This window comes from Arthrobacter sp. UCD-GKA (assembly GCF_001863355.1).
Classification (GTDB): Bacteria; Actinomycetota; Actinomycetes; order Actinomycetales; family Micrococcaceae; genus Paeniglutamicibacter.
In genome coordinates, this window is sequence record NZ_MOLR01000008.1 from 1 (window position 1) to 115,343 (window position 115,343).

The window sequence follows — 115,343 nt, forward strand, 5'->3', positions numbered from 1 at the left end:
ACCTGCCGCAGGCCGAATGGGGCGGCTTCGGGCAATCCGGGGTGGGCCGCGAGCTGGGTCCCACGGGCCTGGCCGAGTACCAGGAAGCCAAGCACATCTACCAGAACCTCGACCCGCAGGTCACCGGCTGGTTCGAGGACCAGGCACAGGCACAGGACAAGGACAGCTAGGGATGGAGAACCTGAACGTGGGCACCGAGAACGCACCAACCCCCCAGACCGCATTCGACTACCTCGTCGTCGGCGGCGGCTCCGCCGGGGCCGCGGTCGCGGCCCGGCTCTCGGAGGACCCGTCCGTCACGGTCGCGCTGATCGAGGCCGGCCCCGATGACCGGGGCATCGACGAGGTCTTGCAGCTGGACCGCTGGATGGAACTGCTCGAATCCGGCTACGACTGGGACTACCCGATCGAGGAGCAGGAGAACGGGAACTCGTTCATGCGCCACTCCCGGGCCAAGGTCATGGGCGGGTGTTCGAGCCACAACTCCTGCATCGCGTTCTGGGCCCCGGCCCAGGACCTGGACGCCTGGGAGACCGAGCACGGGGCGACCGGCTGGAACGCCGAGATGGCCTTCCGGCTCTACAAGCAGCTGGAAACCAACGAGAACGCCGGCCCGGATGCCCCGCACCACGGGGATGCCGGCCCGGTGAGGCTGATGAACGTGCCGCCGAACGACCCCTGCGGTGTCGCGGTGCTCGATGCCTGCGAACAGGCCGGGATCCCGCGGGCCAGGTTCAACAACAATCAGACGGTGCTCAACGGGGCGAATTTCTTCCAGATCAACAGGTTGGAAGACGGAACCAGGTCCTCCTCCTCGGTTTCCTACATCCACCCGATCGCGCAGCGGGAAAACTTCACGCTGCTCACCGGGCTGCAGGCCAGCAAGCTCTCCTTCGACGAGGACCGCAGGTGCACCGGCGTGTTCGCGGTGGAGGGCGCCTTCGGGCGCACCATCCACTACTCGGCCCGCCGCGAGGTCATCCTCAGCGCCGGGGCGATCGACACCCCCAAGCTGCTGATGCTCTCGGGCATCGGCCCGGCGCAGCATCTGGCCGAGCACGGCATCGAGGTGCTGGCCGACTCCCCGGGCGTGGGCTCGAACCTGCAGGACCACCCCGAGGGCGTGATCCAGTGGGAGGCCAAGCAGCCCATGGTCACCGAATCCACCCAGTGGTGGGAGATCGGGATCTTCACCCACACCGTGGCGGGCCTGGACCGCCCGGATCTGATGATGCACTACGGCTCGGTGCCCTTCGACATGCACACCCTGCGCCAGGGCTACCCAACCTCGGATAACGCCTTCTGCCTGACCCCCAACGTGACCCGGGCCAAGTCCCGCGGCACGGTGCGGCTGCGCAGCCGCGACTTCCGCGACAAGCCCAAGGTCGACCCGCGCTACTTCACCGATGAGCAGGGCCACGACATGAAGGTGATGATCGCCGGAATCCGCAAGGCCCGCAAGATCGTCGCCCAGCCGGCCATGGCCGAATGGGCCGGAACCGAGCTGTACCCGGGGCCGGAGGTGCAGTCCGACGAGCAGATCGCCGACTACATCAAACGCACCCACAACACCGTGTACCACCCGGCAGGGTCGGTGCGCATGGGCGCGGAAACCGACCAGATGTCCCCGCTGGATCCGCAGCTGCGGGTCAAGGGCGTGAGCGGGCTGCGCGTGGCCGACGCCTCGGTGATGCCGGCACTGGTGACGGTGAACCCGAACATCACGGTGATGATGATCGGCGAACGCTGCGCCGAACTGATCAAGGAAAACGCCTAGCAAGGTCCTTTGAGAGGGGGCCCGGTGCCGGCGGTGCGCATTGAAGGCGCGCCGCCGGCACCGGGCCCCTTGGCCTTTGTCAAGAAAGGAGGATCCCCAAAATGTCCAAGGCAACAAATGGAAGCGGACTGCCCAAGGGCAGGTCCCAACGCGTATTGTCGGTCAGGTGCGCACGAGTATGAATCAAGACCTGAAATTGCCCTCCGTCAAGCCATGGGTCAAGCCCCTGGTTGGCGAGCTGGTGGCATTCCGCCGTGAGGTCCATGCCAACCCGGAGCTCTCGTTCGTGGAATACCAGACCACCGAACGCATCCTGAACCGGCTGCGCGACGCCGGCCTGAAGCCGGTCGCCCTGGAAGAGACCGGCGCCTATGTCGACATCGGGCAGGGCCCGATCGCCCTGGGGCTGCGCGCCGACATCGACGCGCTGCCGATCCTGGAAGAGACCGGCCTGGACTACGCCTCGGTCGTGGACGGGGTCGCGCACTCCTGCGGACACGACATCCACACCACCGTGATGCTCGGGGTCGCCAAGGTGCTCAAGGCCATCGACGACGAATCCCCGCTGGGCGCACGCATCCGGGTGATCTTCCAGCCCGCCGAGGAAAAAATGCCCGGGGGAGCCCTGGCCGTGATTGCCGCGGGCGTGCTGGACGAGGTCCCGCGCATCCTGGCCCTGCACTGCGAACCGCGCATCGACGCCGGGAAGATCGGCACCCGCATCGGGGCCATCACCAGCGCGAGCGACACCATCAAGATCGAGCTGGTCGGCCGCGGCGGTCACACCTCCCGCCCGCACCTGACCGAGGACCTGGTCTTCGCGATGAGCCAGATCGCCACCAACGTCCCGGCCGTGCTGGGACGTCGCATCGACGTGCGCTCGGCGGTCTCGGTGGTCTGGGGCCAGATCCACGCCGGCAGCGCACCGAACGCGATCCCGGCCACCGGCTACCTGGCCGGCACCATGCGCTGCCTGGACGGCGAGGCCTGGAAGGGCGCCGGGGACCTGCTCGACGAGGTCGTCCGCCAGGTCGCCAGCCCCTACGGGGTCGAGGTCAAGCTCGAGCACATCCGCGGGGTGCCCCCGGTGATCAACACCGAAGAGGAAACCGACCTCATCGAGGACTCGGCCCGCGCCGAGATCGGCTCGGGCGCGATCGTGCTGACCCCGCAGTCCATGGGCGGGGAGGATTTCGCCTGGATGACCAACAAGGTCCCCGGGGCCATGATGCGCCTGGGCACCCGCACCCCCGGCGGGGAGGACTACGACCTGCACCGCGGGGACTACATCCCCGACGAATCGGCCATCGAGGTCGGCGTGACGGTCATGGCCGCCGCTGCCATCCGGGCCATTGCCCAACTCAGGGCCGGCGAGGACGACTAGCCGACACCCGCAGAGTTATCTGGTTGTAACATTTTCCTTCCCGCGTCAAGCGTTTTACAGGCTAGGCTAGGTCGATGTGAAGCCGTTCCTTCCAACCTCCGGTCCCTTCATTGACGAAGCGGTCCGGGAGCGGCAGGGGGCGACTCACGCTTGGCACCCGGTGGATGCTGGCAACAGTGCACACTGCCACGGTGCCGGAACCGGCATGGGGCGCCTGTTGCACTTCCACGCCAAGACCTGTAGCTCGTAACCTTATGGAGGGAACCCCCATGCGCAACATCAAGCGCAAGACCGGTATGGCCGCGGCCGTGCTCGGCATTTCCGCACTCGTCCTGACCGCCTGCGGCGCTGCCCCGGAAGCGGCCCCGTCGGGTTCCGCCAGCGGCTCTGCCCCGGCCGGCGCATCGGACTTCACCGGTTGCATCGTCTCGGACTCCGGCGGCTTCGACGACCGTTCCTTCAACCAGTCCTCCTACGAAGGCCTGATGGCGGCCAAGACGGATCTCGGCATCAAGGTCAAGCAGGCCGAATCCAAGGCCGCCACCGACTTCGCCCCGAACCTCAACGCCATGGTCAAGGGCGGCTGCAACATCACCATCACGGTCGGCTTCCTGCTCTCGGACGACACCAAGAAGGCAGCTGCCGCCAACCCGGACAAGCACTTCGCGATCGTTGACGACAACGCCATCGACGCCAAGAACGTCAAGCCGATCATCTACGACACGGCCCAGGCCGCATTCCTCGCCGGCTACCTCGCCGCGGGCATGTCCGAGACCGGCAAGGTCGCCACCTACGGCGGCATGAACATCCCGACCGTCTCCATCTTCATGGACGGCTACGCCGACGGCGTTGCGTACTACAACGAGAAGAAGTCCAAGGACGTCAAGGTCCTGGGTTGGGACGTTGCCAAGCAGTCGGGCACCTTCACCGGTGACTTCGACAACCAGGGCAAGGGCAAGAACACCACGGTGACCTTCGCCAACGAGGGCGCCGACGTGATCATGCCGGTGGCCGGCCCGGTCGGCCTGGGCACCATGGACGCCGTGAAGGAGCTCAACGCCGGCGGCAAGGACGTCAAGGTCATCTGGGTCGACGCCGACGGCTTCGAGTCCCTGGCCTCGGGCAACGAGTTCGTGCTCTCCTCCGTGGTCAAGGAGATGGGCCAGTCCGTCGAAGACGTCGTCACCTCGGATGTGGAAGGCAAGTTCGATTCCACCCCGTACGTCGGCACCCTGGAAAACGGCGGCGTCGCCCTCGCCCCGTTCCACGACTTCGACTCCAAGGTTTCGGCCGAGCTCAAGAGCGAGCTCGACGCGCTGAAGGCCGACATCATCTCCGGCGCCGTGAAGGTCAAATCGCCTTCCAGCCCGAAGACCAAGTAGCGGCAGCCGCCAGGCAGCACCCTCCAAACGCGTCGTCCGATAGTTACCCCCCCGGCCCCCGGGCGGGGTCCGGGACGGCGCGTTTGGTCGTGCCAATTTCCGGCATTCCGCCTTCGCCCGTATGTGACTAGGGTGGAGACAGCGGGGGCCACCTCCACTTACAACCCCCTCGACCCGTACCGGGCAGGATGAGAAGGGAAACGGGTAGCCAACGTGAAACTCGAGCTTCGGGGCATCACCAAAAAATTCGGCAACTTCACCGCCAACGACCACATCGACGTCATCGTCGAGTCCGGGCAGGTCCACTCCCTGCTCGGCGAGAACGGCGCGGGCAAATCGACCCTCATGAACGTGCTCTTCGGCCTCTACGAGGCCACCGAGGGCACCATCCTCATTGACGACAAGCCGGTGAAGTTCAACGGGCCGGGCGACGCCATGGCCGCCGGGATCGGCATGGTCCACCAGCACTTCATGCTCGTGCCGGTCTTCACCGTCGCCGAGAACGTGGCCCTGGGCAACGAGGACACCGGCGCCGCCGGGATCCTGGACCTGGACAAGACCCGGGCCCGCATCCGGGAGATCTCCGACCGCTACGGATTCGGTGTGGACCCCGACGCGGTCATCGAGGATTTGCCGGTGGGCGTGCAGCAGCGCGTGGAGATCATCAAGGCCCTGGTGCGCAACGCACGCGTGCTGATCCTCGACGAGCCCACCGCCGTGCTCACCCCGCAGGAAACCGACGAGCTGCTGGCCATCATTGGCCAGCTGCGCGACTCGGGCACCGCGGTGGTCTTCATCTCGCACAAGCTGCGCGAGGTCAAGGCGATCTCGGACGTCATCACGGTGATCCGCCGCGGCAAGGTCGTGGGCAAGGCCGACCCGGCGGCCCCCGCCTCCGAGCTCGCCGCGCTGATGGTGGGCCGCTCGGTGTCCCTGACCATGGAAAAGGACGCCCCGAAGCTCGGGGCCGAGACCTTCACGGTCAAGGACCTCTCGGTGCTCACCGGCTCCGGCCAGGTGCTGCTCGACTCGGTCAGCTTTTCGATCTCGCAGGGCGAGATCCTCGCGGTGGCAGGTGTCCAGGGCAACGGGCAGACCGAACTGACAGAGGCCATCATGGGCCTGGTCGAGCACGCCAGCGGGTCGATCAAGCTTGACGGCAAGGAACTGCTGGGCCGCACGGTCAAGGCAATCATCAACTCCGGGGTCGGCTTCGTCCCCGAGGACCGCAGCACCGACGGGGTCATCGGCACCTTCACGGTGGCCGAGAACCTGGTGCTGAACCAGTATGACAAGGCCCCCTTCGCCCGCGGGCTGAACATGCGACCGGCGGTGATGCTGAAGAACGCGCTGGCGAAGATCGCCGAGTTCGACGTGCGCACCCAGGGCCCCGAGTCCGAGGCCGGCACGCTCTCGGGCGGCAACCAGCAGAAGGTCGTCATGGCCCGCGAGCTGGCCCGCCCGCTGAAGCTGTTCATTGCCTCGCAGCCCACGCGCGGCGTGGACGTGGGGTCGATCGAGTTCCTGCACCGGCGCATCGTCGCTGAACGCGATGCCGGCACCCCGGTGCTGATCGTGTCCACCGAGCTCGACGAGGTCGTCGAGCTGGCCGACCGGATCGCTGTGCTCTACAAGGGCAAGCTGGTTGGAATCGTCCCCGGGGACACCCCCCGCGACGTGCTGGGCCTGATGATGGCCGGGGCAAGCAACGAGGAAGCCGAGAACAACAGCGGCAACGGAGGCAATCAATGAGCATGGACAAGACCCCGGGACTGCCCCCGGCCGAACACGCCGAGGCGCCCGCGGTGCCGCCACCGGCACCGGTGGTGCACCACGAAAAGCCAGAGGGCTCGGTGCTGCACCGCATCATGAGCGGCAACGGCCTGGTCTCGGTGCTGGCCATCGTGCTCTCGCTGCTGGTCGGCGCGATCCTGATCGCGGTCACCGACGAGCGCGTCACCACCACCGCCAGCTACTTCTTCTCGCGGCCCGGGGACATGTTCTCGGCCGTGTGGACCTCGGTCTCCGAGGCCTACATCGCGCTGTTCCAGTCGAGCATCGTGAACACCTCGGCCGCCAGCTTCTCGGATGCGATCTACCCGCTGACCGAGACGCTGACCATTGCCACCCCGCTGGTGCTCGCCGGCCTGGGCGTGGCGCTGGCGTTCCGCGTGGGCCTGTTCAACATCGGTGGCCAGGGACAGATCATCCTCGGTGCGATGCTGGCCGGTTGGGTCGGCTTCACCCTCGACTTGCCGGTGGGCATCCACCTGGTGCTCGCGGTGCTGGCAGGCATCGTCGGCGGCGCGCTCTGGGGCGGCATCGCCGGGTTCCTCAAGGCCCGCCGCGGTGCGCACGAGGTGATCGTGACGATCATGCTCAACTACATCGCGCTGTACCTGCTGATGTACCTGCTCTCCACCCCCGCCTTCCAGCGCCCGGGCTCCAACAACCCGCTCTCCGAGCCGGTCGCGGAATCCGCCGCCTACCCGCTGATGTTCGGTTCGGCCTTCCGCCTGCACTGGGGCTTCGTCGTTGCGCTGGCCGCGGTGGCCTTCACCTGGTGGCTGCTGAACCGCTCCACCACCGGATTCGAGCTGCGCGCCGTGGGCGCCAACCCGGTGGCAGCAAAGACCGCCGGGATCAACGTGGGACGGGCCTACCTGCTGTCCATGCTGATTGCCGGTGCGCTGGCCGGGCTGGCCGGCACCGCCCAGATCCTGGGCACCGAGCGCTCGCTCTCCAGCGGCATCGCCGCCAGCTTCGGCTTCGACGCGATCACCGTGGCGCTGCTGGGCCGCTCCAACCCCATCGGCACGCTCTTCGCCGGGCTGCTCTTCGGCGCGCTGCGCGCCGGCGGCGTGGGCATGCAGGCCAACACCGGCATCCCCATCGACATCGTGCTGGTGGTCCAGTCCTTCATCGTGCTGTTCATCGCGGCACCGCCGCTGGTGCGTTCGATCTTCCGGATCGGCACGTCCAAGCCMARGACCCAGAAGGCCGCCAAGGCAGCCACCGGAGGTGCAGCATGAGCCACGCAACCATCGCCAAGGCACCGCAGGGTGCCGCGGCCACCCGGGCCGTGGTCCGCTCCTGGACCGCACCGATCACCTACACCGTGCTCGGGCTGCTGGCCCTGGCCGGCTTCGCCGTCGGCAGCCCCCACGCAGAGGCCCGCTTCCGCATCACCGACGGCTCGCAGAAGATCTCCGTCCCGGACCTGGTGCTCGGCACCACGTTCGTGGGCTGGGCCGGGGCCCTGGTGCTGCTGGGGATTGCGGCCTACTCGTTCGTGCTGGTGCGCGCCGGGGCCAAGCCGAAGCGCTGGATGCTGCCGGTCTTCGCCGCGGTCTTCACCATTTCCTTCCTGGTCTGGGTGATCGGCAGCGCCAACACCCCCAACGTGTACCTCTCCGGGTTGATTGCCGGGTCCTTCACGCTGGCCACCCCGCTGATCTTCGGCTCGCTCTCCGGGGTGCTGTGCGAACGCGCTGGCGTGGTCAACATCGCCATCGAGGGCCAGCTGCTGGCCGGCGCCTTCTGCGCGGCGATCGTCGGTTCGATGACCGGCTCGCTGGTTGCCGGGGTGCTGGCCGCGGTCGTCGGCTCGGTGCTGGTGTCCATGGTGCTGGCGGTCTTCGCCATCAAGTACCTGGTCAACCAGGTCATCGTCGGTGTCGTGCTCAACGTGCTGGTGGCCGGGCTGACCAGCTTCTTCTTCTCCACCGTGATGGTCGAGAACCCGGAGAAGTTCAATGCGCCCCCGGCGTTCTCGGTGATCCGCATCCCGCTCCTGGCCGACATCCCGATCTTTGGCCCGATCTTCTTCGACCAGACGATCCTGGGCTACGGCATGTACCTGGCGGTCTTCCTGGTCTGGTTCGGCCTGTTCAAGACCCGTTGGGGGCTGCGCGTGCGCGCCGTGGGCGAGCACCCCAAGGCCGCGGACACCGTGGGCATCAAGGTCAACTCGCTGCGTTTCTGGAACGTGGTGCTTGCCGGCGTCGTGGCCGGCATGGGCGGTGCGTTCTTCACGCTGGTGACCTCCTCGTCCTTCAACAAGGAAATGACCGCCGGGCAGGGCTTCATCGCCCTGGCCGCGCTGATCTTCGGCCGCTGGAACCCGGTCGGGGCGTTCTTCGCCTCGCTGCTCTTCGGCTTCTCGCTGAACCTTTCCTTCGTGCTGACCATCCTGGGCACCCCGGTCCCCAGCCAGTTCATGCAGATGCTGCCCTACGCCGTGACGATCTTCGCGGTGGCCGGCCTCGTCGGCAAGTCCCGGGCGCCGGCTGCCGACGGCGTCCCGTACGTGAAGGAGTAGCCTCGCCATGCAGATGCCGGAAGTCACCGAGGAAACCTGGGAAACTCTGCGGCTGGCCGCGGTCGCGGCCATGGAGCGGGCCTACGCGCCGTATTCGAAGTTCAAGGTGGGCGCCGCGGCGCTGACCGAGGGCGGACGGATCGTCTCGGGCTGCAACGTGGAGAACGCCGCCTACGGGGTGACATTGTGCGCCGAATGCAACATGGTCGGCGAGCTCTTTGCCACCGGAGGCGGGAAACTGCACGCCTTCTACTGCGTGGATTCCTCCGGGGCCGCGCTGATGCCCTGCGGGCGCTGCCGGCAGCTGCTCTCCGAGCACCGCGGCTCCGAAATGGTGCTGATGACACCGCGCGGGATCCAGACCATGGAACAGGTGCTGCCCGACGCGTTCGGGCCGCACAACCTCTAAACCACTTGCCCCGCCCACCCCCCCAGGGGGTGGGCGGGGCAAGGTTTTCCGACAAGGGAGCATTCATGAGCACCGAGAACTTTGACGCCGTTGACATCATCCGCATCAAGCGCGACCGCGGCACCCTGTCCGGCGAGCAGATCGACTGGACCATCGACGCCTACACCCGCGGGGTGATCGCCGAGGAACAGATGGCGGCGCTGAACATGGCGATCCTGCTCAACGGCATGGACCGGGCGGAGATCTCCCGCTGGACCACCGCCATGATCAACTCTGGCGATCGCATGGACTTCTCCACGCTGCGCACCCCGGCCGGGCGGGCACTGGCCACCACCGACAAGCATTCCACCGGCGGGGTGGGGGACAAGATCACCCTGCCGCTGGCCCCGCTGGTTGCCGTCTTCGGCGTGGCCGTCCCGCAGCTCTCGGGCCGCGGGCTGGGACACACCGGCGGCACCCTGGACAAGCTCGAGGCGATCCCCGGCTGGCGCGCGGATCTGACCAATGCGCAGATGATGCGCCAGCTCTCCGAGGTCGGCGCGGTCATCTGCGCCGCCGGCGCCTCCCTGGCCCCGGCGGACAAGAAGCTCTATGCACTGCGCGATGTCACCGGCACCGTCGAGGCCATCCCGCTGATCGCCTCATCGATCATGAGCAAGAAGATCGCCGAGGGCACCGGCGCGCTGGTGCTGGACGTGAAGGTCGGCTCCGGCGCGTTCATGAAGTCCCTGGAAGATGCCCGCGAGCTGGCGCGCACCATGGTGAACCTGGGCACCGATGCCGGGGTGCACACCGTGGCGCTGCTGACCAACATGGACACCCCGCTGGGGTTCACCGCCGGCAACGCCATCGAGGTCGCCGAATCGATCGACGTGCTCGCCGGGGGAGGCCCGGCCGACGTGGTGGAACTGACCATCGCGCTGGCCACCGAGATGCTCGCCGGCGCCGGGATCACCGACGTGGACGTCGCGGCCGCGTTGAAGGACGGGCGGGCCATGGACAAGTGGCGGGCCATGATCGCCGCGCAGGGCGGGGACAACGGCGCGCCGCTGCCGGTGGCCAGGGAATCGGACATCGTTTACGCCCAGGTCGACGGAGTCGTCACCTCCCTGGATGCCATGGATGTGGGGGTCGCCGCCTGGCGCCTGGGCGCCGGACGCGCCCGCCGGCAGGACCCGGTGCAGGCAGGTGCCGGCGTGCGCCTGCACGCCAAGCCCGGGGACCTGGTGCGCCGAGGCCAGCCGCTGGCCACCATGCTCACCGACACCCCCGAACGCTTCGAGCGGGCACGGGAAAGCCTCGAAAAGGCCGCTACCATTGCCCCGGCCGGAAGCCGCCCCGACATGGCGCTGATCCACGAGCGGATCACCGCTTCCTGACCCACGGTCTGATCGTGGACACCGCCGTGACACCGCCAGCAACCCTCGTTGCACCTGATCCGAAAGGACCAGGTGCAACGCGGCGCGATTCAGCCTGCGGAATGATGCGCACTGCGTGCAACATGCGGGAGAATGGGAACCACGCGGGGCTTGGAAACAAGATACGCATCACCTTGGGGTAATTGGGGTGGCCCGCACCAAATAATCGAAAGCCGGTTTCTTAGTGGATCTGATCAACGAAGCCATCGTGCACGCGGCAAACGCGTGGTGGATTCTGCCGGTCGTTTGCCTCTTTTGCTTCATCGACGGCTTCCTGCCCATCCTTCCGTCCGAGACGCTGCTGGTGGCACTGGGTGTCGTGGCGGCCGGCACCGGGATCCCCAATGTCTACCTGCTGATCCTGGCCGGTGCGGTCGGGGCGATCACCGGGGACCAGATGGCCTACCTGCTCGGACGGCGCATCGGCACCGAACGCTTCGGCTGGATGCGCAGGCCGCGCACCCAGAAGCTCTTTGCCTTTGCCCGGCGCGAGCTGAACGTGCGCGGGGCCATGCTGATCTTCACCGCCCGCTACGTTCCCATCGGCCGGGTCGTGGTGAACCTGAGCTCCGGCGCCACCGGCTTCTCGCACCGGCGCTTCACCCTGCTGGACGTTGCCGGCTGCCTGACCTGGGCCAGCTATTCGGTGGCCATCGGCGTGGTGGCAGGGGCCTGGTTCCACGACAACCAGCTGCTGGGCATCGGCCTTTCCGTGGCCCTGGCCATCGTCATGGGCTACCTGATCGACAAGCTCTCGCACGCGGTACTGGTCCGCCTGGGCCGCCGCGGCACGCAACACGAAAACCCGGACTCCAACGGGGACCACCGCGGCGTGGAAGCACAGCGCCCCGTGCGAGTGCCCGGGCAGGACCCCGAACCCGAAGCCATGGCCTCGGACGGCAACTGAACACGCGGTGGGCGTTGGGTGAACATTCGGCCCAACACCACCCCGATCCACTGTTGGAAGCCGTCGGGCCCCGCTAGGCTGGGCGGGTGACTGACGAGATGATCCACATTGCCTATGACCCTTCCTTCGACTTCAAGGCCCTTCCCAAGGTCTCGCTGCACGACCACCTCGACGGGGGATTGCGCCCGCAAACCATCATCGAGCTGGCCGCCGCGGGCCACGAGCTTCCTTCCACCAACGCCGAGGAACTCGGCGCCTGGTTCCGGGCCTCGGCCGACTCCGGTTCGCTGGAGCGCTACCTGGAAACCTTTGAACACACCATCGCGGTGATGCAGACCAAGGACGCGCTCAAGCGGGTCGCGGCCGAATTCGTCGAGGACCTGGTCGCCGACGGCGTGGTCTACGCCGAGGTGCGCTGGGCACCCGAGCAGCACCAGCGGGACGGCCTGTCCTTGGACGACGCCGTCGAGGCCGTGCAGGCGGGACTCGAGGAGGCCAGCGAGCGGCTGACCGAGGCCGGCACCCCGATCCAGGTCGGCCAGCTGGTCACCGCCATGCGCCACGCCGACCGCGGCGTCGAGATCGCCGAGCTGGCCCTGCGCCACCGCTCGCGCGGTGTGGTGGGCTTTGACATCGCCGGCGCCGAGGACGGGTTCCCGCCCTCGCGCATGAAGGAGGCCTTCGACCTGCTGGCGGAGAACTTCTTCCCCACCACAGTGCACGCCGGGGAGGCCGCGGGCCTTGACTCCATCCGCGACGCGCTGATCACCGGACGGGCCCAACGCCTGGGCCACGGCGTGCGCATCGCCGAGGACATCGAGATCCAGTTCGGCGGGCTCGACGACGACGGCGAGGAGGTCGGCGACGACACCGGCCTGGTCAATCTGGGCCCGGTCGCCAATTGGGTCCGCGACCGCGGCATCGCCCTGGAGATCTGCCCGTCCTCCAACCTGCAGACCGGAGCCACCGCCGCCTTCGGCGACGGCATCGAATCTCACCCGGTGGACCTCTTGGTGCAGACCGGGTTCAACGTCACCATCTCCCCGGACAACCGGCTGATGAGCGGCACCACGATCTCGGACGAGTTCGAGCTGCTCGTCGAGGCCTTCGACTACGACCTCGAAGACCTGCTGGACCTCACGCTGAACGCCGCCGAGGCGGCCTTCCTCCCGCTGGAGGAACGCGAAGCGCTGGTGGACTTCATCAACGAGGCCTACGAGCAGATGAACGACGAGCAGAACGGCGACGACGACGAGTTCGAGGACTTCGACGACGAGGACGACGACTAACCAGCCCTCGACCCCGAGGGGGAGCGGATCGGCCGCTTCCCCGGCACCGGCCGCCGGTGCATCAGTGCCCGTCTTGGGGCACCGGTGCACCGGCCTCGGCGTTTAAGGCCCCCGCCCGTCCGGGGAACCATCGCACCGAACCGGCCGCCTCGGGGCCGGCTCGTGCCCGAAAGTTCATGATGGGGATTCCTCATCCAGGGGGCTGTAGACCAGGCATCCACCGCGGGATGTGACCGACACCGGATCCGGCCCGCGGGTCCGGCGCGAGCGGTGTCCGATAGTGTTGGACGCGGGCAACGACGCCCACGGGTTGTGCATCCGGCCTGCTGCTTTCGGCAGCGGCACGTGCACGGCCCCTTCGCACCAACGGGGAGAGAACCACCAGTGAGTGAGCAGGTCGACCGCCTCGTCGAGATCATTTCCCAGCTGCGCGAACATTGCGCCTGGACCGCCGCGCTGACCCACGAATCCCTGGTCCGGTACCTGCTCGAGGAATCCTACGAACTCACCGAGGCCATCGAGTCCCACGCCCCGGATGCCGAGCTGGAAGCCGAGCTTGGCGACATCCTGCTGCAGGTGCTCCTGCACGCCTCAATCGGCGCCGAGCGCCGGTCCTTCGACTTCGATTCCATCGCCGCCTTCCTGGCCGCGAAGATGGTGCGCCGCAACACCCACATCTTCCACCCCGACGGCAGCCTCAAGGACAGCTTCCCGGACTCGATCGCCGAGATCATCGAGTCCTGGGACCGCGCCAAGCGCGCCGAAAAACCGCTGAACGAGTCACCGACCGCGGGCATGCCCAAGAACCTGCCGGCGCTGCTCTATGCCCAAACCTTTCTCTCCCGCACCGAGAGGCACGCGGCGATCACCGATGCCGGTGCCGCGCCCGGCGTGGATACGGGGACGAACCAGGATTCCATCGTTCCGCCGGATGCGCCGCACCTTGGCGCTCCGGAAAACGAACAGGAACTGGGCGAGCAGCTGCTCGCCCTGTGCGACGCGGCCCGTTCCCGGGGCCTCGACGCCGAACGAGCCCTGCGCACTGTCGTGCAGCAACGCATTGCATTGGCGCAGGGCGAAACGCAGGAAACAACTTAGTGAACTGCCTCTCGCCCAAGCTAGGCTAGGGGCAGGCAACGGCGCCTGCGTCATGCAGTTCACGTTCGACCAACATCCACACCTTGAAGGAGTACCTTCCCATGGCATTGATTGAAGCCATCCACGCCCGCGAGATCCTCGATTCGCGCGGCAACCCAACCGTTGAGGTTGAGGTCCTGCTCTCCGACGGCTCGATGGGCCGCGCAGCGGTTCCTTCCGGTGCCTCCACCGGTGCCTTCGAGGCAGCAGAGCGCCGCGACGAAGATCCCAAGCGTTACCAGGGCAAGGGTGTCCTTGGCGCCGTCAACGCCGTCATCGATGACATCGGCGAAGTCGTCGAGGGAATGGACGCCACCGACCAGCGTGCACTCGATGCCGCAATGATCGACCTGGACGGCACGTCCAACAAGTCCAAGCTGGGCGCCAACGCGATCCTGGGCGTCTCGCTCGCCGTGGCCAACGCCGCCGCCGAGTCCTCGAACCTGCCACTGTACAAGTACCTGGGCGGCCCGAACGCCCACGTGCTGCCGGTTCCGCTGATGAACATCCTCAACGGCGGCTCGCACGCCGACTCCGATGTGGACATCCAGGAATTCATGATTGCCCCGATCGGCGCATCGACCTTCTCCGAGGGCCTGCGCTGGGGCGTTGAGGTCTACCACAACCTCAAGGCCGTGCTCAAGGAAAAGGGCCTGTCCACCGGCCTAGGCGACGAGGGCGGCTTCGCCCCGAACCTGCCCTCCAACCGTGCGGCCCTCGAGCTGATCACCGAGGCCATCACCCGCTCCGGCTACACCCCGGGCGAAGACATTGCCCTGGCCCTGGATGTTGCCTCCTCGGAGTTCTTCGAGAACGGCACCTACCAGTTCGAAGGCAAGTCGATCACCGCCCAGGAAATGAGCGACTACTACGCACAGCTGGTCGCCGACTTCCCGCTGGTCTCCATCGAGGACCCGCTGGACGAGGACGACTGGGAAGGCTGGAAGACCCTCACCGACGCCATCGGCGACAAGGTCCAGCTGGTGGGCGACGACTTGTTCGTCACCAACCCTGAGCGCCTGGCCCGCGGCATCGAGACCGGCACCGCCAACTCGCTGCTGGTGAAGGTCAACCAGATCGGCACCCTGACCGAGACCCTGGACGCCATCTCGATGGCCCAGCGTGCCGGCTACTCCACGATCACCTCGCACCGCTCGGGCGAGACCGAGGACACCACCATCGCCGACATCTGCGTGGCCACCAACGCCGGCCAGATCAAGACCGGTGCCCCGGCCCGCTCGGAGCGCGTGGCGAAGTACAACCAGCTGCTGCGCATCGAGGAAGAACTCGGCGATGCGGCGGTTTACGCCGGTGCCGGCGCCTTCCCGCGTTTCGGTGCCTAACCAGCCGTAATTACACGTAGGCTCGTGGGGGAACTATTCTTGGTTCCCCCACGAGTTTTTGTGTTAACCCCCGAAAGCTTGAGACGACGAAGAACCCCGGGGCCATGTGAAAAGGGCTCCGGACCGAGAGGGCAAAGGAGCACGATGGCCACGCGACGTCCTCCCATGCCGCGCTCCGGGACCTCGGCCAAGGGCCCGGCACGCGGGGACGACACCGATCCGCAGCGAGCCGCTGCCTCCGAGGCACCGCCCAAGCGCCCGCGGCAACACCGCGAAGAACCCCGCCAGGCACAGTCGGCTCCCAGGCCCGCGGCCGCTCCTGCGCGTCCCAAGGTCGTTCCGCTGGGCCGGGTGACCGCCTCGGGCAAGCCCGCTCCGGCGTCCCCGAAGCCTGCCGCGGCGAAGCCCGCCGCGACCAAGGCGGCCCCGAAGCCGCGGACCGGACCCAAGCCCGCTTCCAAGCCGGCCGCAAAACCCAAGGCCAAGGCCAAGACCAGCGCCTCGCAGCGGCGCATCGAGGACCGGAACCTGCTCTCCGGTGCCGTGCGCAAGGACGCCCAGGCTGCCCCGCCCGAATCCCGCAAGGGACCCGCGGGCCCCAAGAAGCCCATTCCGGCGCGCAGCTTTTCCGGCCGCCTGCTGGCGTTGAGCATCGCGTTGTCGGTCTTTGCGGTGCTGCTGGTGCCCAGCATCGGCACCTATGCGCGCCAGCGCGACGAGATTGCCGCGCTGCGCACCTCGATTGCCGCCAAGCAGGCCGAGCAGGAAGCGCTCAAGGACCAGATCGCCCGCTGGGACGATCCGCTGTACATCAAGCAGCAGGCCCGCGACCGGATAAACTTGGTCATGCCGGGCGAGCGGAACTACATGGTCGTCGGCACCCGCCCCGAGGAAACAGCGCCAGGCGAGCCCAACCAAAGCCCCAAGGAAGTCCGCACCGACCTGCCCTGGGTCGATGCGCTCTTCGACTCGGCGCAGCGCGCCGCCACCGACTGAGCCGCACGGCCGCACACACACCTTTTTCATGACACACCAACGCGAGGAGATGCTCCCAACCGTGGACGCCGCGAACCAAAACCACGAAGCACTCGATGCTGCAGCCCGGGTGCCCAGCGCCGCGGACCTGGAAACCCTGTCCCGCCAACTGAACCGCCCGGTGCGCGACGTGGTGGAGATCGGTGCCCGCTGCGTCTGCGGGAACCCGCTGGTGGCCACCACGGCACCGCGGCTCTCCTCCGGGATCCCGTTCCCGACCACCTACTACCTGACGCACCCGGTGATCACCGCAGCGGTCTCGCGCCTCGAGGCCGCCGGGGTCATGAACGAGATGAACGCCGAGCTGGGCCAGGATGCCGAGCTGGCCGCCGCCTACGCGCGCGCGCACGACGAGTACCTGGCCGTGCGCGATGCCATTGGCGAGCGCTCCGGCACTGGGGCCGTCCCGGAAATCGCGGGGGTTTCCGCCGGTGGCATGCCCACCCGCGTGAAGTGCCTGCACGTGCTGGCGGGCCACTCGCTGGCCGCTGGCCCGGGCGTGAACCCGCTGGGCGACCGCGCCCTGGAGGCCATCGCCGAGTGGTGGACCAAGGACAAGTGCTATTGCGCCGGGGCCTGGGACACCGAGGGCCAGGCCCCCAGCCAGGACCGCTCGCGCCACGTGAAGACCCAGTCCGTGGACCCGGCCATCAAACAGGCCCAGCGGGCAGCTGCCCGCGCCGCCCGCGAGGCCGCGGCCAACGACCCGGCCTCCGGTTCCACCGAAGCGCCTGGCGCGTGAGCCGGGTCGCCGCGATCGACTGCGGCACCAACTCCATCCGCTTGCTCATCGCCGACACCCGCCAGACCCCGACGGGCCCGGCGCTGGAGGACGTGCTGCGCCAGATGCGCGTGGTGCGCCTGGGCCAGGATGTGGATGCCACCGGCGAATTCGCCCCCGAGGCACTGGAACGCACCTTCGCCGCGATTGACGAGTATGCCGAGATGATCCGCGAGCACGGGGCCACCCGCATCCGATTCGTGGCCACCTCGGCCACCCGCGATGCGGCCAACCGCGACGAGTTTGTCGCCGGGGTCCGCGCGCGCCTGGGAGTGGACCCGGAGGTTGTGCCCGGGGACACCGAGGCGGCGCTGTCCTTCGCCGGGGCCGCCTCCGTGGCGCCGGCCGCGCCGGGAACCCGCATCCTGGTGGTCGACCTGGGCGGGGGATCGACCGAGTTCGTGCTGGGGGATGAGAACGGGCCGGTGGCTTCCCGGTCCATGGACATGGGCTGCGTCAGGCTCACCGAGCGCTTCTGGCGCCACGACATGCCAACCCCCGAGACCATTGCTGCCGCCCGTGCGCAGGTCAACGCGGTGCTCGACGAGGTCCAGGAAACCGTCGACTTTTCCACGGTGGACCGGATCGTGGGCGTGGCCGGGACGATCACCACGCTCACCGCCGCCGCGCTGGGACTGGCGAACTATGACTCGAACCTCATCCACGGTGCCGAGCTGGGCATCGACAAGCTTGAAACCGCCATTGCGTTCATGCTCGAATCCGACCGGGAAACCCGTGCCTCACTTGGCTATATGCACCCCGGCCGGGTGGATGTGATTGCCGCCGGCGCGCTGATCTACGGATGCATCCTGGAACGGGTCGCCGGCGCGGGTGCGGGCAGGATCGGCACCGCCACCGCCTCGGAGCACGATATTCTGGACGGAATTGCCCTGGGACTTGGCCCGGGGAACTAAGCACCGCAGCCCGAAACCCCCATGCGTCCCCCACGCCCCACGCTAGGAGAACACTTGAGCCAACGACTGCGCCGCATCGCCGCCACGGCATTGACCCTGGTGCTTGGCCTCACGGCCGCACTGGCCGTGGCCCCTGCTGCACATGCCGACGCGGCCCGCGACGGGGAATGGTGGCTCAAATCCTCCGGCATCACCAAGGCCTGGGAGGTCTCCAAGGGCGCCGGGGTCACCGTGGCGGTCATTGACACGGGCATCGACACCTCCCACCCCGACCTGCTCGGTGCGGTCACCGGGGGCAAGGACATCTCCGGCGCCGGCATCCCGGACGGCTCCAAGCCGTTGGGCACGCTGCCTGAGCACGGGACGCTGGTGGCCACGCTGCTGGCCGGGCGCGGCAACAACAGCGCGGCGATCGCCGAGGCCAAGGCCGATGCCGAGGCGCAGAAGAACGCCTACGAGCGGGCCGTCGCCTCCGCCAAGGAAGCCGACGAGGATCCGCCCCCGGCACCCGAGCCGATCGAGATCCCGAAGCCCGCCGCCGGGCCCGACGGCATGCTGGGCGTGGCCCCGGAGGCCAACCTGCTTTCGCTCTCGCTGTGGATGGGCACGGAGAACCCCGCCGGGATTTCCGTCGAGGAGCAGGTGCCAGCGGCCGTGAAGTGGGCCGTGGATAACGGGGCGAAGGTCATCAACATCTCGCTGGGTTCCACCCAGCCGGACTGGCCTACCAGCTGGGACACGGCGTTCAAGTACGCCGAGGACAAGGACGTGGTCATTGTCGCCGCGGCCGGGAACCGTGCCGGCGGCATGAAGCAGGTCGGGGCCCCGGCCACGATCCCCGGGGTGCTCACCGTGGCCGGCATCGACCGCCAGGGCAAGGCCAGCGTCGATTCCTCCACCGAGGGCATCAGCATCGGCGTGGCGGCCCCGGCCGACCCGCTGGTCGGCGGGCTGCCCGGCGGCGGCTACGCGGATTGGTCGGGTACCTCCGGCGCCGCGCCCCTGGTGGCCGGGGTCGCGGCGATGATCCGCTCCAAGTACCCGGAGATGAAGGCCCCGCAGGTCATCAACCGGATACTGGCCACCGCGCGAGATGCAGGGAAGCCGGGCATCGACAACCTCTACGGCCACGGCATCCTCGATGCCCATGCGGCGCTCACCGCCGACGTGCCGCAGGTGGAGGCGAACCCGATGAACACCATCACCGAATGGATCCGGGTGCACCGCCGCGGCGCACAGGTCAACGCCGGGCCCACCGAGGCCCCGGGCATCTCCACGGAGAAGTCCGACATCAAGCCCATCGCGGCCCCCGCGCCGTTGCCGCCGAGCGACGGCTCCGGATTCCTGCCGCCGCTGCTGGTGCTGGGCTTCGGCGGGTTGCTGCTGTTGACCATGCTGGGCGGGACCCTGCACTACACGCGTGCCAGGCGCCGGGTGGCCATCGCCGAATCGACCAAGAGCGCGCCGGTTTCGGCGCTGAAACTGGGCGATCGCACCGGTCGCAAGGACATCTTCGACGAGCTTCCGGAGTCCGGCGAAAACTCCTGAGGATGCGGGCCGAAAAGTGGTCTGCGCCACCCCTCGGTGTGTTAGTGAAGACTTTCACAAAGGGTGTTTTTGGGGATATGATGGGTACATGCCTATCACTCAACAATTTTCCGACCGCCCGCGCATTCTTGTAGTTGGCGGCGGCTACGTTGGACTTTACGTCGCAATGAAGCTGCAGAAGAAGGTCAAGGACCACGGCGGAATCGTCACCGTCGTGGACCCGCTGCCGTACATGACCTACCAGCCGTTCCTCCCCGAGGTGGCAGGTGGCCAGATCGAGCCGCGCCACGTCGTGGTGTCGCACCGCCAGCACCTCAAGCATGCCGAACTGATCAATGGCCGCGTCTCGGCCATCGACCACAAGAACAACAAGGCCGTCGTCGTGCCGGTTGTCGGCGAGCCGTTCGAGCTCGAGTACCGCGACGTGGTCCTGGCCGCCGGCGCGGTCACCCGCACCTTCCCGATCCCGGGCCTCGCGGATGAGGGCATCGGCCTGAAGTCCATCGAGGAAGCCGTTGCCCTGCGCAACAAGATCCTCGAGCGCATCGAGTCGGCCTCGCTGATGACCGACGCCTCCGAGCGCAAGCGCGCCCTGAGCTTCGTCGTGGTCGGCGGCGGCTTCGCCGGCATCGAGACCATCGCCGAGATCGAGGACATGGCCCGCCACGCCGCAGCCCTGAACGGCCGCATCGGCAAGGACGAGCTGCGCTTCGTGCTGGTCGAGGCCATGGGCCGCATCATGCCAGAAGTCACCGAGGACCAGGCGCTGTGGGTTGTCGACCACCTGCGCAGCCGCGGCATCGAGGTCCTGCTGAACACCTCGCTGGCCGACGCCACCGAGGGCAAGCTGGCCCTGATCAACATGCCGGACAAGTCCGCTGCCGAGACCTTCGAGTCCGACACGCTGATCTGGACCGCCGGCGTCATGGCCAACCCGATGGTTCGCTCCACCGACTTCCCGATCGAGCCCCGCGGCCGCGTCATGACCGGCACCGACCTGCGCATCACCGGCGAAGACGGCGTCGCCATCGAGGGCGCCTGGGCCGCAGGCGACGTGTCGGCAGTGCCCGACGTGACCGGCGGCCTGCCGGACGGCACCTGCGTGCCCAACGCACAGCACGCAGTGCGCCAGGCCAAGTTGCTGGCACACAACCTGTACTCCACCCGCTACGGCGTGGGCCAGGTCAAGAACTACAAGCACAAGAACCTCGGCGCAGTTGCCGGTTTCGGTGCGAACAAGGGCGTCGCCAAGGTCATGGGCGTCAAGCTCAAGGGCTGGCCAGCCTGGATGGCACACCGTGGCTACCACGGCATGGCCATGCCGACCTTCGAGCGCAAGTTCCGCGTTCTGGGCGACTGGATGGTGGCGCTCTTCTTCACCCGCGACTCGCTGCAGCTGAACAACCTCGAAAACCCGCGCTCCACCTTTGTGGAGGCAGCAACCCCGAAGCCGCGCGCCTAGCAGTTACGAGCGGAGGCGGTGGCACCGTGCCACGGATCCCGGGCCCAACGTGATAGGCCCACGGCCCGGGATCCGCGAACGACGGTGGCGCCGCCCCTTCCCATGCCAGGTACATGCTACGTTTCCCCAGAGTGGGAACGTTCTTGTACGCTTGGTCGGGTAGGCCCCTATGGTGGAACTGGTATACACGGCTGACTTAAAATCAGCTGCCGAAAGGATTGTGGGTTCGAGTCCCACTGGGGGTACCGAGTGAATGGCCCCTGCTTCCCTGTTTTTTACAAGGAAGCAGGGGCCTTCGCTTTGCCCAAAACTACTGTTTAGCCCACATTTTGCCCACGGTTGGAAATGAATCGCCACGATTCTCGGTTGCCACGCGGCTCCCCACGTGGTTTCTGCGGACTATGAAGTAGCAACGAGCGGTGCCCTCCAGAACATCCCGACGCGGATACATGCAATGTCACGACCTGAACCATGGCCGGGTGCTGCAATGACGTTCGCGAACAGATTGAATGCCTGTTGCTCGAGGTGGGCAAGGGCGAAATCAGCGCAGAATGCGACAGCGCTGGCAGGAGGTGTTTGCATGGTTCGTTCCACCAGAACCCTTGATCCGCGGAAGCCGTTTTGAAAGGTTTGAGTCACGGTTGAAGCCGGGGGATCTCCATGCCTTCCGGGTCCGCCGTTGATCGATCGATCTTTCGTTGAAAACTGAGACTCGCCGTTATCTGCCTGTAATCAATTACTCCTTATATTCTAGGGTTTTTTGGGTTACGTTCCTAAGTAGCCGAGGTGCCTTGGCCGCCCATCGGGCCACAGCCTAGAGGGCATATTTTTGAGGGGAATCAACATGATCGCTCCACCACGATCGCGTTTTACTCGAGGGGGCCGTTTCCTGGCCGTCGGGGCCGCACTTGCCCTGACCGCCACGGCATGCGCCGGAGGAGGCGGCAACGAACCCAGCGCCTCACCAACGGCAACGGGCTCTGCACCGGCGGCCGAAGGCCCGCTTAAGCTTGGAACGCTGCTTCCGAGCACCGGCAACCTTTCCTTCTTCGGCCCACCCATGACCGCCGGAGTGGACCTAGCAATCAAGGAAATCAACGAAGCAGGTGGCGTGCACGGCGAGGACGTCACGGTCATGCACCGCGACTCGGGCGACACCACGACGAATATCGCCACGCAATCGAGCACCGAAATGCTCGGACAGAATGTCTCAGCCATCATTGGCGCAGCTTCTTCCGGCGTCACCAAGACCGTGATCAACCAGATCACCGGTGCCGGCACACTGATGATGTCCCCGGCCAATACGGCTCCGGAATTCAGCACCTGGGACGACAAGGGCCTGTACTGGCGCACCGCTCCATCCGATGTCATGCAGGGCCGGATCCTCGGCAACGTCATGGTCGGCCAGGGTGCAGCGACGGTGGGCATGATCGTGCTCAACGATGCCTACGGCACCGGACTGGCCAAGAACATCCGGATGGCGGTCGAAGCGGCAAACGGCGAAATCGTCGTCGAATCGATGTTCAACGAAGGGGACTCGCAATTTTCGTCCCAGGTCGACGAGGTCGTCGCGGCAAAGCCCGATGCCATTGCGATCCTGAGCTTCGACCAAGCCCGTTCCATCATCCCGCTGCTGATCCAGAAGGGTGTCGACCCCACCACCATGTACTTCGTGGATGGCAACATCCTTGACTACTCGAAGGACTTCGACAAGGGGACCCTGGAAGGGGCCATGGGCACCCAGCCGGGATCCTTCGCGAAGACCGATTTCAAGACGCGGTTGGAAGCTGTCAACGACTCGCTCAAGGACTGGAACTACGCGGCCGAATCCTACGATGCCACCACGCTGATCGCGCTGGCCTCCACCGTTGCCAAGTCCAACGACGGCGCGGCCATTGCGGCCCAGCTGCAGGCGGTCTCGCGCGACGGCGAGAAGTGCGGGGACTTCGCCTCGTGCAAGAAGTTGCTCGACGAAGGCAAGGACATCGACTACGACGGCGTTGCCGGGCCGGTGACCTTCGACGAGAAGGGCGACATCACCGAGGGCATCATGGGCGTCTACCAGTACGACGGCAACAATGTGCCAAAGCCACTGCGTGAAGAGGCCGGGGCCGTCTAGACGGCCCCGAACACCCCGGCAGGCACGCAAGGAGAGGCCGAACCGACATCAAGTCGGTTCGGCCTCTCCTTGCTCCCCCTGCGCCCGGCGCGGGCAGTGGCATTGCTATTCCGGTGCGGGCGGCGGCGTGCCGCCTTCGGACTCCTCGCGTTCCACGGTCTCGGCCAGGTTGCCCAGGTAGAGCTGGATGACCTTGGGATCGTTGAGCAGCTCGCGTCCGGTGCCGGTGTGCGCATCGCGGCCCTGGTCCAGGACGTAGGCGCGGTCGCAGATCTGCAGGCATCGCCTGGCATTCTGCTCGACCATGATGACGCACACGCCGGCCCGGTTGATCTCGTGGACCCGCAGGAAGGTTTCGTCCTGCCGGACGGGGGAGAGGCCCGCCGAAGGCTCGTCGAGCAGCAGGACCGCAGGTTCCATCATCAGCGCCCTGCCCATGGCCACCATTTGCCGCTCACCGCCGGAGAGGGAACCGGCACGCTGGTTCCGGCGCTTGCCCAATTCCGGAAAGAGCGAGGTGACGAACTCGAATCGCTCAGCAAAGTCCTTGGGGCGCTGGAAAATGCCCATCTCCATGTTTTCCTGGATGCTCAGCGCCGGAAACACGTTGTTGGTCTGCGGCACGAATCCCAGCCCGCGGGAAACCAGCTTGTTGGCCTTGAGCCCGGTCAGGTCGGCCCCGTGGACGACCACGCGACCCGAGTGGACCTTCACCAGCCCGAACATCGCCTTGAGCAGTGTCGACTTGCCGGCTCCGTTGGGGCCGATGATGCCGATCAGTTCACCCTGGCGCGCCTCGAGGTTGCAGCCGTTGAGGATATTGACCCCGGGCAGGTAGCCGGCGACCAGGTCGGTCACGCTGACCACGGCGGCTTCCGCTTCGGTGCTCATGGCTGCCTCCCGTGGGGGTCCTGGGTGTCCGGCTCGTCATGCACGGCCAGGAGTTCTCCCGCGTCTTCGGTGCCGACAACGGATTCGGCATCCTCGCTCAAGACGTCTTCCAAGCGTGCGACGCCCTCCGGGGCACCCAGGTCGACATCGTGGTGGGCACCCAGGTAGGCGTCGATGACCGCCTGGTCCTGCATCACTTCCTTGGGCGGGCCCTCCGCCACCACGCGGCCCTCGGCCATCACAATGACCCAGTCGGCGATGTGGCGGACCACGTGCATGTCGTGTTCCACGAAAAGCACCGTGGTCCCGGTGGACTTGAGGTTCTTGATGTGGTCGAGCAGGGATTGGGTCAGGGCCGGGTTGACCCCGGCCATGGGCTCGTCGAGCATGACGAGCCTTGGTTCGGCCATCAGTGCCCTGGCCATTTCCAGCAGCTTGCGTTGGCCCCCGGAAAGCGATGCGGCATAGTCTTCGCGTTTCTCTGCCAGCTTGAACATGGCCAGCAGGGAATCGGCGGTGCGGGTGAGCTCGGCCTCGCGCTCCCGCCACAGCCAGGGAAACATGGCCCTCCACAGGGCTTCGCCGGGCTGGTCGGCACCGCCGAGGCGCATGTTTTCGATGACGGTGAGCTTGCCCATGACCTTGGTGAGCTGGAAGGTGCGGACCATGCCCAGGCGCGCCACCCGGTGGGGGCGGATCCCGGCAAGGTTGTTTCCGTCGAAGGTCCATGACCCGGAATCGGGGGTGTCGAAGCCGGTGAGCAGGTTGAAGAACGTCGTCTTGCCCGCGCCGTTGGGGCCGATGAGCGCGGTGATCTTGTGCCGCGGGATTTCAACATGGTCCACGTCCACCGCCTTGAGGGCACCGAACGAGCGGCGCACGCCATCGGCGACGATGATGGGGTCGCGTTTCTTGCAACCGGGTGCGGCCGGTCCTACGGCAATGGGACCGGTGTCGTTGAACGGGGAGGCGTCCGGGTCCTGGCCGGTGGCGGGTCCCGGCGGAATTCGTTGCGGGTCACTCATGAGAAAGCGAGCTCCTTCTTGTTGCCCAGGATTCCTTGCGGGCGGAAAATCATCAGTAGCATCAGGGCCACACCCACCAGGATGTAGCGCAGCTGGCCGGCCTGGGCGCTGGAGAGGAAGGTGATGTACCCGGCCTCGATGAGCCCCAGAAGGATGCCCTGGGTCAGGGAGAGCACCACCCAGAAGATCATGGCTCCGAGCACCGACCCGAAGACCGTGGCCATGCCGCCGAGCAGCAGCGCCGTCCACAGGAAGAAGGTCAGCTCCGAGCCGTAGTTGGCCGGTTGCACCGCCCCGGTGGGCAAGGTGAACAAGATCCCGGCCAGCGAGCCGAACAGGCCGCCGATGACCAGCGCTTCCATCTTGTAGACGAAGACGTTCTTGCCCAGCGAGAGCACGGCGTTCTCGTCCTCACGGATTCCCTTCAGCACCCGGCCCCACGGGCTGCGCATCAGCGCCCACACGATCGCGGCGCAGAGCAACACGATGCCCCAGGCGACAATGGTCACCCACAGGCTGCGGTCATTGAAATTCAGCGGACCCACCGGGTAGTCGCCGGGAGGGAAAGGGCTCAAAGCGTAGAAGCTGCGCTCGAAGGTGGCCAGGCCGTTGGCCGACCCGGTGACGTTGGTCAGGGAATTGGTGGTGACGATGTAGCGGACGATCTCGGCCGCGGCGATCGTGACGATGGCCAGGTAGTCCGCGCGCAGGCGCAGCGTGGGAATGCCCAGGATCAACGCGAACAGGACCGAGGCCACGAGTGCCACCAGCAACGCCACGGGCAGCGGCGCGCCAAAGGTGAGCGTTGAGATGGAGAAGCCGTAGGCGCCCACGGCCATGAAGCCGGCCTGTCCGAAGTTCAGCAGGCCCGCGTAGCCGAAGTGCACTGCCAGTCCCAGCGCGGCGAGCGCATAGGACGCGGTGATCGGGCTGACGATTTCCGTCAAGGCATTGGTGAAGATCGCTGCGAAGTCCATGATGGGTTCCTTTCCCCTAGCCCACGCGCTCGCGGCGGCCCAGCAGGCCCTGCGGCTTGAACAGCAGCACGAGGATCATGACCGCCAGTGCACCGACGTATTTCAAATCGGCCTCCAGCCAGATCGTCGAAATCTCCACCATGAGACCGACCAGCACAGAACCGATGAGCGCCCCGAACACCGTGCCGAGTCCGCCCAGGGTCACCCCGGCGAAGATCATCAGCAGGATCTGCTGGCCCATGTTGAAGGCGACACCGGGCCGGTAGTACGCCCAGAGGATTCCGCCGAGTGCGGCAAGCATGCTGCCGACCACCCACACCATGCGGATCACGCGGTCCACATCGATTCCCGAAGCCGCGGCAAGCGCCGGGTTGTCGGCCACGGCGCGTGTCGCCTTGCCGAACCGGGTCTTGAGCAGCAGCAATGCCACCGCGATGATCACCACCAGCGAGACCACCAGGGAAACCAGCGTGTTTCGCGAGATCGAAACCCCCAGCACCACCAGGATCGGGCTTTGCGCCGAGGGCAGTTGTTCGGTGGTTCCGCCGAAGAAGAACAGGATGATGTAGCGCATGGCCAGGGCAAGCCCGATGGAGACGATCATCATGGGCACCAAGGCCGAGCCACGGCGCCGCAGGGGCTTCCACAATCCCCAATCCTGCAGCCAGCCCAAGGCCCCGCCCAGCAGGACGGCAACGACCAGGGCCGCCCAGAGCGGGAATCCCCAGGCCGAGAGCGCGAAGGTGGACACGGCGCCGAAGGTCACCATTTCCCCGTGCGCAAAGTTGGTCAGGCCCGTTGTTCCGAAGACCAGCGACAGCCCGACCGCGGTCAAGGCCAGGAGCAACCCAAAACTCAAGCCGGCCACCGTCCGCTCGGCCAGGATCGATCCGAAGCTCCTGGTGGCAGCGGCCGCGTTCTCGCCGACCTTGAATATGACACCCATGTTGGACGAGGTGCCGAATTCCACGATGCGCGGGTTCGCCTCCCCCTCGCTCAGGGGCTTGTCCGCGGGCAGCGTGGCGACGTCCAACAGGACCTCGTAGGTTCCCTTTGCGGGAACGACGATGACCCACCGGCCATCCTTGTCGGTTGTCGCCTCCGCACTGAAACCGGTGGTTGAGCTCGCCGTGATCCGTACGCCCTCGATCGGAACGGATCCATCGCGGAGGGTTCCACGGATCGTCAGTTCCTGCTTCTGCAGCGGCGCCTGGAGCTGTCCGGCCGCCGATGCCGATGCCGAGGGCATCGCCAATGCCGGCACTGCCGAAGCGAGGGCCAACCCCGCGAACAAGGCGATAAGCCCCACGACCCCCACCCAGCGGATCACTACTGCGTTTGCTTGACGAAACACGGTGCGAGCCCTCTCGTCGTAGCGTGGCCCGGCAACCACAAGCACCGGACAAAGGAGTGACTCATGTCACTCACGTGTGCCCATCGTAGTGCCGCGGAGGTGTGTAGCAATACGGTTCGGCGGCGATTGGTTGGGGGAAACGGTAACGGTCTGGTTAAGGCCGGAATTCCGGAGGCTGCGCGGCCGGGGCGATATCCGGATCCGGAGCCAGGTGCGCGGAGGGGCCCAAGTCGGTCCGTTGCCCCCGAGGGGTGGCACGCACCGGCGCCCGATCCCGAGCAAGGGCGCGTGGTCCCGTCTCGCCATTTTCCACGCGCAACCGGGGAGCGGCTCGAGTCTGTGGATGCCGGTCCGCCGGTTGAGGTGGGGTCACGGGTCTCCGGGCGAAGTCGCTCGGTTGCGGGCTCTGGCCCGATCGCTGCACGGGAAACCGCGAATATCGGCAAGGTTGCGGCACCTGAAAACCATGAACCGCAAACTTAAACCCAAAAAGGTCCTGATTTGGGGATTTATTGGTCTGCACCGAACGTTGAACCAACGTAGGCTATTTACTAACAACCCTACCGAGGAGAAACACCATGGCCCTGGGCGGAAACCCGGTCTTTAAGTCCAAGAACTACCGCGAGCAGACCCGTGCGGCCGGCGCCACGGGTGCCGCGTCCACCACCTATGCTCAGCCGATGAGCGCACAGGCCCTGCAGGACCTGTACTCGCAGCCTTCCGCGTCACCGCAGGAAACCGGCCGCATGACCTACGCCGACGTCATCAACAAGACGATGCTGAGCCTCGGCGTGGTCCTCATTGGCGCGGCCATCGGCTGGCAGCTACCGGCCCTGATGCTCGTCGGCGCACTCGTCGGCCTGGGCCTGGGCCTGGTCAATTCCTTCAAGCGCCAGCCCTCGCCGGCGCTGATCCTGCTCTACGCCGGCTTCGAGGGCCTGTTCCTCGGCGGCCTCTCGGGCGTCTTCGAGAACATGTACCCGGGCATCGCCGTCCAGGCCGTGCTCGCGACATTCTCGGTCTTCGCCGTGACCCTGGTGCTCTACCGCTCGGGCAAGTACCGCGCGACCCCGAAGATGACCCGCATGTTCATGATCGCGATGATCGGCTACGGCGTGTTCTCGCTGCTGAACTTCGGCCTGATGATGTTCGGCGCCGTCGATGGCATGTTCGGCATGCGCAGCGGCATGCTGGGCGTCGGCATCGGCGTGCTCGCCGTGCTGCTGGCCACCTACGCACTCGTGCTGGACTTCACCAACATCTCCGAGGGCGTGCGCCAGGGCGCACCGGCCAAGGCCGCCTGGACCGCCGCATTCGGCCTGACCGTGACGCTGGTCTGGCTGTACGTTGAGATTCTGCGCATTCTGGCTATCCTGCGTGGCGATGATTAGTCATTCTGCTGTGTGACCGCGGGGCAGTACCCATGATTTGGGTACTGCCCCGCGGTTTTTCTGCAATATGTGCGTCATCTATGCCGCACCGGCAACTTTCAAGGGATAACGTATGTTCATGGCATTGACAGGCAGCAAGGGATCGACCGGGAAGACGGCGCGCAGGCTCGCGACCCCCGGGCCCCTTCCCCGAGGAGTCAAGGCATGAAGCTGCCCCGCCCCCTGCGGCGCCTGGCCGCGGCCACCGAAGCGGTGCAGCAAAGCGCCGCGGCCACCAAGCAACGGATGGCCGCCTCGCCCGAGGCCGAGGAGAACCCGGCGATCATCTACGCCGCCCATGCCGAGGCCGAGGACCTGCCCTACGGCGTGCGGATCGCCGCGTCCTGGTCCTGGCGGTTGATCGTCATCGTGCTGGCCGTGGGCATCGCCGTCTGGTTGCTGTCCCACGTGTCCCTGCTGGTGATCCCGCTGATGATCGCGGCCCTGCTGGCCGGGCTGCTCAGCCCCGTGGTGAAGTTCCTGACCCGCACCCTGCGTTTCCCCAAGGGGCTTTCGGTCGGGGTGACCATGGTTGGTTTCCTGGCGGTGATCGTCGGAGGCCTCTCCATCGTTGGGCAGCGGCTGGCCAACGGCTTCGCTTCCCTGTGGGCCCAGGCACTGACCGGCATCGCGCAGATCCAGCACTGGCTCTCCACCGGCCCGCTGGGGTTGAGCAACCAGGACCTCGACACGCTTTTCCAAGACGCCCTGAACACGCTCAAGAACAACTCCTCGTCCATCCTCTCCGGTGCGCTGTCCTGGGGCACCACCCTCGGGCACCTGGTGACGGGCATGCTGCTGGTGCTCTTCTCGCTGATCTTCCTGCTGCTGGATGGACCGCGCATCGGGCGCTTCTTCATCAACCTGCTGCCGCGCCGTGCCCGGGCCGCCGCCCACGGTGCCGGCCACCTCGGCTGGGGCTCGATGGTCAGCTACGTCCGCGTCCAGCTCTTTGTAGCCTTCATCGACGCCGTGGGCATCGGCGTGGGCGCCCTGATCCTCGGGGTGCCGCTGGCCCTTCCGCTGGGCGTGCTCGTTTTCATTGGCTCGTTCATCCCGGTCATCGGTGCACTGGTCACCGGGGCCGTGGCCGTGCTGCTGGCCCTGGTGGCCAACGGCTGGGTCAACGCGCTGATCATGTTGCTGGTGGTGCTCTTCATCCAGCAGGCCGAATCCCACATCCTGCAGCCATTGGTCATGGGCAAGGCCGTGAGCCTGCACCCGCTGGCCGTCGTCATGGCCGTGGCCGGCGGCTCCATCGTCGCCGGCATCGCCGGCGCCCTGTTTGCAGTCCCGGTGCTGGCCGTGGCCAACACCGTGGTGAAGTACATTTCTGACCGGGGCTGGGAGCACGATCCGCTCTTTGGCCCAGAGACCGCGGCCGTGGCGGCCGTGAACGGTTCACGAATTACCAAGCCGGTCCGCTCCGCGGAACCGGCTCCCGCCGACCTTGACGGAGAAGAACCAGACCCCGGTTCCTGATCCGCACCTGCACCGCCCACCCCCGGTCCAAGGTCATGGCCCCGAAAGACTTCCATTCCTGATTGCACCGCGTGTGAACACGCCCAGAAGAAAGCCGCTCCCATGATCCAGAAGACCCAACTCCCGGTGAGCCTGTCCGACATCGAAGAGGCCCGCGACCTGCTTGAGGGTGTGGCCGTCCGCACGCCGATGGAGCACTCGCGCGCGCTGTCCCTGGACATCGGCTCCGAGGTCTACCTGAAATGCGAGAACCTGCAGCGTGCCGGTTCCTTCAAGGTCCGCGGCGCCTACGTGCGCATGGCCAAGCTCACCGCCGAGGAGCGCGCCCGAGGCGTCGTGGCGGCCTCGGCAGGCAACCACGCCCAGGGCGTGGCCCAGGCCGCCCGCCGACTGGGGATCAAAGCCCGGATCTACATGCCGCTGGGCGTGGCACTGCCCAAGCTCACCGCCACCCGCGACCACGGGGCCGAGGTCATCCTGCACGGGCACAACGTGGACGAGGCGCTGGCCGAGGCCGAGCGCTACGCGACCGCGACCGGTGCGGTGTTCGTGCACCCCTTCGACAACCCCGACATCATCGCCGGGCAGGGAACCATCGGCCTGGAAATCCTCGAGCAGCTCCCGGACGTCGACACCGTGCTGATGGGCGTGGGCGGCGGCGGCCTGCTCGCCGGGGTCGCGGTGGCGATCAAGACACGTGCCAAGGAACTGGGCCGGGACATCAAGATCATCGGGGTGCAGGCCGAGAACGCCGCCGCCTACCCTCCCTCGCTGGCCGCCGACGCGCTGGTCCCGCTGGACACCGTGCGGACCATCGCGGACGGCATCGCCGTGGGCCGCCCGGGCCAGCTGCCCTTCCAGATCATCCGCGAACTGGTCGACGAGGTGGTCACGGTCTCCGAAGACGGCCTGGCCCGCGCCCTGGTCTTCCTCATGGAACGCTCGAAGCTGGTGGTCGAGCCGGCCGGCGCCGTGGGCGTGGCCGCGCTGCTCGAGGGCAAGCTGGCGGAACTCGGGATCACCCCCGCCAAGACCGCGGTGGTGCTTTCCGGCGGCAACATCGACCCGCTGCTGATGCTCAAGGTCATCCAGCGCGGCCTCTCCGCGGCCGGGCGCTACCTGACCGTGCGCATGATGCTTGATGACCGTCCCGGCGAGCTGGCAACCATTTCCCGGGTCATCGCCGAGTCCGATGCCAACGTGACGCGCCTGGACCACACCCGCGTGGGCGGATCGCTGTCCATGGGCGACGTGGCGATCACCATCGACATGGAGACCAAGGGGCATGTGCACTCGGAACTGGTGCTCAACAACCTGCGCGCCGAGGGCTTCCAGCCCATGATCATGGGCTGAATCCCGACCGCAAACGACAACGCCCTCCAGGTTCCTGCTTAGGCGCAGGAACCTGGAGGGCGTTTTTTGGCGGGCCGGAGCAGGCGTTAACGACCGATGGCCGCCGATACGTCCACCCCCCGCTCTTCGCCCCGATGGGGCAAGGGCGGAATCCGGGTGAAGGATCAACGGCCACCAAGCCGAGTCCCGCGCCATGGCGCGGGGAAGTGCATTAAACGCTGTAAGGCTTGCAGGAAACGATCTCGACGGTGATTTCCTTGCCGTTCGGTGCGGTGTAGCTGAGCGTGTCACCGGACTTCGCGCCGTGGACCGCGGCGCCAATCGGGGAGCGCTCCGAGTAGACCTCCAGGTCGGTGTCCCCGGCTACCTCGCGGCTGCCAAAGAGGAAGGTGGTCTTGTCGCCGGCGATGATTGCCTCGACCAGCATGCCCGGCTCGACGATTCCGTCATCGGCGGGAGCTTCGCCCACGTGGGCGCGACGCAGCAGGTCCTTGAGGTACGTGATGCGGGCCTCGGCCTTGCCCTGCTCTTCCTTGGCCGCGTGGTAGCCACCGTTTTCCTTGAGATCGCCCTCGGAACGTGCCTGCTCAATGCGGTCAACGATCTCTGCACGGCCCGGGCCCGAGAGGTGCTCGAGCTCGGCGGCAAGGCGGTCATAGGCCTCTTGGGTCAGCCAAACAACTGGTTCGTGATTGGTCGTGGTCACGTGATACTCCTTGTGTAATCAGGGCCGCTATTCCCTGGGGAACAACATGCCGAGACGGTCCCGCCCGATGATGCGACGAACATCTTGCAAGCAAAGACCCCGCACAGCAGGTGAAGAACTTTGTCCGTCACGGTCTGTAGCGGGGCATTAACGTATTAGAAAGATATTAGCCGCAATTCGGCTATTTACCCAAGAGTTTGAGCTTTTGGCGTAGCGGCGCGTCGTGCAGTCGAAACATTCAGCGACGCCCCGGATGCGGTGGTCCCGCGGTGGTCAGGAGGCCTTGAGCAACCGGCATTCCTCGACGCCTGCGGTGGTGGCCAGGGACTCGGTGCGGAGCTTCACATCGAACCTGGTGGTCGTCATGCCCTTGCCCTCGGTGGGGCCCACGACCAGCGTCTTCCAGCCAACAATCGCGTAGGACTCGTTCAGCGCCCGGATCTCGCACTGGACCGTGTCGCCGGCATCCTTGGAGATGTCCACGATCGCGGTGGCGCTGGTGGGGGAGTGGACCATGAAGGAGTTGTCCTTGAATTCCACCTTCGAAGTGGTGGCGGTGGCCAGGTAGAACGCAGCCACGATGCCAACGGCCAGGCCGAGGACGATCAGCGTCTTGCGGGTTCTTTTGGCCAGGCCGCGCTTGGGCGAACCGTACCTATTCGTTAAGCTGGACAATGGCGCCTCTTTCGATTCATGGGCGTCGCGGCCGGGAAATCATCCCTACCAGTCTAAGCCTTGGCAAGGGGAACCCTTCACCGAGCATGAGGAAGTTGGAGTCACCTAGGTGGAAGTACGAAACGTGGAGCATATCGCTGATTCATCGGGCCTGCGATTGTTGGCGGTCCATGCGCACCCCGACGACGAGGCGTCCAAGGGCTCGGCCACCATGGCGGCATATGTTGCCGCCGGGGCAAGGGTGATGGTGGCAACCTGCACCGGCGGGGAACGCGGGGACATCCTCAACGCGGCCGTCGGGGAACTCGCCCACGCGCACCGCGACCTGACCGGAGTGCGGCGCACCGAGATGGCAGAGGCCGCTGCGGTGCTGGGCATCGAACACCGCTGGCTCGGATTCACCGACTCGGGGCTGCCCGAGGGCGATCCGCTGCCGGAACTCGACTTCGGCTCCTTCGCGCTGCAGCCGCTGGACCGCGCATCCGCCCCGCTGATCAAGCTGATCCGCGAGTTCAAGCCGCACGTGATCATTGCGTACGACGAAAACGGGGGATACCCCCACCCCGACCACATCCAGGCGCACAAGGTCGCCGTGCATGCCTTCGCGGAAGCCGCCAAGGCCGACAGCTCCCCGGAACTGGGCGAGCCCTGGGAAACCTCGAAGCTTTACTACGACCGCGCCTTTGCCCCCGAACGTTTCCGGACCCTGCACTACGCGATGGTCGATGCGGGCATCGAATCGCCTTATGCCGAGCGCGTTGCCGCCTGGGAGGAACACCCGGAAGAGCAGTTCTTCGGGTGGGTCTCGCCGCACAAGACCACCACCCAGGTGCACTGCGCCGACTTCTTCAAGCAGCGGGACCGGGCGCTCCTGGCGCACCGGACCCAGATCGATCCGACCGGATTCTTCTTTGCCGTGCCCGAGGCAATCTACGCCCAGGCATGGCCGTGGGAGGATTTCACCTTGATCAAATCCGCGGTTCCCACCACACTCCCAGAGACCGACCTGTTTGCCGGTCTAAGATAGGTAGCGTGCCGGTGAATCCGGCCGCCAACTTTTTCAGAAAGAGCCCCACGCGTGTATTCGTTCCTGCTGTATGCAGCCTCCGTTAGTCCGTCCCCGGTACCCGGCGCGCCCGTGGGGGACGCCGCCCAGAACATCGGCCCGGGCTTCGTTGGCTTTGTTGCCACCGCAGCGGTCGTCATCGTCACCATCTTCCTGATCCGTGACATGACCCGCCGCATCCGCCGCGTCCGCTACCAGGGCGAGGCCGAAGCCCGCCAGCAGGAGCTGGTCGAAAAGGGCAAGGACATCCAGCCCGACGAACCGGGCGACACCCCCGCGCGCTAAGCGCGCTTGGCCATCCAAGGCACGGCCCCGGCGGACATTCCTCCGCCGGGGCCGTTCGCCGCGACCGCTGACCGCCCAACGAGCTCGAGCTCATGTGCGTGCGGTGCCGTAGGTCGAAGACCGGCAATCCGGAGTCCAGGCACCTGGCCCCGGAATCGTCCCAGGCGATATCGGAGGGCAACAGGTCATCCGCATACGCAGGATTTCGCGGGCCACGACGCGAAGGGCGTTCGTGGTGGAGACTTGATGCATGGGACAACGAATCGCCTCCAGCGCCTCCGCCTACCTGCGCCAGCATGCCCACCAGCCGGTGGACTGGTGGCCCTACGGGGACGAGGCGTTTGCCGAGGCCGCGGCGCGCGACATCCCGGTGTTCCTGTCCATCGGCTACGCGGCCTGCCACTGGTGCCACGTGATGGCCGCCGAATCCTTTGACGATCCCCGGGTCGCCGCATACCTGAACGAACATTTCGTGCCGATCAAGGTCGACCGCGAGGAACACCCCGCCGTCGACGAGGCCTACATGGCCGCCACGCAGACCCTCACCGGGGCCGGAGGCTGGCCGATGAGCGTGTTCACGCTCCCGGACGGCCGTGCCATCCACGCCGGAACCTACTTCCCGCCCGTCCCGCGCCCCGGCATGCCCTCCTTCGGGCAGGTGCTCGAGGCGGTCACCGACGCCTGGGTGAACCGGCGCGATGCACTCGAACTGCAGGCGACGACGCTTGCCGACCATCTGGGCTCGGTGGCCGGGGGACAGGCCAAGATGTTTACCCGTGCCCTGCCGCTGCCCACCGGCAGCAACGGCTCCGCGCTGGCCCCGGTCGTTTCAGCGGCCGTGAACAAGCTGGCCACCTTGCAGGACCCCACCGGCGGGTTTGCGCCGGCACCCAAGTTCCCGCCCAGCCCCGTGCTGGATTTCCTCTTGCGCGCGGGGCTGGGCCTGGGATCGGCGGCCGGCCAGGCCACCGCGCTGGCCTCGGACACCCTGGAAACCATGGCCCGCAGCGCCCTGGCCGACCACGTCGGCGGCGGCTTTGCCCGCTACTGCGTGGACCCAGGGTGGAAGATCCCGCACTTCGAGAAGATGCTGTACGACAATGCCCAGCTGCTGGGCCTCTACGCCCGCGCATCCGTGCAGCTGCCCGATCCCGAGGTCGCCAAGCTGTGCCGGGTCGCGGCCGTGGGCATATCCCGGTGGCTGGAGACCCGGATGCTGCTTCCCGGCGGCGGATTCGCTTCCTCGCTCGACGCCGACACCGTGATGCCCGATGGAACCCACCACGAGGGCGCCACCTACGTCTTCACCCGGGCCGAGGTCGCCCGGATCCTGGGCGAACCAAGCGGCAACCCCGCCGGGCCGCGTCCCGATGCGCTTCCGGGCACGGGCAGCGTCTTCTGGCAGCTGTGGGAGGGGGCCAGGCTTCCCGCCGAGGATGCCCGGACGGCAAGCCTCCCTCCGCAGGATGCACCCATGACCATTGCGCTGTCGAGAACCCCCAGCCTGCTCGAATGGCCGGAACTGGACAGGGCCTTCAAGGCCTTGGAAGCCGAGAGAACCAAGCGCGTCCAGCCGGGCCGCGACGACAAGGTCGTTGCCGGGTGGAACGGCCTGACCATCGCCTCGCTGGCCGAAGCGTCGGTGCTGCTGCGCGAATCGCGCTTGCTGGAGCTCGCCACCGGGGCGGCCGCCTACCTCCATGCGGTGCACTGGGTTCCCGCGACCGCGGGCGCCGGGGGAGTGCTCCACCGCATCAGCCACCAGGGCCGGGCAAACACGGCCATCGACGCCGTGCTGGAGGACTACGCGGGGGTAGCCCTGGGATTCCAGTCGCTGGGGGTTGCCACGGGGGAGCCGGAGTGGTTCGCGCGGGCAGACGAGGTGCTGGCATCCGCGCAAGAAATCTTCCTGCAGGATGGACGGCCGCGCGACAGCGCAGCCAACGACCCGCGGGTGCGTGCCGTGCGCGGCGGGGCGAGCAGCGCCGAGGCACTGGACGATGCGGTGCCGGCGGCCACCTCGCTGCTGGCCGCGGCACTGCTGGACAGGGCCGGCCGCCTGCAACTTGGCTCCGGGGAAACGGATGCCGGGTTCGAGCGCAGCGAGGCCGACCTGGGTGTGGTTCGCATGCTGCTGGGGTTCGTCCCGGCCTTGGCCGAACGGGCGCCGCAGGCGGTCGGCAGTGCATTGGGCGTGGTCGCCCGGTTCCTCCACGGCTCGAGCACCGAGCTGGCCGTGGCCGGCGGAACCGAGGACGAGCGGCTCTCCGCCGTGCGCCTGGGGGTGCTGGCGGGGCTGTCCCAGCGCGGCGCGGTCAGCACCGGAGCGGATGCGGCCGGATATCCCGCCGGACCCAAGGGCCAGCTGCGGCTTTATGTGTGCCGCGGAGGCATCTGCCATGCACCGGTCAGCGACATCCCCTCGCTGGCCGCGCTGATCGTGCCCGGTCTTGCCCGCGGCGGGCAGGGCGCTTAGGCGGTGCCCAGCACCGCCATGCTGATCGCGGTGAAATGGCAGGCAAAACCAACGAGCGTGCACGCATGGAAAAGTTCATGGAACCCCAAGACGCCCGGAATCGGGTTCGGGGCCTTGAGCGCGTAAAACACCGCCCCGACGATGTAGAAGACCCCGCCGGTGCATATCAGGATTGCCGCGGCCGGGTTCGCGGCAAAGAAATCCCCGATGAACAGCAGGGAGGCCAGACCCAGCAACACATACACCGGGGTGTAGAGCCAACGCGGGGCATCGGTGTAGAAGACCCGGAAGCCCACCCCGGCCAGTGCGCCGATCCAGATCGAAACCAGCAGGATCGTGGCGGACCTGGGTGGAAGCAATGCCCAGGCAAGCGGCGTGTAGGAGCCGGCGATCAGCAGCATGATGTTGGTGTGGTCGATCCGCTTGAGCAAACGCGTGGTTTGCGGCGACCAGTTCCCACGGTGGTAAAACGCCGAGACCCCGAAGAGCAGCACCCCGGTGAACGCGAAGACGGCACTGGTGATCTTGCCCGCCCCGGCCGGGGCCAGGACCACCAGCACGATGCCCGCTGCCAGGGCCAGCGGGGCGGTGACGGCATGGATCCAACCGCGCAGCAAGGGCTTGTCCGGCTGGGACGGAACCGGTGGCTGGGGGTGGATTCCGGAGGGTTGGATCATGCCCATAGCCTAACTTGCCAAGTGGTAGGTTGACTGACTTCCTGCCGCAAGGCTCCCCGGGTTCCCCGCTCCCCGCCGGACACGGTGTGGGCTATTGCCCGGGACAATGCCCGAGTCATGACACCTCGCCGGCAGTGGAACCCGGTAGCGTTAACCAACGGATGCGGTCCGTGGGGACCGCCCGCATGCACCCCCTATCCAAAGCAGGAGTATCGCCGTGGAACTACCGGGATTCGTCTACCGGCTCTATGAGCGGCAGCTGCGGGGTCTCTTGGCCCCGGAAAAGCTGCCGGCGCATATTGGCGTGCTCGTGGACGGGAACCGCCGCTGGGCCAAGCTTTCGGGCCAGACCACCGCCAGCGGGCACCAGGCGGGTGCGGACAAGATCCTGGAATTCCTGGGCTGGTGCCAGGAGCTGGATATCAACCTGGTCACGCTCTACATGCTCTCCACGGACAACATGAACCGCTCCAGCCAGGAACTCGATGACCTGATGGGCATCATCGCCAACACCCTTGACCGGCTGGGCGAAACCAAGACCGTGCGCGTCAAGCCCGTCGGGAACCTCGAATTGCTCCCGGACTACCTGGCCAGCAAGCTGCGCGAGTTGGAGGCTTCCACCGCGGCAGTCGCCGGCATCCACGTCAACGTTGCCGTCGGCTACGGCGGCCGGCAGGAAATCGTCGATGCGGTCAAGGCACTGCTGCTCCAGGGCCACGCCAACGGGCAGAACGCGGCACAGATCGCCCAGGGCCTGGATCCGGACCAGCTGGCCACCCACCTGTACACCAAGGGACAGCCGGACCCGGACCTGGTCATCCGCACCTCGGGCGAACAGCGCCTCTCCGGATTCCTGACCTGGCAGAGTGCCTATTCCGAGTTCTACTTCTGCGAGGCGCTGTGGCCGGACTTCCGGCGCGTGGACTTCCTGCGCGCGCTGCGCGACTTCGCCGACCGGCAACGCCGCTTCGGTTCCTGAGGTTGCAGCGCCCGTCGCGGCAACCTTCCGGACACCCCGGAGTCCCGGAACCTTAATCTCGTCTTCATCACGACTCGCTCCGCACCCTAGGAATGCCCGTTGATGTGCGCGTATGTTGGGGATTAACGGGTGATGAGGCCGTCATCGCCCGCCGATTCGGGGAGCATCTCCCCGCGAGGAGCGAGACTTGGCAGCGAACCAGGAATACCCAACCAGCTCACCCGCCGGATCCATTGCGGGCGCCACCGAACCGGCCCCGCAGGAGGGTGCCCGCACCTTCGTGCTGGACACCTCGGTGCTGATCGCGGACCCGCACGCCATGCTGCGCTTTGCCGAGCACCACGTGGTCCTGCCATTGACGGTGATCAGCGAGCTCGAGCACAAGCGCAACGACCCGACCCTGGGGTTCTTCGCCCGCGAGGCGCTGCGGACCCTGGAGGACCTGGGGTCCAGGCACGGCGGGCTGGCCAAGGACATGGTGGTGGGGACGCAGGGCGGGACCCTGCGCATCGAGCTGAACAACATTGCCCCCGACGTGTTGCCGGTGGGCTTCCGCAACTCGGCCAACGACACCAGGATCCTGGCCGTGGCCAAGTCGCTGCTGGACGAGGGGCTGGATGTCACCCTGGTCTCCAAGGACATGCCGATGCGCATCAAGGCCTCGGCCATGGGTCTGATCGCAGAGGAATACCGCAACGAGCTCATCGCGGATTCCGGCTGGACCGGCGTCCATGAAATGAACGTGTCCGAGGAAAACATGTCGGCGCTCTACGCCGAGGAATCCCTGGAACTCGAGGAGGCCGCGGAGCAGCCGGTGAACACCGGGCTGATCCTGCACTCCCCGCGCGGCTCGGCACTGGGACGGGTGGACCGCAACCACCTGGTGCGCCTGGTGCGCGGGGACCGCGAGGCCTTTGGGCTGCGCGGGCGCTCCGCCGAGCAGCGCCTGGCCCTGGACCTGCTGATGGACAAGGAAATCGGCATCGTTTCGCTCGGCGGCCGGGCCGGGACCGGCAAGTCGGCGCTCGCGCTGTGCGCCGGGCTCGAAGCGGTCATGGAACGCCGCGAACATCGCAAGATCATGGTCTTCCGACCGCTCTACCCGGTCGGCGGCCAGGAACTGGGGTACCTGCCCGGTGCCGAGGCGGACAAGATGAACCCGTGGGCCCAAGCGGTGTTCGACACCCTGGGCTCGGTGGTGTCCAAGAATGCGATCGACGAGGTCTTGAGCCGGGGCATGCTCGAGGTGCTGCCGCTGACCCACATCCGCGGCCGGTCCCTGCACGACGCCTACGTGATCGTGGACGAAGCCCAGTCGCTGGAGCGCAACGTGCTGCTCACGGTGCTTTCGCGGATCGGCCAGAACTCCAAGGTCATCCTGACCCATGACGTGGCCCAGCGCGACAACCTGCGGGTGGGTCGGCACGACGGCGTCGCGGCGGTGGTCGAACAGCTCAAGGGCCACCACATCTTCGGGCACGTGACCCTGACCCGCTCCGAGCGCTCCGAGATCGCCGCATTGGTCACCGAGCTGCTCGAGGACCGGATCCACTAGGAACGGGAATCCCCGGGTGCGGGCGCGCGGTTCAGGCCGCGGGCCCGCCCCGGTGCCGTGCGTGCTCGGGCGCTTCGGGCCCGGGATAGTCGGCCAACCCGGGGATCGGCCACAGCGGGGCCCGGCGCACGTCGGACAGCGAGGACAGCGGCTGGGTGAACAGCCCGTCGATCATGTATTCGTCCACGGCGGTGATCGCGATCCGGTGCTCGACCCCGGCCTCGGGACCGTCCAGCACCTGGCGCAGCACGCAGATTCCGGTGGCCCGATCCAGCCGGATCCGGGTCATTCCCTCGCCCAGCAGGGGAGCCTCGGGCATGAGCGGTGCGTAGGAGTGGCCGCGGGACAGCACCGCCTCGAGGCACTCGCGTCCCGAATCGTCCACGATGGACCGCAGGGAATGGATGGTGCTGGGATGCGGGAAGGCCATGTCGGCCGGCCCGGGGGCAAAGCCTGCGACCTCCACCGGGTCCAGGAACGCGCTCCACAGCCCCACCGGCATCAACTCGTTGACGTAGTCGGCCTCCGGGCGCCGGGAAACCAGCCCATCGTCCCCGTAGACCGGGGCCAGCAGCTGCGGGGGAAGCAACCAGCTCTTGCGGGTGGCAGCCACGAAGCTGGCGTCGCGGGAGTCGTTGATGTGTTCGGTGCGGAAGAGCACCGCGCCGGACTCATCCTCCACGCGGATGGCATCGGGGCGCCTGATCAGCACCGTGAGTTGCTTGGGCAGGTTCGGGGCGGCAAACGCGATCGCATGTTGCTCGGCGTCGGTGACGGAGATGGTGACCTGGAGCGTGTTCCACAGCCACGGGGAGGAACGGGCCAGACGGCGGAAACGCCCCATGAGTTCCTTGCTGGGTGCCCGGTCCGGATCCGGGAAGACGGCCTCACCATTGAACTGTTCCATGATTTCAGTCTAGCGAGGTCCCCGCCGCACGGCTTTGCCCGTTGGACAGCGTGCCGCCGCTGACACCGGGGCACCCCACCGCGTAAGGTTTGGCCCATGCCGCAACTCATTTTGCACTGGTTTGCCTCCCCGCAGGCGCTGGCCACGGTGGCCGGAATCCTGGCCGCCCTGGCCCTGGCGCTCTACCTGTACAACGCCGTGCGCCTGACCGTCATCGACTTCCGCTCGCACCTGTTGCCCAACCGGATCCTGGGCCCGTGGTTCATCGCCGCCCTGGTGCTGCTGGGTGCGGCCGCGCTGCTGGCCGGGGAGCCGATGACCCTGCTGCGGATGGCGCTGGGCGCGGTGATCCTCTTTGCCGGCTACCTGGTGCTGCACCTGATCGCACCGGCGGGCATGGGCCTGGGGGACGTGAAGCTCGCCGCGGTGCTGGGGCTCTACCTCGGCTTCCTGTCCTACACCCACCTGTTGTGGGCCACGGCGTTCGCCTTCATCGTCGGGGCCCTGTGGTCGATCGCGCTGCTGCTGGCCCGCAAGGTCACGCTGCGTTCCTCGGTGGCCTTTGGCCCGTTCATGCTGGTGGGCGCCGCTGTCGCCCTGGCCGTGGCCGGATAGCCAAGAAGCAAGCCAAACCACGAAAGGTGCCCGAGGCCTTCCATGCCCACACCCGAATTCATTGTGAAGATGCGAGAAAAGATCGGCAACGACCCGCTGTGGCTGCCCGGGGTCAAGGCCGTGGTGATCCACGAGGACCGGGTGCTGCTGGTCCGCCGGGCCGACAACGGGAAATGGACGCTTCCCGCCGGCATCCTGGAGCCCGGCGAGGAGCCGGCCGTCGCGGCGGTGCGCGAGGTGTTCGAGGAAACCGCGGTGCACTGCGCCATCACCCGCCTGGTCGGTGTGGCCACCACCGACGAGGCGCTCTATCCCAACGGGGACCGCGCCCAATACCTGGATATCATCCTGGCCGGCGAGTACCTGGGCGGCCAGGCAATGGTCAACGACGACGAGAACCTCGAGGTCGGGTGGTTCGGTCTCGACGCGATGCCCAAAGTGCCGCCCAAACACCAACGCGCCATTGACTGGACCCTCGAGCCCACCGAATCCGGGCACTTCATCACCGGCAACGCGGACCGGGCCTGACCCGACGCGGACTTGCAGAACGCAAAAGTGCCCCGCAAGACCTGCCCTTCCATTCCCGGTGCGGGAATGGAACACGGTCTTGCGGGGCACCGATGCCTGGTGGGGAAAACCCTTAGCGGTTCGCCCCCGGTTCGTGGGCGTCGGCCTCCGGGGCCCCGGTGGTGCCGACCACGGCCGTGCCACCGAAGCGGGCCGCGTCCTCCAGCGACTTGGCTTCCTCGCCGCCGATGGCCTCGCCGCGGGCGACCATGCCCGCGGTGTCCGAGAGCTTGACCTGCTTGAGGAACAGCGCCAGCACGAAGGCGATGAGGATGAACGGGATCAGGTACCAGAACACCGGGGCCAGCGAGTCCGCATAGGCGTTCACGATGCCCTCGCGCACGGCCTCGGGCAGCTGCGCCATGGTCTGCGGGTCCAGCGTCGCGGTGGCGTTGCCCGCATCGGCGGCACTCGCCCCGGCGCCGGTGAACACGTCGGTGAGCTTCTCGGAGAGCCTGTTGGTGAACATCGCCCCGAAGATGGCCACGCCTAGGGACGCGCCGACCTCGCGGAAGTAGTTGTTCGTGGAGGTTGCGGTGCCGACCATGGCGGGGTCCACGGCGTTCTGCACCACCAGCACGACCACCTGCATGATCAGGCCCAGCCCGGCGCCGAAGACAAACAGGTACACGCAGATCAGCCACAGCGGGGTGGTCGCCGAGAGCGTGGTGAAGGCCAGCATGGCCCCGGCGGTGACCAGGGCGCCGGCGATTGGGTAGCCCTTGTACTTGCCGGTCTTGGTGATCGCGATGCCGGAGTAGATGCTGGTGCCCATCATGCCGACCATCATCGGGACCATCAGCAGCCCGGAAACCGCCGCGGAGGTGCCCGAGGACATCTGCAGGAAGGTGGGCACGAAGGCGATGGCAGCGAACATGCCCAGGCCCAGGGTGAAGCCGATGGCCGTGGCGTTGACGAAGATCGGGTTCCTGAACAGCGACAGCGGGATGATCGGGTCCTCGGCGCGGGCCTCGGTGATCACGAAGAGCACGATGGCCGCGAGCATGCCCACGCCCCAGGCCCAGGTCTCGGGGGCGGCCCAGCCGTGGTTCTTGTTCCCACCGAAGTCGGTGAAGAAGATCAGGCAGGTGGTGGCGATCGAGAGCAGCAGCACGCCGAGCACATCGATCTTCTTGGTGGACTTCTTGTTCGGGATGGTCAACGCGAACCAGGCGATCAAAAACGCGCCGATGCCGATCGGGATGTTGATGTAGAACGCCCACTGCCAGGTCATGTGGTCGACGAAGAAGCCGCCCAGCAGCGGACCGGCGACGGCCGAAAGGCCGAAGATGGCACCCAGCGGGCCCATGTACTTCCCGCGCTCGGAGGCCGGGACGATGTCGGCGATGATGGCCTGCGAGAGGATCATCAGCCCGCCGCCGCCCAACCCCTGCATGGCGCGGAAGAACACGAACATCCAGAAGGTCCCGGCGAACGCCGCACCCACGGAGGCCAGGGTGAACAGCGCGATGGCGATCAGGAAGAGGTTGCGCCGGCCCAGCACGTCGCCGAACTTGCCGTAGATCGGCATGACGATGGTGGTGGCCAGCAGGTAGGCGGTGGTGATCCACGCCTGGTGCTCGACGCCGCCGAGCTGGCCCACGATGGTGGGCATGGCGGTGGAGACGATGGTCTGGTCCAGGGAAGAGAGCATCATGCCGGCGATCAGCGCGGAGAAGATGATCCAGATGCGCCGCTGCGTCAGCAGCAGCGGTGCCGGGTCCGGGGATTTCCGGGACGCGGTGGTGGTGGCCATAAGGGGATTTCCTTGCGTGTGGTGGGAAAAATGCGTGGCGGCGACGGAGCGCCGGGTCAGGACGCGGGAGCCTGGGGCTCGTGCAGCAGGTGCTGGCCGAACAGCTCCCGGGTCTGGTTCATGACCGAGAGGAATTCTTCCTCCAGCGAGGGGCCTTCGGGGGAGGCCAGATAGCGCTCGATGGCCCGGTGGGTCGCGAACTGCAGGACGTGCACCAGCACGCCGATGCCGCCGTGGTCGGCCGCCACGCCCTCGCGCTTGGCCACCAGGGCGGTGAATTCGGCCTGGCGTTCGGGGCCGACCTTCATCATGCGGGCGAGCAGTTCCGGCTCGCGGTGCAGGATCGTGAAGAACCCGTGGACCCCGCGGATCTCGGCGTCGTCGAGGCGCAGCTGCTCGAGCACCAGGGTCACCAGGTCGGCCAGCAGCGTGGGGGAGATCCCCGTGGTCCCGGCGGGCCTCGCGTTCATGAACCGCTCGAGCGCCTCGGCGGAGAGCCCGTCCTCGGCGTGCCCGAAGACGGCGTCGAGCTTGGTGGCGTAGTAGTTGAAGAAGGTGCGCCGGGAGATCCCGACGCGGGCGCAGAGTTCCTCGACGGTGAATCCGGCGAAGCCGTGCTCGGCCGTCAGCTCGCGCGCGTTCCGCGAGATGGACAGGCGGGTCTTGAGCATGCGGGCGCTGAGGGTTGGCGGGGTGGCCGGCTCGGCGGGAAGCTCATTTGCACTATTCTTCACAGAGTGCAGTTTTGCACTATTGGTTGTTGAGTGCAACTTAAGTGGGGTCGCTCACGGCACGTCCCGCGGCACTGGCGCCCGGGCATGCAAACGGCGGCCCGCCGGGGAAGGGAAATGGAACCTTCCTGGACGGGCCGCCGCGGACCGGGGATGCTGCGTGGGCGTCAGTGCTTGCCGGTCATGGTGGTGACATCGAGCAGCTCGTCGAGCTGTGCCTCGGTCACCTCGCCGCGCTCCACGAAGCCCAGGGCCACGGTCGCCTCGCGCACGGTGAGACCGTCGGCGACGGCCTTCTTGGCGATCTTCGCGGCGTTCTCGTAGCCGATGAGCTTGTTCAGCGGGGTGACGATGGAGGGGGAGGCCTCGGCCAGGAAGCGGGCGCGCTCCACGTTCGCGGTGATCCCGTCGACCATCTTCTCGGCCATGACCCGGCTGGTGTTGCCCAGCAGGCGGATGGACTCGAGCAGGTTCGAGGCCATCACCGGGATGCCCACGTTCAGCTCGAACGCCCCGTTGGTCCCGGACCAGGCAATCGCGGTGTCGTTGCCGATCACCTGCGCCGCGACCATGATCGCGGCCTCGGAGATCACCGGGTTGACCTTGCCCGGCATGATCGAGGAGCCCGGCTGCAGGTCGGGGATGGCGATCTCGCCCAGCCCGGTGTTCGGTCCCGAGCCCATCCAACGCAAATCGTTGTTGATCTTCATCAGCGAGATCGCGATGTTGCGCAGCTGGGCGGAGGCCTCGATGAGCCCGTCGCGGTTGGCCTGGGCCTCGAAGTGGTTCCGGGCCTCGGTCAGCGGCAGCCCGGTGTCCTCGGCAAGCAGCTCGATGACGCGCTCCGGGAACCCGTCAGGGGTGTTGATGCCGGTGCCCACCGCGGTGCCGCCCAGCGGCACCTCGGCCACCCGCGGCAGCGAGGCCATGATGCGCTCGACGCCGTAGCGCATCTGCGCGGCGTAGCCGCCGAATTCCTGGCCCAGGGTCACCGGGGTCGCGTCCATCAGGTGGGTGCGCCCGGACTTCACCACGTCCTTGAACTGAACCGCCTTGGCCTCCAGCGAGGCCGCCAGGACCTCGAGGCCCGGGACGACGTCGCCCAGCAGTCCGGCGGTTGCCGCGACGTGCACCGAGGTGGGGAAGACGTCGTTGGAGGACTGGGACGCATTGACGTGGTCGTTGGGATGCACGATGGTCTCGGATCCGGCCGCGGCGAGCGCGCGGGTCGCCAGCTCGGCGAGGACCTCGTTCATGTTCATGTTGCTCGAGGTGCCCGAACCGGTCTGGAACACGTCGATGGGGAAATGCTCGTCGTACTTGTTGTCCGCGACCTCGTCCGCGGCCTCGACGATCGCCAGTGCACGCTCGGCATCAAGCACCCGGAGCTCCAGGTTGGCCAGCGCCGCGGCCTTCTTCACCTGGGCCAGCGCCCGGATGTGCGCGGGCTCCAGCTTCTTGCCGGAAATCGGGAAGTTCTCCACGGCCCTTTGGGTCTGCGCCCGGTAGAGGGCGGCGGCCGGTACCCGGACCTCGCCCATGGTGTCGTGTTCAATGCGGAAGTCAGCGGAAGTGTCCATGTCACCCACGGTACGCCCGAAGCCCCCGCTTCGGCAGTGGCCGGGCGCACAGTTCGTGCGAACGGCGAACACGGGAATAAAAGCCAGCTTGGTGCACCTCGCGCGCATGAAAAAACCGGCCGGCTCCCGGGGGCCGGCCGGTTCCAAGACGGTGGTGCCTAGAGCACGCCGAAACCGGAAACCATTTCCGCCTTGCCCTCGGCCAGGCGGTAGGTCACCCCGATGACCGCGGTGCGGCCCTCGTCGATGGCGGAGGAAATGATCCGGGACTGTTCGACCAGGCGGTGGGTGGTCTGCTGCACGTGCTCCACCACGGTGGTGTTCACGTCACGGATGCCGTTGCGGCGGGCGGTGATCACCGACGGGGTGATGTGCTCAACCAGGTCGCGGATGAAGCCCGGCGGCATGGTTCCGCTTTCCACCGAATCGATGGTGGCCGTCACCGCGCCGCAGGAGTCGTGGCCCAGGACCACGATCAGCGGGACGTTGAGCATGGCCACCGAGTACTCCAGAGAGCCCAGCGCCGCCGAGTCGATCACGTGCCCGGCGGTGCGCACCACGAACACGTCGCCCAGGCCGAGGTCGAAGATGATTTCCGCCGCGAGGCGCGAGTCCGAGCAGCCGAAGATCACGGCGAAGGGGTGCTGCTTGTCAACCAGGAACTGGCGGCGCAACGCATCCTGGTTCGGGTGGTCGGTGTGCCCGGCAACGAAACGGGAATTTCCTTCACGCAATTTCCGCCAGGCCTGGGCGGGGGTCAACTGTACGTGGTCGGCGGATGCCTCGGCTTCGGGTGGGTTCATGTTTTTTAGCATAGACGCAACACCGGTGCCGGGTTGAAATCCATGTGTTTCGTGAAGCCCCGTGGAAACGCTATCCCGCGGCGCGCCGGGGACGCCGGATGTGGGGAAAGTCTCATGCTTGCCGTGGTGTCCGCCGAACGCCGCGTCCGGAATGCAGCGGGCAATGGACCGCTAGTTGGCCGGGATCTCGCGCTGGGCCAGGCCGGCGAGCTTCTCCAGAGGTTCGGTGCCGCTGTCGCTGGAGAGCACGATGGTGGATTGGCCGCGCGTGGCGATCAACACCTGGGTTTTCTCCTTCTTCCGCAGCTCCCACTCGGTCCCGTCCACGGTGTGGGTGCCCGCGGGGGTAGCGCCCTGGGTCACGGCGGCCAGCCACGACGGGTTGGTCTTGGCGGTCTGGCGGACCCACACGAACTTGTCGTCCTTGGTGACGACGCCAAACTCCCAGTACTTGATCCCGTCGACGTTCTTGGTGATCCAGCGTGCAAAGTTCACGTAGTCGCCCTCGGGCAGGTTCGGGGCCCACGGGGTGAAATCGGCGTCGGGGGCGGCCTGCGAGGCGACAGCGGCGATGTCAACGGGCGCGCGGTAGGTGTCGGCCTTGTTTGGCGGGTTGATCAGGATCACGGGAACCGCCACGGCCACGGTGAGCACCACCGAGATGATCATGCCCTTGAGCGTCTGGTTGGCCCGCTTGGCCTGTGAGGGGGTCAGCAGCGGCTTCGGGGCCGGTTCCTGGCCGGTGTCAGGCACCTGGCCGGCGGCGTTCGACGGCACGGCGGTGTCCACCGCGGCCGGGGTCTCGGTCGGCTCTGGGGTGTTTGCGGGCACGGCGGGGCTTTCGGGGTGTTCACTCACCCCTCCATTCTCGCCCATGGCACCCGCAGAATCTAAACAGGCCCGGCGCCGGCCGCCGCCCCGGGATGGCACGAAACGCAAGTCGGTGCCGAAAGGGCGTAATTGACCTCGGGAGATATGATGGACGGTGTTGGCCCCCGGCAAACGAACAGATCTCAACGACGAGGAAGACCGTGACTGAAGCCACGAATTTTGCCCACCTGTCCCCACGACTTTCAGTTGGCGACGCCGAACCGGACCGCAACCTTGCCCTTGAGCTGGTGCGCGCGACCGAGGCCGCTGCCATTGCCTCGAGCCCCTGGGTTGGGTTCGGCGACAAGAATGCCGCCGACGGCGCGGCCGTCGACGCCATGCGCTCGCTGCTGTCCACCGTCTCCTTCAATGGCGTCGTCGTCATCGGCGAGGGCGAGAAGGATGAAGCCCCCATGCTGTTCAACGGCGAACGCGTGGGCGACGGAACCGGCGCCGAGTGCGACGTTGCCGTTGACCCGATCGACGGCACCCGACTGGCCGCCCTGGGCATCAACAACGCCCTCTCGGTGCTGGCCGTGGCCGACCGCGGTTCGATGTTCGACCCCTCCGCGGTCTTCTACATGGAAAAGCTGGTCACCGGCCCCGAGGCCGCCGAGCTGGTCGACCTGCGCCTGCCGGTCAAGCAGAACCTGCACCTGATCGCCAAGGCCAAGGGCAAGAAGGTTTCCCAGATCACCGTGTGCATCCTGGATCGCCCGCGCCACGCGGGGCTGGTCGATGAAATCCGTGCCGCCGGCGCACGCACCAAGTTCATCATGGACGGCGACGTTGCCGGCGCCATTGCCGCGACCCGCGAGGGCACCGGCGTGGACGCGCTGATGGGCATCGGTGGAACCCCCGAGGGCATCGTCACCGCGTGCGCCATCAAGTCGCTGGGCGGGATCATCCAGGGTCGCCTGTGGCCCACGGACGACGACGAGAAGCAGAAAGCCATCGACGCCGGCCACGACCTGGACCGCGTGCTGACCACCAACGACCTGGTGACCAGCGACAACTGCTACTTCGCCGCCACCGGCATCACCGACGGCGACCTGCTGCGCGGGGTGCGCTACAAGAACGGCCGCATCCACACCCAGTCGATCGTGATGCGCTCGAAGTCGGGCACCATCCGCTTCGTCGAGGGCGAGCACCAGTCCGACAAGTGGGAAGCCTACACCCGCTAAAACCCATGGCGGCCCTGCCGCTTGACGCCGCGGGGCCCGACAGGAAGTTCATTCCTGTCGGGCCCCGCGGCGTTTTTTGCCTTGGGCGCCTATGGCACCGGCTGCGGAGTCACGGCAAACGCGCGGCCCGCGGAGTTCGCGCTGCGCCGGGCCATGGCGGGGGCCTCGTTGGCGCCGATGAACAGCGAGTCGCCGCGGCGCAGCAGTTCGTCCCCGCGCGGGGTGTCGATGAGCACCTCGCCGGCGACGCACAGCACGATGACCGGGCCGTTGGCGGCCACCGGCACGTCCCCGCCGCCCATGTCGGTGGCGTCGGCGACGGCGTCAAGCTCGATGTGCTGGAGCTGGAACTCGGCAAACGGCGGGGTGAAGACCTGCTGGCCGTACATGGTCCTCTCGGGCTCGAGCAGCGGGACGCCCAGGGCCTCGAAACGCGTGATGCGCAGCAGCTCGGGCACGTCGATGTGCTTGGGCGTCAGCCCGCCGCGCAGCACGTTGTCGGAGTTGGCCATGACCTCCACGCCGAGCCCGCGCAGGTACGCGTGCACGTTCCCGGCATCCAGGTAGATGGCCTGCCCGGGGGCCAGCACCACCAGGTTCAGCAACAGCGAGACCAGCACCCCGATGTCGTTCGGGTAGTGCTCGTTGATCCGCGGCAGCTCCGCCAGCGAGACATGTTCGGCCAGCGCCGGGTGGGCCTTCACCGCTGCGACGGCGGCCGCCACCAGGTTTCCCGGTTCCGGGGTCCCGCCCAGCAGGTACTCACAGGTCGAGCTCAGTGCTTCGGCCTCGACGGGGTTGGAGAGCAGCTCCACGATCCGGGCGCAGGTTGCCGCGTTTGGCCCATCCAGCACGGCACCCAGGGAACGGAAGAGTTCGGCGGTCTCGGCGGGGGAGCGGAAGCCGCTCAGGGCCGCGAAATCGGAGAGGGCATAGATCATTTCAGGCTTGTGCGAGCCGTCCCGGTAGTTCCGGTGCGGCGCGTCGGCGGGCAGGCCCGCGGCGTTCTCGGCCTCGAAGCCGGCGGCCGCCTGCTGCGCGGAGGGGTGCACCTGGATGGACAGCGGCTTGCCGGCGGCCAGCAGCTTCATCAGGAACGGCAGCTGGCCGTAGGCCTGTGCGACCTCCGGGCCAAGCAGTCCCCGGGGGTCGGCGGCAATCAACCGGTCCAGGCCGGTGGCCTCGCCGCCGTCCGGCGTCAGGGAAGGGGCCGAGGGGTGGGCTCCGAGCCACATCTCGGCCTCGGGCCTGCCGCTGGGAGCGGTTCCCAAAAGACCGGCAATGGCGCCGGTGGATCCCCAGGCATAATCACGGATGGTGTTTGTCAGGCGATACATCATGGTCCTTTGGCATGGGAAGGGGCCCGGGTCAGGGCACGGAACACTCGTTGTTGTTGGCGGCAATCTTTTCCAGCAAGTCCGTGCGGCCGATCTGTTCCAGGGTCACCAGGTACCTCTCGGTCAGCTCCGAGCCGTCGGCCTGTGCGGTGGGCGCGTCGGAGGGCACCACGGAGATCTTCCCGGGCTCGGAGTTGCGCTTGCTGCCCGAATCCGAGCCCGAGGAGGCCGAGGATTCGGCGGAATCGGACTTCTTGGTCGCCTCGGCGCTCTTCTTGGCCGGGGCCTTGGAAGCCGCTGCGCCCGATTGCGCGGCGATCATGTCCTGGATTCGGGTGTGGATCGCGTCGAAGTCCGGGTACGTGGAGAACTTGTCCGCGGCCGACCCGAAGTCCGGTGCGCCCAGGGTCAGGCGCTTGAACGGGGTGGCGCGGGCCTTGTCGGCCAGGTTCAGGAAGGAACCGAGCTGCTGCTGCGGGATGTCGGTTTCCACCAGCTGCTCGCCGGCATCCATGAGCGAGGTGAAACGCGTGAGGATGGTCTTGGGGCTGAACTGGGAAATCATGGCCTGCTGCAGGCACTGCTGGCGGGCGATGCGGTGGTAGTCGGTGGTGAAGTCGCGGGAGCGGGCAAACCACAGGGCCTGCTTGCCGGTGAAGTGGTGCTCGCCGGGGGCGAACCAGTGGGTGTTCACCGAGGAGTTGGGCCAGGCCTTGCCGTTGTAGGGGACCCAGCCGCCCGAATCCACGGTGACCCCGCCCATGGCGTTGATGAAGCCGGCGAACCCGGCCATGTCGATCATCACGTAGGACTGGACCTTCAGGCCCGTGGTGCCCTCGATGGCCTCCATGGTTGCCTGCGCCCCGGGGTTTGCGACGCCGGGGTAGAGGTCGGCGTGGTTGTCGGTGGCGTCGCGGTAGATCGCGTTGAACAGGCACTCGTTGCCGCAGTTGTACCCGGTGGGGTACACCTCGCGCATGGGGGAGTCCTTGGAGAACTGGGCGTTCTGGAAGTTGCGCGGGATCGAGATCAGCAGCGACTTGCCGGTCTTGGCATCGACACTGAGCAGCGACATCGAGTCGGTGCGCACGCCCTCGCGGTTCCCGGCCGAGTCGGCGCCGAACACCGCGATGTTGTAGCGCCCGTCCACGGGCTTGAACGCCGGGCCGGCGGAGAAGACGTTGGAAATGGTTTCGCGGCCCTTGTTCAGCACGAACGCGCCGTAGCCCAGCGACCCGGTGATGGCCAGGGCCAGCACCAACAGCGTGGCGGTGAGCCCGATGCGGGCCCCCGGGGCCAGGTACTTGGGCCGGATGATTGCCAGGGTGTTCAGGAACATCAACAACCAGCCGGCGGCCAGCACCACCAGCAGCACCGAGGCCCCCAGCTGGACCCAGGCCTGGGCGAAGAAGCCCAGCAGCCAGTCGCGCTTGAACAGCGCGACGCCCAGCACCAGCAGCAGCAGCGCCCAGCAGGCCAGGGTGATGCGCATGACGAACCCGCCCAGGGCGCGCTTGCCCGAGACCCATTGGGCGCTGCCGGGGAAGAAGACTGTCAGCAGCAGCAGGAACAGTGCGCGCTTGGAACGCACCGGCGCGGGAGCCGAGACGGCGTCCGGGAGCAGGTCCGGGTTGCGGGAGTGGTGGCGGCTCGATGTCATGGGGTCCTTAGGTGCCGGGGGTTTCGGCGGCGACGGCGGCCCGCAGCGCGGCGCCCTTGTCGGCGGCGACCTGCCGCAGGGTCCCTGCGAAGTCGATGAGCTGTTCCTGGAGCCGGGCGGCGAACTCGTCGGTGCCGGAGGCGAGCATGCGCACGGCCAGCAGTCCGGCATTGCGCGCCCCCCCGATGGACACGGTGGCCACGGGGACGCCCGCGGGCATCTGCACGATGGACAGCAGCGAATCCATGCCGTCCAGGGTCTTCAGCGGCACCGGGACGCCGATGACCGGCAGCGGGGTGACCGAGGCGAGCATGCCCGGCAGGTGGGCGGCGCCGCCGGCTCCGGCGATGATCACGCGGATGCCGCGGGTGTGGGCTGCCTTGCCGTAGGCGATCATGTCCTCGGGCATGCGGTGCGCGGAGACCACGTCGGCCTCGAAGGGGATGGAAAATTCGCGCAGGGCCTCGGCGGCCAGCTTCATCACGGGCCAGTCCGAGTCCGAGCCCATGACCAGGCCTACAAGCGGTGCGGGAGTGCTCAAGAGGTGTGTCCTTCGACGGAGGTGGCGGTGGCGGGTGCCGCGGAGGGCACGCCGTCACGGATCAGGGAGGCCACGGCGTTGGCCCGGTCGCGCAGCGAATCGACCGATTCGCCGGGCTCGGAAACCACATTGACGTGGCCGATCTTGCGCCCCGGGCGCACGGACTTGCCGTAGGCGTGGACCTTTACGCGCGGTTCGGCGGCCAGTGCGGCGTTGAACGCGGTGAACAGGTCCTGGTTGGCCCCGCCGAGGTAGTTCTTCATCACGGTGGTTTCGGCCAGCGCGTCGGTGGCGCCCAGCGGCAGGTCAAGGACCGCGCGCAGGTGCTGCTCGAACTGGCTGGTGATCGAACCGTTCATGGTCCAGTGCCCGGTGTTGTGCGGGCGCATGGCCAGTTCGTTGATCACGAACCCGGCACCGATGCCGGGGGTCTCAAAGAGTTCCGCCGCCATCACGCCGGTGACGCCGAAGGCGTCGGCGATCTTCAGGGCCGCGTCCTTCGCGGCCCGGGCGACGTCCTCGGGCAGGTCCTTGGCCGGGGCGATGACCTCGTCGCAGACGCCGTCGACCTGGATGGTGTGCACCACGTCCCAGCCCTTTTCCTCGCCGCCGGGGGTGCGGGCCACCAGGGCGGACAGCTCGCGGGTGAAGGCGACCTTGTCCTCGGCCAGCAGGGCGCCGTTGCCGAACCAGTCGGCCGCGGCGCGGGCCTCGTCGGCGGAATCGAGCATGCGCACGCCCTTGCCGTCGTAGCCGCCGCGCGGGGTCTTGAGCACGATCGGCCAGCCGATCCGCTCGCCGAATGCCACCAGTTCCTCGACGGTTTCGACCGCGGCCCAGGCCGGGTTGGGCAGGCCGAGCTCCGCGATGGCCGCACGCATGACCAGCTTGTCCTGGGCATGGATCAGCGCGGCGGGTCGCGGCTGCACGTTCACGCCCTCGGAAATCAGCGTCTGCAGGTGCTCGTTGGGCACGTGCTCGTGGTCGAAGGTCAGCACGTCGAGTCCGCGTGCAAACTCCCGAAGCGTTGCCAAATCCTTGTAATCACCCACCGGTGCGTCGGCAACACAGCGCGCGGCTGAGACATCAGGGCCTTCGGCCAGGATGCGTAGTTCGAAGCCGAGGTTCAATGCCTCGGGGGCCATCATTCGTGCGAGTTGGCCTCCGCCAACAACGCCAATCACTGGAAACGTCACCCGCCTAGCCTACCCAACCTACGCGCTCGCGGGTTGCTGGCAAAGGGAGTTTGGACACCTTTGTCGGTGAACTTTCAGCGAATCGCATTAGAATGGCTTGGTTGACCGGGTCAAGAAGTCGCGGATCAGCTCCATCGCCGCGACTTGGATCTTCGTCCTTGAGGGGCGGCGAAACGCATTGAAACGATTACATGGAGGATCATGCTGACGAGGATCTGGGACAAGCTCATGGGCCTGGTGTCCATGATGTGGCGGGAAGTCGCCAAGTTCGGCGTCGTCGGGGGTGTTGCCTTCGTCATCGACTCCGGCATCTACCTGTGGATGCTCCAGGGCCCCATGCACGACTCCGAGGTCAAGGCGAAGATCGTTGCCGGCGTCGTGGCCACGATGTTCTCCTGGGTTGCCAATCGCTTCTGGACCTTCCGCCACCGCCGACAGGCCAACGTCGTGCGCGAACTGGTGATGTTCCTCATCATGAACGCCATCGGGCTGGGAATCGCCGCGGCCTGCGTGTTCGTCACGAAGTACTGGATGGGCCTGACCGACACGACCAGCCTGTTTATTGCCGGGTCCGTGGTCGGCCTGGTGCTGGGCACCATCTTCCGGTTCTTCGCCTACCGCTTCTGGGTCTTTGGCGCGGCCATGGATGACGAAGAGGAATTCGCCCACGATCGCGAGTTGCTCAGCGTCGGTCCCGAAACCGGTTCGCTGGAGCACGGAGTTTCCGGCGGCAACCGGACGCTGCGCGCCCCCGACGGCGCCGCCTGAGGGCTTCGCCCGCCCGCCGGGCCGATGCCCCGGCACGAAACTTCAAGGAATCCACCACCCGCCACCGGGCGGATGGATCCGGGAAGAAATCGTGCCGGGGTTTTTTCATGCCCGGCACCCGGGGGCCGGCAACGTGCCGGCAGGTGCCGGGGCCCGGTCCCTAGTCCTGCGCGTCCAGGCGCGTGACGACCCGTTCGCCGCCGAGCAGGGAATCGGTGATGTTGACCCCGTCTTCGACCATGACCACCGGGTTGCCGCCGATCCACTGGGCCAGGAGCGCCGGCAGGATCCGCTCCAGCGGCCACGCGGTGCTCACCAGCGTGGCCCCGGCGGCCACCGGATCGGTGCCTGCGGCGAAGAGCTGGGTGTAGGGCAGCGTCCCGGTTTCGGAGACCAGTGCGGTGGCGTCGGTGTCGATGGGGGAGGGGAAGAACGAGTCCGCGTAGGAGCGGACCTCGGAGGCGTAGTCGGTGGCGCCGACCGGCAGCGGGCCGTCGAAGGCCATGGCGAGCGAGGGCAGGGGGACGGCGATGACCTCGACCGAGCCGTTGACTGCTAAGGTTTGCGGATCGGCGGTAATAAATACATCGACATTCCCGGGATCCGTTCCGGGGGCCACGCAGCGCACTTCGGCACCCAGGTGCCAGCAGGCCAGGGCCAGCGCCGCGGACTTCCAATGGCCGGGCATGTCGGTGGCGACAACGCTGCCCGGGGCTAAATCAAATTCTTCGTGCAAAAGGTTCGCGCTCTTGGCAACCCAGTTGTCAAAAACCCGTCCGCTGAGCTCGACGCGCTCCCCGGACCGCGAGTACCAGGTGAGGTACGGCTGCGTGGAATGGCGCACCGGTGCCAGCAGTGATTCGACGGGAGATAACGAATTGGTATCAATGGGCATGTATTGCTCCTTGTCAAGCCTGTGAATTCCCCGGGAATCCGCGGGCAGGGGTATTGCTGTGCGATCCCGCCGAAGTCCCGGGCGTGGCGTGGCTCTAAATCTACGACATGTGTGGCTAAAATCGACGGCCGCACTTGACGCGACCGGAGTTACACCAGTGTAATTAGATAGTGCACCGTCTGGGGGAGCGAAATTGTCCCTCGACGGCTTTTTATTGAAGGTCGTCGATGTCGCTCATTTTACGGTCATTTTTTGTGTCTAGTTCGTAACGGCGGAAGGTTGGTAAACCATGGGGAACGTGGATCGAAGCTTCAACGAAGCCGCAACGACGGGAATTGCGCCCAACTTCAACGGCGGCCGGGGTGTGCCGGCGGACTGGTTCGTGGACCCTGCGGCCTCCGGCCCGGAACAGGAATCCAATGGTTCGCGGGTCCTGACCCAGGCCGAGGAGACCGCTGCCTTCCTCGCGGCGCATGACGCCGCCAACGACCTGGTCGCCGAACCGACCCCGTCCTGGGCGCCAAGCCTGGATGCATCGGCCGACGGCAAGAGCCCGGCCCAGGCCATCTGGATCGGGTTGGGGTCCGAGGACGAGGAAGGCGAACTGGGCTGGCAGTCCGAGGCCCTGTGCGCACAGACCGACCCCGAGGCATTCTTCCCCGAAAAGGGCGGATCGACCCGGGACGCCAAGCGCGTGTGCGGTGCCTGCAACGTGCGGTCCGAATGCCTGGAATACGCCTTGACCAACGATGAACGCTTTGGGATTTGGGGCGGGTTGTCGGAGCGCGAACGTCGGCGCTTGCGGAAGCGAGCAGTCTAATTCTCCCCACGATCCACGTCACCGCCATTGTGGCTGCCCACAATGGCGCAGATTTTTTGCCACGGACCCTGGCCGCGCTGCGCGCCCAGACGCGCCTGATCGACCGCTTCGTCGGGGTCGACGCGTCCTCCACCGATGGTTCGGCGGACCTGCTGCGCCAGCACCTGTCCTCCGACGCCACGATCCTGACCGTGCCGGAACACAGCTTCGGGCACTCGGTGATGGCCGCGGTCCAGTCCCTGGGGGCCCCGCGGGCCGGGCGCACCGAATGGCTCTGGCTGATCCACGACGATTCGGTGCCGGAACTGAACGCCCTGGAAAAGCTGGTGAACGTCGTCGAGGCCACCGAATCGGTGACGATAGCCGGCTGCAAGCAACTCGACCTGGATTCACCGCGCCGCCTGCTGGATGTGGGCCTGAGCGTGAACAAGTATGCCGAGCGGCTGACCCTCATCGAGATCGACGAGGTCGACCAGGGCCAGTACGACGCGCGCACCGACTCCTTCGCGGTGACCAGCGCCGGAATGCTGATCCGCCGCGACGTCTTCGAGGCCCTGGGCGGCTTCGACCCCGCGCTTCCGGGGCTGGGCGACGACATGGACTTGTGCTGGCGCAACCGCCTCATGGGCAACCGCGTGGTCATCGTGCCCGCGGCCAAGATCCACCACAAGGCAGCGGTCGTCCGCGCCCTGGCCGGGCCGGCCGAAACCCGCAGGGCCGAGGTCTTCATGCGCCTCAAGCACGCCCCGGGATGGGCCATCCCGTTCCTGGTTGTCGGCGCGGTGCTCGGCGGGATCTACCGCTTCCTGCTTTCGGTGCTCGCCAAGGACCCCGCATACGCCTTTGGCCAGCTCGGTGCCACCTTCCGTGCCGTGGGCACCCCCGTTAAACTTTCCCGCTCCCGGGCCGCTGCGGCGGCCACCCGCAAGGTCCCGCGCAACTCGATTTCCCGGCTGCTCACCGACCAGGCACTGGTGCGCGAACACCGCAAGCACATGATCGACTCCCTGGACGGGGCAACCGTCTACGGCGACGGCACCGGGGCCACGACCTCGCAGGACCCCAGCGGGGATGCCCGCAACGACTTCGCGGCCATGGCCGCACCCAACCGCACCTCCGCCTTCGTCAGCGCAATCATCGCCGCGCTGGCCACCCTCGCGGTGTCCCTCGTCGGGCTGCGCGCCCTGCTGGGCGCCGGCGCCGTGGCCGGAGGCGCACTGCTGCCGCTGTCCACCAAGGCGAGCGAGATCTTTGCCAACGCCACCGGATGGTGGGCCAACCTCGGATCCGGCAGCCCCGCGGGCGGGGACCCGATCGACTACTTCCATTGGCTGCTGGCCCTGGCCGGCGGCGGCAACGCCAATGCCGCGGCCGTGGTGCTGACCCTGGCAGCCATGCCGCTGGCGGCGCTGAGTGCCTGGCTGGGCCTGGGGGCGGTCACCCGTTCGCGTGCCGCCCGCATGGTCGGCGGATTGCTCTGGGGCCTGGCCCCGGTGCTGCAGGTTTCCCTGGGTTCCGGGCGCGCCGGCGCCGTGCTCGTCCACGTGCTCGCACCGCTGCTGCTGCTGGCCCTGCTGCGCTCCGTGGGCGCCGGGGTCGACTTCGGCTCCCGACGCGGCCCCGAGGCACCAGGCGCCTCGCATCCCGGTGTTGGCGGCGTCCCTTCGTGGACCGCCGCCGCGGCGGCCGCGCTGCTGCTGGTTCCCCTCGCCGCCGGTTCCCCGGCCGCGGGCCTGGCCCTGCTGGTGCTCATCGTGCTGACCGCCATCGTGCTGCGCTCACGGGCCAAGACCCTGTGGTGGGTGCCGCTGCCGATGCTGGTCTTCCACCTGCCGCTGGTGGTTGCCGCCCTGGGCAACCCGCGCGTGCTGCTCACCGACCCGGGACTGGCGCTGCCCCACGACGCGGCCCCGTTGTGGGTCCAGGCCCTCGGGTTCCCGAACGCTTTTGACTTCCGCGGCATCCCGGCAGGATTCGACTTCCTGCCCGCCGGACCCTGGGCCCTGGTCCTGGTCCTGCTGGTCGGGGCACCGCTGCTTGTCTTTGCCGTCATCGGCCTCTTCGCCGGAGGGCGGAACGCCTCGCTGCCGCTGGCCCGCGCGCTGTGGCTGGGCGGCGTGCTGATGCTCGCCGCCGGGTACGGCGCTTCCCTGGTGCCCTCCGCCGTGGCGGGGGACACCTTCGTCACCGCATTCAACGGCCCCTTCGTCTCCTTCTTCACCCTGGGGCTGCTCTTCGCCGCGGGGCTGGGGATCTCCGTCTTCCGCGGCGAGCGCACCGGCGTGCCGACCTCCTCCGCGGATCGCGCGCCCCGCATCGCCACCGGCTCCCTGGCGTGGGCCTCGGCCCTGCTGGGCATTTCCGTTTTGGTGGCCGGTGCCCACTGGATCCTGGCGCAGAACCCGGTTCCGGCCACGGCCGAGGGCGGCACCGCCACCGCCACCGTCACCGATTTCGGTGCCGCAAGCCTGCTGCAGCCGGTCGCCCCGCGCACGCTGCCGGCCACCGCTGCCGACCGCGGGCTGGGCGCCTACGAGGACCGCACCCTGGTGCTGGCCCAAAACGGCGACGGCGCCGTCAGTGCCGCGTTGATGAACGGGGCCGGCACCACCGCCGATGCCCTGTCCCAGACGGCGTCCGCAAACCGCCTGGTCGGCGGCCTGATCGACCCGGCGCTGCGTGAATCCGATGACGCCGGACGCCTGGTCGAACAGTCCGTGGCTACCCTGGTGTCCGATTCGGCACTGGATCCGCGGACGGAACTGGCCGCCCTGGGCACCGGGTTCGTGGTGCTGCAGGACCAGCGGCAGACCGCCTCGGCGCTGGTGGCACGGCTGGACGCCGTGCCGGGTTTGGTGGCCGTGGGGCAAACCGAGTCCGGCTGGCTGTGGCGCGTGGAACCGAAGGAAAAGATCCCCGGCGTGGACAACGCCACCGATTCGACCGCCCGGGTGCGCATCATGGCCGACGACAAGACCCTGGCCCTGCTGCCCTCGCACCGCGGGACCGTCTCCGGGGCCAAGCTCCCGGCCGGGGAGGCAAACCGGATGCTGGTCATGGCCGAACGCGCCGATCCCGGATGGAAGGCAACCCTTGACGGGGTGGCCCTGAAGCCCACCACCGTTGGCGCCGCCTCCGGCGAGGATGCCGATGCCACCGGCACGGGTGCCGAAACCGCGCAGTGGGCCCAGGGCTTTGAGCTGGGTGCCGCCGGCGGCACCCTGGAGCTGCGCTACCAGAGCTCCTACCAGGTGCCCGTGGCCATCGCCCAGCTCGCGGTGCTGGTCCTGGCCCTGCTGTTGGTCATCCCGATCCCGCGCAGCCGCCGCTTTGCCGCGCGCCGCCTGGACGAGTACCGCACACGCGGCAACGCCGAAAGCATTGACGAACTCGATCGCGGACACCGTGCCGCGGCGGCCAAGGAGAAGAAGTGAAAAACGATTCCCGCAGGGCTCGGCGCGAGGCCGAACGCGTAGCCCAGGCCGCCCGCGAGGCAGCGGGACTCGCTCCCGGCGCCAAGCTGCCCGCCGACGAAGCCCCGGGCAAGGACCCCGCCGCGGTGCCGTCCCCGGCACCCGTGGCCGCCGCCGGCACGCAGGCAGCCAATGCCCCGGCAACCGGTGCGGAGCCAGCTCCGGCCGACACCGCCGGAGCGGCCAAGGAGACCGGGGTTTCCGCTGCACCGGCCGGTTCCCGGGAATCCACTGCCAAGGCAGGGGCACGCGGGCAACGCTCCAAGGCCCGCGGCCGGACCCTTGGCGTACTGGGCTCGGTGGGCGTGCTGTGCCTGGGCGCCGCCGCCATCGCCGCGGGTTCCGTCTTCCCGCCGGCCACCGCCGCGCCGGGCTCCGAGGTCCCGGTGACCTCGCTGCCCGCGGGCGACGCACTGGCCTCCTGCCCGGCAACCATGAAGCTTTTCACCGGCGCCGGAACCGGTGTCGACCCGGAATTCGCCCCGGCCTCCAAGGACGCCCAGACCTCCATCCGCGCCGCGGTGCTTTCCGACTCTGCCGGACGCATTCCCGGCGCCCAGATGCTCAAGGGCGACCTGGCGGTCGAAAAGACCATCGCCGCGCGCTTGCCGGCGCAAGAGGCCGAAAAATTGACCGGAGCCGGAGCGGACGGCACCAACCAGCGCAAGGGCGCCCTGGGCCCGGTGAGCAAGTACTCCGAGCCGCTCACGGTGCACGCCCAGCCGCTGGGCGGGGTCCAGTCCCTGGTCTCGGCCGTGCGCTCCTACCGCGCCACCGACGGCGACCTGGCAGGGCTCGCAGCCGCGGCCTGCAGCGCACCGGCGGCCGAGACCTGGCTGACCGGCGGGGTCACCACGCCCGGATCCACCGCGGTGCTGAACCTGGTGAACCCCACCGCTTCCGTGGCCCAGGTGCGCGTGGACCTGCGCGGCGCCGACGGCATGATCCAGGCCCCCAACCTCTCGGCGCTGGCCGTGGCCCCGGGCGAATCCAAATCCATCGTCCTGGCCGGCTACGCGCCCAACGAAAAGGCCCTCTCGGCCAAGGTCACCTCAAGCGGCGGACGGGTCAACGCGACCATCCAGCAGTCCACGCTGCGCGGCCTGGTCCCCGGCGGCCTTGACTACCTGGGCTCCGCGGCCACCGCCAACAACACCCAGGTGATCCCCGGGGTGGCGATCCTGGACCCGAAGCTGGCCGGAGAGCTGGGCAAGCCCGCGGCCAACGCCGACGCGGTCGCCGAACTCGTGCTGGCCGCCACCTCGGCCGAGGGCGCCACCGTGCAGATGCGGGCCCTGGGCCCCAACGGCGAGGTTGCCATCCCCGGGGGCGGCGAGGTGGTCATCGCCTCCAACGCCACCGCGCGCATGCCGCTGGGCGGGCTCCCGGCCGGGAACTACACCATCGTCGTCGAGGGCGACTCCGCGGTGAGCGCGAGCGTGAAAATGGTCCGCGGCACCAAGGCCAACGAACCGATCGACCTGGCCTGGGCCGGTGCGGCCAGCCGGCTGGGCAGCGAACACCTGATGGTGCTGCCGGCGGCGGGCAAGGCCACCGTGGTGCTGAGCGCACCGGATGACACCGCCACGGTGTCGGTGCGTTCGCTGGGCGCCGACGGGAAGCTCTCGGCCAGCCGCACCATCGAATTGTCCGGCTCCAAGTCCGTGGCGCTGGGGGAGAAGGACTTCGGGTCCGGCGCGGCGGCACTGGTGCTCTCGGCCACCGGCGCGCCAAGCTATGCCGCGGCCGTCCTCACCGACGGGGCCTACGGGATTGCCGCGCTTCCGGTCAGCGCCGCACCGCTGGGCCGCGAGGGCGTCCAGGTCGTGCTGCGGGACTAGGGATCGGTCAGGCGCCCGGGCCGGGGCCCCAGATCCCGTACTCGGGATCGATCGCCTGCGGGTCCATGGCCCACAGGTCGGCCAGCTGCTCCACGATGGAGAAATGCACCAGCTCGGGCAGCAGCTCGGGTCCGTGGACGCACGCCTCCTCGATGGGGCGGCGGTAAAGCGTGATGCGGTCGGGGCGCCCGGGACGCGCGGAGCGGCTGGTCGCCCAGGGCACCCGGGTGCCTTCGGCCCTGGCACGATCGAGCACCTTGGCATTGGGGACCATCATTATGCGGAAATCGATCGAGGTCACCCGCTCGCCCCAGCGATCGGCCAGGCGCTCGGCGGATTCGATCAGCAGGTCCTCGAAGCGCTCGGCCCGGGTGCGTGCACCGGGCATCGGCGCCAGGAGCAGCGGCCCGCGGCGTCCGCGTCCGTGCCGGTTGCGCTTGCGGTCGGCGAACCGGCGGGTCGAGCCGCTGTTCAACGAGGCAGGATCGCGCCCGTCCAAATCGATCGACAGTTTTCCGGACATGTCTTTAGCTTAAGCCACGCAATGCCCGCTGCGGATCAGTTGGCCCGCACGGCGGTGCGCGGCCGTGGCGGGCACCGCGCTGCGGTAGTCTGTGTAACCGTGGGATCCAATAGACTTTGTTCACGTTCGGCGTGCCGCCAGCCGGCCATCGCCACCTTGACGTATGTGTACGCCGACTCGACGGCGGTGCTCGGTCCCTTGGCGACCTACGCGGAACCGCATTGCTACGACCTGTGCGCCGTCCATGCCGAGCGACTGACCGCGCCGCTGGGCTGGCAGGTCCTGCGCCTGGCACTGCCCGAGCAGGGCAGGCTGCGCAATGACGACCTCTACGCCCTGGCCAACGCGGTGCGGGAAAACGAGGCGCACACCGTCGTGGCCCCGCCCCTCGAGACCCCGTCCCCGCGCAGCGCCCCGCCGGCCATCGAGCCCGGCGATTCCCAATCCCTGACCCGTCGCCACCTGCGGGTGCTGCGCGAAGGGAACCTGGAGCCCTAAACTGGGTTCCATGTCGAACCTCTCAGCGCAACTCACCGCCCAGCTCCGTTGCCCCGTCACCGGCTCCACCCTGGTGCAGCACGGGGACATCCTGGTTTCCACCGGCACCGGTGCCGACGGCGAAACCTACAGCTACGACATCGTCGAGGGCATCCCGGTCATGCTGGCCCCCGAGGCCACGGTGATCCCCGCCAAGGCCCACGGCTAGGCGGGTGGCGAGATGGGACCCGAGCACAAGGTCGCCGACCTCTCCCTGCACGAGGCCGGACGCCACCAGATCCGCCTGGCAGAACACGAGATGCCCGGCCTGATGTCCCTGCGCGCCGAGTACTCGGCGGCGCAGCCGCTGGCCGGAGCCCGCATCGCCGGCTCCCTGCACATGACGGTGCAGACGGCCGTGCTCATCGAAACCCTCGTCGCCCTGGGTGCACAGGTCCGCTGGGCCTCCTGCAACATCTTCTCCACCCAGGACGAGGCAGCCGCCGCGGTGGTCGTGGGCGCCGGCACCCCCGAAAACCCCGCAGGGGTCCCGGTCTTCGCCTGGAAGGGCGAATCCCTGGAGGACTACTGGTGGACCGCCGAACAGATCCTTTCCTGGCCCGGAGCCGGGCAGGACCCGGAACTTGGCCCGAACCTGATCCTGGACGACGGCGGGGACGCCACCATGCTGGTGCACCTGGGGGCGCAGTACGAGGCTGCCGGCGCGGTGCCCGGACCCGAGGCCGCCACAAGCCACGAGCATGCCATCGTGCTTGACACCCTGCGCGACTCCCTGGCCAGGGACCCGGAAAAGTTCACCCGCATCGCCGCGAAGATCAAGGGCGTCAGCGAGGAAACCACCACCGGGGTGATGCGGCTGAACCAGATGGCCGCCGCCGGCACGCTGCTCTTTCCGGCGATCAACGTCAACGACTCGGTGACCAAGTCCAAGTTCGACAACAAGTACGGCATCCGCCACTCGCTGCCCGACGGGATCATGCGCGCCACCGACGTGCTCATCGGCGGGAAAGTCGTGGTCATCTGCGGCTACGGGGACGTGGGCAAGGGCGCCGCCGAGGCCATGCGCGGGCAGGGCGCCAGGGTCATCGTCACCGAGATCGACCCGATCTGCGCGCTGCAGGCGGCCATGGACGGCTACCAGGTCGCGCGCCTGGAATCCGTGCTGGGGCAGGGGGACATCTTCGTGACCACCACCGGCGGCAACGACATCATCACCGCCGCGCACCTGCAGGGGATGAAGGACAAGGCCATCGTGGGCAACGTGGGCCACTTCGACAACGAGATCGACATGGCCGGCCTGGCCCGGGTCCCGGGCGTGCAGAAGGTCGAGATCAAGGCCCAGGTGCACGAATGGACCTTCGCGGCCGGGACCGCGGCGGAGCGCTCGGTCATCGTGCTCTCCGAGGGCCGCCTGCTGAACCTGGGCAATGCCACCGGCCACCCCTCGTTCGTGATGTCCACGTCCTTCGCCAACCAGGTGATCGCGCAGATCGAGCTGTTCACCAAGGCCGGCACCGGGGAATACGCCACGGCCGTCCACGTGCTGCCCAGGATCCTCGACGAGAAGGTGGCCCGCCTGCACCTGGCGGCCCTGGGCGTGGAGCTGACCGAGCTGTCCGAGGCCCAGGCCGCGTACCTGGGCCTCGGGGTCTCCGGGCCGTACAAAGCGGAAACGTACCGCTACTGAGCGATGGCTTCGGGCGGCCGCCAACCGTGGCCGCCGGAGGGTTTCCGGTGCCGCCGTGCGCACCGCGATCCCGGGCGTCAACCGACGTTGGCCAGGCAGGTTACGGGCAGGTCACCTTGCCGACACGCGGGGTCCAAAGCCGCCAGTGGGCCCCGGGGGAACCGTTGGCTCGATAGTCTTGGGACTGTGTGTTTGGCAGTGGTCGGCAAGTGTCCGGTGCTGCCGTGCACCGCACGCGCACCGCATGTCAGAGTTTTGAGGGAGAAGCATGGCTGAGCAGGACGAACCGCAGACCGGCAAGCCGGGTACGCCGGCGACCGCACCGGCAGTGCCCGGTCCCGGTGCCAAGGCCGAGGCGAAGCCGGCTTCCGGCTCGTTGAGCGCCGCGGCCGCGGCCGCCGCCGCGAAGATCGAGGCCTCGCTGGTGGCAACGCGCGCCGCCGCAGCGCAGAAGGCCGCCAAGCCGGCCGCCGCCCCGCAGGCAGCTGCCAAGCCGGCCGCCGCGTCGAAGCCCGCAACGTCTTCCCCTGCCGCTCCCTCCGCCGCACCGGCCAAGCCGGCACAGGCTCCGGCCGCCGCGGCTCCTGCGGCCAAGGCCCCGGTCGCCCAGGCCGGCGCACCGCTGAAGCCCGCCGCGAAGCCGGTGGCCAAGCCGAAGCCGGAGGAACCCGAGGAGGTCGAGGACATCATTGCCCAGATCCCGGTGGAACCACTGCCCGAGACCACCAAGGTCGCCGTGTCCACGGCACCGGCAACCGCGGCCGCCCCGGTGGGCGACGACAAGACCCAGACGCTGCCGCGCCCGGGTGCCGCGGCACCGGGTGCCGGCACGCCTGCGCAAACGGCATCCGCGATCGCCGAGGCCCGCAGCCGGGTCTTTGGCGCCTACACCCCGGTGCCCGAGCCGACCCCGGCCGCTCGCGAACGCCGCGCCGCCCGCGAGGCCGCCCTGGATTCCAAGCCTCCGCTGGCCCGCACCCTGCAGGTGCTGCTGGCGATTGCCTACCCCTTCATCCTGCTGATCCTCGCCATCCGGCTGATCGCCAGCCCGATCTTCCTCTGGATCGCCTACCAGCGCCCCGGCTTCCCGGCCGACGGCTTCGGCTTCACCACCGCGGACCGGATGACCTACGGGTCCTACGGCGTGGACTTCCTGAACAACGTCGCCGACAACCGTTACCTGGGCGAATTGAGGTTCCCCAACGGCAACCCGCTCTTCCTGGGCACCGAGGTCCAGCACATGGCCGACGTCAAGAACGTCATGTCCTTCACCTACCTGGGCGGGATCATCCTGGGCGTCATTGCGGTCATTGCGCTGGCCTACCTGGGCAAGCGCTATGCCGGTGGCATCCGCCGCGGGCTCTTTGCCGGATCCGTGGTGACCCTGGTGCTGCTGGCCGGGCTGACCACCGTGGCGATCCTGGGCTGGGACAGCTTCTTCACCACGTTCCACGAGATCTTCTTCGCCCAGGGCAACTGGACGTTCAACTACTCGGACACGTTGATCCGCCTGTATCCGCCGCAGTTCTGGGTGGACGCCGCGATCGGCATCGCCGGGCTGGTCGTGCTCACCGCGCTCATCACGCTGATCCGCACCTGGCCCACGGCCAAGCGCCGCGAGGCCGCGCGCCTGCGCCAGGAAAAGCGCGTCTTCGGACTGTAGCTGCCGCCGCGGCGGACCACGACGCGATCCCCCCCCGGGGTGCCCCACGGCAGCACCGGGGGGATCTGTGTTTTCCCGGGTGGTTCTCAGCGCTCGTAGAGTGCGTCGATCGCCGCGGAGTAGTCGGCGATGACGCTGGCCCGCTTGAGTTTCAGGGACGGGGTCAGGTGCCCGGATTCCTCGGTGAACTCGGCATCCAGGATCGTGAACTTGCGGATGCCCTCGGCCTTGGACACCGTCTCGTTGGCCGCATCCACGGCCGCCTGGATCTCGGCCAGCACCCGCGGGTGCACCGCTGCCTGCCCCAGCGAAAGCCCGCCGGGCGCATTGGCGCGGCACCACGGGCCGAGTTCGTCCGGATCCAGTGTCACCAGGGCCGCGACGAACGGGCGGTTCTCACCGACCACGACGACCTGGTTGACCAGGCGGCAGGCCCGGATGATTTCCTCCAGCGGGCCCGGCGCCACGTTCTTGCCCCCGGCGGTGACCAGGATGTCCTTCGTGCGGCCGGTGATGCTCAGGAACCCGGAATCGTCCAGGGTCCCGGTGTCCCCGGTCTTGAAGAACCCGTCCTCGTCGAAGGCCTCGGCCGTGGCCCGGGCATTGCGGTGGTATCCGGCAAAGACCCCGATGCCCTTGATGCGGATCTCGTCGTCGTCGGCGATGCGGATCGCGGTGCCCGGCACGGGGATGCCCACGGAGCCCACCCGCACGTCCCGGGCCATGTTCACCGTGGCCGGTGCGGTGGTCTCGGTGAGCCCGTAGCCCTCCAGCAGGCCGATGCCTGCGCCGCGGAAGAAGTGCGCCAGCTCGGGGTTCAGCGCGCTGGCGCCGCAGATCGCGTAGCGGACCCGGCCGCCGAACACCGCCCGCAGCCTGGGGTAGAGCACCTTGTTGAACAGGGCGTGCCTGGCCAGCAGCACGGGGGAGCGGCGGGTGCGAATCCCGCGGGCGCGGTCGTCGGCAACACGGGAGTATTCGATGGCCACCGACTCGGCCTGGGCGAAGAGCGCGCCCTTGCCGGCGGCCTGCGCGGTGTTGGACGCGGTGGTGCGGATCTTCTCGAAGATCCGGGGCACGGCCAGCAGGAAACCGGGCTTCACCGCGGCCAGGTCTTCCACGAGGGTGGAGGCGGTGGAGGTGTGGGCGATGGTGGAGCCGGCGTGCACGCAGACCTGCTGCACGGCGCGGGCCAGCACGTGGGCCAGCGGCAGGAACATCAAGGTGCGCTCACCGGTGCCCAGCACCGGGGCCATGTGCGGGGCCAGGTTCACGGCGATCAGGGAGAAATTCGCGTGGGTCATCATGCAGCCCTTGGGCCGCCCGGTGGTTCCGGAGGTGTAGACCAGGGTCGCCAGGTCCTGCAGGCCGGCCGAGGTCCGTGCGGCCTCGAGCTGCTCGTCGGTCACGGCGCTGCGGGAGCCGGCATCCACCAGCTCCTTCAGCCCCGCCGACGGTATGCCCTGCGGATCGGCATCCGTGCCGTCCTCGAAGGCGAGCACCGTGACCTTTTCGCCGAGGGCGGCGGCGGCCTGGTCGATCACCTGCGCGCGCCGGGGGTCCTCGGCAAAGGCGAGCCGGGCCCCGGAATCCTTGAGGATCCACTCGACCTGGAACGGGGAGCTGGTTTCGTAGATGGGCACCGACACCGCGCCGGCGAACCAGATGGCCTGTTCGGCCAGTGCCCATTCGTAGCGGGTGGAGGACATGATCGCCACGGTGTCGCCCGGGGCGAGGCCGTGGGCGAGCAGCGTCTTGGCCAGGGACCGGACCGAGGCCGTGAAATCGGCGGTTGACACGTCGGTCCACGAGGCGCCGCGCTTGACGCTGAACAGCGGTGCCGAATCCCCGCGGGCCAGGCGCGCCAGCAGCAGGTCCGTGGTGTTCGAATCCTGAGGCAGTCCAGTGATCAGTCCGGTGCTTGCTTCGCGCATGGTGTGGTGTGTTCCCGTGGTGGTCGTCATGTGGTGTGGACCATAGTCTATGTTACTGACGAGTAATCCATGGCCTATCCCCAGCTGGGCATCCAGATGTGGATGCGCCAATTCTCGTACGTGATCATGTCCCCGGTCCACACCGGCAGGAAGAACGCGGACACGGCCACCACCAGCGCCAGGAAGATCCCCACGCCCCACAGCACGCGCCGCCGGTGCCAGGGGACCTGCTTGTCGGTGGGCAGGAACCTGCCCAGCACGTAGGTCAGGGCCAGGACCATGAACGGGGCGAAGGGCAGGGTGTAGAAGAAGAACATGGTGCGATCCGGGTAGGCGAACCACGGCAGGAACCCGGCGGCAACGGCGGCAAGGATCGCCCCGGCACGCCAATCGCGCGCCCCGATCCAGTAGAACAGCACCAGCAGCATGGCCAGGGTCGCGGACCACCACATGACCGGATTGGGCAGATCGGTGATCGCCTGGACGCAATTGGTGCTGGTGCACCCGAATTCGCCGTTGCTGCGCGACTCGTAAAAGAACAGCACCGGGCGACCGGCAAAGAGCCAGCTCCACGGCGATGATTCCCAGCCGTGCGGCGAACCCAGTCCCTGGTGGAACGCATAGGCGGCCCGGTGGTACTCGGCCAGGGAGCGGAACACATCCGGCACCCAACCCCAGGTTTCCGAGGGGTTTTCCACCGCCCATTGGCGGTAGCGGCCGTCGGCGGAGCGCAGCCAACCGATCCAGGTTGCCAGGTACACCGCCGCGGCCGTGGGAATGATCAGCAGGAATGCGGGGATCCCGTCGCGGGTCAGCCCGGCGAGGACCCAGTGCCGGATCCCGGCGCGGCGCCGTGCCGACAGGTCCCAGAGCACCGTCATCAGCCCGAAGACGGCAATGAAGGACAGCGCGGACCACTTCACCCCGGCCGCGGCCCCCAGCATCACCCCGGCGACCAGCCGCCAGGGGCGCCACCACAGCCATGGCCCGTAGGCCAGCAACCTGTCGGAGGGCCGTGAACCATCCGCGGTGGACAGCGCCCGGGCCAGCTTCGCCCGCCCGTGGAAACGGTCAAGGAGCAACGCGTGGAAGCCTGCCAGGATGAAGAACATCAAGAAGATGTCCAACAGCCCGGTGCGGGACATGACGATTTGGTGGCCATCCACCGCGGCCAGCAGGCCGGCAATCCCGCCCAGGAGCACCGAGGAGAACAGCTTCTGGGCCACCAGTGCGCACAGCAGCACCGACAGCGTGCCAAAGAGCGCTCCGGAAAAACGCCAGCCCAGCCCGTTGTCGGTCCCGAAAAGCCACATTCCGGCGGCAATCAGCCACTTGCCCAGCGGGGGATGGACCACGAAGGAGGCCGATTCCTTGGGCTCCGGTTGTCCGGAGATGAATGCCTCGTTGGGGTTTTCGCCCCACTCCAGCTCGTAGCCCGCGTGCATCATGGTGTAGGCGTCCTTGACGTAGTAGGTCTCGTCAAAGATCAGCAGGTGGGGATGGGCGAGGTTGGTGAAACGCAGCACCGCCCCGAGCATCGCCATGGCCAGCGGAACGATCCAGCCCCAGGCCCCGGCCCGGTGCAAGGGGCCGGACAAGCGGTCCCCCAGGGCCTGGATCCCGAAGGCGTCGGCCGGGGTCTGGACCCAGCGGCGCGTTCTGTGCATGGAAGCGGTAGTCACCGTCAACACTCTACCGGCGGCCCCCTGCGGGACTTGGAGGCACGCGCGGGCAGTAGGCTTGGGGCGTGGAAACTCAAGAAACCCCGGGCCAGATCGTCCTTGCCGCGACCCCCATCGGCAACCTTTCCGACGCGTCCCCACGCCTGATCGAGCTCATGAAGAGCGCGGACATCGTGGCGGCCGAGGACACCCGGCGCTTCCTGCACCTGGCCACCGGGCTTGGCGTCCGGGTGCCCGGCCGGCTGATCAGCTACCACGAACACAACGAAACCCACCGGCTCACCGAGCTGCTGGAACTGGTCGCCGGCGGCGCCACGGTCCTGGTGGTCTCCGACGCGGGCATGCCCGCGGTCTCGGACCCCGGGTTCAAGTTGGTCGAGGCCGCAGTGGCCGCCGGCGTCACGGTCACCGCGGTGCCCGGGCCCTCGGCCGTGCTCACCGCACTGGCCCTGTCCGGGCTGCCCACCGACCGTTTCACCTTCGAGGGCTTCTTGCCCCGCAAGGCCGGGGAACGCTCCAAACGCCTCGAAGACCTGGCCGCCGAGCAACGCACCATGGTCTTCTTCGAGGCCCCGCACCGGCTGGACGCGATGATCCGCGCGCTGCGCGACGCCTTCGGACCCGAGCGCAAGGGCGCCATCGCCCGGGAACTGACCAAGATGTACGAGGAAGTGATCCGCGGGAGCCTCGACGAGCTGCTGCTCTGGGCCGAGGGCGAGGTCCGCGGGGAAATCGCCGTGGTCGTCGCCGGTGCGCCTGCCGGGGAACCGGCCCGTGCGGTGGACCACGTGGCCCAGGTGCAGCAGCTGGTCACCGAGGGCCTGCGGCTCAAGGAAGCGGTGGCGGCGGTGGCCGAGACCGAACGGGTGTCCAAGCGCGAACTCTATGCGGCGGTGCTCGAGGCCCGCGCCTGAGCCCTGCGCCCCGGAATCGCCGTCGGTGCGCCCCTTGGGGTACCTGCACAAAACGGGGGCTGCGTCATAGTGCAGTTGGAAATTTACAGTGACTTGCCGCGGCACTAGCGTGGAGACCAACAAGAACCTGCACGTTTCGCAACACCCCACCGTTCAAGGGAGAACGCCCCAATGACCATTACCCCCGAGCGCGAAGCCGAACTACTCGCCTCCGTCCCGACCGGTTTGCTGATCAATGGCGAATGGCGCGAGGCCTCCGACGGCGGAACCTTCGACGTCGTTGACCCGGCCACCGGAGAAAAGCTTGCCACCCTGGCCTCGGCCACCTCCGAGGACGCCATGGCGGCCCTGGACGCCGCCGACGCCGTGCAGAAGACCTGGGCGCTGACCGCACCGCGTGAGCGCGCCGAGATCCTGCGCCGCGCCTTCGACCTGGTCACCGCCCGCGCCGAGGACTTCGCGCTGCTCATGAGCCTGGAAATGGGCAAGCCGCTGGCCGAGGCCCGCGGCGAGGTCACCTACGGCGCCGAGTTCCTGCGCTGGTTCTCCGAGGAGACGGTGCGCGACTACGGCCGCTACCTCACCACCCCCGAGGGCAAGAACAAGATGATCGTGCAGACCAAGCCGGTCGGCCCGTGCCTGCTGATCACCCCGTGGAACTTCCCGCTGGCCATGGCCACCCGCAAGGTCGCCCCGGCGATCGCCGCCGGCTGCACCATGGTGCTCAAGCCCGCCAAGCTCACCCCGCTGACCTCCCAGCTCTTCGCCGCCACCATGATGGAAGCGGGCCTTCCGGCCGGCGTGCTCAACGTGGTCTCCTCCAAGAGCGCCTCGAAGATCTCCGGCCCGCTGATGCAGGACGACCGCCTGCGCAAGGTCTCCTTCACCGGTTCCACCGCCGTGGGCAAGATGCTGATGAAGGACGCCGCCGACAAGGTGCTGCGCACCTCCATGGAACTGGGCGGCAACGCGCCGTTCCTGGTCTTCGAGGATGCCGACCTGGACGCCGCCGTCGAGGGCGCCATGGCGGCGAAGATGCGCAACATGGGCGAGGCCTGCACCGCAGCCAACCGCTTCCTGGTGCACGAGTCGGTGGCCAAGGAGTTCATCTCCAAGTTCTCCGCCGCCATGGGCGCGCTGAAGACCGGCCGCGGCACCGAGGCCACCACCAACGTCGGCCCGATCATCGATGCCGGCGCCCGCGACGACATCCACGCCCTGGTTGCCAAGGCGGTCGAGGCCGGCGCCGTGGCTGAGACCGGCGGCGCCCCGGTCGAGGGCCCGGGCTACTTCTACGCACCCACCGTGTTGTCGAACGTTGCCAACGACGCCGAGATCCTGCGCCAGGAGATCTTCGGGCCCGTCGCCCCGGTGACCACCTTCCGCGACGAGGCGCACGCCATCGAACTGGCCAACGCGTCGGAGTACGGGCTGGCTTCCTACCTCTACTCGCGCGACATCAACCGCCTCCTGCGCGTGGCGGAGCAGATCGAGTTCGGCCTGGTCGGCTTCAACGCCGGGGTCATCTCCAACGCCGCGGCACCCTTCGGCGGCGTGAAGCAGTCGGGCCTGGGCCGCGAGGGCGGCGCCGAGGGCCTGGCCGAGTACACCACCACCCAGTACATCGGCATCGCCGACCCGTACGCGGCCCGCTAAGCGGCCCACCGGCACGCCGACGGCGGCGCTTCCTGCCCTTCTTCGCCCAACCACCCACCGGTCGGGCACAAGGGGACCAGGGGGCGCCGCCGTCTGCTTTGCTGCCGCCGGTCGCCTCCGGCCGGCGATCCCTAGTGGTAGGGGTCCTCGAAGTCGTGGGCCAGCAGCGTGCGCAGGTAGGCGCCGTAGCCGCTCTTGCCCAGTTTCGCCGCACAGGCCTCCAACGCCTCATCGTCGATCAACCCGCGGCGCCAGGCGACCTCCTCGGGAACACCGACCTTCAGCCCCTGCCGGGCCTCGATGGTGCGGATGAAGTTCGAGGCGTCGTTGAGCGAATCAAAGGTCCCGGTGTCCAGCCACGCGGTGCCGCGGGCCAGCACGTGCACGCGCAACGAGCCTTCCTCCAGGTATTGGCGGTTGATGTCGGTGATTTCCAGTTCCCCACGCGCCGAGGGCTCCAGGTCCCGCGCCCGGTCGATCACCGAGTTGTCATAGAAATACAGCCCGGGCACCGCGTAGTTGCTGCGCGGCTTGGCCGGTTTTTCTTCCAGCGACACCGCGGTGCCCGCGGCGTCGAATTCCACCACGCCGTAGGCGCCCGGGTCCTTGACCCAGTAGCCGAAGATCGATGCCCCGGAATCGGCATGGAAATCGGCAAGCTGCGAACCGAAGCCCGGGCCGTAGAAGATGTTGTCGCCCAGCACCAGGGCCACCGGGCCGTCCCCGATGTGTTCGGCACCGATGACGAAGGCCTGGGCCAGCCCGTCGGGCGAGGGCTGGATGGCGTAGTCGATGGTGATCCCGAACTGCGATCCATCTCCCAGCAGCCCGCGGAACTGGTGTGCATCGGCTGGGGTCGTGATCACCAGCACCTCGGTGATTCCCGCGAGCATCAGCGTGCTCAACGGGTAGTAGATCATGGGCTTGTCATAGACAGGCACCAGCTGTTTTGAAATCCCGTGCGTGATCGGATGCAAGCGCGATCCAGTTCCCCCGGCAAGTATGATCCCCTTCATGGCCCCATCCTAGGCACACCTAGTCATGGATGGGGAGGGGAGCTAGCCTTGCAATCATGAAAAGAATCCTGGTTACCGGGGGTGCGGGATTCATTGGGGCCAACTTCGTGCACTATTTGATCGAGCACTCCGATGCGCATCTGACCGTCCTTGACTCGCTGACCTATGCCGGAAACCTGGCCTCGCTGCAGGGAGTCCCCGGGCCGCGGCTCACCGTGGCCATCGGCGACATCACCGATGCGCCGCTGGTCGACGAACTCGTCGCCGTTTCCGACGCCGTGGTGCATTTTGCCGCCGAGTCGCACAACGACAACTCGCTCTTCGACCCCAGGCCGTTTGTGGACACCAACGTGCTGGGCACCTACACCCTGCTCGAGGCGGTGCGCCGCCACGAAAAGCGTTTCCACCACATCTCCACCGACGAGGTCTACGGGGACCTGGAACTCGATGACCCGAACCGGTTCACCGACACCACCCCCTACAACCCCTCCAGCCCATACTCGGCCACCAAGGCCGCCTCGGACCTGCTGGTGCGGGCCTGGGTGCGTTCCTTCGGCGTGCGGGCGACCATCAGCAACTGCTCCAACAACTACGGCCCCTACCAGCACGTGGAGAAATTCATCCCGCGGCAGATCACCAACATCCTGGCCGGGGTCCGGCCCAAGCTCTACGGCACCGGGGCCAACGTCCGGGACTGGATCCACGTGGAGGACCACTCCTCGGCGGTGTGGGAAATCCTGAACCGTGGAACGGTGGGCAAGACCTACCTGGTCGGCTCAGACGGCGAGAAGTCCAACCGCGAGGTCCTCCGGTCCATCCTGGAGCTGATGGGCCAGGACCCCGACGCGTACGACACCGTCGCCGACAGGCCCGGCCACGACCTGCGCTACGGGATCGATGCCTCGGTGCTGCGCACCGAACTCGGCTGGCGCCCGGCACACCGGGACCTGTCCTCCGGGCTGGCCCACACCATTTCCTGGTACCGCGAGAACGCGTGGTGGTGGGAGGGCACCAAGGCCGGGACCGAGCAGCGCTACCTGCTCCAGGAGGCCGCGCACGCGGCGCAAGGCATCGCGGCACCGGAGAGCGGGGCGGGGGAGTGAACAACGCGCCGATCGTGCAAGAAACCGGGATCGCCGGCCTGCTGCTGGTCCACCTGCCGGTCCACGAGGATGCCCGCGGCTGGTTCAAGGAAAGCTGGCAACGCGCAAAAATGGTGGCGGCCGGGCTGCCCGATTTCCGCCCCGTGCAAAACAACGTCTCCTTCAACCGGCTGGCCGGGACCACCCGCGGCATCCATGCCGAGCCCTGGGACAAGTACGTGGCGGTCGTCGGCGGGTCCGTCTTCGGCGCCTGGGTGGACCTGCGCGCCGGGGCGGGCTTCGGGGCGAGCTTCAGCGCCACGCTGGGCCCCGGGCAGGCGGTGTTCGTGCCGCGCGGGGTCGGCAACGGCTTCCAGACCCTGGAACCGGACACCGGATACAGCTACCTGGTCACCGAACACTGGTCCGACAAGGCCCGTTCCGGGTACACCTTCCTGAACCTGGCGGACCCGGCCGCCGGCATCCCCTGGCCGATCCCGCTGGCCAAGGCCACCGTCTCGGACGCCGACCGGACCCACCCGATGCTCGATGCGCTCACCCCGGTGGCCCCGCGCAAGACCCTGGTGCTCGGCGCCAACGGGCAGCTGGGCCGCGCCCTGGCCGCCCTGGCACCCGTCGACGGCAGCTACGAATTCGCCACCCGCGGGCAAGTGGACATCACCGATGCCCGCCAGCTGGCCGCCCTTGACCTCTCCGGGTACCGGGCGGTGATCAATGCCGCCGCCTACACCCAGGTCGACGAGGCCGAAACCCCGGCCGGGCGCCGGGCCGCCTGGGCGGCCAACGTCACCGCCGTGGGGCAGCTGGCCGCCGCCTGCACCCGGCACGGGACCACGCTGGTGCACCTTTCCAGCGACTACGTCTTTGACGGGGGCAAGCCCGGCTACACCGAGGACGACGCCCCCTGCCCGCTCGGGGTCTACGGGCAGACCAAGGCGGCCGGGGACGCCGTGGTGGCCCAGGTGCCCGGGCACTACCTGGTCCGCACCAGCTGGGTGGTCGGCGAGGGGAAGAACTTCGTGTCCACCATGGCGCGCCTGGCCCGCGCAGGGGTGGACCCGAGCGTCATCGACGACCAATACGGACGCCTCTGCTTCGCCAAGGACCTGGCCGCCGGCATCGTGCACCTGCTGGATTCGCAGGCTCCCCACGGGACCTACAACCTGACCAACGAGGGAGAAGCGGTCTCCTGGGCGCGCATCGCCGCCGAGGTCTTTGCGGCCCTGGGCCACGACCCGGGGCGCATCACCGCCACGAGCACCGATGCCTACCGGGCCGGGCACCCCTCCATGGCCCCGCGCCCGATGCACAGCACCCTGGAGCTGGCCAAGCTCAAGGCCACCGGATTCACGCCCCGGGACCAGTTCGAGGCCCTGGCCGACTACCTGTTCACCTACGTGCCCGAGGCGTAGCCGAAGGGCTCCAGCGGGCGCGGGGCAAAGAGCGAACGTGGCCACAGCGCCCGGCCCAGGCGCTCGCCGGGACCCATCCCGGCGGACAGGGCGTGTCCCACCCCGGACAGCGCCTCGGCCAACACCGCGGCGTCCGGCTGCCCGTGCCCCGGCGCGTAGCGCATCCGCTCGTAGGCCCGGGCCAGGACGGACAGGGGCGCTGCGGCCTGCGGCAGGATGCGGGCCAGCCGCCGGGCATAGTCCCCGGCCGATTCGTCGTGGCGCATGGGCATCGAATGGTCCAGACCCAGGGCCACCACTTCGGCCCAGGCCGCGGCGGCACCGGTTTCCCTGCCGTAGTGCTGGTCGATTTCACCGGTCCGGCGCATCCGGGACAGCCTACCGGTGCGCTGGATACGGCGGGCCGCCCACGGACCGGCCCCGGCCAGCAGCACGATCAGCGCCAGCGGCAGCAGGCCGGAGAAGGGGGTCCCGGCATCGGGGCCGGATCCCGGGGCCGCCGCCGGGGCGCTCGAAGAGGACTCGGCCGATGACGGCCCGGAGGAGGAACTGGACGGGTTGAGCAGACGCGGGTCCTCGGCGGAGCTGGCGGTGGACGCCGGAAGGGCCGGCGCGTAGGCCGGCGGGACCCCGCGCCCCGGGGTCGGCTCGAAGGCGACCCAGCCGGCGCCGGGGAAGTAGAGTTCCGGCCAGAGGTGGGCGTTGCGCGAGTTCACGATGTATTCGTTCAGTTCGACGCCGTTCTGCCCGGTGATCTTCACCCCGGTGGGGGTGCCGGGGGAGTAGCCGGTGACCAGGCGGCTGGGGATGCCCAGCTCGCGGGCCATCAGCGCCATGGTGGAGCCGAAGTGGATGCAGTACCCGGCCTTTTCCTGCAGGAACGCGTCGATGACCTTCATCCCGCTGCCGTCGTAGCCGTCCTCCACAGGGGTCTTTTCCGAGTAGGTGAACACCGTGGAGCGCAGGTAGTCCTGCACGGCCACGGCCTGCTCGTACTTGTCGCCCCCCGCCTGGGCCACCGCGTCCCTGGTGGCCTTGGCCAGCGAATCGGGGGTGTCCTGGGGCAGCGCCAGGTACTCCGGGTCGACCTCGGCGAAGAAGCCGCCGGGCATCGAGGTCGACAGCTCCCGCAGCGACTTGGCGGTGATCTCGGGGTTCACGCTCATCACGGTGTAGTCCTCGGCCTCCGGGGTGGATCCCTTCGCGGCGCGCAGCGTCCCGGTGTCGGGGCTCCAGCCCCAGGAACCATCCAGCCCGTTCAGGGTGATGGCGTTGGCCGGCAGGGGCATCCACGCTCCCCGGTACTTGTCGGTGGCCACGCGGGTGAAGGCCGGCTGCGCGGACTCGAAGACCGTCGGGAAGGCACGGGTCACCAGGTTCTCGGTGGCCGGGACCCGGTAGATCTCCGGATCCGGTTCCCACCTCTCGGCCGTGAGGTCCGCGATGACCGAGGTGCGCAGGTAGACGGGGGCGAGCGAATCAGTGAAGTAGTGCAGCACCGTTCCCGAGGACCTGTTGCGCAGGTCGTTGCCCAGGGCGACCATCGGGTCGATGTTGGTGGCCAGCTGGCCCCAGGAGGGCCGGGTGCCCTCGGTGAGCATGCCCTTGGAGAAGCCGGGAATGGCCGAGGGCAGCACCAGCAACGTGGCCAGCGCCCCGGCGATGATCGCGGTGCCCTGCAGCAGTGCCGAACGCGCCCCGGGCCGCGGGGTTCCCCGCGGCCCGGAGCCCGGACCGCCGAGCTCCATGGCCCGGCGCCCCGACCCGGCACCGTCCTGCCAGCGGGACGCAGCCAGGACCAGCAGGTAGCCCACCGCGGTGACCGACACCGTGCCGATGCCCGCCCCGTGTGCCTCGAAGAGCGAGGAGATCGACAGCAGCATCGCCAGCGGCAACCCGGCCAGGGCCGCGGCCCGGATCTCGAAGGCCAGGGCGTCCACCGCCAGGGCCACCGCGGCGGCCCAGACGCACACGGAAAAGACGATCACCCCGGTGCTTTGCACCGGGGGCACCTGGGAGCCCATCTGTTCGTTGGCAAGCGCCCACACCCGCAGCAGCGCGCGGTAGGTCGAGGCCGTGGGCACCACGCCCAGCCAGGCGGTGTTGGCGAAAAACAGGAAGGTCAGCACCAGTACCGCCACCACGGCCCCGGCCGCGGTGCCCAGGTAGCGGCGGGCACCCAGGGCCCGGACCAGGTTGGCGGCCAGCACCACGGCGCCGACCACCGTGGTGACCTGCAGCATCCAGCCCCAGTCGCTGACGACCCCGTGCAGCGAGGCGGCGGCCCCCAGCACGCCCACCAGCACGGCGAAGGCGCAGAAGGCGGCGGCCGGCAGGCTCCGGGCCGGTGCCCGGCGGCGTGGCGCCGGCGGGTCGGGGTTCGGGACCCGTGGCTTGTCCAGTGTCGGTGTGCTCATGAGGTGCGCCCCAATTCGGCCCAGGCTTCGGCGAGCGTGGATTTCGGGTTGACCGCAACGGCAGCCCAGCCGGCCTGCCGGAAGCGGGAGATGACCGGGGCGAGGTGTCCCTCGCGATTGGCCACGCACAGCACCGTGACCTTGCTGCGGGCGCCAACCACCTCGAGCCAGCTGTCGGCCTGCGCCTCGGTGAGTTCGCCCAGGATCAGCACCAGCCGGTCCCCGCGTTCGCGCATGCGTTCCTTCAGGGCCGCGGCCAGCGTGGCCCGGGCCGGTTCGCGGCGTTCCCCGGCGGCGTCCTCGAGTCCCAGCGCGGCCAATGCCTGCTGCATCCGCGCGGTGGCGTGGGGCCCGGCAAAGAGCTCTGCGGAGTCCTCGGTGCCCGAGGCCGAGACCGCGTTGATGGAGGTGCCGCGGTGGTCGATCAGGTCGATGCCGAACCCGGTTTGGGCCAGGTAGGCGCCGATGCCCAGGGCCGCGTGCAGCCCCCATTCGAAGCGGCGGCTCGAGTCCTTGGGGGTGGAGGTGAATTGCGGGATCTTCAGCACCGGTTCGGCACCCACGCCCTGGGCGAGGAACGCGGCGCGGGAGCGGTCCAGCATCAGCACCGCGCGCGGGGTTGCCCGGTAGTCCTCCTGGCGCACCATCAGCGTGCCCTTCCGGGCGGTGGCCGGCCAGTGGATGCGGCGCACGGTGTCCCCGGGGCGGTATTCGCGGGTCATCACCTCGAAGGAGTCCGGGGTCAGCCGGCGGTTCGAGGCTGCCTGCCCGTGGGAGCCGTGCTCGCCGGGAATGCCGGTGGGTTCGAGCATCTCGCACACCGGCAGCGCCAGCAGCGCGCTGGGCGCATCCAGGGCCGCGGGCCGGGAAGCCAGCCCGAAGACGTCGCCGACCTGGGCGCGGACCGGCCCGATGGAATAGATGCCGCGGGTGGCCAGGCGCAGCCGGTATTCGTACCAGCTGCCCGAGTCCCCGGSGCCGGGGACGGCGGTGCGCGAGGGGAAGCGGAATTCCGGGCCCGCCCCGAAATCCTCCGGCAGGGTGTCGCGCAGCGTGAGAGGTCCGGCCCCGCGACCCTGGTGGGTGATGTGCAGCCGCACCCGGACCCCCGAGTCGGTGGTGGCCTGCTGCGGGTTGAAGGTCCGGGTGACGGCCAGCTCGGAATTGCCAAAGCGCAGCAGGAAGGCCGCCAGCAGCGGAGTGAGCAGCAGGAACAGGGCGATGGCCAGCAGCTCGCGCCGGCCCATCAGGAAGGCCAGCAGCAGGGATATCGCCCCGGCGGCAAAGAGCCCCCAGCCGCGCGCGGTGAGGAATCCGAGATGGACCTTTTCGCGCAGCGTTGCGGGTTTTTCTGCGGTGATCCACCGGTTGCCGGATGGGGATTCGCGGAACTCGTTGGGTTCCGCCGACGGGATGCTCATGGAGGTCGCTGCCTTGGCCTGTGATTTACCGGCTAGCCGCGGGCCCCGGCGCGCACCGGTATCGCGTTGAGGATGGACACCAGGATCGATTCGGCGTTCGAGCCGGCGGCCTCGGCCCTCCGGTGCAGGATCAGCCGGTGCCCCAGGACCTTCGCGGCGATGTTTCGCACGTCCTCGGGCAACACGTAGTCCCGGGCGTTGAGTGCGGCCTCGGCCTTGGCGGCGCGCAGCAGCTGCAGCAGGGACCGCGGGGAGGCGCCCAGGCGGATGTCCGCGTGCTCGCGGGTCGCCCGCCCCAGGGCCACCACGTATTCCTTCACCGGGTCGGAAACATAGACCGCGGCCACGGTGTTGATCAGGGTGTGCAGCGAGGCCAGGTCCAGGACGGGGCGCAGGTCGTCCAGCGGCGAGGTGGACTGGTGGGTCTCGAGCATCGCCATCTCGGCAGCGGCGTCCGGATAGCCCATGGAGATCTTGGCCATGAACCGATCGCGCTGTGCCTCGGGCAGCGGGAAGGTCCCTTCCAGCTCGATGGGGTTCTGCGTGGCGATCACCATGAACGGGCTTTCGAGCATGTGGGTGGTCCCGTCGACGGTGACCTGTCCCTCCTCCATGCATTCAAGCAACGCAGACTGGGTCTTGGCGTTGGCCCGGTTGATCTCGTCGCCGATCACGATGTGCGCGAACACCGGGCCGGGCCGGAACTGGAACTCGTGGGTGTTCTGGTTGAAGATCGACACCCCGGTCACGTCCGAGGGCAGCAGGTCGGGGGTGAACTGGATGCGGTGCACGGTGCAGTTCACCGACTTGGCCAGGGTCTTGGCCAGCATGGTCTTACCGACCCCCGGCACATCCTCCAGCAGCAGGTGGCCCTGGGCCAGCAGGACGATCAGCGCGGTGCGCGCCACCTCCGCCTTGCCGTCGATCACCGTGGCGATACCGGCCAGCACTTCTTCGCAGACCCGGCCGAATTCATCGGCCGGAAGAATCTGGGACTCGGTGGAAAGCGACATGCAAGGTCCTCCTGGAACGCATCCGTACGGTGGAAGGTATGTAATTCTCCTTTCCAACGATACCGTCATTGGCGTGCGCTGCGTCACGCCGGGGCGCACCGGTGTGCCGGGCCGCGTACGCTGGATGGGCCAACGGCCATCGGCCCGCAAAGCCGGGTCACTAAGCGAAGGAGGAGAGGGCGCCATGCCAGTCTCAAAACAGCAAGCGGACCTCGGTGCCACCCTGGGCGTGCCGGCCGCCTACCTTCGGCCCGATGCCGGGCACGAACCGGGGGCCCCGAACCGCAGCGGCCAGGACGAGCACGGCAAGAAACGCAACCTCTCCTACCCGCCGGCACCGGCGCCGCTGCCCTTCGGCGTCCCGGACAACCACACCCACCTGGACTTCCGTGACGGCTCGGTGCACGTCACCGTCGCCCAGGCCCTCGACGCGGCCAACGCGGTCGGTGTGCCCGGGGTTGTCCAGGTCGGGTGCGACGTGGAATCCTCCGAGTTCGCGGTGCGTGCGGCCACGGAGGATTCCCGGGTGCTCGCCGCCGTGGCGATCCACCCCAACGATGCCGCGCGCCTGGCCGAGGCCGGGGACCTGGACGCGGCCATTGCGCGCATCGAGGATCTCGCCGCCCACGAGCGGGTGCGGGCCGTGGGGGAGACCGGACTCGATTATTTCCGTACCCGGGAGCCGGGCCGCCCGGCCCAGGAGCACTCCTTCCGCGAGCACATCCGCATTGCCCGCGAGCATTCCAAGGCCCTGCAAATCCATGATCGTGACGCACATCTCGATGTGGTGCGCGTCCTGCGGGACGAACCGCTTCCCGAGCGCGTGGTCTTCCACTGCTTTTCCGGCGACGTGCAGCTGGCCGAGATCTGCAACGAAAACGGCTGGTACCTGTCCTTCTCCGGCACCGTGACATTCAAGAACTCGCACGACCTGCGTGCGGCATTGTTGGTGGCCAGGCCGGAATTGGTGCTGGTGGAAACGGACGCCCCGTTCCTTACCCCGCACCCTTACCGGGGACGGCCGAACGCCAGTTACCTGATCCCGCAAACCGTGCGCTTCATGGCCGAAACCACGGGGGCGGACCTCGAGGAATATTGCCGCGCCCTGGCCGCAAACACCCGGCGCGTCTACGGGGACTTCTAGCCGGTTTCATGCACAAGGCAAGCACGAAGTGCTTGCGGCCTTATTACGATTCGGTTACGGTTGATCTTTAGTAGCCGGGATCGGGGAAGGTTCCCGGGTGCATTTGATTCTGCACGGGGCGTGTTCGCAAGCGCCCCGGCGCAACATCGATGAGATGAAAAAGAATTGGATTGTGCTCGCACCAACCAATGAGCACACGGTGGGCTGCGCCCGGTTTTTCGCCGGGGGCAACCGTTCACCCACCGTGTGGCATTGCTGCCCCCGTGCCCGGGATCGACCGAAGTTTGGAATCCTGTGCAGAATGCCCTTAAGAATCGCTGGGTGAAAGTCGGCGCGCAAGCAGCCGTTTTGACCGCGTTGATCCTCGGCCTGGTCATGTTCGTCGGTGCCGGCAAGACCATTGCCGTGGCCATCGACGGCCAAAGCCAGTCCGTCTCCACGCGCGCCGCCACCGTTGGCGATGTCTTGAAGGACTCGGCAATCCCCGTGGGGGACCGCGACGTGGTCACCCCGTCACTGGATGCACCGGTTGCCGACGGCGCCCTGATCGACATCAAGCGCAACAAGTCCGTGAACGTGAGCATCGACGGCGTCGACCGCGTCGTGCACACCACCGGACTGACCGTCGCCGATGTCGTGGACCAGCTGAACGTTTCGGAAAAGGCACAGATCGGCCAGGGCCCGGCACTCGCCCTGGCCTCCCTGTCCACCGCGATCGACATCTCCACTCCCAAGGACGTCTCGATCAAGGTCGACGGCAAGACCAAGAAGCTGAACACCACCGCCGAGACCGTTGAAGCGGTACTCGAAGAAGCCAAGCTCACCCTGGGCAAGGACGACGAACTCAACGCCAAGGCCACCGACGCCGTCACCGACGAGATGAAGCTCAAGATTGTGCGCGTCGAGACCAAAACCGTCACCAAGACCAAGGTCGTTGCCCACGGCACCGACACCACCAAGGACTCCGACGCCCTGGTCGGCTCCAAGAAGACCCTGGTCAAGGGCAAGGACGGCGAACGCACCCTCACCTACACCGTGACGCTGCGCGACGGCAAGGAAACCGACCGCAAGCTCGAGAGCGACAAGCTCACCACCAAGGCCGTAGACGCCGAGGTGTCGGTGGGCACCAAGCCCAAGCCGAAGCCCAAGTCCACCAGCACGCCCGGCAGCGTTTCGGCCACCTGGGCCGCGCTGGCCAAGTGCGAGTCCGGCGGCAACTGGTCCATCAACACCGGCAACGGCTACTACGGCGGGCTGCAGTTCTCCGCCAGCAGCTGGCGCGGGGCCGGCGGCGGCAAGTACGCAGCCCTGCCGCACCAGGCCACTCCCGCCGAACAGGTAGCCACCGCCGAGGTGCTGCGCCGCAGCGGCGGCTGGGGCCACTGGCCGGCCTGCTCCAGCAAGCTGGGCCTGCGCTAATACCAACACCCAGGGCACTTGCCCCCGGGGCGCCGGCATCGCCGGTGCACACAAGAACACCAGGACCAATGGGTTCCGCCGACACCGGGCGGGGCCCATTGGCCATTTCCGCCAACCGGCCGTCCCGGCCCGCCGGGGCAAACGCCCCGGTCGGCGGTCGGCGGGCCCTGAACTAAGATTGAAACGTGACTTCCGTAGAATCGACCCCGCCACCACTGCTCGGCGCCACCGAGATCCGCCGCCTCGCCGGCGAACTCGACGTGCGCCCCACCAAGACCCTGGGGCAGAACTTCGTCATCGACGGAAACACCATCCGGCGCATCGTGGCCACCGCCAAGCTGGACCCGAACGAAACCGTGCTGGAGGTCGGGCCGGGCCTCGGCTCGCTGACCCTGGGCCTGCTGGATGCCGCCGCCCGCGTCGTCGCGGTGGAAATCGACCCGAAGCTCGCCGCCCGGCTGCCGCAGACCGTCACCGAAATGCGCCCGGAGAAGGCGGATAACCTCACGGTGGTCCTCTCCGACGCCATGAAGGTCACCGAGCTGCCGCACGCGCCCACCGCGCTGGTGGCCAACCTGCCCTACAACGTCGCGGTGCCCGTGGTGCTGCACCTGCTCGAGCACTTCCCCTCCCTGCAACACGGACTGGTCATGGTCCAGGACGAGGTCGCCGACCGCATGGCCGCGGGCCCGGGCAACAAGACCTACGGCGTGCCGTCAGTCAAGGGCGCCTGGTACGGCACCATGCGCAAGGCCGGGGTCATCGGCATGAACGTGTTCTGGCCCGCCCCCAAGATCAACTCCGGGCTGGTCGGCTTCGAACGCGGCAACCCGCCGCAGACCACCGCCACCCGCCAAGAGGTCTTTGCCGTCATCGACGCGGCCTTCGCCCAGCGCCGCAAGACGCTGCGCGCCGCCCTGGCCGGCTGGGCCGGATCCCCGGCGCTGGCCGAGGCCGCGCTTGTGGCCGCCGGCGTGGATCCGCAGGCCCGCGGCGAAAAGCTCGGCATCGCCGAATTCGCCGCGATTGCCGAGGCCAAGGTCGCATCCGTACCCGGTACCCCATGACCCACACCGTCGTTGCCCGCGCCCCGGGAAAGATCAACTGCTACTTCAGGGTCGGCCCGCCCCGCGAAGACGGCTACCACTCGGTGGCCAGCCTGTACCTGGCCGTCTCGCTCTACGAGGACGTCTCGGCCACCGCACGCGCCGACGAGGAAATCCAGGTCTTCCTGCACCCCGATTCCACCGCGGTCGCGGACCCCGAGTCCTTCCCGCTGGGCCCGGACAACCTGGTCGTCAAGGCCGCACTGATGCTGCGCGAACACACCGGGCACTACGCCGGTGTCGATCTGTGCATCACCAAGCGCGTGCCCATCGCCGGGGGCATGGGCGGGGGATCGGCCGACGCCGCCGCCGCCCTGGTGGCCTGCAACGCGCTGTGGGGCACCGGGCTGAACCGCGAGGAACTGGCCCGGCTGGGCGCACGCCTGGGCGCGGACGTGCCCTTCGCGATGCAGGGGGGCGCCGCCGTCGGGCTGGGCGTCGGCGACGAGCTGGCCCCGCTGCTGCTGCGCACCCGCACCGACTGGGTGCTGGTCCCGGCCTCCTACGGGCTGTCCACCCCCAGGGTCTACGGCATGCTCGACCGGCTGCGGGCCAACGAGGAGGTCACCACCCCCGTCGAGGTCGACCCGGCAATGGTCGGGGCGCTGCTCGACGGGGACCTCGATGCCCTGGCGCCGCTGCTGGCCAACGACATGACCCGCGCCGCCCTGGCCCTGGCCCCCGAACTCGGCGTGGTGCGCGACCTGGGCGAGGCCGCCGGCGCGCTGCACGCCCTGGTCTCCGGATCCGGCCCCACCCTGGCGCTGTTGGCCCGCAACCCGGACCATGCGGCCCAAATCATCACCCAGCTTTCGGATGAGGCGGGCGTGGCAACGCTGTCCGTCCATGGCCCGGTCCCCGGCGCCGTCATCCTGCCCGCCGTCATCGAAACCCCTTAACAAAAGGAGCACCACACCGTGGCCCACCTGCTCGGCGCCGAAAACGTCTCGATGTCCTTCGGCACCCGTACCGTCCTTGACTCGCTCTCGCTGGGACTCGAGGACGGGGACCGCATCGGCATGGTCGGGCGCAACGGAGATGGCAAGTCCACGCTGATGCGCCTGCTGGCCGGCCGCATCAGCCCCGACGAGGGCCGGGTGACCAAGCGCGGGGACGTGCGGGTGGCCTACCTGGACCAGACCGACGTGCTCGACGGTGCGCTCAGCGTCGGCGAGGCCATCGTGGGGGAGGCCGCGGACCACGAATGGGCCTCGAACCCGCTGGTGCGCGAGGTCATGGGCGGGCTGGTCGGCGAGGTCGACTGGCACGCCGAGGTCAACTCGCTCTCCGGCGGCCAGAAGCGCCGCGTCGCCCTGGCCAAGCTGCTCATCGGCGACCATGAGGTCATCATGCTCGACGAGCCCACCAACCACCTCGACGTCGAGGGCGTCGCCTGGCTCGCGGCGCACCTGAAGAACCGCTGGCGCGCCAATGCCAACGGCCTGCTCGTGGTCACCCACGACCGCTGGTTCCTCGACGAGATCTGCACGCGCACCTGGGAAGTGCACGACGGCACCGTGGATCCGTTCGACGGCGGCTATGCCGCCTACGTGCTGGCCCGCGCCGAGCGCGACAAGACCGCCGCCGTGGTGGAGAACAAGCGCCAGCAGCTGGTCAAGAAGGAACTGGCCTGGCTGCGCCGCGGTGCCCCGGCCCGCACCGCCAAGCCCAAGTTCCGCATCGAGGCAGCCAACACGCTCATCGCCGACGTGCCGGCGGCCCGCGACACCGTGGAACTGAACAAGATGGCCACCGCCCGCCTGGGCAAGGACGTGCTCGACCTGGAGAACGTGTCCCTGGACTTCGGGACCGGCAAGCCGCTGTTCAACAACATCACCCTGCGCCTGGCCCCGGGCGAGCGCCTGGGCATCGTGGGCGTCAACGGCGCCGGCAAGTCCACGCTGCTGCAATTGCTCAACGGGCAGATCGAACCCACCTCCGGGGTGATCAAGCGCGGCAAGACCGTGAAGACCGCGATCCTCACCCAGGAAGTCAAGGAGCTCGACGAGATCAAGGACATGCGCCTGATCGAGGTCATCAAGGCCGAACGGATGTCCTTCGAGGTCGGCGGCAAGGAAGTCTCCGCCGGGGCGCTGGCCGAGCAGCTGGGATTCGGCACCGACAAGCAGTGGACCCCGGTCAAGGAGCTCTCCGGTGGCGAGCGCCGCCGGCTGCAGCTGCTGCGCCTGCTCATCGGCGAGCCGAACGTGCTGATGCTCGATGAGCCGACCAACGACCTGGACACCGACACCCTGGCAGCCATCGAGGACATGCTCGACGGCTGGCCCGGCACCCTTGTGGTGGTCAGCCACGACCGCTACCTGCTCGAGCGCGTAACCGACCACCAGCTGGCGCTGCTGGGCGACGGCAAGCTGCGCGGTCTGCCCGGCGGCGTCGACCAGTACCTGGAACTGCGCGCCGGGGTGCACGGCACGTCCAACACCGGGGCACCCACGGACAAGACCGGCCCCGCCGCGACCCCGGAGGCCGCCGGACCGACCGAGGCCGAAAAGCGTGAGGCGCGCAAGGAACTGAACCGCGTCGAGCGCCAGATGGGCAAGCTCGAATCGCTGATCAAGAAACTCCACACCGAGATGGCCGTGGCATCCGAGGCCATGAAGTTCGACCAGGTCGCCACGCTCAATGCCACCTTGCAGGGTGCACAGGGTGAGAAGGACGAGCTGGAGCTGGCCTGGCTGGAGGCTGCGGAGATGCTCGGGGAGTAGCCGCCGGGCGCTCAGGGGGCATCGGGCCCGGGGGCGGACACCTGTTCGAAGCCGGGCCGATGCCGCCGATCCGGCTGTTCCCTCGAAACGAGCAGTGCCGTCAAGGTGCTCGCAAAAGACCGGCACCTGTTCACGAGCACTGTTCATGGGTTTCGCCTCAGTGTTGATTAATGGTGTTCATGTCGGTAATCTCGATCAGACTCGGACCACTGGGGGGACGGGGCTCGTCGTGAATTTGGGGAAATTACGTCATGAGTCGTTTGCGTGGAAACACGAATCGAGTAGTGCTGTTAACAATCGCATTCTTGGGGTTGCTGGTATTCCTTGCTAGCACCATGGGCTACAAGCACATGCCCGATGAAGCTCAAATCGTTTCTCTTTTTCCGCGAGACGGCGCAATATCCGTTTCGCGTGAAGCCGCGGTGGTCGCATGGTTGGACCGACCAATCAACGAAGACTCCAGCCGGATGGGTCTGCTGCTACGTGACCAGCGGGGGAACTCTGTCAATGGCCAACTCGAATTCGGGGTTGATCGCAGATCCATTATTTTTGAGCCCGCGAAGAAACTGGTCCCTGGAAAATATATGGCCTCGGTGCAGGGCGATGCCGCATCCAACAACAGCCGAAGCACTTTGAATACTTGGACCTTTTCCGTTCCCGAAAAATCGTCCCTCGAACTTGGCCCGGGCGGATCGATCCTGCTGGTCATTGATGAAGCCAGTGAACTTGCTTCGCAATATGCCGAGATACTTCGTGCGGAAGGATTGAACAACTTCGAAACCATCTCCATCGATCAGCTAACGCCACAAATCCTGAAAGTCCACGATCTGGTGATCCTGAGTGCTGGACCCGTGGGATCGGTCGCAGCTGGAGCGATCTCCGAGTGGGTCAAGAAAAATAACGGCAACCTCATCGCCATGGAACCGGTGGGACCTATTGCTGAGCTCGCTGGCGTGAAAAACCACGGCACGGAGATTTCCGACGGATATCTTCAAGTCGATACGTCGCAAGCTCCGGGCAATGGCATCGTCGCCGATTCCATCCAATTCCACGGAGAATCGTCCCGGCTGGAGCTGGAGAGTGAAACGCGGGCCGTTGCTACGCTGAGTAGCACCGCGTCGGGATCGCCGAGATCGCCGGCAGTCACGTTGAAACCGGGAACTAACGGGCACGGAAACGTGGCAACATACGCATTCAACCTCGCCAAGTCCACGGTTCTTACACGGCAAGGGAATCCCGCGTGGGCAGGCATGGAACGTGACGGCATTGCGCCCATCCGCCCGAACGACCTATTTTTTGGGGCCGGGGAGCGAGACTACCTGGATCTAGCGAAGGCCCATATTCCCCAGGCCGACGAACACCTGCGGCTACTTTCCAACTTGATCGGCTACATGAACCAAGACAATGGACCGATGCCCAAATTCTGGTACTTCCCGAACTTCTCCAAGGCTGTCTTGGTCATGTCCGCGGACGACCATGGAACGGACAAAGGAACAGCCACAATGTTTGGTCGCCTGAATGAACTCAGTCCGGACGGTTGTCACGTCGAGCAGTGGGAGTGCTTTCGGGCAACGTCTTGGCTGTATCCGGMATCGGGGCTCGCTCCCGATGCCGCCAAGGGCTACACCGACCTCGGGTTCGATATCGGTGCCCATGTGTCCACCGGATGTGAAGACTGGGATGCCAAATCCCTGACGTTGGCCTTCTCACAATCCATGGGCGAATTCCGGAGAAAATACCCTAACCTTCCACCCCAGACAGGGAACAGGTTGCATTGCATCGCCTGGAGCGAGTGGTCAACGCAAGCCAGCATTGAACGAAGCTGGGGGATTCGAATGGACATGAATTATTATTACTGGCCCGGTGACTGGATCCGTGAGCGTGCAGGCTTCATGACAGGCTCCGGTCTGCCGATGCGCTTTAGCGACTCGAACGGCGATCTCATCAATGTGTACCAACAAGAAACACATCTGGTGGATGAGGTCTTCGCAGGGAATCCCGAGGCAGTGGAACGCCTCTTGGACAGGGCTACAGGCTCCGAGGGATTCTACGGAGCATTCGGCACCCACTTTGATTTCAGTACAGGTTTTGATGCCGAACTGATAGAGATCGCCATCCGGAATTCCATTCCAATGGTGTCTGCCAAGCAACTCCTGGATTGGGCCGATGCCCGGAATGCCTCGAGCTTTGAGTCAACAAATTGGAATGAGGGTGAATTGTCGTTCTCGCTGGACATCGATCCCGGGACCCACGGAATGCTCAAAGCCATGCTGCCGACAAAATCCCTCGAAGGTGCATTAACCGGGATCCGTACCAAGGGTGAAGCGATCGATTTCGTGGTTGAAACGGTGAAGGGGGTCGAATACGCAATCTTTGATGCGTCCAGCGGAGCGTACGTGGCGTCCTACCAGTAACCGAGCTCCGGTCGACTCACCAAGCTACAGCCCCTCGGAAGGATCGGGAAATTCCCGAGCGAGGTCCCACCACCGATTTCCTGGGATCCGCGCTCTACCAATCCGATCCCTGCCGTGACAGACTAATCCACGGGAGCAAAGGTGATTGGGCAGTGCAGATCAACGGTTTGGGGACCGCGACATCAGCATCACCACCGAATCATGATCGGGCGACAATGCCGGATCATGAATTTGATTGGGATGTTTTCGCGCATTACGAATTGCTGGAAGAGACTATTGGGGCGGTACTCAATGGTCCCGGTGCCTTGCTTGAGGGGCCCGGCGGGGTCGGCAAGCGTACCCTTGCCAAGGCCGTGATGCTGAAACTGCAAGACAGGACGTTGATCGTCGACCTCGAGCATCCCGAACGCCACCGGACCTCCATGGAACTGGCAAGCAAACTGCGGCGAATCGAACGGCTCGGCGAGGTGGCCCGTTTCCACGAACTCGGAGTAGTCAAGAAGCTCTTGGATTCGAGAGCTGGTGGCCGGCATGTGGTGATCTTCATACCCGCCGGTTTGCGGCTTGGAGCGTCAAGCGTTTCCTTCCTGTCCTCACTGACGCTGGCGAGCAGCATTTCGTTGCTGTGCATCGCCGGCGGGCAGGACGGGACGGAACCCGGGGCGGGAAACGACCTGGGTGCCGCCGTCGACCTGCATCCGGTCAGGCTGCATCCGTTGACCCTGGGCATGACGCACGACCTGCTGGCCAAGGCCTTGGGGGCAGAAATCAGCCGGATTGCCACCTACCAATTGTGGTGCGCTTCGGCGGGGCAAGTACACCTGCTCGCTGCGGTTGCCCTGGACTGGCGCGAACAGGGGTATCTTGATTTCGCGGAAAACTCGTGGGTGGTTCATGGCGTTGCCGGTCCTCCTGGGCCCCGCAGCCGCGGTCTGGTCGTTCAAAAGCTCAGGCGATTCTCGAAGCCGGAGCAACGAGTGCTGCGCATCCTGGCATTCTCCGAGGAAATCCCGCTCAGCCTGCTGGTTGCGCTCAACCCCGCGCAGGCCGTGGATTCAATCTATTCCGAGGGCATGCTGGAGATCCGCGGGATGTATGCGCGCAAGGTGCGGCTGCGCGGGGGGCTGAGCAGCCAGTGCATTGCCGAGGACACTCCGCCTGGCGTCGCGCTGGAGCTGCTCGAGCAAATGTGCAACACGCCCGGGGCCGACGGAGCGCTCACACCGCTGGTCCTGCTGAAGTGGGAACAGGCCTCCGGGATCGACTCCGGCGCCCGGCTCCGGTTGCAGGCGGCGGAGCAGGCCTACGCCGAGGGACAAATCGAACTGTGCCTCCAAATACTGGCGGCGCTCGAAAACGCTCCGGTCGAGGCGCGTTTGTTGGCCCTGGACGCGGCGATCCGCGGTGGTCAACTTGAACGGGCAAGGGAAATGCGCTCGCTTTTACGGCTGGAGCTGGGAGAAGGACTCCCGGTTCCCGGCTCCCGGGGCAATCCGCGCGGCCCAATCGACCGGATCCGCCTGGAGCTGGCTTCGACGGTTCTTGAGTCGCTGAGCCCCGATGCACCAACCGATGCCTTCCAGCAGGGAATGAAGCGCACTAGGGTCGATATCGATGCGTGCCTCTCCGGGGAACCGGAAAACCGGGAGGGTTTCCTCGTGCTTCGAGGCAGGCTCGATCTCATGGGAGCCGAAACCAGCTTCTTGCTGGGTGAACGATTTGACACCGGCGGGACACCGTACATCCACCCACTGCTGGGCAGGCACGAGCAGCTAAGGTGGCAGTGCTTCCAGAACCTGCACTCGGTGCGCCGTGGCGAGGTCAGGGAAGGGATCAGACGCGGACGCGAACTGCTTTTCTCGTTGCGGCAGGAGTCGCTCCCGCCGGTCGTTGGACAAAGCATCAAGCTGCATCTCGTTGACCTGTATCTGCTCTCCGGTGAATGGAAAAATGCCTTCGAGCTCATTGCTGCGGCGTGGATCGGTGGGGAGGGATCCCCCCGGCTCACCGATGTCAATGGGTTGTACTCGTCGCTCAAAAGCGTGCTGAGCGGGCGTCCGCGGGAGGCGCTGGAGCTGATGACCGTCGAGATCGAGCAGTTGCGGACGGTAGATACCGCCGGGTACCTGCCGCTGGCGATTGCCGCGGCGGCGGTGGCGGCCTCATTCCTGGACCGGGAAACAGCCGAGCGCTACCTCGCGGAACTTGATGCCATGCCTGCTGTGGCCGATTGGGTGTCCGGGCAGACGATTGCCATGTTGCGAGCCGAGGCGCTCTTCCACCTTGGCCATGCGGGCGAAGCGGTATCCTGCCTGCTTGCCGGTGCTATCGCGAGCGCCGCACACGGCGACCTCAGCCTTGAGCTGGCCCAGCGGATGTCCTTGCTGCGCATGGGCCACCGGGAAAGCGATGCCCAACTGCTTGAATGCGCGCAACAGATCGATGGGCCGGTGGCGGAACTTGTGGCCGCATTGGTGCGAAGCCTTGAGGGAAACAACCGCGAATTGCAGCGGGAAGTGCTCGGCGCCCTCCGCGCCTTGGGCCATCGCTCATTTACCGATTCAATTGAGGTAATGCTTGTCCGATCCGGATCCGACATCGAATTGACACCCTGGAAAGTCGCTTATGAGCGTGCGGGCTCATCTCTGGGTGTGTCCGGCAGAAGCTCGGCAAGCAGTGTCCTTTCCTTGTTGACCCAGCGGCAGCGGATGATCGTGGCGGAAGCTGCCACCGGCGCCAGCAACCGTGAGATCGCAAACAGGTTGCAGCTGAAAATTCGGACAGTTGAGGGCCATCTCTACCAGATTTACCAGCGACTCAATGTGGGTTCCCGCGAGGGGCTGATCCAGATTTTTCTGGATTCGATTCCCGGTTCCGACCTGGAAGTCGCCGCTGAGGGATGGAGTACTTAAGTACCGAAGGCAAGACGAATGAGTGGACTAAGTGTCGTCGCTACTGATGCGTGGTCCGTAGAGACGCCGTAGGATGATCACAGAGCCGCCATGGAAGTACTTGGGGAAGGTCCATGGCTGGTTTAACCGGAATTGGGGAACGGGTGAACAGCATGATGGAACTTTCTTGGCATGCAGAAATTTCGAATAATGCCGAGGTATCTGGACAATCGATCTTTGCCGAACTACTTGGGGACTCACCACGAAGGCAGGGCCTGAGGGAGCTGCAGACGGCACTGGGTGACGCCCAGACCAGTTCGATCGTGTTGCTTGGGGAGCACGGCGATGATCGGGCGCCCTTGGTGCGCGCAATCCAGCGAAACGATTTGGGGCGGGCCGAGCCGATCCATGTCATCGGTACTCCGTATGCGCAGCATCTCACTTACGGGGCCTTGGCTTTCCTGCTCGCGCAGCTGGAGGCAAACGAGGAAATTAGCCCGGCCAATGTCATGCGGGTGATTTCAAAACACGTCACCACCCACGGCCAGCGGCCGGTTGTCGTGGTGCAGTACCCCCGACTGTTGGACGCTCAGTCCCGGGCGGTTCTCGCCCAGATGACCCACAACAGAAGCATTCTCTTGGTCGTCTTGACCGAACAGGCCGAGTTCCTGCCGCCTGAGTTCGCCCCCGTCAGCAGCGGTCGTGGACATCGCGAAATCCGGCTCGGAGCACTTCGCATCGACGAAGTCCAGGCAGCCCTGCAAAAAGAATTTGATGCCGTTCCCACACCCATGGCGACGGCGGCCATGTGGCGCCAAAGCCAAGGCAACCCGGGCTGGTTGCATGCCTTGGGCCAGGACGCGATTGCCAGTGGGAAGCTGCTTGTCCACGAGGGACATTTGGTGCTGGGCCCAAGGCCCTGGCCGCGGGATGGCCAATTGGAGTCGATGGCCCTGTCGCAAATAGCGATTCTCACCGTTTCGCAGAGGAACTTGTTGGAGCGGATTGCAGTCGAGCAACCCATGCACATCCGTGGGCTGGCGAACGACGAGCTCATGGACCTCGACCACCTCATTGGCTGGGGGTTTGCCCAACGGGATCGAGAACACCGGCAGCTGGTGGTGCTCAGCTCCCAGCTCCTGGCGGGAGTACTTCATCCGGAATCACGCGTCGACGTCCATGGGGGGGACGCCGGGTCGTTGTCCGTCGAGGGGAACTTCCATGATTTCATCGCCGGGGAGTCACGCGTGGTGAATGAGCTTTCCAATAGCTCTGAAGACTCTGCCCGGAACCTGGGTGCGCTGTTGGTGCAACTTCGGAAGTGCCTGCTTTGCGGGGAGATGCAGCGGGCAAATGCGTACCTGAAATGCATCGTCAACGAATTTTTGGAGAATATCTCCCCTGCGCTATTCGAACTCCTCGTCATGGTCAATTGCATCTTGAATATCGTTGGTGACAGGCCCGGAAACGACCGAAAGGTACTGGAATCGGTGCTTGCGCAATTCGAGCAGGATGACGCGGGCCATGACCGTTGGCTTGTGAAATCGATGCTGTTCCACCTGCGCACTAAGGACGAGCCGGCTTCCTGCAACGCCCTCGACTTCCAGGAACGTTGGAGCAAGGCCCGCTGGTGGTTCAGCGACCTTCTTGCCTCCGTTGATGCCGATGCCTCAGCGGTTTCCCTCAATGGCTCGCCGCTGCGGGGGTCCACAAAGTGCGAGACAATGGATGCCCTGGTCGCCTTGCATCATGGGGCGACGATCGACGGACCGCCTCCCGCTCACGCACATCCCGCAGCTGAGTCGAACGTGGCAAAAGCCATCGACCTGCTGCTCGCGGGAACCAACGGGAACCGGGAAAAGAGCGTCTTGGATGCGCTGGACCTTCTTGTCGGCGACGATCTGTCAATTTTTGCCTTGCCCAGGTCCAACCGCATCCTTGCCGGCATATCGGTCGCGGGGCGGTTGGCCGTTGCGGGTTGGCTGAAGCAGCGCAGAAAGGGAAATGCGGTGCGTTCGGGCACCGAAGATGTAGAGCTCATGATGCGGGACAATCCCGTGCTGGAGGTCCTGACCAAGCGAGAAAAATTCGTTGCAAGTGCCGCGGCCCAAGGAATGAACAACCAGCAGATCGCACGCGACGCCGGTGTTTCGATTCGCACCGTGGAAGGGCACCTTTACCAGATATATTCCAAGCTGGCCTTGGGAGGACGGCGGGAGTTGAGCACCCTCGTCGCGACACTACGGGTAGATGACCGAGTTGCCCCATGAGAATTCCCGGTCTCGAGCCCGACCAGGCTCCTGCGCGCGATCTTCGGCAGGAGCTGCGCGAGTTGCTGGACCGAACGGGATCCACGGGCGTTGTCGTTTCCGGACCGATCGGAAGCAGAAAGAGGCAGTTGCTCCTGGAAGTGTTGGGAGAGGAACTCGCGAATGCGGTGCACTTGCTTTGTTCCCCCGTACTGGGTGAAAGTGCCTTCGGGGCTCTTTCGCCTTTGCTCATAGAATTCGATGGACATCTGGGCGAACTGGAGCTGCTGCGCTACCTCACACAGCGACTCGAATCGACCACGGGTTCCAAGCAATTGGTGGTAGTTGAAGAAGCCCAATTCCTCGACGCCGCGAGCGCCTTCGTGCTCTCGCAATTGGCCTTGGCCGGAACCATCAAACTCATCTTGCTGGCCGTGGGTGACGGCCACATTGATACGGTGGTGGCGAGCACCCAGCTTGGTGCCAGATTAGGTCACCTTTCATTGAGTGCTCTTACACCCAGTGAAGTGGCCGAGTACGTACAACGATTCTTTGGGAAGCCGCCCACCGGCACCTCGGCCAAGGCGATTGCATCAATATGCGGTGGAAACCCCATGCTGATTGACGCATTCCTACGGGCCGCGATTGAACAAGGCCTCTTCGTGGAGTCACCCGACTGGTTGGTGCTGACTCGACCGCAGGTGAATGATCGCGTTCACCTGAGTTCCGTGGTCTCGGAAATCCAAAAGCGGCTTAATGCTGATGATGCCGAGGCGCTGGAAATCCTTGCCCTGGGAGGACCCGCCGAAGCGAAGACACTTCAGCATTTCTCGGGCACCAACTTGGGACGGCTCGTGGGAACAGGTCTTGTTCGCTATATCGATGATTCAAGAATCGAGGTATCTGCGCCGATATACGCTCACGCATTGCGCGACCTGGTCCCACCCGGGAGAAGCGCAGCCCTGTGGGAACGCTTTTCATCGCAGGTCTCGGAAATGGTTACGTCCCCGAAGGCCCTGCTGTGGGCCTGCGAAAGCGGTGAGATCGTCTCCTACGAGAGATTCGTGGACGCCATTGACCTTGCCAACAAGAACCTGGATTTCATCGAGGCCTGGGAACTTTGCCAACTCACGGGAGTTTGGGAAGAAGATCCCTTCCTTGCGCTTCTTGCCGCGCGCTCCATGCTGGGCATGGGACAACACCAGTTACTCACGGAAACCATCAGGCACGCGCTGACACAGACGACGGACCTTGCATTGATCAGCGAGCTCAAATCGGTGGAGGCAAGTTCACTGTGGCAGGAAGGCGAATCCGCCAACGACATCGGCTCGCTGGTCAGCGATTGGGCGCAACGCACCGAAACCATTGCCTCCGGAGGGTCGAGGCAGGAAGCAGGGGCCCTCGAAAAATCCCTGTTCGGGATCGAGGTCTTGAACCTGTGGCTGGAATTTGGGGCGCGGGAAGATCTTCTATCACTCCTGGATCATGCCCTGGAATGCGAACGACGGAGCATCGCCGGGAGCGTGGAATTCCTGAACTGCCGCGACGTGCGCTGCCGGGTGCTTCTGGACCTGGGCAGGTTCGTTGAAGCGGCCGATGCCGCCCTCGAGGCGGTGGACCTGATTCGCGCAAGTTCGGAAGTTGAATCGATGGACGGCTACCAATTCATGACAACCGCGCTGAGGGCATTGATCGCGGTGGGGGATTACGACGCCGTGGGGACAATTGCCTCGTACCGGGAGTCGGCCCATCCGAGCCTGCAGATGCACTGGAGCGGCACACTGCATCTTTGGGCGGGCTTCGCGGCTGTTCAGCAGGGACGCTGGCAACGCGCCGGACGGCTGCTGTCCGAAGCTCGTGCGGAGCTCGCCATCAACGATCCGGACCAACTGCATGAATTGGCCGAGGCCCTGGGGGTCTACGAAGACGCGCAGCTTCACGGGGCCGCGGCCCGGCAGGTACCCGAATACCGGGAAACCGCGCTACGGCGTGGTTACCACGGACTTGGAAACGAAGACGCAATGCTCCTCGCCGAAGGCTATCTGGCCTTGGCATCGTCCCCGGCCAACACGGACCGACTGAACCAGCTCATTGATCGTGCCAAGCGAGAACGGCACGCGCACACCGAACACCAATTGCTGCTGATGCGTTGGCAGATGGGGCTTTCCACCGCCGCCGGACCCACTGGCTGCGGGCGGCTGCGGCAATTGAGTGTCAAGGGCGTTTCGCAAAGAAGCAATGCACTGGCGGCGGCACTCGAGCTGACTACCTCGGCGGGGACGGAAATGATCGACCAAGTGGCAGAAGAGCTGTTCTCGGTGGGCGAAACGGGATTGGGCGCGGAGCTGTTGGCCTCATCTCTGCACGAGCTCACTGCAGAGGGCAATGAACGCCGCCGCGGGCTCGTTCTTCGTCGTTTGGCCATTTGGATCCAGGAACTGGGCGGGACTGCCTGGGGACCGCTGCGACCGGTGGTGCGTGAGAGAAGCTTGACCCGACGCGAGGAAGAAATCATCTCGTTGGTTCGAGAGGGAAAAAGCAACAAGGAAATTGCTCGAAAACTGACGGTGTCCCAGCGGACCGTGGAAGGTCATTTGTATCGGGTTTTTGCCAAGCTCGGCATCAGCGGCCGGGAAGAACTGGGCGCGACAGAAACGTAGCTTCCTGCGCTCGCTTCATGGCCGGCACCGCCGTGGCCATGCCGCGAATTTCACCGAGTAGCCACGAGCCGGAAACCGCGTAGTGTCCGGCCGAGAATCAGGTAGGACGTACGCGTGAGACCGCGGCGGCCCCTGCCTAGTATTTGAGTTACCCCGAGGGATTCTGTTCCCGGCAGAGACCGTGTCAGGTGCCCCCGCCTGAAACACGGTTCCGGAGCCGGAACACGGCAAGGGGGCAAGTGGTCCCCACGAGTGGGGCATCACTTGAACATCAGGACTGGAGTCGGCGGTTGGCGATCCGCTTTCGGGCGTGATCGACCCCCCAGCAACCGCCGGCTCCTTCCGTAAAAAACCTCCCCGGTGCGTTGTGCCGGAGTTTTTCATTGCCCGGGGATCCACCGCTTGCCCCTTGTGGGTCGGTACGTACGTAAGACCCGAGTGTCTACTTGGCTCCTCGCGGAGTCGAATCGAGTAGTCGTTTACGCGTGTACCCGGAAGGAGCCAGAACTAGGCTCGACACAGATCGACATTGGGGAATTGATAAAACCTGTAGGACAAAACTTGGGGACTTGGGGAACAATGTACAGCGCATTTTATTCGCGTGTGCGGGCAACTTCCATGAGCCCGTTTCATGGCGAAGGACCACTCACATGACCAATATCAACGAGTCATTCGATGCAGCCTCGCGCTGGTGGCCGGTGAGCGCCAATGTGCGGGCCCGCACCGGAGCGGTGACGGTCGAAGCACCCGCCAGGGAGTGGCGACGCAGATTCACGTGGCGACTGACCGCAACGGACGTGGCAACCATCGTGTTCGTATCCGCCCTCGGTTCGACGATCTTTCCCGGAGTCGCGAACACAGGGAGGCTAGAGATATCCGTTGCTGCCTTGTTCTGGATGCTCTTGCTTGCGCTCTATCGAACCCGCTCATTGCAGCGCATCGGCGCAGGCGCCATGGAGTACAAGCGCGTTGTCGATGCCACGGCAGTTGCCGCCGGCTGGACCGCCATGGCCATCATCCTCACCAACTCACTGGAGAACCGCTGGATCCTCATGGCCGTCTATCCCGTCGGGCTGCTGGCGCTGCTGCTGGAGCGGTGGCTCTGGCGCCAATGGTTGACGCGGCAAAGCACCAAGTCCGGGCACTACCTGTCCCACGTCGTGGTCGTCGGTCAGAACCCGGATATCCGATACGTCACCGACCGGCTCGCCCAGCACTCCGGCGCGGCCTACAAGGTCGTGGGAGCGGTCTACGACGAAGAAGCGGTGCCCGGGCACGGTGCGGCCTACCTGCAACGCGCGGGCCTGGCCAACCTGGAAAACGTCGTGGCCAGTACGGGAGCCGATGCCGTCATCGTCGCCGGTTCGCTCCGTGCCGGAAACGAAGCGATCCGCAAGCTGGGATGGCGCTTGGAAGAATCACGCACCCAGATCATCCTGGTCTCGAGTTTGACGAACGTCGCCGGCCCCCGCATCAGGATGCGCCCGGTCGAGGGCTTGCCACTGATGCACGTGGACCTGCCCAACTTCGACGGCGGGCACCACGTGGTCAAACGCGCCATGGATATCGTTTTGTCGGGAACCGCGCTGATCCTGCTCGCTCCGGTGCTGGCCGTCCTGGCACTCATCGTCAGGAAAGACAGCGAAGGACCGGCCTTCTTCTCCCAGTATCGGGTTGGCCGCAGCGGTGAACCGTTCAAGATGTACAAGTTCCGCTCGATGGTGGTTGATGCCGAGGACCAGCTGGAAAGCCTCCAAGAGCAAAATGAGGGCCACGGATACCTCTTCAAGCACAAGGCCGACCCGAGGATCACCGGCGCGGGCAGGTGGATGCGGAAGTATTCCCTCGATGAATTGCCCCAGCTGTTTAACGTCCTCAAGGGCGACATGTCCTTGGTGGGCCCCCGTCCGCCATTGGCGAGCGAAGTGGCCCAGTACGAAGGGGCCACCGAACGGCGCCTGTACATCAAGCCAGGCGTCACGGGATTGTGGCAGACCCGCGGACGTTCGGACCTGCCAATGGATGAAAGCATCCGCCTCGATTTGTACTACGTGGAGAACTGGTCGGTGACCGGGGACCTCATGATCATGTGGCGGACCGTGAAGGTCATGATCAAACCGGAAGGTGCATACTAAATGTCGAACATGGGTCAACCGTTGAACATCGCGGTCATTGGGGCCGGATACTGGGGACCGAATCTGGCCCGCAACCTTTCCGCCTCGCCGTTGTGGAACCTGGTGGCGATCTGCGACCTGGACACCGAGCGTGCCACGGCACTGTCCGCCAAGGTGGGCCACCCCGCGGTGGTTCCGGATGTCACCGAACTGCTCGAGGAACATGCACTCGACGCCGTCGCCATCGCCACGCCCGCCCGCACCCACTCGGCCATTGCCATGGCCGCACTGATGGCCGGAAAGCATGTGCTGGTGGAAAAGCCCTTGGCCGATCGCGGGACCGCCGGCCAGGAAATGGTCGACACCGCACACGACCGCGGGCTGGTGCTGATGGCGGACCACACGTATTGCTACACCCCTGCGGTGATGAAGATGCGTCAGCTCATTGCCGACGGAGACCTGGGGGAGATCCTCTACATCGATTCGGTCCGCATCAACCTGGGGCTGATCCAGCCCGACGTGGACGTGTTTTGGGACCTGGCGCCGCATGACCTGTCAATCCTGGACTTCATCCTTCCCGAGGGGCTTAGTCCCTTGACGGTGACGGCGCAGTCGGCCGACCCGCTCGGGGCCGGGAAGGCCTGCGTGGGATACCTGTCCCTGCCGCTGCCCGGCGGCGGGCTGGCACACATCCACGTTAACTGGCTCAGCCCGACCAAGATCAGGCGCATGGTGGTCGGCGGGTCCAAGCGGACCTTGGTGTGGGACGACCTGAACCCGCAGCAGCGCCTGAGTATCTACGACCGCGGTGTTGACCTGCAGGCCCAGGAACTGACCAACGAGGACAGCGCCCACCGGCGCAACGCCTCGATCTCCTATCGCCTGGGCGACACCTGGTCCCCGGCGCTTGACGAATTCGAGCCATTGGGGGCGATGGTGAAGCAGTTCCACTCCAGCATCAGCCAGGGCCTGGCATCGCCGACCGACGGCCGGGCGGCGATGCGGGTCCTTTCGGTCCTGGAGGCCACCAGCCGCAGCCTTGCCAAGGGCGGCCGCCGAGCTCGGGTGCAAGGAGAAGCGCTGCGCCTCGAAGTAGCCAAATAAGCACACGGAAAGCACAAGAAAAACTGGGGGCATCATGAACAAGGACATCACAGGCGGCCGTGCCGTGAACACGGACGTCCTGGCAGGTGGGAAATACCTGGTCACCGGCGGTGCGGGAACCATCGGCTCGGAAGTCGTCGACCAGCTGCTGGCCGCCGGGGCCGGGCAGGTGGACGTGCTGGACAACCTGGTCCGCGGCCGGCGCAGCAACCTGGCCGGGGCACTGGCAACGGGACGTTGCACCCTCGTGGAGGGGGACCTGGCCGACACGAAGCTGGTGGGCGAGCTGGTGGAGGGCAAGGACGTCGTCTTCCACCAGGCAGCCATCCGCATCACCCAATGCGCCGAAGAGCCGCGCCTGGCCCTGGAAGTGCTGGTCGATGGGACATTCAACGTCCTGGAAGCGGCCGCGCGCGCCAAGGTGCCCAGGCTCGTTGCGGCCTCCAGCGCCTCGGTCTATGGCCAGGCCGAGAACTTCCCCACCACCGAGCGCCACCATCCCTACAACAACGACACCTTCTACGGAGCCGCAAAGACCTTCAACGAAGGGATGCTGCGCGCGTTCCGGGCCATGTACGGCACCAACTACGTCGCCCTGCGCTACTTCAACGTCTACGGGCCGCGCATGGACGTGCACGGCGCCTACACCGAGGTGTTGGTTCGCTGGATGGAACGCATCGCCGACGGGCTGCCGCCGCTGATCTTCGGCACCGGGGACCAAACCATGGACTTCGTGTTCACCCGGGACATTGCCCGCGCCAACCTCCTGGCTGCCGCCAGCGGCATCAACGAGGGCACCTACAACATCGCCAGCGGCACCGAGACCAGCCTGCTGGGGCTCGCCGAGGCGCTGCTGAAGGTCATGGGATCGGACCTGGAGGTGGAGCACGGGCCCGAACGCGCCGTCAACGGGGTTGCCCGCCGTCTGGCCGACACCTCGGCGGCGCAACGCGATCTCGGGTTCAGCGCCAAGGTGGGGCTCGAGGAAGGCCTGCGCAGGCTCGTCACCTGGTGGGAACCGCTGCGCGAGGAAGTCGCTGCCGGACGCCTGGCCGGGTCCAAGACGGGGGCGGGGCTGAAATGAACACCGTCCCGACGGTCGCCGCACCGTCAGCCCTAGAACGCATCAATGTCATGAAGCCTTGGCTGGGCGAGGAGGAAGCCCAAGCCATCGCCGAGGTCGTGGCCTCCGGTTGGGTGGCCCAGGGCCCAAGGACCGCCGCCTTCGAAAAGGCGTTTGCCAAGCACCAAAGGGTGGCACACGCGGTTGCCACCTCAAGTTGCACCACCGCGCTGCACCTGGCATTGCTCGTGGCGGGGGTGAAGGCCGGAGACGACGTTCTGGTTCCCTCCTTCTCCTTCATCGCCACGGCCAACGCGCCGACCTATGTGGGTGCGCACCCCGTCTTCGTCGACGTGGAAGCCGGCACCGGAAACGTCAGTGTTGAAACCCTCGAGCGGGGATTGACCGTGGCGACGACCGCCGTCATCGTCGTGGACCAGGGTGGCATTCCTGTCGATTTGTCGCCCATCCGCCACTGGTGCGACGGACACGGGTTGAAACTCATCGAAGACGCCGCATGCGCCGCGGGATCCACCTACCGCGGTGAACCGGTCGGTCGCGGGGCGGATGTCACTGCCTGGTCCTTCCACCCCCGCAAGCTGCTGACCACCGGCGAAGGCGGGATGCTCACCACGAACAACGAGGCATGGGCCGCCCGAGCCCGGACCCTGCGTGAACATGCCATGGGAGTCTCCGCGGCCGAACGCCACTCTGCGCTCGTCGCCCCGGCGGAAAGCTATGCGGAGATCGGCTACAACTACCGCATGACCGACATGCAGGCGGCCATGGGCCTGGTGCAGCTGGGCAAGCTGGACGCGATGGTGGCCCGCCGCTGCGACCTGGTGCAGCGGTACCGGGACGCGCTGGAGGTGATCGCCGGGTTGGAACTGGTGCGGGACCCGGAACACGGAACTTCCAACTTCCAGTCCTGCTGGCTCGAGGTCCTGCCCGAATACCCGCTGGATCGCGAGGGACTGCTCGAACACCTGGGCCGGCTCGGGATTTCCGCCCGACGCGGCATCATGGCCGCGCACCTGCAACCCGCCTACGCCCACCTGGCCAGCGGCGGACTGCCGGTGACGGACCGGCTGACCCGAAACACGCTGATACTGCCCCTGTACCACCAGCTCTCCGACACCGACCAGCAACGCGTCATCGACGCACTGGCAAACCCCAAGGAATAGGCCATGTCTCGGATATTGCTGCTGGCCGCCGGGGGACTGGCACGGGAGACCGCTTCCTCGATCGCTGACACAGGCGACCACGAGGTCGTTGGCATGCTCGATGACTCCCCGGCACTGCAGGGCGTCCTGGTGGCCGGGGTCCGAGTGCTCGGCGGCATCGACCTGGCCGCCGGACGCAGCGAGCTGCTGCTAGTGTGTGCCGGCAACGGCCAGATTCGCCGCGGCATCGTGCACCGGCTGCGGATGCTGGGAGTCGGACCGGAACGATACGCCGGCCACGTAAGCCGCAGCGCCAGCATCGGCGCCAGATGCTCACTGGGCCCCGGCAGCATCGTCCTGCCCGGGTGCGTATTGACCTGCGATGTCCGCATCGGGGCGCACGTGGTGCTGATGCCCCGGGTGGTACTGACCCACGACAACCACCTGGGAGACTATGCGACCCTGGCCGCCGGCGTCGTCCTGGGTGGGGGAACCCGCATCGGGGCCGCCGCCTACCTGGGGATGAACGCCAGCGTGCGGCAGGACCTGGACGTCGGGGACGGGGCGATCCTTGGCATGGGCGCCGTGCTGCTCCAGGACCAGCCGGCCAATTGCACCTGGGCCGGCAATCCGGCGCACCGGCTGGGACCGGCACCATGCAACACTTCGAACATGCAGCGCCATGCGCTGGCCGAGACAGCGGGGGAGCGATAGCCATGAAGATCCTGGTTTGTCCACACCACATGGGCATGGGAGGATCCCAGCTCAATGCCATCGAACTGGCCGGGAAGGTCAGGGAGCTTGGCCATGAGGTGGTCATCTACGCCCCGGACGGGGTGCTGGTGTCCATGGTCCGGGATCTGGGCATTCCCTATGCCGAGGCGCCCGACAGCGGGAACACCAAGCAATGGCGCCACGAACTGAACAGGCTCATCGACGAACACCGCATCGACGTGGTCCACGCCTACGAATGGGGACCCAGCCTCGCGGCAAGCTTCTCGGCGGGAATCCGCAACAGCACCCCCGTGGTGGCCTCCGTCATGTCCATGCAAGTGCCCGAATTCCTGCCCCGGCATCTGCCCATTATCGTGGGGACACCGGCACTGGCCACCGAACTGGTCTGGCAGCAGCGCACCGCGTTCCTGCTGGAACCACCCGTGGATGTGCAAGCCAACACCACCCGCGACGCAGCCACGGCCCGCAGGCACCTTGGCATAGCCGACGGTGAACTGGTCGTCTCGGTGGTCTCCATGCTGAGCACCGAGCTGGAGAAACTGCAGGGCATCCTCAGCGCCATCGCGTTGGTCGACCGCCTGGCCGAAGAACACCCGGTGCGCCTGCTGATCGCCGGGGACGGGCACGGCATGGCACAGGTGCAGGAACGTGCCTGGGAGGTCAACAAGGCTCACGGGCGCATAGTCGTTGATGCGCTTGGCTATCTCGAGGATCCGCGCCCCGCCTACGCCGCCGCCGACATCGTCGTGGGCATGGGCACCTCGGCCATCAAGGGCATGGCCCACGCCAAGGCGCTGGTCATACAGGGGGAAGCCGGCTACTGGCAGACCCTCACCGAACAAAGCGCCGAGCACTTCCTGTCCAATGGATGGTTCGGGTACGAGGGTCGCGGGGTCGCGGACCTCGAAGCAGCACTTTTGGCCCTGTTCTCCGATCCCGACCTGCGCGAGCGGTTGGGTGCCTTCGGCCGCTCCTTGGTCGAGTCCCGCTACAGCCTGGAACGCAGCGCCAATGAACTGGTCAAGATCTATTTCGACCTGCTGGCCCATCGAGGCAGTACCTCGACCGGAACGCGCGCCCGCTCCCTGCTGCGCTCGGCCTTTGAAGTTTCGCGGTTCCGCTCCGCAATGAAATCCGGGGCACCGACCGACCGCGAAAAGTGGAGCCACAGCGGGGTAACGCTATGAACACCGAACCAGCCATGCGCAGCATTCCCCTGGTGGACCTGCGGGCGCAGCAAGCGGAAGTCAACGACGAAGTCACCGGGGGGCTTGCCGAGGTCTTTGGCAACACCTCGTTCATCGGCGGACACCAGGTGGCTGAATTCGAACGTGCCTATGCGGATTTCCTCGGGGCACGGCACTGCCTCGGGGCCAGCAACGGAACCGACGCACTGGAGCTCGCGTTGCGTGCCGCCGGCATCGAGGCAGGGGACGAGGTCATCCTGCCGGCCAACACGTTCATTGCCACTGCCGAAGCCGTCTGCCGCATCGGTGCCGTTCCGGTGCTCGTCGACGTCGACCCCGAGTACCTGCTCATCGACCCGGCCGCCGTGGAGCGGGCCGTCACCGAGCGGACCCGGGCCATCATGCCGGTGCACCTCTACGGCCAGAGCGCCTTCATCGAGGCGCTCGAGCCCATGGCCGCAGCCCACGACCTGGCCATCATCGAGGACGCCGCCCAGGCCCAGGGCGCGAGACGGCATGGGCGGGCCGCCGGAACCATCGGCCTTGCCGCGGGCACCAGCTTCTACCCGGGCAAGAACCTCGGTGCGGCCGGCGACGCCGGGGCCGTGATAACCAACGACCCGGCGCTCGCCGAACGCGCAAGGATCCTCGGGGCGCACGGAAGCGCAGCCAAGTACGAGCACGACGTGGTGGGCTTCAACGCCCGCATGGACACCGTCCAGGCCGTGGTGCTCAACGCCAAGCTCAAAAAGCTTTCAGGCTGGAATGCGCAGCGCAGGCTCGCCGCCGAGCGGTATGCCGAACTGTTGCATGGGCTTCCGGGAGTCGTGGTTCCGCGCAGCGCCCCCGGCAACGAAGACGTCTGGCACCTGTATGTCATCCGGGTGCCCGAGCGCGACCGGGTGCTGAAGGCGTTGAACGAGGCGGGCATCGGGGCGGGGATCCACTACCCCTATCCGCTGCACCTGACCAAGGCATTCGCGTCGCTGGGACAGCCTGCGGGCAGCTTCCCCGTCTCGGAGCTCGCGGCAACCCGTATCCTGTCGCTGCCGCTGTATCCGCACATCACCGCAGAACAGCAGCAACGAGTCGTTGAAGCACTAAGCCTGGCGTTGTAAGGAGGGTGGCTACGGAATGGGAAAGGACATCATCGGTCTTCCATTGCTGACGGCTGCGCCGGGCACGGGATCCGATTCCGAACGCACCGCCACCTTGGCGCGCAATGTCCGTTCCGGTGCCTTGTGGACAGGGGCAAGCACCATGCTCCTGAGAGTCAGCAACATCGTCCTGATGGCATTTGTCGCCCGCATCGTGTCACCTGAGGAACTTGGCGTCTTTGCCCTGGCTGTCACCGTGCAGGCGGTCCTGGTAAGTGTCGCGGAATTGGGCGTGGCCTCGACCATTGCCCGCTCCGACGTGGATATCGACAGGATCGCTCCGACTGTTGTCACGATTTCGGTGGTTACCAGCCTGTTCCTGGGGTCGATGATGGCCTTGCTTGCCGGGCCAATGGCCGCCTTTCTCGGCTCACCGGATGCCGAAGGCCCCTTGCGGATCCTTGCCATCAGTGTCGCCCTGATCGGACCATTTGCCGTCCCCGGCGCACAACTCCAACGCACATTCCGACAAGACCTGCTCTTCCGCGCCAGCATCATCGGATTCATCCCAGGCAGTGCGGCTTTGGTATTGATTGCCCTAGCAGGCGACGGCGCGGCTGCCTTCGCATGGTCCCGTGTGGCGGGACAGATTGTTGCAGGACTCATCATGATGAAGTGCGTGGGCAAGAATTACCTCCCCGGCTTCAAGAAAGCGTACCTGCGCCCGCTGATGCAATTCGGAATCCCGTTGGCCTTGGCCAACATCCTGAGCCAAGTACTGCTCAACCTGGACTACGTGTACGTCGGCCGGATGATGACCCCGGCGGACGTTGGTGTCTACATGATGGCGTTCAACGTCTGTATGTGGTCGACCGCCGTCATCGGGGCCATGCTCAATGGCATTGTCCTGCCTGCTTTTTCATCGGTGCGCAGGGACGGTGGATCAATCGACAAGGCACTGGTGCAGGCCGTTCGAACTGTTGCGATGGTTTCGCTGCCCATCGCCGTATTCACGGGGGTTTTCTCCACCCCGATTGTCACCACGCTCTACGGTTCCCAATGGACGGCAGCGGGCCCGGTCCTTGCGGTCCTGTCTCTTTACGGTGTCGTCTCGGTGATGGGGCTGCTCTTTGCCAACATCATTATTTCCACAGGGAAGACCAGGGTGTTGTTTACCGTCCAGCTCGCGGCTCTTGTGGCCCTGATCCCGGCGCTCTATGCGGGAATACACTTTGGAGGGCTGATCGGTATCGGTATAGCCCATATCTGTGTCATAAGCGCTGTGACGCTGCCTGTTTATCTCCATGCGCTGCACAAGGCAACCGGCGCCAATATCTCACTGGTGTTCGGAGCTGCACGGCTACCTTTTCTTGCTGCACTGGCTGCAGGAACGTGCGCATGGCTGGTGACTTTCTCCCTCGACAGTGATCTCCTGAAACTTGGTCTCGGGGGGGCCACTGGCGCGTTGGTGTACGTCTTGGCCACTTTTCGACTGTGGATCGCGGCCTTTCACCGCGGACCGAAGCGCGAGGAATCGCCGCACAGCATGAGCGATGGAGCGGAGTGACATGGTCAAGGTATTGGTGCAGATCAACAGCTTGGCATTGGGTGGAACACAGATCAATGCGGTCGATCTTGCTGCAGAGGTCATGCATTATGGCTATGAATCGGTTCTGGTGGGACCGCGGGATACAATCCCGGATGGTCCATCGCTGTTTGAAATAGCCAAGCAACGGGGCATCGATGTCGAAGCATTTGATCGACCGCGAACGACGCTTGAAGGGGCGTTGCTGATGTCCAAGCTTGCTCGTCGCCACAAGGCATCCATGGTTCATATCTACGGTTCGTGGACGGCCCGACCAGCCTGGTGGGGACCGTGTTTGGGCGGTAGGAGACCCCTTGCGCTGACCATTTACGAAATGGCCGTCGCCCCGGAAACACCCAAGAGCCCGGCGCTCATTGTCGGCACGCGGTACCTTCTGGAAGACCTTGCCGGGCGCGTCTCAGGTGTCGAGTTGATCAGCCCACCGGTGGATACCTTCAGAGATGACTGCGAAACCGTGGACACCCGCCATTTCTTGGCGATGCATGAGCTCACCGCCAGACAACTCAAGATCGTCATGGTCACGAGGCTCGATGAAGATATGAAGGCCACCGGCGTTGAACATGCCATTGAGGCCATGGAACGGCTAACTGCCACGGACGCCGTCTTGGTGGTTGTGGGGACCGGTGATGCTGCAGCACGTCTGGCTCGCCAAGCCGAAATCGCCAATCGACGCCAAGGACGCAAGAGCGTGGTCATGGTTGGCCCAATGTCTGACCCACGCGCTGCCTATGCCGCCGCTGACATCGTCATTGGCATGGGTGGTTCAGCGGCTCGTGCGCTGTCTTTCGGAAAGCCACTGATCGTCGCGGGTGAATTCGGGTGGTACAAGCCATTCAATCCGCAGACTTCCAAGGAGTTGTTCAGAAACAGCTTCTGGAGTGATCGATCCATGGAGAAACCCGTGGACAGGCTCGTGTCGGCTCTGGAAGAAATTCTCGTTGACCCAACAGGACGAGGGGAACTAGGCAAGTTTGGCCGGAGGTTTGCAGTGGAGAATTTCAGCCTCGCCGCCATGGGGGCCGAACTGGCCTCGATCTATGCCCGATCGTTGCGAGAATACGGTTTTCGTGTTTGGTCCAGGGATCTTTCAGGCGAAATCTCTAGCATTCGCCGCTGGGTCGGGGCGACGATGGAACCAGTCGTTCGTGGAACAAGGAAGCTTGGGGCAACTGCCCACGCAAGGACAATGCAAAATGGGGGAAGAGAATGAAACTCGGTTTTTTGTATCCGGCACGTGATCCTTTGGAGCCCACAAACTGGTCGGGAACACCTGCCGGACTGGCTGGGGGATTCAGAGAAAACGGGGCGGTTGTGGTGCCGATCTGCGCTGTGATTCCGCCGGGGTTGCACCAAGCGGTGGCAATCTTGTCACGAATTACGGGCCGCCGCGGTGCCGTAGCCGACAGATTGGGCGTGCGGCAGTGGGCACGCACCAGGGCCCTGTCGAAGAGTCTTGCGGGGGCCGGGGAATTGGACGCGGTCGTGGCCATGGGAACAGAAATGTACGATTTGGCAAGTGTTTTGCGTGGTAGATTCCCGGCAGTCACATACGATGATGGGACCTTTCGTCAGATGGTTGACCACCCTGACTCCGACATCAGCCAGGCAGGCTTTCCCCGGAAACACGTTGAAAGGTGGATCCGGCGACAGAATGATTCCTGCAGGGAGGCAATTCTTTGCTGCACCAGCACCATGTGGGCAGCTGACTCCATCGCGTCGGACTACGGGATTCCGGCGGCCCGCATCGCGGTGGTTGGCATGGGGCATCGGCCGCGCACTGGAATCAGCGAGCACAGGGACTGGGCAAGGCCCCGGTTCCTGTTCGTTGGTGTCGATTGGAAGCGTAAGAACGGTGATGCAGTGGTGCACGCGTTCACCCGGCTTCACCGGACATTTCCCCAAGCCACGTTGGACCTTGTAGGCGAACACCCCCGAATCGATGTTCCTGGGGTTATCGGACACGGGATGATTCCTCGAAATGACCTCGCAGGGCAGAAAAAACTCGACGACCTCTATGCCGCATCAACAGCGTTTGTGTTGCCCAGCCGATTCGATCCCTCCCCAATTTCATATCTTGAAGCCGCGTCCGCAGGCTTGCCGGTCGTTGCCACTGCTGTCGGTGGAGCTGGAGAACTCCTCGGGAATGGTGCCATCACAGTCGATCCACTCAAACGCGACGAAATATACGCAGCGATGTTTCGACTGTGCGATCCGGAAGTAGCACAACTTATGGGTGCCCAAGCGAAACTGGCATCCGAGTCTTCCAGATGGACAGACGTTGCGGGACGGATCCTTGCTGGGCTTGCGGCAAGGGGCATCGGGCTGCCATCTGACGACCCGAAGAAACCGATGTTCCCAGAGACCGGAGCCCAGAGGCGATGAAACTATTCAAGGGGGTCAACCAAGCGCTTCTCAGATACCAGAACATTTCGGATCGGAAATGGCGTATTCCACCCGCGATCAAGATTCTCCCGGCGCGGGATGGAACGACCATCTATTACCTTTCACCTGCCGAGAACGCGCCTAGCGGCGGCGTCAAGGTAATCTACCGCCATGTGGAGTTGCTCAACGACATGGGTATCGCCGCTGCGGTTTTCCATGAAGAAGATGGCTTCTCCTGCGACTGGTTCGAACACAGTGCGCCAGTTGTATCTGCAAAATCGCTGAGGTTCCATGCGAACGACATTCTCGTGGTTCCGGAGTGCTATGGATACGGATTGCATACACTGCCGGCACAGATTCGAAAGGTCATTTTTAACCAAGGGCCACACCACACCTTCGACCAAATTGATTTCGATGCAACGGCTCCAGGAACCCCATACCGAGACGTCTTGAACCTGGAAGGAATCCTCACCGTCTCAGAAGACGGAGCAGAACTACTCCAATATGCCTTCCCTGAGATTGCTGTCTCGATCGCCCGAAATGTCATCGACCCGATCAATTTCAAATTGCGTGATGAAGCTGCACCGCATCACATCAGCTACATTCCTTCCCGGCGACAAGCCGAACTCGGACAGATCCGCCACATTCTTCGTTCTAGTGGAATCTTGGACGAAGGTGGATGGAAAATTGAGCCAATTATCGGGCGCACCGAATCGGAAATGGGGGACATCCTTCGGAGAAGTTCAATTTTCATGAGTTTGAGCGATCGCGACGGATTCGGTCTACCGCCTGCCGAGGCAATGGCAACCGGTTGTTTCGTAGTGGGTTATGCCGGGGGTGGAGGAAATGAATTTTTTGATGCCGCCTATTCACGGCAGGTTTCGGACACCACCGGAATGGTCAGGGAAATGTTAGCCGCCATGAACTTGAGCGATCGTGAGCGCGAAGAATACGGCAGCAAGGCAGCCGCCAGGATCCGAAATCACTACACCCAAGACGGACTGCGCGACGACTTGGACAGATTCTATGGGCGGATCCTGTGATGCGAATCCAACGGAACCACATTCTGGCGTTGACCGTGTGCACGGCCTTCTTAACGGTCTCTTGCACTGCGGAGACGGCACTTCCGACGGTTTCGTCGAAACCTGCGTCTCCCCATCAGAGCCCGACAATGGGGAGTCCACTCAACCTGCCCCTGAAGGATTGGGAGGGCGGGAACGATTTTTGGTCGAAATTTCCACGAACCCGTGACGCTGGGTGGGACAACCCCGACTTCTTTCCGATCGTGCTTTGGTACAACGGCTTGAGCACCGACGAAGAGGCCAAATACGACAAATCGCTGGGGTTTAATTCCTATATCGGGATGTCGGAAACGACTCCCTACAGATTGTTTGAGGATAACGACGTCTACTGGGTAGGACCACCCTTGAACGATTCGTTCACCAAGGAGAGTAAGAACTGGGTAGGCAACTTTCTGGGTGACGAAGTTGATGGAAGATTTACTCCCGAGGAAGGACAGCGGGTGCTGAAGAAGGCAAAAGAGGAGCTAGTCAGCAGCGACCGCTTTGATTATGCAAACTTCACCCAAATTGTCATGGGAAAGGACATGAAGAAGGAAGACTCTGAAAAGTTCATCAATGCCTACACCGACGTCGCGTCCATTGACATGTATTGGTACACCGTTCCGTTCTGCGATTGGCAGCCATCTCCGATCGAGTACTTGACACCGGTGCACCACGCCAACTGCCGGACAGCATCCAGTTATGGAAAGACCATGGATTCCTTGCGAGCCCGCGACGCCACAGACGGGAAATTGCAGCGCATGTGGCAGTTTGTGGAGTTATTGAATGGAGGCCCGGGCGACGATCAAGCTTTCGTTGCAAACATAACCCCGGGCCAGCTCCAAGGAGCGGTGATGAACTCCTTGATCCACGAGGCACGAGGCATCGTGTACTTCAACCAAAGCTTGAATGGAGCTTGCACGGGAGGATCGCTCGTGAGACAAACAATGGTTGACCCTGAATTCTGCGCAAAGGATCAGGTTGCCGCGGCCGGAGAGATCAACAATCGCATCCACGATTTGGCGCCGGTTCTCAACTCACAGACCTATGTACACGACTTCGGTCCTGGACTCGACACCATGCTTAAAGTCCATGACGGGTATGCCTATATATTTTCGATGATTGATGACGACCCCAAGCCCGGCGCCAGAATCTTTTCAGTTCCACCCGAGCTGGCGGGAAAACCCATCGAAGTCCTTTTTGAGAATCGAACGATTTCGCAAGGATCAGATGCGTCGTTTACCGACACTTTCGACGCGGAATATTCCTATCACATCTACAAGGTGGAGTTATGAGTACGGATGTTGATCATGTTCTCCTGACCAGATTCAATCTTCCTTCCAAGGGGCCCGAAAGCTACCTCAGGACGCGTGACGGTTGGCTAGTTGATCGGGTTGAATTGTTTGAACGCTATTGCCTTCCGTCAGTTGAGAATCAAACCTGCAGTAATTTTCACTGGATCATCTACTTTGATCCGGAGTCCCCGCCATGGCTCAAGGAGAAAATCCATGAGTGGTCTGCGGATGGAGTGTTCGTCGCCATCTATCGGGAAGAAGTTCCCCAACGAGACCTTGTCGCTGATATTCGCGCGGTGACAGGGGCTCGGCACACCCAACTCATCAGCACAAACCTTGACAACGATGACGGACTCGCCGTTGATTTCGTAGAGCGGTTACAGCGGGCACGGTCCGAAAGCCCACGTACCGCAATTTATCTCACACAAGGTTTGATCAAGAATGCAGGCAGGCTATATCGGCGCAAGGACCAGGACAACGCGTTTTGCTCCGTCCGAGAAGACTGGTCCTCGGTTGTCACGTGCTGGACCGACTGGCACAATCGACTGGCACTTCAAATGCCAGTCCTCGAAATCGCGGGGGACGCAGCTTGGCTGCAAGTGATTCACGAGCTGAATGTCAGCAACCGGGTACGGGGTCGACGGACGGGGCCCGCCCAATACCTTCCAATCTTCGGGAAAATGCTTGATGATGTTATAGTCCCGGGGGTGTTGGAAGCCGCTGTGGAAAACATCTGGCACATCCCGAAGCGAACCGTTCGGGATGCAGGACGCTCAGCCGTCAAGAACTTGGCCATGAAGGTGGCGGGGAAGGACGGGCTGGAAAAACTGAAAAATCGAATGCAGCAAGCTCAAAAATGATTTCAATGAGTTGACTGAACTGGGGAGTCAGAAAATGATCAATGAAAAACTTCAAGGCACGAGAAAAACCAAGCCAAATCAGGTTTTTCTATTCATAGAACAACGCCATGTTTCTGCATGATCTCGCTAGCGGCCTTCTCCGCCGGTGGTACCTTGTCCTATTCGGCCTCTTGGTAACGGCCCTGGGGGGCTACTACCTGTTGCAAGTCGTCCCGGTGACATACGAAGCCACATCCAGTGTGGTGTTGGTGCCGCCTGCGACAGCAGTGATTGAGGGCGAAAACCCTTACCTCTACATGGGCGGATTGGATCAGGCATTGAGCGTCCTGACCGTTCGGATGAGTTCACCGACCGTCGCTGACCCAATCCTCCACAAACGTACTGATCTCACTTACACCATAGGAAAAGACGTGTCCACAGCAGGCCCGATCGTGCTTGTTGACGCCGAAGCCGGCACGGAAGCCGAGACCCTTAAGATTCTGGATCAAGTGGTAGCAGTCATTCCTGAGAACTTGAAGCTGCTGCAAGACCAACTCAACATCCCTAAGAACGCCAGGATCACGGCAATGACCATCGTCACAGACACCACGGCCAAGGAAGTAAACAAGAAACAAATGAGGGTAGTCTTGGCCGCGGTGGCAGCCGGCTCTGCCGTGACAATTCTAGGTACTGGCCTCCTAGATAGGCTTCTCGTGCGCCGCAAGGCGAAGAAGGCCCTTAGAAGGCCGAAGGCCACAAAGCAAACGGATCCGGCAGCGAATACAAGATCACGTGCGCGCAACGGGGAACAAGCCAACGCAGAGAAGAACGCCTCGGCGTCAGGAGAGCGAAAGTCGTCTGAGAGCGCCACCGATGGCCCTTCACAGACAAATGATGGATCCACACAAGACGAACTCATTACGTCTTCGACCAAGCCGTGAAGTATGGAAAACCAGATGGTAAGCGAAAGGGCCGCGCCCGGAGCCTCACTGCGTCGCATCGTTCCTCCGACGGATGCCGTTACCGTGTTGACGCTGTTCTTCGTGGTTCTTTTCGTCATACCTTCTGACCGACGAATTGGCCCGCTTGGCGGTGCTGGATCCCTGGCAACCCTCTTTGGACTAGGCGGATTGCTGTGGTGGTGCTGGCACCAAGTCCGACACAGCGACGAGATGGAAAACCGTGGGGTCCAATGGGTCCGCATTGCTGCATTCTGTTTTGTAGGTGCTGTGCTTGCCAGCTACGCAAAGTCGGCGTTGACGTCCTTGCCACAGACCGATGCGAGTGTCGCTGATATGGGCATTCTACGGGTGGCCGCGCTGCTCGGAGTGTTGCTGGTTGCCAACGACGGGATTCCTAGCCAAGAACGATTCATGACATTGATAAGACGCTTGTCGATGGTGGCTGGCCTGTACGCATCGCTGGGGCTTCTGCAGTTCTTCACAGGTCTGAGCATTGTGGATTCCTTCCAACTTCCCGGACTGACAGCCACGGGAGCATCAGGAATCGATGGCCGAGCTGGATTCGTCAGATCCGAAGCGACTGCGATGCACCCGCTTGAATATGCAACCGTGTTGGCGATGACGCTGCCGTTCTGCCTTACCCTGGCAATTTATGACAGGAAGCGTTCGGCCTTCATTCGATGGTATCCAGTAGCGGTCATTACCTTTTCCTCGGTTCTCTCGGTGACCAGATCTGCCTTGATAGGTGTGGCCGCGGTCTTTGTTGTTCTCTTCCCGACTTGGCCGTCGGGAATCCGCAAAGGAGTAGCAGTCATGATGGGACTGGGGCTGGTAATTGTCTACTTCGCCGTACCCGGAATGGCTGGAACGATCATCGGAATGTTCTCCGGCAACGACACAAGTGTCAGCTCACGAACAGGTAGCTACGACACGGTGCTGAAGTTTGCTGAGATCAGTCCATTTGTCGGCCGCGGATTCGGAACGTTCCTGCCTTCGTACCGAATTTTGGACAACCAATATCTGGTGAGTCTCATTGAAATCGGGATTGTGGGTCTTGCGTCGTTTCTCTTGCTGGTTGGTTGCAGCATCATTCTTGCGTTGGTCGCACGCAGGCACTACAAGCAACAAGTGATCCGTGGAATGGGAATGGCCCTCGTGGCTTCGATGGTTGCAGGTGGCTTGCTATCCGCCTTTTACGATTGCTTTGCCTTCCCACAAGCTTGCAACCTCATCTTTCTGATGGCGGGACTTTGCGGAGCATATATGAACATCCGACGAGTGCCTCAGGACCTTCGAACGACCCGAAAGCTTACGGTGAAGCCGTGAATGCGTTTCAACGATTCCGACAAAGAATTAGGAATCACGGCAATATTTTGGCCCGACGTTGGTACCTGGTCCTCATTGCGATCATCTGTATGGCCCCTGTGCTTTATGCGGCACATACCGCAACAGGAATTTTCTATGTTTCTGCAGACGTATTGTTCCT

Annotated in this window: 91 protein-coding genes, 1 tRNA gene and 1 pseudogene (1 of these 93 running past the window's edge); 68 read left to right on the plus strand and 25 right to left on the minus strand. The window is 66.0% G+C overall.

What is annotated here, in order from left to right; all coding sequences use genetic code 11:
* The 20 genes and pseudogenes from BLJ79_RS24065 to BLJ79_RS14260 all read left to right on the plus strand — a co-directional run.
* A pseudogene (locus BLJ79_RS24065) lies at positions 1-170 on the plus strand (aldehyde dehydrogenase family protein); the annotation flags it as partial.
* 2 nt (positions 171-172) lie between these two features.
* Positions 173-1,777, plus strand: coding sequence for a GMC family oxidoreductase (locus BLJ79_RS14170; RefSeq protein WP_071215419.1), 1,605 nt, complete (start codon positions 173-175; stop codon positions 1,775-1,777).
* Between the two features lie 178 nt (positions 1,778-1,955).
* Positions 1,956-3,161, plus strand: coding sequence for an amidohydrolase (locus BLJ79_RS14175; protein WP_071215420.1), 1,206 nt, complete (start codon positions 1,956-1,958; stop codon positions 3,159-3,161).
* Between the two features lie 269 nt (positions 3,162-3,430).
* Positions 3,431-4,543 carry a BMP family lipoprotein gene (locus BLJ79_RS14180; protein WP_071215421.1) on the plus strand — a complete coding sequence of 371 codons (1,113 nt, stop codon included), beginning with the start codon at positions 3,431-3,433 and terminating at the stop codon, positions 4,541-4,543.
* A 213-nt stretch (positions 4,544-4,756) separates the two neighbouring features.
* Complete coding sequence (locus tag BLJ79_RS14185; RefSeq protein ID WP_071215422.1) at positions 4,757-6,295, plus strand: ABC transporter ATP-binding protein; 1,539 nt, start codon at positions 4,757-4,759, stop codon at positions 6,293-6,295.
* Positions 6,292-7,575 carry an ABC transporter permease gene (locus tag BLJ79_RS14190; RefSeq protein ID WP_071215423.1) on the plus strand — a complete coding sequence of 428 codons (1,284 nt, stop codon included), beginning with the start codon at positions 6,292-6,294 and terminating at the stop codon, positions 7,573-7,575. Before BLJ79_RS14185 ends, BLJ79_RS14190 begins: the two co-directional genes overlap by 4 nt.
* Positions 7,572-8,864, plus strand: coding sequence for an ABC transporter permease (locus tag BLJ79_RS14195; RefSeq protein ID WP_071215424.1), 1,293 nt, complete (start codon positions 7,572-7,574; stop codon positions 8,862-8,864). Before BLJ79_RS14190 ends, BLJ79_RS14195 begins: the two co-directional genes overlap by 4 nt.
* Positions 8,865-8,871: 7 nt before the next feature.
* Entirely contained in the window at positions 8,872-9,273 is a 402-nt protein-coding gene (locus BLJ79_RS14200) for a cytidine deaminase (RefSeq protein ID WP_286135424.1), read from the plus strand.
* A gap of 65 nt (positions 9,274-9,338) precedes the next feature.
* Entirely contained in the window at positions 9,339-10,652 is a 1,314-nt protein-coding gene (locus BLJ79_RS14205) for a thymidine phosphorylase (RefSeq protein ID WP_071215425.1), read from the plus strand.
* 223 nt (positions 10,653-10,875) lie between these two features.
* Entirely contained in the window at positions 10,876-11,598 is a 723-nt protein-coding gene (locus tag BLJ79_RS14210) for a DedA family protein (protein ID WP_071215426.1), read from the plus strand.
* A 98-nt stretch (positions 11,599-11,696) separates the two neighbouring features.
* A complete protein-coding gene (locus BLJ79_RS14215) occupies positions 11,697-12,887 on the plus strand; it encodes an adenosine deaminase (protein WP_139194908.1) in 1,191 nt (396 codons plus the stop codon).
* Between the two features lie 384 nt (positions 12,888-13,271).
* Positions 13,272-13,985, plus strand: a complete 714-nt coding sequence (locus tag BLJ79_RS14220) for a MazG nucleotide pyrophosphohydrolase domain-containing protein (RefSeq protein ID WP_071215428.1) — start codon at positions 13,272-13,274, stop codon at positions 13,983-13,985.
* Positions 13,986-14,086: 101 nt separating this feature from the next.
* A complete protein-coding gene (eno, locus tag BLJ79_RS14225) occupies positions 14,087-15,367 on the plus strand; it encodes a phosphopyruvate hydratase (protein ID WP_071215429.1) in 1,281 nt (426 codons plus the stop codon).
* 144 nt (positions 15,368-15,511) lie between these two features.
* Positions 15,512-16,363, plus strand: coding sequence for an FtsB family cell division protein (locus BLJ79_RS23775; protein ID WP_286135425.1), 852 nt, complete (start codon positions 15,512-15,514; stop codon positions 16,361-16,363).
* Between the two features lie 49 nt (positions 16,364-16,412).
* A complete protein-coding gene (locus BLJ79_RS14235) occupies positions 16,413-17,144 on the plus strand; it encodes a DUF501 domain-containing protein (RefSeq protein ID WP_071215430.1) in 732 nt (243 codons plus the stop codon).
* Positions 17,141-18,097, plus strand: coding sequence for a Ppx/GppA phosphatase family protein (locus tag BLJ79_RS14240; protein WP_071215431.1), 957 nt, complete (start codon positions 17,141-17,143; stop codon positions 18,095-18,097). Before BLJ79_RS14235 ends, BLJ79_RS14240 begins: the two co-directional genes overlap by 4 nt.
* 54 nt (positions 18,098-18,151) lie before the next feature.
* Positions 18,152-19,645 (plus strand): S8 family serine peptidase, encoded by a 1,494-nt coding sequence (locus tag BLJ79_RS14245; RefSeq protein WP_071215432.1) that lies wholly within the window; start codon positions 18,152-18,154, stop codon positions 19,643-19,645.
* An 88-nt stretch (positions 19,646-19,733) separates the two neighbouring features.
* A complete protein-coding gene (locus BLJ79_RS14250) occupies positions 19,734-21,107 on the plus strand; it encodes an NAD(P)/FAD-dependent oxidoreductase (RefSeq protein ID WP_071215433.1) in 1,374 nt (457 codons plus the stop codon).
* Positions 21,108-21,270: 163 nt separating this feature from the next.
* Positions 21,271-21,352 (plus strand) — tRNA-Leu (locus tag BLJ79_RS14255).
* 599 nt (positions 21,353-21,951) lie between these two features.
* A complete protein-coding gene (locus tag BLJ79_RS14260) occupies positions 21,952-23,226 on the plus strand; it encodes an ABC transporter substrate-binding protein (protein WP_071215434.1) in 1,275 nt (424 codons plus the stop codon).
* Positions 23,227-23,331: 105 nt separating this feature from the next.
* On the opposite strand, the gene BLJ79_RS14265 is transcribed toward BLJ79_RS14260, so the two are convergent.
* The 4 genes from BLJ79_RS14265 to BLJ79_RS14280 are packed head-to-tail and all read right to left on the minus strand — an operon-like array spanning position 23,332 to position 27,368.
* Positions 23,332-24,117 carry an ABC transporter ATP-binding protein gene (locus BLJ79_RS14265; protein ID WP_071215435.1) on the minus strand — a complete coding sequence of 262 codons (786 nt, stop codon included), beginning with the start codon at positions 24,115-24,117 and terminating at the stop codon, positions 23,332-23,334.
* Complete coding sequence (locus BLJ79_RS14270) at positions 24,114-25,142, minus strand: ABC transporter ATP-binding protein (RefSeq protein WP_083411313.1); 1,029 nt, start codon at positions 25,140-25,142, stop codon at positions 24,114-24,116. Before BLJ79_RS14270 ends, BLJ79_RS14265 begins: the two co-directional genes overlap by 4 nt.
* On the minus strand, positions 25,139-26,119 hold the full coding sequence (locus BLJ79_RS14275; protein ID WP_071215436.1) for a branched-chain amino acid ABC transporter permease: 981 nt from the start codon (positions 26,117-26,119) through the stop codon (positions 25,139-25,141). The genes BLJ79_RS14270 and BLJ79_RS14275 overlap by 4 nt, the downstream gene beginning before the upstream one ends.
* Positions 26,120-26,135: 16 nt before the next feature.
* Positions 26,136-27,368 (minus strand): branched-chain amino acid ABC transporter permease, encoded by a 1,233-nt coding sequence (locus BLJ79_RS14280; RefSeq protein ID WP_175475502.1) that lies wholly within the window; start codon positions 27,366-27,368, stop codon positions 26,136-26,138.
* Positions 27,369-28,051: 683 nt separating this feature from the next.
* Between BLJ79_RS14280 and BLJ79_RS14285 the strand changes: the two genes are divergently transcribed.
* The 3 genes from BLJ79_RS14285 to ilvA all read left to right on the plus strand — a co-directional run bounded on the left by BLJ79_RS14285 (position 28,052) and on the right by ilvA (position 31,738).
* Positions 28,052-28,864, plus strand: a complete 813-nt coding sequence (locus BLJ79_RS14285) for a Bax inhibitor-1/YccA family protein (RefSeq protein WP_071215437.1) — start codon at positions 28,052-28,054, stop codon at positions 28,862-28,864.
* A 204-nt stretch (positions 28,865-29,068) separates the two neighbouring features.
* Positions 29,069-30,385 (plus strand): AI-2E family transporter, encoded by a 1,317-nt coding sequence (locus BLJ79_RS14290; protein WP_071215438.1) that lies wholly within the window; start codon positions 29,069-29,071, stop codon positions 30,383-30,385.
* A gap of 102 nt (positions 30,386-30,487) precedes the next feature.
* A complete protein-coding gene (ilvA, locus tag BLJ79_RS14295) occupies positions 30,488-31,738 on the plus strand; it encodes a threonine ammonia-lyase (protein WP_071215439.1) in 1,251 nt (416 codons plus the stop codon).
* Between the two features lie 211 nt (positions 31,739-31,949).
* On the opposite strand, the gene greA is transcribed toward ilvA, so the two are convergent.
* On the minus strand, positions 31,950-32,444 hold the full coding sequence (gene greA, locus BLJ79_RS14300; RefSeq protein ID WP_071215440.1) for a transcription elongation factor GreA: 495 nt from the start codon (positions 32,442-32,444) through the stop codon (positions 31,950-31,952).
* A gap of 273 nt (positions 32,445-32,717) precedes the next feature.
* Entirely contained in the window at positions 32,718-33,119 is a 402-nt protein-coding gene (locus BLJ79_RS14305) for a DUF4307 domain-containing protein (RefSeq protein ID WP_083411314.1), read from the minus strand.
* Between the two features lie 133 nt (positions 33,120-33,252).
* Between BLJ79_RS14305 and mca the strand changes: the two genes are divergently transcribed.
* The 3 genes from mca (at position 33,253) to BLJ79_RS14320 (ending at position 36,946) form a co-directional block, all read left to right on the plus strand.
* Positions 33,253-34,146 carry a mycothiol conjugate amidase Mca gene (mca, locus tag BLJ79_RS14310; RefSeq protein WP_175475503.1) on the plus strand — a complete coding sequence of 298 codons (894 nt, stop codon included), beginning with the start codon at positions 33,253-33,255 and terminating at the stop codon, positions 34,144-34,146.
* Positions 34,147-34,197: 51 nt separating this feature from the next.
* Positions 34,198-34,470 (plus strand): hypothetical protein, encoded by a 273-nt coding sequence (locus BLJ79_RS14315; protein ID WP_071215442.1) that lies wholly within the window; start codon positions 34,198-34,200, stop codon positions 34,468-34,470.
* 250 nt (positions 34,471-34,720) lie between these two features.
* The gene (locus BLJ79_RS14320) at positions 34,721-36,946 is read left to right on the plus strand and encodes a thioredoxin domain-containing protein (protein ID WP_071215443.1); all 2,226 of its coding nucleotides are present in this window, start codon (positions 34,721-34,723) and stop codon (positions 36,944-36,946) included.
* On the opposite strand, the gene trhA is transcribed toward BLJ79_RS14320, so the two are convergent.
* The gene (trhA, locus tag BLJ79_RS14325; protein ID WP_071215724.1) at positions 36,943-37,623 is read right to left on the minus strand and encodes a PAQR family membrane homeostasis protein TrhA; all 681 of its coding nucleotides are present in this window, start codon (positions 37,621-37,623) and stop codon (positions 36,943-36,945) included. The genes BLJ79_RS14320 and trhA overlap by 4 nt on opposite strands.
* A 217-nt stretch (positions 37,624-37,840) precedes the next feature.
* Between trhA and BLJ79_RS14330 the strand changes: the two genes are divergently transcribed.
* Entirely contained in the window at positions 37,841-38,602 is a 762-nt protein-coding gene (locus BLJ79_RS14330) for an isoprenyl transferase (protein WP_071215444.1), read from the plus strand.
* A gap of 232 nt (positions 38,603-38,834) precedes the next feature.
* Positions 38,835-40,157, plus strand: a complete 1,323-nt coding sequence (gene phoH2 / locus BLJ79_RS14335; protein ID WP_071215725.1) for an RNA 5'-3' helicase PhoH2 — start codon at positions 38,835-38,837, stop codon at positions 40,155-40,157.
* Between the two features lie 31 nt (positions 40,158-40,188).
* On the opposite strand, the gene BLJ79_RS14340 is transcribed toward phoH2, so the two are convergent.
* A complete protein-coding gene (locus BLJ79_RS14340) occupies positions 40,189-41,064 on the minus strand; it encodes a hypothetical protein (RefSeq protein ID WP_071215445.1) in 876 nt (291 codons plus the stop codon).
* Between the two features lie 96 nt (positions 41,065-41,160).
* Here BLJ79_RS14340 and BLJ79_RS14345 point away from each other — a divergent pair, with 96 nt between their 5' ends.
* Together BLJ79_RS14345 and BLJ79_RS14350 are read left to right on the plus strand one after the other, a co-directional pair.
* Positions 41,161-41,679 (plus strand): prepilin peptidase, encoded by a 519-nt coding sequence (locus BLJ79_RS14345; protein WP_083411316.1) that lies wholly within the window; start codon positions 41,161-41,163, stop codon positions 41,677-41,679.
* 42 nt (positions 41,680-41,721) lie between these two features.
* Complete coding sequence (locus tag BLJ79_RS14350; RefSeq protein ID WP_071215446.1) at positions 41,722-42,207, plus strand: NUDIX hydrolase; 486 nt, start codon at positions 41,722-41,724, stop codon at positions 42,205-42,207.
* Positions 42,208-42,319: 112 nt separating this feature from the next.
* On the opposite strand, the gene BLJ79_RS14355 is transcribed toward BLJ79_RS14350, so the two are convergent.
* The 5 genes from BLJ79_RS14355 to BLJ79_RS14375 form a co-directional block, all read right to left on the minus strand.
* Positions 42,320-44,002, minus strand: a complete 1,683-nt coding sequence (locus BLJ79_RS14355) for an MDR family MFS transporter (protein WP_083411317.1) — start codon at positions 44,000-44,002, stop codon at positions 42,320-42,322.
* A 56-nt stretch (positions 44,003-44,058) separates the two neighbouring features.
* A complete protein-coding gene (locus BLJ79_RS14360) occupies positions 44,059-44,736 on the minus strand; it encodes a TetR/AcrR family transcriptional regulator (RefSeq protein WP_071215447.1) in 678 nt (225 codons plus the stop codon).
* A 164-nt stretch (positions 44,737-44,900) separates the two neighbouring features.
* A complete protein-coding gene (locus BLJ79_RS14365) occupies positions 44,901-46,313 on the minus strand; it encodes a class II fumarate hydratase (RefSeq protein WP_071215448.1) in 1,413 nt (470 codons plus the stop codon).
* A 158-nt stretch (positions 46,314-46,471) separates the two neighbouring features.
* Entirely contained in the window at positions 46,472-47,116 is a 645-nt protein-coding gene (locus tag BLJ79_RS14370) for a carbonic anhydrase (protein ID WP_071215727.1), read from the minus strand.
* Positions 47,117-47,287: 171 nt separating this feature from the next.
* Positions 47,288-47,974 (minus strand): DUF4245 domain-containing protein, encoded by a 687-nt coding sequence (locus tag BLJ79_RS14375; protein ID WP_071215449.1) that lies wholly within the window; start codon positions 47,972-47,974, stop codon positions 47,288-47,290.
* Positions 47,975-48,147: 173 nt separating this feature from the next.
* Between BLJ79_RS14375 and glpX the strand changes: the two genes are divergently transcribed.
* A complete protein-coding gene (gene glpX / locus BLJ79_RS14380; protein WP_071215450.1) occupies positions 48,148-49,170 on the plus strand; it encodes a class II fructose-bisphosphatase in 1,023 nt (340 codons plus the stop codon).
* 89 nt (positions 49,171-49,259) lie between these two features.
* Here glpX and manA read toward each other — a convergent pair whose 3' ends face one another.
* From manA to BLJ79_RS14400, 4 genes are read right to left on the minus strand one after another with little or no spacing between them, the layout of a single operon-like run.
* On the minus strand, positions 49,260-50,507 hold the full coding sequence (manA, locus tag BLJ79_RS14385) for a mannose-6-phosphate isomerase, class I (protein ID WP_071215451.1): 1,248 nt from the start codon (positions 50,505-50,507) through the stop codon (positions 49,260-49,262).
* 31 nt (positions 50,508-50,538) lie between these two features.
* Positions 50,539-52,167 (minus strand): LCP family protein, encoded by a 1,629-nt coding sequence (locus tag BLJ79_RS14390; RefSeq protein WP_286135427.1) that lies wholly within the window; start codon positions 52,165-52,167, stop codon positions 50,539-50,541.
* A 7-nt stretch (positions 52,168-52,174) separates the two neighbouring features.
* Positions 52,175-52,675 (minus strand): 5-(carboxyamino)imidazole ribonucleotide mutase, encoded by a 501-nt coding sequence (gene purE, locus BLJ79_RS14395; protein ID WP_071215729.1) that lies wholly within the window; start codon positions 52,673-52,675, stop codon positions 52,175-52,177.
* A 29-nt stretch (positions 52,676-52,704) separates the two neighbouring features.
* Entirely contained in the window at positions 52,705-53,904 is a 1,200-nt protein-coding gene (locus BLJ79_RS14400; protein WP_083411319.1) for a 5-(carboxyamino)imidazole ribonucleotide synthase, read from the minus strand.
* 201 nt (positions 53,905-54,105) lie between these two features.
* On the opposite strand from BLJ79_RS14400, the gene BLJ79_RS14405 reads away from it, so the two are divergent.
* Complete coding sequence (locus BLJ79_RS14405; protein ID WP_071215453.1) at positions 54,106-54,672, plus strand: GtrA family protein; 567 nt, start codon at positions 54,106-54,108, stop codon at positions 54,670-54,672.
* 160 nt (positions 54,673-54,832) lie between these two features.
* Here BLJ79_RS14405 and BLJ79_RS14410 read toward each other — a convergent pair whose 3' ends face one another.
* Positions 54,833-55,567, minus strand: coding sequence for a TIGR03089 family protein (locus BLJ79_RS14410; protein ID WP_071215454.1), 735 nt, complete (start codon positions 55,565-55,567; stop codon positions 54,833-54,835).
* A 289-nt stretch (positions 55,568-55,856) separates the two neighbouring features.
* Here BLJ79_RS14410 and BLJ79_RS23780 point away from each other — a divergent pair, with 289 nt between their 5' ends.
* Genes BLJ79_RS23780 through BLJ79_RS14425 form a run of 3 tightly spaced genes read left to right on the plus strand, consistent with a single transcriptional unit; the run spans position 55,857 to position 61,701 of the window.
* On the plus strand, positions 55,857-56,387 hold the full coding sequence (locus BLJ79_RS23780; RefSeq protein ID WP_083411320.1) for a WhiB family transcriptional regulator: 531 nt from the start codon (positions 55,857-55,859) through the stop codon (positions 56,385-56,387).
* A gap of 29 nt (positions 56,388-56,416) precedes the next feature.
* Positions 56,417-59,821, plus strand: a complete 3,405-nt coding sequence (locus tag BLJ79_RS14420) for a glycosyltransferase family 2 protein (protein ID WP_175475485.1) — start codon at positions 56,417-56,419, stop codon at positions 59,819-59,821.
* On the plus strand, positions 59,818-61,701 hold the full coding sequence (locus BLJ79_RS14425) for a DUF5719 family protein (protein WP_071215456.1): 1,884 nt from the start codon (positions 59,818-59,820) through the stop codon (positions 61,699-61,701). The genes BLJ79_RS14420 and BLJ79_RS14425 overlap by 4 nt, the downstream gene beginning before the upstream one ends.
* Before the next feature lie 7 nt (positions 61,702-61,708).
* Here the strand turns inward: BLJ79_RS14425 and BLJ79_RS14430 are convergent, their stop codons facing one another.
* The gene (locus BLJ79_RS14430; protein WP_083411322.1) at positions 61,709-62,224 is read right to left on the minus strand and encodes a metallopeptidase family protein; all 516 of its coding nucleotides are present in this window, start codon (positions 62,222-62,224) and stop codon (positions 61,709-61,711) included.
* A gap of 99 nt (positions 62,225-62,323) precedes the next feature.
* Between BLJ79_RS14430 and BLJ79_RS14435 the strand changes: the two genes are divergently transcribed.
* The 4 genes from BLJ79_RS14435 (at position 62,324) to BLJ79_RS14450 (ending at position 66,072) form a co-directional block, all read left to right on the plus strand.
* Positions 62,324-62,722 (plus strand): DUF3499 domain-containing protein, encoded by a 399-nt coding sequence (locus BLJ79_RS14435; RefSeq protein ID WP_071215457.1) that lies wholly within the window; start codon positions 62,324-62,326, stop codon positions 62,720-62,722.
* Positions 62,723-62,732: 10 nt separating this feature from the next.
* Complete coding sequence (locus tag BLJ79_RS14440; protein ID WP_071215458.1) at positions 62,733-62,930, plus strand: Trm112 family protein; 198 nt, start codon at positions 62,733-62,735, stop codon at positions 62,928-62,930.
* Between the two features lie 12 nt (positions 62,931-62,942).
* Positions 62,943-64,409 (plus strand): adenosylhomocysteinase, encoded by a 1,467-nt coding sequence (gene ahcY / locus BLJ79_RS14445; protein WP_071215459.1) that lies wholly within the window; start codon positions 62,943-62,945, stop codon positions 64,407-64,409.
* 268 nt (positions 64,410-64,677) lie between these two features.
* Complete coding sequence (locus BLJ79_RS14450; protein ID WP_071215460.1) at positions 64,678-66,072, plus strand: TIGR01906 family membrane protein; 1,395 nt, start codon at positions 64,678-64,680, stop codon at positions 66,070-66,072.
* Between the two features lie 86 nt (positions 66,073-66,158).
* Here the strand turns inward: BLJ79_RS14450 and BLJ79_RS14455 are convergent, their stop codons facing one another.
* Both BLJ79_RS14455 and BLJ79_RS14460 read right to left on the minus strand, forming a co-directional pair.
* Positions 66,159-68,036: an AMP-dependent synthetase/ligase gene (locus BLJ79_RS14455; protein ID WP_353615483.1), complete on the minus strand. Its 1,878-nt coding sequence runs from the start codon at positions 68,034-68,036 to the stop codon at positions 66,159-66,161.
* Between the two features lie 44 nt (positions 68,037-68,080).
* Positions 68,081-69,673: a dolichyl-phosphate-mannose--protein mannosyltransferase gene (locus BLJ79_RS14460; RefSeq protein ID WP_071215462.1), complete on the minus strand. Its 1,593-nt coding sequence runs from the start codon at positions 69,671-69,673 to the stop codon at positions 68,081-68,083.
* 80 nt (positions 69,674-69,753) lie between these two features.
* Here BLJ79_RS14460 and rsmI point away from each other — a divergent pair, with 80 nt between their 5' ends.
* Together rsmI and BLJ79_RS14470 are read left to right on the plus strand one after the other, a co-directional pair.
* Complete coding sequence (gene rsmI, locus BLJ79_RS14465; protein WP_071215463.1) at positions 69,754-70,602, plus strand: 16S rRNA (cytidine(1402)-2'-O)-methyltransferase; 849 nt, start codon at positions 69,754-69,756, stop codon at positions 70,600-70,602.
* A 171-nt stretch (positions 70,603-70,773) separates the two neighbouring features.
* A complete protein-coding gene (locus BLJ79_RS14470) occupies positions 70,774-72,258 on the plus strand; it encodes an NAD-dependent succinate-semialdehyde dehydrogenase (RefSeq protein WP_071215464.1) in 1,485 nt (494 codons plus the stop codon).
* A gap of 131 nt (positions 72,259-72,389) precedes the next feature.
* On the opposite strand, the gene rfbA is transcribed toward BLJ79_RS14470, so the two are convergent.
* A complete protein-coding gene (rfbA, locus tag BLJ79_RS14475; RefSeq protein ID WP_071215465.1) occupies positions 72,390-73,274 on the minus strand; it encodes a glucose-1-phosphate thymidylyltransferase RfbA in 885 nt (294 codons plus the stop codon).
* A 56-nt stretch (positions 73,275-73,330) separates the two neighbouring features.
* Here rfbA and rfbB point away from each other — a divergent pair, with 56 nt between their 5' ends.
* Entirely contained in the window at positions 73,331-74,377 is a 1,047-nt protein-coding gene (rfbB, locus tag BLJ79_RS14480) for a dTDP-glucose 4,6-dehydratase (protein ID WP_071215466.1), read from the plus strand.
* A complete protein-coding gene (locus BLJ79_RS14485; RefSeq protein WP_071215467.1) occupies positions 74,374-75,789 on the plus strand; it encodes a sugar nucleotide-binding protein in 1,416 nt (471 codons plus the stop codon). Before rfbB ends, BLJ79_RS14485 begins: the two co-directional genes overlap by 4 nt.
* On the opposite strand, the gene BLJ79_RS14490 is transcribed toward BLJ79_RS14485, so the two are convergent.
* Genes BLJ79_RS14490 through BLJ79_RS14500 form a run of 3 tightly spaced genes read right to left on the minus strand, consistent with a single transcriptional unit; the run spans position 75,771 to position 80,640 of the window.
* Positions 75,771-78,206 carry a transglutaminase TgpA family protein gene (locus BLJ79_RS14490; RefSeq protein ID WP_071215468.1) on the minus strand — a complete coding sequence of 812 codons (2,436 nt, stop codon included), beginning with the start codon at positions 78,204-78,206 and terminating at the stop codon, positions 75,771-75,773. The genes BLJ79_RS14485 and BLJ79_RS14490 overlap by 19 nt on opposite strands.
* A complete protein-coding gene (locus BLJ79_RS14495; protein WP_071215469.1) occupies positions 78,203-79,627 on the minus strand; it encodes a DUF58 domain-containing protein in 1,425 nt (474 codons plus the stop codon). The genes BLJ79_RS14490 and BLJ79_RS14495 overlap by 4 nt, the downstream gene beginning before the upstream one ends.
* Before the next feature lie 32 nt (positions 79,628-79,659).
* Entirely contained in the window at positions 79,660-80,640 is a 981-nt protein-coding gene (locus BLJ79_RS14500; protein ID WP_071215470.1) for an AAA family ATPase, read from the minus strand.
* Between the two features lie 184 nt (positions 80,641-80,824).
* Between BLJ79_RS14500 and BLJ79_RS14505 the strand changes: the two genes are divergently transcribed.
* From BLJ79_RS14505 to BLJ79_RS22970, 25 genes are all read left to right on the plus strand, one after another.
* Entirely contained in the window at positions 80,825-81,784 is a 960-nt protein-coding gene (locus BLJ79_RS14505) for a TatD family hydrolase (RefSeq protein WP_286135428.1), read from the plus strand.
* 321 nt (positions 81,785-82,105) lie between these two features.
* Entirely contained in the window at positions 82,106-83,203 is a 1,098-nt protein-coding gene (locus BLJ79_RS14510) for a resuscitation-promoting factor (RefSeq protein WP_286135429.1), read from the plus strand.
* Between the two features lie 185 nt (positions 83,204-83,388).
* Positions 83,389-84,270: a 16S rRNA (adenine(1518)-N(6)/adenine(1519)-N(6))-dimethyltransferase RsmA gene (gene rsmA / locus BLJ79_RS14515; RefSeq protein WP_071215473.1), complete on the plus strand. Its 882-nt coding sequence runs from the start codon at positions 83,389-83,391 to the stop codon at positions 84,268-84,270.
* Positions 84,267-85,208 carry a 4-(cytidine 5'-diphospho)-2-C-methyl-D-erythritol kinase gene (locus BLJ79_RS14520; RefSeq protein WP_071215474.1) on the plus strand — a complete coding sequence of 314 codons (942 nt, stop codon included), beginning with the start codon at positions 84,267-84,269 and terminating at the stop codon, positions 85,206-85,208. Before rsmA ends, BLJ79_RS14520 begins: the two co-directional genes overlap by 4 nt.
* A gap of 18 nt (positions 85,209-85,226) precedes the next feature.
* Positions 85,227-87,035 (plus strand): ABC-F family ATP-binding cassette domain-containing protein, encoded by a 1,809-nt coding sequence (locus BLJ79_RS14525; RefSeq protein WP_071215475.1) that lies wholly within the window; start codon positions 85,227-85,229, stop codon positions 87,033-87,035.
* Between the two features lie 284 nt (positions 87,036-87,319).
* Positions 87,320-89,449, plus strand: a complete 2,130-nt coding sequence (locus BLJ79_RS14530; RefSeq protein WP_071215476.1) for an Ig-like domain-containing domain — start codon at positions 87,320-87,322, stop codon at positions 89,447-89,449.
* Between the two features lie 152 nt (positions 89,450-89,601).
* A complete protein-coding gene (locus BLJ79_RS14540) occupies positions 89,602-92,361 on the plus strand; it encodes a helix-turn-helix transcriptional regulator (protein ID WP_139194887.1) in 2,760 nt (919 codons plus the stop codon).
* Between the two features lie 152 nt (positions 92,362-92,513).
* A complete protein-coding gene (locus BLJ79_RS14545) occupies positions 92,514-94,610 on the plus strand; it encodes a helix-turn-helix transcriptional regulator (protein ID WP_175475486.1) in 2,097 nt (698 codons plus the stop codon).
* Positions 94,607-97,249 carry a helix-turn-helix domain-containing protein gene (locus tag BLJ79_RS14550; protein ID WP_071215480.1) on the plus strand — a complete coding sequence of 881 codons (2,643 nt, stop codon included), beginning with the start codon at positions 94,607-94,609 and terminating at the stop codon, positions 97,247-97,249. Before BLJ79_RS14545 ends, BLJ79_RS14550 begins: the two co-directional genes overlap by 4 nt.
* 650 nt (positions 97,250-97,899) lie before the next feature.
* A complete protein-coding gene (locus BLJ79_RS14555) occupies positions 97,900-99,384 on the plus strand; it encodes a sugar transferase (protein WP_071215481.1) in 1,485 nt (494 codons plus the stop codon).
* A 9-nt stretch (positions 99,385-99,393) separates the two neighbouring features.
* Positions 99,394-100,467 (plus strand): Gfo/Idh/MocA family protein, encoded by a 1,074-nt coding sequence (locus BLJ79_RS14560; protein ID WP_071215732.1) that lies wholly within the window; start codon positions 99,394-99,396, stop codon positions 100,465-100,467.
* A 34-nt stretch (positions 100,468-100,501) separates the two neighbouring features.
* The gene (locus BLJ79_RS14565; protein ID WP_083411324.1) at positions 100,502-101,551 is read left to right on the plus strand and encodes an NAD-dependent epimerase/dehydratase family protein; all 1,050 of its coding nucleotides are present in this window, start codon (positions 100,502-100,504) and stop codon (positions 101,549-101,551) included.
* Positions 101,548-102,714 carry a DegT/DnrJ/EryC1/StrS family aminotransferase gene (locus tag BLJ79_RS14570; RefSeq protein ID WP_071215482.1) on the plus strand — a complete coding sequence of 389 codons (1,167 nt, stop codon included), beginning with the start codon at positions 101,548-101,550 and terminating at the stop codon, positions 102,712-102,714. Before BLJ79_RS14565 ends, BLJ79_RS14570 begins: the two co-directional genes overlap by 4 nt.
* Before the next feature lie 3 nt (positions 102,715-102,717).
* Complete coding sequence (locus BLJ79_RS14575; RefSeq protein ID WP_071215483.1) at positions 102,718-103,407, plus strand: acetyltransferase; 690 nt, start codon at positions 102,718-102,720, stop codon at positions 103,405-103,407.
* A 2-nt stretch (positions 103,408-103,409) separates the two neighbouring features.
* Positions 103,410-104,615: a glycosyltransferase gene (locus tag BLJ79_RS14580; RefSeq protein WP_071215484.1), complete on the plus strand. Its 1,206-nt coding sequence runs from the start codon at positions 103,410-103,412 to the stop codon at positions 104,613-104,615.
* The gene (locus BLJ79_RS14585) at positions 104,612-105,733 is read left to right on the plus strand and encodes a DegT/DnrJ/EryC1/StrS family aminotransferase (RefSeq protein ID WP_071215488.1); all 1,122 of its coding nucleotides are present in this window, start codon (positions 104,612-104,614) and stop codon (positions 105,731-105,733) included. The genes BLJ79_RS14580 and BLJ79_RS14585 overlap by 4 nt, the downstream gene beginning before the upstream one ends.
* A gap of 16 nt (positions 105,734-105,749) precedes the next feature.
* Complete coding sequence (locus BLJ79_RS14590; protein ID WP_071215489.1) at positions 105,750-107,279, plus strand: oligosaccharide flippase family protein; 1,530 nt, start codon at positions 105,750-105,752, stop codon at positions 107,277-107,279.
* Position 107,280: 1 nt separating this feature from the next.
* Complete coding sequence (locus tag BLJ79_RS14595; RefSeq protein ID WP_071215490.1) at positions 107,281-108,528, plus strand: glycosyltransferase family 4 protein; 1,248 nt, start codon at positions 107,281-107,283, stop codon at positions 108,526-108,528.
* The gene (locus BLJ79_RS22475; protein ID WP_083411327.1) at positions 108,525-109,700 is read left to right on the plus strand and encodes a glycosyltransferase family 4 protein; all 1,176 of its coding nucleotides are present in this window, start codon (positions 108,525-108,527) and stop codon (positions 109,698-109,700) included. The genes BLJ79_RS14595 and BLJ79_RS22475 overlap by 4 nt, the downstream gene beginning before the upstream one ends.
* Entirely contained in the window at positions 109,697-110,743 is a 1,047-nt protein-coding gene (locus BLJ79_RS22480; protein ID WP_083411328.1) for a glycosyltransferase, read from the plus strand. Before BLJ79_RS22475 ends, BLJ79_RS22480 begins: the two co-directional genes overlap by 4 nt.
* A gap of 260 nt (positions 110,744-111,003) precedes the next feature.
* The gene (locus BLJ79_RS14605; protein ID WP_139194889.1) at positions 111,004-112,056 is read left to right on the plus strand and encodes a hypothetical protein; all 1,053 of its coding nucleotides are present in this window, start codon (positions 111,004-111,006) and stop codon (positions 112,054-112,056) included.
* Positions 112,053-112,916, plus strand: a complete 864-nt coding sequence (locus BLJ79_RS14610; RefSeq protein WP_071215493.1) for a glycosyltransferase — start codon at positions 112,053-112,055, stop codon at positions 112,914-112,916. The genes BLJ79_RS14605 and BLJ79_RS14610 overlap by 4 nt, the downstream gene beginning before the upstream one ends.
* Before the next feature lie 107 nt (positions 112,917-113,023).
* On the plus strand, positions 113,024-113,836 hold the full coding sequence (locus BLJ79_RS14615; RefSeq protein ID WP_071215494.1) for a YveK family protein: 813 nt from the start codon (positions 113,024-113,026) through the stop codon (positions 113,834-113,836).
* Positions 113,837-113,839: 3 nt separating this feature from the next.
* On the plus strand, positions 113,840-115,183 hold the full coding sequence (locus BLJ79_RS14620) for an O-antigen ligase family protein (protein ID WP_083411330.1): 1,344 nt from the start codon (positions 113,840-113,842) through the stop codon (positions 115,181-115,183).
* On the plus strand, positions 115,180-115,343 hold the 5' end (the start) of the coding sequence (locus BLJ79_RS22970; RefSeq protein WP_139194890.1) for a hypothetical protein. It continues 553 nt past the right edge of the window; only the first 164 of its 717 coding nucleotides appear in the window; it begins with the start codon at positions 115,180-115,182; the stop codon falls past the right edge of the window. Before BLJ79_RS14620 ends, BLJ79_RS22970 begins: the two co-directional genes overlap by 4 nt.

What these genes read in the sequence shown, in the direction of transcription:
- BLJ79_RS14170 (WP_071215419.1), top strand. Translation starts at nt 173, where the DNA reads ATGGAGAACCTGAACGTGGGCACCGAGAACGCACCAACCCCCCAGACC.
- BLJ79_RS14175 (WP_071215420.1), top strand. Translation starts at nt 1,956, where the DNA reads ATGAATCAAGACCTGAAATTGCCCTCCGTCAAGCCATGGGTCAAGCCC.
- BLJ79_RS14180 (WP_071215421.1), top strand. Translation starts at nt 3,431, where the DNA reads ATGCGCAACATCAAGCGCAAGACCGGTATGGCCGCGGCCGTGCTCGGC.
- BLJ79_RS14195 (WP_071215424.1), top strand. Translation starts at nt 7,572, where the DNA reads ATGAGCCACGCAACCATCGCCAAGGCACCGCAGGGTGCCGCGGCCACC.
- BLJ79_RS14200 (WP_286135424.1), top strand. Translation starts at nt 8,872, where the DNA reads ATGCAGATGCCGGAAGTCACCGAGGAAACCTGGGAAACTCTGCGGCTG.
- BLJ79_RS14205 (WP_071215425.1), top strand. Translation starts at nt 9,339, where the DNA reads ATGAGCACCGAGAACTTTGACGCCGTTGACATCATCCGCATCAAGCGC.
- BLJ79_RS14215 (WP_139194908.1), top strand. Translation starts at nt 11,697, where the DNA reads ATGATCCACATTGCCTATGACCCTTCCTTCGACTTCAAGGCCCTTCCC.
- eno (WP_071215429.1), top strand. Translation starts at nt 14,087, where the DNA reads ATGGCATTGATTGAAGCCATCCACGCCCGCGAGATCCTCGATTCGCGC.
- BLJ79_RS23775 (WP_286135425.1), top strand. Translation starts at nt 15,512, where the DNA reads ATGGCCACGCGACGTCCTCCCATGCCGCGCTCCGGGACCTCGGCCAAG.
- BLJ79_RS14235 (WP_071215430.1), top strand. Translation starts at nt 16,413, where the DNA reads ATGCTCCCAACCGTGGACGCCGCGAACCAAAACCACGAAGCACTCGAT.
- BLJ79_RS14250 (WP_071215433.1), top strand. Translation starts at nt 19,734, where the DNA reads ATGCCTATCACTCAACAATTTTCCGACCGCCCGCGCATTCTTGTAGTT.
- BLJ79_RS14260 (WP_071215434.1), top strand. Translation starts at nt 21,952, where the DNA reads ATGATCGCTCCACCACGATCGCGTTTTACTCGAGGGGGCCGTTTCCTG.
- BLJ79_RS14265 (WP_071215435.1), bottom strand. Translation starts at nt 24,117, where the DNA reads ATGAGCACCGAAGCGGAAGCCGCCGTGGTCAGCGTGACCGACCTGGTC.
- BLJ79_RS14270 (WP_083411313.1), bottom strand. Translation starts at nt 25,142, where the DNA reads ATGAGTGACCCGCAACGAATTCCGCCGGGACCCGCCACCGGCCAGGAC.
- BLJ79_RS14275 (WP_071215436.1), bottom strand. Translation starts at nt 26,119, where the DNA reads ATGGACTTCGCAGCGATCTTCACCAATGCCTTGACGGAAATCGTCAGC.
- BLJ79_RS14280 (WP_175475502.1), bottom strand. Translation starts at nt 27,368, where the DNA reads ATGCCCTCGGCATCGGCATCGGCGGCCGGACAGCTCCAGGCGCCGCTG.
- BLJ79_RS14285 (WP_071215437.1), top strand. Translation starts at nt 28,052, where the DNA reads ATGGCCCTGGGCGGAAACCCGGTCTTTAAGTCCAAGAACTACCGCGAG.
- BLJ79_RS14290 (WP_071215438.1), top strand. Translation starts at nt 29,069, where the DNA reads ATGAAGCTGCCCCGCCCCCTGCGGCGCCTGGCCGCGGCCACCGAAGCG.
- ilvA (WP_071215439.1), top strand. Translation starts at nt 30,488, where the DNA reads ATGATCCAGAAGACCCAACTCCCGGTGAGCCTGTCCGACATCGAAGAG.
- BLJ79_RS14320 (WP_071215443.1), top strand. Translation starts at nt 34,721, where the DNA reads ATGGGACAACGAATCGCCTCCAGCGCCTCCGCCTACCTGCGCCAGCAT.
- trhA (WP_071215724.1), bottom strand. Translation starts at nt 37,623, where the DNA reads ATGATCCAACCCTCCGGAATCCACCCCCAGCCACCGGTTCCGTCCCAG.
- BLJ79_RS14340 (WP_071215445.1), bottom strand. Translation starts at nt 41,064, where the DNA reads ATGGAACAGTTCAATGGTGAGGCCGTCTTCCCGGATCCGGACCGGGCA.
- BLJ79_RS14345 (WP_083411316.1), top strand. Translation starts at nt 41,161, where the DNA reads ATGCCGCAACTCATTTTGCACTGGTTTGCCTCCCCGCAGGCGCTGGCC.
- BLJ79_RS14350 (WP_071215446.1), top strand. Translation starts at nt 41,722, where the DNA reads ATGCCCACACCCGAATTCATTGTGAAGATGCGAGAAAAGATCGGCAAC.
- BLJ79_RS14355 (WP_083411317.1), bottom strand. Translation starts at nt 44,002, where the DNA reads ATGGCCACCACCACCGCGTCCCGGAAATCCCCGGACCCGGCACCGCTG.
- BLJ79_RS14365 (WP_071215448.1), bottom strand. Translation starts at nt 46,313, where the DNA reads ATGGACACTTCCGCTGACTTCCGCATTGAACACGACACCATGGGCGAG.
- BLJ79_RS14370 (WP_071215727.1), bottom strand. Translation starts at nt 47,116, where the DNA reads ATGAACCCACCCGAAGCCGAGGCATCCGCCGACCACGTACAGTTGACC.
- manA (WP_071215451.1), bottom strand. Translation starts at nt 50,507, where the DNA reads ATGTATCGCCTGACAAACACCATCCGTGATTATGCCTGGGGATCCACC.
- BLJ79_RS14390 (WP_286135427.1), bottom strand. Translation starts at nt 52,167, where the DNA reads ATGACATCGAGCCGCCACCACTCCCGCAACCCGGACCTGCTCCCGGAC.
- purE (WP_071215729.1), bottom strand. Translation starts at nt 52,675, where the DNA reads ATGGGCTCGGACTCGGACTGGCCCGTGATGAAGCTGGCCGCCGAGGCC.
- BLJ79_RS14405 (WP_071215453.1), top strand. Translation starts at nt 54,106, where the DNA reads ATGCTGACGAGGATCTGGGACAAGCTCATGGGCCTGGTGTCCATGATG.
- BLJ79_RS14410 (WP_071215454.1), bottom strand. Translation starts at nt 55,567, where the DNA reads ATGCCCATTGATACCAATTCGTTATCTCCCGTCGAATCACTGCTGGCA.
- BLJ79_RS23780 (WP_083411320.1), top strand. Translation starts at nt 55,857, where the DNA reads ATGGGGAACGTGGATCGAAGCTTCAACGAAGCCGCAACGACGGGAATT.
- BLJ79_RS14430 (WP_083411322.1), bottom strand. Translation starts at nt 62,224, where the DNA reads ATGTCCGGAAAACTGTCGATCGATTTGGACGGGCGCGATCCTGCCTCG.
- BLJ79_RS14440 (WP_071215458.1), top strand. Translation starts at nt 62,733, where the DNA reads ATGTCGAACCTCTCAGCGCAACTCACCGCCCAGCTCCGTTGCCCCGTC.
- ahcY (WP_071215459.1), top strand. Translation starts at nt 62,943, where the DNA reads ATGGGACCCGAGCACAAGGTCGCCGACCTCTCCCTGCACGAGGCCGGA.
- BLJ79_RS14450 (WP_071215460.1), top strand. Translation starts at nt 64,678, where the DNA reads ATGGCTGAGCAGGACGAACCGCAGACCGGCAAGCCGGGTACGCCGGCG.
- BLJ79_RS14455 (WP_353615483.1), bottom strand. Translation starts at nt 68,036, where the DNA reads ATGACGACCACCACGGGAACACACCACACCATGCGCGAAGCAAGCACC.
- BLJ79_RS14460 (WP_071215462.1), bottom strand. Translation starts at nt 69,673, where the DNA reads ATGCACAGAACGCGCCGCTGGGTCCAGACCCCGGCCGACGCCTTCGGG.
- BLJ79_RS14470 (WP_071215464.1), top strand. Translation starts at nt 70,774, where the DNA reads ATGACCATTACCCCCGAGCGCGAAGCCGAACTACTCGCCTCCGTCCCG.
- rfbA (WP_071215465.1), bottom strand. Translation starts at nt 73,274, where the DNA reads ATGAAGGGGATCATACTTGCCGGGGGAACTGGATCGCGCTTGCATCCG.
- rfbB (WP_071215466.1), top strand. Translation starts at nt 73,331, where the DNA reads ATGAAAAGAATCCTGGTTACCGGGGGTGCGGGATTCATTGGGGCCAAC.
- BLJ79_RS14490 (WP_071215468.1), bottom strand. Translation starts at nt 78,206, where the DNA reads ATGAGCACACCGACACTGGACAAGCCACGGGTCCCGAACCCCGACCCG.
- BLJ79_RS14500 (WP_071215470.1), bottom strand. Translation starts at nt 80,640, where the DNA reads ATGTCGCTTTCCACCGAGTCCCAGATTCTTCCGGCCGATGAATTCGGC.
- BLJ79_RS14505 (WP_286135428.1), top strand. Translation starts at nt 80,825, where the DNA reads ATGCCAGTCTCAAAACAGCAAGCGGACCTCGGTGCCACCCTGGGCGTG.
- BLJ79_RS14520 (WP_071215474.1), top strand. Translation starts at nt 84,267, where the DNA reads ATGACCCACACCGTCGTTGCCCGCGCCCCGGGAAAGATCAACTGCTAC.
- BLJ79_RS14545 (WP_175475486.1), top strand. Translation starts at nt 92,514, where the DNA reads ATGATGGAACTTTCTTGGCATGCAGAAATTTCGAATAATGCCGAGGTA.
- BLJ79_RS14550 (WP_071215480.1), top strand. Translation starts at nt 94,607, where the DNA reads ATGAGAATTCCCGGTCTCGAGCCCGACCAGGCTCCTGCGCGCGATCTT.
- BLJ79_RS14555 (WP_071215481.1), top strand. Translation starts at nt 97,900, where the DNA reads ATGACCAATATCAACGAGTCATTCGATGCAGCCTCGCGCTGGTGGCCG.
- BLJ79_RS14560 (WP_071215732.1), top strand. Translation starts at nt 99,394, where the DNA reads ATGGGTCAACCGTTGAACATCGCGGTCATTGGGGCCGGATACTGGGGA.
- BLJ79_RS14565 (WP_083411324.1), top strand. Translation starts at nt 100,502, where the DNA reads ATGAACAAGGACATCACAGGCGGCCGTGCCGTGAACACGGACGTCCTG.
- BLJ79_RS14570 (WP_071215482.1), top strand. Translation starts at nt 101,548, where the DNA reads ATGAACACCGTCCCGACGGTCGCCGCACCGTCAGCCCTAGAACGCATC.
- BLJ79_RS14575 (WP_071215483.1), top strand. Translation starts at nt 102,718, where the DNA reads ATGTCTCGGATATTGCTGCTGGCCGCCGGGGGACTGGCACGGGAGACC.
- BLJ79_RS14580 (WP_071215484.1), top strand. Translation starts at nt 103,410, where the DNA reads ATGAAGATCCTGGTTTGTCCACACCACATGGGCATGGGAGGATCCCAG.
- BLJ79_RS14585 (WP_071215488.1), top strand. Translation starts at nt 104,612, where the DNA reads ATGAACACCGAACCAGCCATGCGCAGCATTCCCCTGGTGGACCTGCGG.
- BLJ79_RS14590 (WP_071215489.1), top strand. Translation starts at nt 105,750, where the DNA reads ATGGGAAAGGACATCATCGGTCTTCCATTGCTGACGGCTGCGCCGGGC.
- BLJ79_RS14595 (WP_071215490.1), top strand. Translation starts at nt 107,281, where the DNA reads ATGGTCAAGGTATTGGTGCAGATCAACAGCTTGGCATTGGGTGGAACA.
- BLJ79_RS22475 (WP_083411327.1), top strand. Translation starts at nt 108,525, where the DNA reads ATGAAACTCGGTTTTTTGTATCCGGCACGTGATCCTTTGGAGCCCACA.
- BLJ79_RS22480 (WP_083411328.1), top strand. Translation starts at nt 109,697, where the DNA reads ATGAAACTATTCAAGGGGGTCAACCAAGCGCTTCTCAGATACCAGAAC.
- BLJ79_RS14610 (WP_071215493.1), top strand. Translation starts at nt 112,053, where the DNA reads ATGAGTACGGATGTTGATCATGTTCTCCTGACCAGATTCAATCTTCCT.
- BLJ79_RS14615 (WP_071215494.1), top strand. Translation starts at nt 113,024, where the DNA reads ATGTTTCTGCATGATCTCGCTAGCGGCCTTCTCCGCCGGTGGTACCTT.
- BLJ79_RS14620 (WP_083411330.1), top strand. Translation starts at nt 113,840, where the DNA reads ATGGAAAACCAGATGGTAAGCGAAAGGGCCGCGCCCGGAGCCTCACTG.